We start from the raw sequence: 95,931 nt of genomic DNA on the forward strand, positions 1-95,931 counted from the left end.
CCCCCGCACAGCGGCTGGCCGCGTTCTACGCCGCGATGGTCGAATTGCTCGACACACACGCGCATCTGGTGCTGGGCGCCGAGATCGGCGGCGCACGCTTCACGACCGGTGCTTACGGCTTCTGGTACGCGCATGTACGAGGACTGCTGGTCGCGGCGGGCATGCACGAACCGGACGCATTGGTCGACCCGCTGCTCGCGCCGCTGGCAGCGGAGGTCTACCGGCAACAACGTGAGCGCGGCTTGACCTCCGGACAGATCGCCCACGCGCTGCGGATGATCGCCGAAACCGTTCTCGGTCCAGGGTGATTCCACGAAAACGAAACCGGCGGTGGACAACCACCGGTTTCGATACCCCTCGTCGCTCACACCAGATCGCGTCTGCGCATCAGCCAAACCGTGCCGACCGCGAACAGCACCGAATAGACGGCCAGCACGACCAGCGATTCCGTCGGCGAAAGAATCTGCAGCACACCGGGCGTGGCGGGACCGTCCACGGTGCGCATCGCTCCGGCCAGCGACCCGGCCGCCGTGCCGGGCAGATGATCGGTGACCACCTCGATCGGCGCGAAGATCCCGGCCACGCCGCGCAACAGGTTCTCCACCACCAGCACCCAGACCAGGCCGAGGCCCACCGCGAGCGCGGGCCCACGGGCGATCGCGCCGATCAGCGCCCCCGCCAACGTCCACATACCGAGAATGGCCACGCCGGTGGAAATTCCGAGGAGCGACCGATCCAGTGCGGGCATGGTGAGCGCCTGCGACTGGGACGCCGCGATCAGCGCGGCGACCGCGATGTCGACGACGAATGCCGCACACACCAGCGCCACCACCACGGTCGCGAGACTCACCACCACCGCGGCGACCGCTTGCACGCGCGAAGGCCCTTGGGTGTAAACGGTTTTCCAGGTTCCCCAGCCGTATCCGCTACCCACGGTCAGCGCGCCGAGGACGAGCATCAGCGCGCCGCCGAACATGGCCATGCCTTGGGTGAATACTTCGGGAACCGCCGCGGGCAGCATCTGTCGCAGCAATGCCTCGCGCGGCAGCCCGTTGGACATCCGGCTCGATCCCCCGGAGGTGTAGGCCAGATAGTTGAACAGATACGCGAACGTGAGGTTCAGCAGAATCCAGGTTCCGAGAACGATCCAGAATGCCGGCCACTTTCGCAGCCGCAGCATCTCGGCATTCGTGCTCGCGATCAGGTCCCGGATCGCCATGCCGTTCATCGCGCCGCCTCCCATCGCGTCATCTCGAAGAACACTTCTTCCAGGGACTTCTCCTCGACCCGCAGCTCCAGTAGGTCCGCGCCCGCCGCCACGACCGCACGCGCCACGGCGGGCGCGGTGACGGTGTCCGACTCGATCCGGATGCCGCTCGCGGTCAACAGCGCCGAACGTCCACCCACCAGCCCGCGCACCGCGGGCAGAGCCACCTCCACCGGCTCGGCCCGCACCACCAGCGACGAGTTGCCGCGCAACTGCGCGACCGTCGCTTCGGTGCGCAGCCTGCCCTGCGAGATCACGCCGACCCGGTCGCAGATCGCCTGGACTTCGCTGAGCATGTGACTCGACAGCAGCACCGTGCGCCCCTCTGCGGCCAAAGCGGTGATCAGCTCCCGCATTTCGGCCATACCGGCAGGGTCGAGGCCGTTGGTCGGCTCGTCCAGGATGAGCAGGTCGGGGTTGCCCAGCAATGCCGCGCCCACGCCGAGGCGCTGTTTCATGCCCAGTGAGTAGGTCCGGTACTTGTCCTCGGCGCGGCCCGCCAGCCCGACTCGCTCGAGCGCGTCCTCCACCTCCGGGCGCCCGAGCCCGCGATATTCGGCGAGCACGCGCAGGTTGTCCCGGCCGGAAAGGTAGGGATAGAACCCGGGACCCTCGATGAGCACGCCGATCCGGCGCACCACCGCTGGATCGCCGGGCCGATGCCCCGCGACGGTGGCCGTACCCTCGCTCGGACGGATCAGCCCGGCCAGCATCCGCAGGGTGGTGGTCTTGCCCGCACCGTTCGGGCCGAGGACGCCATAGATCTCGCCGTACGCGACGCTCATGCTCACGTCGTCGACAGCGGTGTGCTCCCCGTAGCGTTTGGTCAGCCCTCGGGTGACCACGATCGAATCTGCCATGCACCGAGAATCCGCCGCCGACCCCCTGCGGACATCCGTCGCCGGGCGACGATCCGCATACGTAGCTGGAACGACGGATCGATCCGTGGCCAGTGTCGGATCAGCTGGTGCGGAACCGCTTACATGGTCTGCGAACACCCGAATCGGTGCAATTTCCGCGAAATACGTTTCCAGGCGGACGTCGAATCACGACCGAGCCGCATAGGCTACGTGGGTGCGGGTGGCAGGGATGACAGAGCGGAGTTCGGTCGGCTGGGATTGGGGCGTCGCGCTCGTCGTCGCCGCGGTTCAGTTGGTCGGAGGCACTTTCGCGAACATGCGGCAGACCGGAGTGCACTCCCTCGACGCGCTCGGTTACCTGCTCTTGCTCGCCGGCCCGGTGGCGCTGATCCGGCGCCGCGCGCAGCCGCTGCCCGTGCTGATCGTCGTGCTCGCCGTGTGCCTGGCGTACTTCCTGCGAGGCTACGGATACGGCCCGATCTTCGTCTCATTGGTCGTCGCCTTCTTGACCGCCGCGAGCAGCGGATCACGATGGTGGACTTATCCGCTCGTCCCGCTCGGGTACCTGGCGCTGGTCTGGCCGCTGCCCGCACTGCTCGACCGCCCCGCGAACCTGTGGCAGGTGTTCGCGCTGATGGCGTGGCTGGCCGTGCTGCTGCTGGTGGCCGAGGGCATCCGGCAGCGCAAGGCCGTGCTCGTCGCGCGCGGGCAGCGCGCCGAGGCCGCGCGCCGGGACGAGGAAGCGCAGCGTGAGCGGCGGGCCAGCGAAGAGCGGCTCGCCATCGCCCGCGAGCTGCACGACGTGCTGGCGCACAGTCTGTCGATGATCAACGTGCAGTCCTCGGTGGCGCTGGAACTGCTCGACAAGCGCCCGGAGCAAGCGGAGACGGCGCTCACGGCGATCAAGAACGCCAGTCGCGACGCCCTCGCCGAGGTGCACGCGCTCCTGCACACGATTCGGTCCGGAAGCGCACCCGCGACGCCCAGCGAGCAATCGCCCACAGAAGAGGCGAACGCCGAGGAGACCGGCCGCACAACCGAGGCCGAGCCGCCACCCGCCCCGCGTACCCCCGCGCCGAGCATCGGCGATTTGGACGACCTGTTGCAGCGCCCGCGCAGCACCGGATTGACCGTCACCACGCGAGTGCTCGGCACCCCACAGCAATTGCCCAGCGTCATCGACGTGGCAGCGGCGCGAATCATCCAGGAGTCGCTGACCAACGTGCTCCGGCACGCACCCGGCGCCGACGCAACGGTGACGGTGCGCTACACCCCGGACTCGGTCGACATCACCGTCGACAACAGCCGCCCGACGAGTGCCCCGTCGCGCTCCGGCAACGGCGGCGGCAACGGCATCATCGGCATGCGCGAGCGCACGCACGCCCTCGGCGGCGCCCTCACCGCGGGCCCGCGCCCCAGCGGCGGGTTCCGGGTCGCCGCCCGGCTGCCCACGCGAACACCCGGACCCGACGCGGCCACGGCGTCACCGGGAGTGCGCGGCGCCGGGGCGGCGGCAGCGAGCCGGAACAACGCGGCAGCACAAGCACCGGATCAGGACACCGCGACGACGAGTACGCCGAGACGCGGCGTCGCGGCCGCGACGAAAACCGAACAAAGCGGCACGACATCAGACGCACCCGAATCGAGCGCCGCGGGATCGAAGCCTGCCGGGAGATCGCGCTCGACGACCACGGCCACATCGAACACGACCGGCCCGAGCGAGAGCGAGTCGCGTGCCACACCGGACCGACCCGCTGACACGGCCGAACGACCGAGCACCTCGGCCGGTCGCGCGCAGCGCTGACGGGATCGCCGGCCGACCGCAGAGGAGATCCGATGCACGACCACCACGATTCGGTCCCGGCCCACGCTCCCTCCGGCGGCATCCGGGTGCTGGTGGCCGACGACCAGGCGTTGGTGCGTGGCGGGTTCGTGGCGTTGCTGGATGCCCAGGACGGCATCGAAGTGGTCGGCGAGGCGGACAACGGGGAGCAGGCCGTGCGCATGACCCGCGATCTGCGTCCCGACGTGGTGCTGATGGACATCCGCATGCCCGTCCTGGACGGCTTGGCCGCCACCCGCGTGATCGCCGAGGACCCCCTGCTGGCCGCGGTGCGCGTGGTCGTGCTGACCACTTTCGAACTCGACGAGTACGTCTTCGAGGCGATGCGCTCCGGCGCGACCGGGTTCCTGGTGAAGCACACCGAACCGGCCGATCTGGTTCGTGCCGTCCGAGTGGTCGCCGCCGGCGACGCGCTGCTGTCCCCCGGCGTGACCCGCACGCTGATCGCGGAATTCTCCACACGCGCGAAAACGCCGCCGACGGCCACGCTCGCCGAACTCACCGACCGCGAACGCGAGGTGATGACGCTGGTCGCCGAGGGTCTCACCAACGCCGAGATCGGCGAACGGCTCTACATGAGCCCGGCGACCGCCCGTACCCATGTCAGCCGCATTCTCACCAAACTGCACGCCAGAGACCGCACCCAACTGGTGGTCATGGCTTACGAATCCGGACTCGTCCGCCCAGGCTGGCAGTGAGCGGCCGATCGTTGCCCAGGAGCCGGACTGCTTCGCCGCACTGCCATGGGAACCGGAATCAAACGACCCAGGCACCCATCCTCCGAATAAAGACGCAGGACGGCGACCAGTCAGTGGGCAAACCCGCGCCGAATTCCGTGATTCGCGGTCGGACCATCCGGCAGAGTGAGCCTCCCGCCCCTTCTTGCGCGTTCTTCGGCGCGCGACTATGGCCAGGACCAGGCACAGCCGCAGACCAGCCCGAGATTCTTCCTCCTCGCGCGGCGCGCCAGCGCAGTGCGACACGGTCCGACTTCTCCCGATATCAGCCAATAGCAATTTCTCAGCGAACACTAATTGTCCGGCCTGCTGCCGATTAGCAAATAACTGGTAAATCACCGCGGGCAGAGCCTTCGGGCTCTGGGCGTACGTATCCAGGCGTATTCCGAGTGCCGACGCGCGACCGATGCCCCCGGCATGCCCTTCGGCGCAGTCTTTCGTCATGAATATTTTCACTCGACCCGAGGCCGTGAGTTTTCTGGCCGACCACTACGACGGCGGATGGCACCCCTGGCCGTTCTTCTGGATTTTCCCGCTGTTGTTCTGGCTGACCGTCGTCACAGTGCTGGTCTTCGCCCGGAGGCGGTTCATCGGACGTGTGAGCGGTATCGGCGCGCTGCGCACCGCGTTCGCCCGGGGCGAGATCACCGAGGAGCAGTACCGCAGCAGGCTCGCCGTCCTGAGCGAACCGCGACACAAGCCCTGACCGGCCCCGCTTGCACGATCGGGAGATCCCACCATGAGCATGACCTTCGGCATCGTTCTCACTCCGCGTTCGGGAGCGGACTGGGCGCGCGAGGCAGCCGCCGTCGAACAGCAGGGCTACCGGACCATCCTGTTGCCGGACACCCGGTTCACCCCCTCGCCGTTTCCGGCCCTCGCCGCGGCGGCCGCCGTCACAACCACCATTCGGCTGCGCCCGAACGTACTCGCCGCACCGCTGCGCACACCGGCCGCCACGGTCAGGGAGACCGCGGCATTGCAGCTGCTGTCGGACGGACGTTTCGAACTCGGAATCGGCTCGGGACGCCCGGACGCCGCCGCCGAAGCACAGTGGCTCGGCACGTCCTGGGGTTCGCCCGCGCAACGGCGCGCGCAGCTGGTCGCCACCATCGCCGCCGTGCGGGCTGGAGTGAACCCCACCCCACCGGTCGTGGTCGCCGCCAACGGACCCAGAATGCTGGCGACGGCGGCGGAATTCGCCGACCGCATCCTGCTGGCCGCGGCACCCGGGGCCACCGAGTCGGAGCTGGCCGAGCTGGTCCGCACCGCACGGGACGGTACCGACCGCACCCTGCGCTTCACCCATCAGGTGGTCGGCATCGGGCAGCGGCTACCGATCTGGACCGCGACGAAGCTCGGCCTGACCGCCGCCGCCCTCGCGGACGCGGGCGCAGCGGGCATGATTCCCGCGGAACCGTCCGCCGCCGCCGAAATCCTCGAGCGACGCCGGGAAAAGTACGGCATCGACGAGGTGATCGTGCCCGCTGAACTCGCCGCTGACTTCGCACCGATCCTCGCCTACTTCGCCGACCACGATTCCTGACCCGGCGCAGCGGGCGACGCCGAATACGAAAAGCCCGTGCCCACAGGTGGGCACGGGCTTTTCGCTTGCGGCTTACTCGCCCGAGGCGGCCTCGGTGGAGCCTTCCGTCGCGCCCGTCAGCACGACTTCGGGCTTCTCCTCGCTCGCGGCCTTGGTCAGCTTCGCCTTACCGGTGAAGGTGAACTTCGCGTCTTCGCCGGAGCCCTCGCCGTCCCAGCCCTCGACGTCGACCTCGATGGTCTGGCCCGGACCGATCTCGCCGAAGAGGATCTTCTCCGACAGCTGGTCCTCGATCTCGCGCTGGATGGTGCGGCGCAGCGGCCGGGCACCGAGCACGGGATCGAAGCCACGCTTGGCCAGCAGGTTCTTGGCGTTCGGGGTGAGCTCGATCGCCATGTCCTTGTTCTTCAGCTGCGTGGCGACGCGGCCGATCATCAGGTCCACCATCTCGACGATCTGCTCGTTGGTGAGCTGGTGGAAGACGATCACGTCGTCGATGCGGTTGAGGAACTCCGGCCGGAAGTGCTTCTTCAGCTCGTCGTTGACCTTGAGCTTCATCCGCTCGTAGTTCGAGCCCTCGTTGTTCGACTGGGTGAAGCCGAGACCGACGGCCTTCGAGATGTCCGAGGTGCCGAGGTTCGAGGTGAAGATCAGCACCGTGTTCTTGAAGTCCACGGTACGGCCCTGCCCATCGGTCAGGCGGCCGTCCTCCAGGACCTGCAACAGGGTGTTGTAGATCTCCTGGTGGGCCTTCTCGATCTCGTCGAACAGCACGACCGAGAACGGCTTGCGGCGCACCTTCTCGGTGAGCTGGCCGCCCTCTTCGTAGCCGACGTAGCCCGGAGGGGCACCGAACAGCCGCGAAGCGGTGAAGCGGTCGTGGAACTCGCCCATGTCGATCTGGATGAGCGCGTCGTCGTCGCCGAACAGGAAGTTCGCCAGCGCCTTGGACAGCTCGGTCTTACCGACGCCGGACGGGCCGGCGAAGATGAACGAGCCGGACGGACGCTTCGGATCCTTCAGCCCGGCACGAGTGCGGCGGATGGCCTTGGAGACGGCCTTGACCGCGTCCTCCTGGCCGATGATCCGCTTGTGCAGCTCGTCCTCCATACGGAGCAGACGGGTGGTCTCCTCCTCGGTGAGCTTGAACACCGGAATACCGGTCCAGTTCGCCAGCACCTCGGCGATCTGCTCGTCGTCGACCTCGGCCACGACGTCCAGATCACCCGAACGCCATTGCTTCTCCCGCTCTGCCCGCTTGGCGACGAGCTGCTTCTCCTTGTCGCGCAGCCGCGCGGCCTTCTCGAAGTCCTGCGCGTCGATCGCGGACTCCTTCTCCCGGCGCGCCTCGGCGATCTTGTCGTCGAACTCGCGCAGGTCCGGCGGAGCGGTCATGCGACGGATGCGCATCCGCGCGCCCGCCTCGTCGATCAGGTCGATCGCCTTGTCCGGCAGGAACCGGTCGTTGATGTAGCGGTCGGCCAGGGTGGCGGCGGCCACCAACGCGCCGTCGGTGATGGAGACCCGGTGGTGCGCCTCGTAGCGGTCGCGCAGACCCTTGAGGATGTTGATGGTGTGCTCGACGGTCGGCTCGCCCACCTGCACCGGCTGGAACCGGCGCTCCAGGGCGGCGTCCTTCTCGATGTACTTGCGGTACTCGTCGAGGGTGGTCGCGCCGATGGTCTGCAGCTCGCCGCGGGCCAGCTTCGGCTTCAGGATCGAGGCCGCGTCGATGGCGCCCTCGGCGGCGCCCGCACCGACCAGCGTGTGCAGCTCGTCGATGAACAGGATGATGTCGCCGCGGGTGTTGATCTCCTTGAGCACCTTCTTCAGGCGCTCTTCGAAGTCACCGCGGTAGCGGCTGCCCGCGACCAGGGAGCCCAGGTCGAGGGTGTAGAGCTGCTTGTCCTTCAGCGTCTCGGGGACCTCGCCGTTGACGATGGCCTGCGCGAGCCCTTCGACGACGGCGGTCTTGCCGACGCCGGGCTCGCCGATCAGCACCGGGTTGTTCTTGGTACGGCGGCTGAGCACCTGCATGACCCGCTCGATCTCTTTCGAGCGGCCGATGACCGGATCGAGCTTGCCCTCGAGCGCGGCCTGGGTCAGGTTGCGACCGAACTGGTCGAGCACGAGCGAGGTCGACGGTGTGCCCGCCTCGCCGCGCGAACCGGACTCGACCGGCTCCTTGCCCTGATATCCCGACAGCAACTGGATGACCTGCTGGCGCACACGGTTGAGATCGGCGCCCAGCTTCACCAGCACCTGCGCCGCCACGCCCTCGCCCTCACGGATGAGGCCGAGCAGGATGTGCTCGGTGCCGATGTAGTTGTGGCCGAGCTGCAGCGCTTCGCGAAGGCTCAGCTCCAGCACCTTCTTGGCGCGCGGGGTGAACGGGATATGACCGGACGGGGCCTGCTGGCCCTGGCCGATGATCTCCTCCACCTGGCTACGCACGCCTTCCAGCGAAATGCCGAGCGACTCGAGCGACTTGGCCGCGACGCCCTCACCCTCGTGAATCAGCCCCAGCAGGATGTGCTCGGTGCCGATGTAGTTGTGGTTGAGCATCCGGGCCTCTTCCTGGGCCAGGACAACGACACGCCTCGCGCGGTCGGTGAACCTCTCGAACATCGCTCCCTCACTCTCCTGCTCCGACATTCTGGCAACAGACGCCGCAGTGTGCTGTGTACAACAACCGTGGGCGTCAGCCTGCCATGAAGCCCGGGGGTTGCGGCCCCCGCCTCCACTCTAGTTGGCGGGGGATGCCACCGCCGCCGGTCCACCCTATTGCCGACCGGCGACAGCACGGTCATTCACTCATAACGTGGGCGTCGCGGGATTCGTTTCCGGCCGGGTTTTGCCCTCAGCGAACAAACCGTCCGCCGACCGGATCTGCGCCGCACACGTACGACCTCGGCCGCCTACCCCGTGTACGGGTCGACGAAACCGCAGGGCACCGGGCGTTGATGAGCGGGATCGAGCGCGTTGAGCACGTAGGTCGCGGCCCTCTTGCTGCCCGCTATGCCCGTATGCCCAGAGTAGTCCGTCGCGCAGCCGTCCTGAACCACGATGTTGGTCACATGGGGGCCCGTGACCAGGCCGGAGGTATACGGCACCACCAGTTCGTCCAGCTGGGTCGCGATATTGGTGTAGGTCACGTCGGGGTGGTAGACGCCGTCCGCGTTGAGTTCGCGCACGAACTCCGACCCTTGCAACACCTGCCTGCAGGCATTGCACGGCGATCCGGCCACGGCGTCGAACAGCGGACCGAGGCCGAGGCGTGTGCCGAACGCGTTCAGGTCCGCCATGCCGTACGCGTTCGAGCCTTGCCACGGCGGGGCCAGACCGACCATCTTGTCCACCTTGCCCGCGCCCGCGAGCCGTTTGACGAAGTAGTTGCCGATGAAGTTGCCCTGGGAATGGCCGATGAGGTCGACCTTGTGCGCACCGGTCGCGGAGCGCACCCGGTCTACGAAGGCGGCGAGCTGGGCCGCGCTCTGCTCGATCGGGAGCATGCCCCCGATGGCCGACGCGGGCCACGGCAGGTCGTAGGCGCCGAACGTGGCCGAGTACACGCAGTAGCCCTCGTTGGCCAGCAGCGGCGCGTACACGCCCCAATTCGTCTGTGCGCCACCGCCCGTGCCGTGCACGAGGACCACGGGGTTCGGATGCTCGGAGTTCGGCCGGCACGACCAGTCGTTGGTGCCGGGCAGCGAACCACCCGGATTGGACAGTTCGGCGGGAATGCCCGCGAAGAAGTTGAACTCGACCGGATATCGCTCCTGCGCGTGCGCAGCGCCCGCGGTGGCGCACACCGCGGCGAGCAGAACGATGAACAACGAAAAGCCTGGGACACGCCGCACGATAGCCTCCCGGTCCGGATCGTCTCCGGGGAAGCTACCGCACGGAGTGGCCCAGACGGCGCAGATTCCGGCGGGTCGTTGCGGAAACTAGCTCTGACCGAAGGCCGACGCGCCGGACCGGTACGGCGCCGCGTACTCGCCTGCGGCGATCCGGCCCGGCGCCGCCGCGGCGGATGCCTTCCCCTGCTGGATTCCCGCGACGAACAGCGCACCGCAGAGCACCAGGAAGGCCAGCGTGTGGAAGACGCCACGCACGATGTTCCAACGCACCCAGGCGGATTCGAAATCGGCGCGCACCGCCGCCGGGTCGGCGATCGACGCCGGGTCGCCCGCGGCGGCCAGTTGGTCGTTGAGCGGAACATTCAGCCCGGAGGTCACCGCGAAGGCGATCACGTTGAGCACCAGAGCCAGACCGATCCAGATCAGCGTGCTCCGGTGCTCACGTCCCAGATGCAGCGCCGCGGCCAGGATGGTGAACCCCACCGTGCCGAGGAAGCCGATCATGAACCAGGGATTGATGATCACCACGTTGATCTTCTGCATCGCATCGATCATCGCGCGATCGTCGGTGCGGGCCAGCGCGGGCATCACCGAATTGGCGTACGCGTAGAAAAGGCCCGCGACCAGGCCCGTAGCCAGTGTGGCGAGCACCAGTGCGGCGAGACGTGTGGCGGTCATGACTTCCTCCTGCTTCGGAAACCGGCCGGAGCCATCGCCCCGGTCGCTCGTCTCCGAGTCAAGCCGTCGCCGCCGTGACTCTCCATGGTCGAGAAGCTCGATCGGATGAGCGAGCGTCTACGGTGGACGTCTCAGAGGTCCCGATCGGAAATGAGCCCACTCTGCATGGCCAGTCCAGCCAGCCGCACCCGCTTCTGGTTCTGCGGCAGATCCTCCACCCCGAACTTGGCGAACAACGCGCGTAGATGGGTCTTGATCGCGTCGACGCTGAGGAACAACTCCTCGGCGATCTGCTGATTCGAGGCGGGAGTGGCGAAACCCGCGCCGTGCTTGTACGGGCGGCACAGCGCGACCAGGACCGAGCGCTGCGTTTCGGTGAGCGACCGCGCGGTGGGTATCGAGCCGGTGGAGGTGCGGGTGATGTCGTCGGATACGCCGCCGAAGTCGTGAAAGGACACCCGAGACGTACCGACCCGGATGACGTCGCCCGCCATCAGTCTGCGGCGGCCGACCAGCCGGTCCCCGTTGACGAAAGTGCCGTTGCGGGAGAGGCCGTCGTCCACGATGGTCCAGTGCGCACCCAGGTATTCGACCGCCGCGTGCAGCCGGGACACCTCCGCGTCCCAGCTCAGGGCGAGATCGGCATGCGGGGAGCGGCCGATGGTGACGCGGCCGCGGTCGGGCGTGAGCGTGAGCTCCTGCTGCCGACCGGCGTCATCGGTGAACCGCAAGAATGATCCGACGAATCCTGTCACTGCGCCGATACCTCACCTCTCCATACCGCCAGTGACCTTCGCACGCTTCCATGGTGCCGCTTCCCGGTACCACGAGCAAGATCGATTCATCCGCCGTGACGGGCCACCGTGCGAACCGGTCTCGCTGCTATATCGAAGCCCTATCACAAACAAGACCGCCGTCCCGACGTCGCACGATTCGCCGGGACGGCGGCCGGAAAAAGAACTATCCCTTCGCGGCCTTGTTGTACGCGTCGGTGATGTCGGCGGAGATGCGGCCCCGCGCGGACACCTTGTGTCCATTACGGCGTGCCCACTCACGAATTGCGGCGCTTTGTTCCCGATCGATCGAGACCCGGCTCTTCGGAGTGCCCGTTGCGGCCGCGGCGGCCTTGACCCGGCGCCGGCCGCTGACCCGGCGCGCATTCGAAACCCACTCCTCCAAACCGTCGCGCAGCTTCGCCGCATTTGCCGACGACAGGTCGATCTCGTACGACACACCGTCGATCGCAAACTCGATGGTCTCGTCTGCGATGGACTCACCGTCGACATCGTCGATCAGGCTAACGGTGACCTTCTTTGCCATGAGATGAACGTCCTCTCGAAATCGTGCGACCCGCATACTAGGCCGATTACCCGAGGCAAGAATACCTCGAATTCCGGAAATTCCAAGACGGAGCCGCTGCTTTGCAATCCAGTGGTCACCTGGTGACCGGACGCACAATTGGGAACAGTATCGTTTCTCGGATTCCCAAACCCGTCAACGCCATCAACAACCGATCGATTCCCATACCCGTTCCGGTCGTCGGCGGCATGCCGTGCTCCATCGCGGCGAGGAAGTCCTCGTCCAGCACCATCGCCTCGTCGTCGCCCTGCGCGGCCAACCTGGCCTGGTCGACGAACCGCTCCCGCTGGATCACCGGGTCGACCAACTCCGAATAGCCCGTGGCCAACTCGAAGCCGCGCACATAGAGGTCCCACTTCTCCGTGACGCCGGCGGTGCTGCGATGCTGCCTGGTCAACGGGGATGTCTCCACCGGGAAGTCGCGCACGAAAGTCGGTGCGTACAGCTTGTCACCATACTGGTGTTCCCAAAGTTCCTCGACGAGTTTCCCGTGACCGTAGCCCTTGCCCTCCGGAATTTCCAGACCGACCCGATCCGCGAGCGCGCGCAATTCGGCGACCGATGTTTCCGGAGTGACCTGCACACCCAGCGCATCGGACAGCGACGGGTACATCTCGACGGTGGCCCACTCGCCACGGAGATCGTATTCGGTGCCGTCGGCCAGGGTCACCACCTGCGTGCCGAACGCCTCCTGCGCCACTTCCTGCACCAATTCCCGGGTCATCACCGCCGAGTCGTCATAGGTGCCGTAAGCCTGGTACGTCTCCAGCATCGCGAACTCGGGGGAATGCGTGGAGTCCGCCCCCTCGTTGCGGAAGTTCCGGTTGATCTCGAAGACCCGCTCCAAGCCGCCGACCACGCAGCGCTTCAGGAACAACTCGGGCGCGATGCGCAGGAAGAGGTCCATGTCGAGGGCATTGGAATGGGTGACGAACGGCCGGGCCGCGGCGCCGCCGTGCAGCGTCTGCAGCATCGGCGTCTCCACCTCGAGAAAGCCCCTGCGCTCGAGCGCGTTGCGCAGCGCGCGCACCACGGCGATGCGGGTACGGGCCATCTCCCTGGCCTCAGGGCGCACGATCAAGTCGACATAACGCTGCCGGACCCGCGACTCCTCGTTCATCTCCTTGTGCGCCACCGGCAGCGGCCGCAGGGCCTTCGCCGCCATGAACCAGGAATCGGCCATGACGCTCAGTTCCCCGGTTCGCGAAGAGATGACCTCACCGTGCACGAAAACGAAGTCACCGAGGTCGACGTCCGCCTTCCAGGCGGCAAGCGCGTCCGCGCCGACCCCGTTCAGACTGATCATCGCCTGCAGCTTGGTGCCGTCGCCTTCCTGCAGTGTCGCGAAACACAACTTGCCGGTATTACGCAGGAATATGACGCGCCCGGCGACGCCCACCTCTTGTCCGGTGGAGGTGTCGGCGGCCAGGTCCGGATATGCGGCCCGAATTTCCGCCAGGGTATGCGTACGCGGCACGACGACGGGATACGCCTCGCCACCGGCCGCGAGCAGCCGCTCCCGCTTCTCCCGGCGAATCCGTATCTGCTCCGGGGCATCGTCGGCGGCGGGCGCCACAGCGGGCCGCGAATCCGATGTCGATGCGGTCGAAGAGGCAGAGTTCGGGGTGCTCACATCGAACAACCCTAGCGTGCACCGGAAATCGTTTTGCGCGCCGCCCGGACTCCGACCCGGAGTAACGAAACGGTATCGCTGCGGCGCACCGCCCGGGACGTCCCGGTCCACGTCCCGGAGACGCGAAATAGCCGGTGCGCATCATAGTGTGTGCGAAAACACCTGCGCGCCCGGCTATTTCGAGATGGAAGTGTTGGCGGAGAAATTACAGCGAGGCGAGCGCCTCGGCCTCACGCACGAAGTGCGACGCCCCGACGGCGACGTTCAACAGCCCGGCCGCCTTCAACGCCTGGTAACCGCCCACCAGATCGGTCGCCCGGTGCAGCCCGAGTTGCTGCAGGGCGGCGGCGGCCAAGCTGGAGGTATAGCCCTCGGAGCAGACCACGATCCATTCCACGTCGTGATCAGCGGCCAGCGCCAAGCGGGCCGAACTGGTGGGGTCCAGCCGCCATTCCAGGACATTGCGCTCGATCACCAAGGCGCCGGGCAAGGTGCCCTCGCGTCCGCGTTGCGCCTGCGGCCGGATATCCACCAGAATGGCGCCCCGCTCGATGGCTTCCGGCAATTCGAAGGCATAGATCCGGTCGAGTTGCGCCCGTGCGTTCTCGAGCATCTGATCGATGGTCAAACGGGTCATCACATGTCACCTTCGGGCTGGTCGGTGAGGACGGTTCGGGTGCGCCGCAGGGTGCCGTGGCCGGTCACCTCGTAATACGACATGGCGGTGAGCGGCGGGGAATAGGCGTGCACGCTGAGCGTCGGATCGAGCGGGCCCGCGGATTCGACGGCGCCGGGCACGTCGGCGGGCGCCCGCATGACGTCGTGCACCCAGCCGATCGGGAACGAGGCCTGGTCACCCGCCGCGAGCGTGCGGCAACGCAATTCCGTCCCGTTCCAGCGGTATTCGGATAACGCGCCGCTGAGCACGGTGAGCGCGCCGAGCGACCCGGCATGGTCGTGCAGCTCGGTCGACTTGCCCGGCGTCCAGCTGATCAACCAGACGTCGACCTCGTCGTCGGAGAGCAGCCTGGTCGCCCAGCGCTCGTCGTGCGGCCATGTCCCGTCAGCTGGAAGCAGGTGGTCATAGCGACCGGCGAGCACGTCCTCGGCGCCCTCGTCGGTCAGCCGCAGCAGATCGGCCGGGCGCAGCCGAGTGGGCAGAGCGGGTGCCACCGAGCGTTCCGCCGGCGGAGTAGCCGACAGCGCCGTACGCGCGGAAGAAAGGGAAAGAACAGAAGAACGCATGAGCGAATCTCCAGGAGGAAGGTAACGGTCGAGGGCAGGAACTCAGCCTCGATCGGTCGAGGCACGTCAGCCTCGACAACACTCCTGGGTGCTCACGAAGAAAGTCACGAGAGGGAGTTTAACAGCATGCGACGCGGTGTCGACAAGTCCCTGGCCTGCGACGAATCCAACACCGCGCATATCAGACATTTCCCTTGCGCCGCTGGTTGCGTTCGTATACGAGCCGCAGGCCGGTCAACGTGAGATGCGGATCGTGGTCGTCGATCGTTTCCGATTCCGGGACGATCAGCGGCGCGGTCGCGCCGGTCGCCACCACCGCCACATCGTCGCCGGCAAAGGCGTCGAACTCGTCGCGAATCCGATCGATCAGGCCGTCGACCAGTCCGGCGAAACCGAACACCGCGCCGGACTGCATGCATTCCATGCTGTTCTTCCCCAGCACCGACCGCGGCCTGGTCAACTCCGCCCGCCGCAGCGCACTGCGTTCTACCAGGGCTTCCGTGGCGATCTCCACACCGGGTGCGATGATCCCGCCGAGAAACTCGCCCTTCTTCGACACCAGATCGACGCAGATCGCCGTTCCGAAATCGACGACGATCGCGGGCCCGGAATACCGCTGGTAGGCGGCCAGGCAATTGACGATGCGGTCGGCGCCGACTTCTTTCGGATTGTCCACCAGCAGCGGAATCCCGGTGCGCACACCGGGTTCCACCAACACGTGCGGAACATGAGCCCAGTATTGGCCGAGCATGCCGCGCAGTTCGCGCAGCACGGGCGGCACCGTCGAAAGCGCCGAGACGCCGATCACCTCGTCCAGTTGCGCGCCGACCAACCCGCGCACCTGCATGGCGAATTCGTCGGCGGTCAGCAACGGATTGGTGTGGATACGCCAGTGGCGCACCAGTTTCGAATGCTCTCCGGAACCGGAGAACAAGCCGAGTTCGATACTCGTATTGCGGACATCGATGGTCAGCAACATGTCCGGTCGCCGCTGTTCAGACGAACGACAGCGAGCGCGGCGAGGTCAGGCCCGAGCCCTCCGGTGCGTGCGCCGGGTCCGAACCGAGCTCGACCGGGCGGTTGCGCTCGTCGACGAATACGACCTTGGGGTCGTATTCCTTCAGCTCCTGCTCGTTCAGCTGGCCGTAGGCGATCAGGATGACGAGGTCGCCGGGATGCACCAGGTGGGCCGCGGCGCCGTTGATCCCGATCACCCCCGAACCCCGCTCACCGGCGATCACGTAGGTCTCCAGGCGGGCGCCGTTGTCGATGTCGACGATGCAGACCTGCTCGCCTTCCAGCAGATCGGCGGCGTCGAGCAGGTCCTGGTCCACGGTGACCGAACCGACGTAGTGCAGGTCGGCGTGCGTCACGGTGGCACGGTGGATCTTCGACTTCATCATGGTGCGCAGCATTGCGTCGACCTTTCTAGTTCGCGGGAGGAAGCGGGGCGGGATTCGACACCGCCGGAACGGACCGGGGGTCCACGGCGGGCCGCGAACCGGAGACGTTGGGATGGCCGTCGATCGGAGCGCCGAGCGTGACGGCGATGTTGTCGATGAGCCGGGTAGTGCCCACCCTGGCCGCGATCAGCAACCTGGCGTTGCCCGCGCCCGGGGCGGGGCCCAGGGTGGCCGAGCGCAATTCCAGGTAGTCGACGTCCACGCCGGGCACGGCGTCGAGCACCTGACGGGCGGCCGCGAGCACCGCGTCGCCGCCGAGTCCGCCCGCGTGCTTGCCCGCCGACAGGGCGGCCGACAAGGCGAGCGCCGATTCGCGCTGCACGGGGTCGAGATAACGGTTCCGTGAGGACATGGCCAGGCCGTCGGCCTCACGGATGGTGACCACCGGCGTGATCTTCACGTCGAAGTTCAGATCGCGGACCATCTGCCGGATCAACGTGAGCTGCTGGTAGTCCTTCTCGCCGAAGAACGCCTCGGTCGGCCGCGCGATCTGCAGGAGCTTGGCGACCACGGTGAGCATGCCCGCGAAATGGGTCGGGCGGCTCGCCCCTTCCAGCTCCGCGCCGAGCGGGCCTGGCTGCACCGTGGTCCGCGGGCCGTCCGGATACATGTCGGACGCGCTGGGCGCGAACACCAGCTCGACACCCTCCGCGCGCAACAATTCGACGTCGGCGTCCAGCGTGCGTGGGTACTTGTCCAGGTCTTCGTTCGCCCCGAACTGCAACGGGTTGACGAAGATCGAGACGATGACCACCTGGTTGGTCCGCTTGGCCAGCCGCACGATCTCCAGGTGGCCCTCGTGCAGCGCACCCATGGTCGGCACCAGCGCGACGGTACGGCCGACGCCGCGCAGCGCGGCGGACACCGCGCCGAGCACGGCGGGATCGTGGTGGACGGTCAGCGCACCGGGCCGGTAGGCGCCGCGCAGTTTCGGGTCCAACATCAGCGTCCTTCCAGCAGTTCGATGACGGCGGGGGCGGTGCCCGCGCGTTCCGCCGTGCGCAGCGACAGCGCGCGATACGCCTCGGCCAGCCTGGCGTCGACCGACGCCAGCGCGGTCAGATGCGCGGCCACCGCGTCCGCGTCACCACGGGCGACCGGGCCGGTCAGCGCGGACTGGCCGCGCCGCAACGCGTTGTCCAGCGCCGCCGATGCCAGGGGCGCGAGCAGACGCTCGGCCAGGCCGTTGGGCTGCTCGTCCACCAGCTGCTGGCCCATCAGGCCGGGGCCGGCCAGGGCGGCGCGCAACGCGGCCACCGCGTCGACGATCACCGTGACCAGGTGATTGCTGCCGTGCGCGAGCGCGGCGTGGTACAGCGGCCGGTTCTCCTCCGGCACCCGCACCGGCTCGCCGCCCATCTCGATCACCAGCGACTGCGCGATGGCGTAGCCGACCTCATCGGCGGCGGTGATGCCGAAGCACGCGTTGCCGAGGCGGTTCACGTCCTCGTCGTGTCCGGTGAAGGTCATGGCCGGGTGGATGGCCAGCGGAAGCGCGCCGATCTCGGCCAGGGGCGCGAGTACGCCGACGCCGTTCGCGCCGGACGTGTGCGCGACGATGGTGCCGGGACGGACGACTTCCGCGCCGGCCAGACCGCGAACCAGGCCGGGAAGCTCGGCGTCGGGCACGGCCAGCAACAGCAGCTCGCTGCGGGCGGCCACCTGTTCGATCGGCAGGATCTCCGAATCGGGCAGCCGGGTCCTGGCACGCCGCACCGACGCGTCGGAGATCGCGCAGACGCCGAACACGACGTGTCCGGCGCGCTCGAGTGCGACGCCCAATGCCGAGCCCACGCGTCCCGCCGAGACGATTCCCACCGTCAGGCGTGCGGGCGCGGGGTCGTAGCCCGAATCAGCGTTGTCGGAATTCACGCTTCTCGAGGTCAACGTTGTCCTCTCGATGTCGTTCCAGTCCCGCCATGCGGGTACCGGACGGTACGCCAAGAGGATATCTACAGGTGCTTCGCCGCCGCCACGGGGTGCCCGCGTGATCTAGGCCGCAGTGCCGGGCCGGGCCCCGGCTCCACTCACCGGCGGTCCCGCTCCTCCGATTGCAGGTTGGCCATGATCTCCGCGACCGAGAGACGACGCGACGGCGTCTCGTCGTCGCTTTCCGCCCGGCGGCGCCTGCGCGCGCTCGGCGTGCCCATGGCGGGCGCTGAGGCCGACCGAGAGGCCGGTTCCGGCGTCGGCTGGGGCCGTGCGGCGGGCTGGGTGGGTGGCTCGTCCAGCGGCTCCTCGTCCACCGTCTCGGTGAAGGCGTCGGCCCAGCCGCGCGGCTCGGCGTAGCGCGCCCGCTCCGCGTCGGCCTGGTCGGCGTCGTCGAGGGAGACGACGGCGGTCTCCGCGGTGACCGGATCATCGAAGGGGCTGGCGAAGACCGGTGGCTCGGGATGGTCGGGCTCGAAGATCGGCGTCATACTGCTACGCGGTTGCTGGTCGGCGAACATCGACCACATCCCGGCATTCGCGGAGCTATTGTTCCCCGATTCCGTGCCGGAGCTGGTCAGCTCCTGGATCCTGGTCGCGTCGGCGCGCAACGCGGGGCGATCCATCGGCAGATCGCCGTCGAACAGCCGCTGCAGGCTCTGCCGCAGCACGGTGAGCTCCGCGCGCAAGGCCGCGAGTTCGGTCGCGTCGGCGCCCACCTCCTCGCGGACCCGCGCCTCCACACCGAGCTCGAACTCGCGGCGCGCGGTGACCTCACGCTCCAGCTGCAACGCGTAGACGGTTTGCAGATCGCGGACCTTCGCCTTGTCGATCGTCGCCTCTTTGCGGTACTTCGTCGCAGCAAGAGCCCCGATCGCCGCGGCCCACAGGGCCGCGACCAGACCTACCCGTACGAACTCGACACTGTTGCTGAAGATCAGGAAAACACTGGCAACCAGACCGAGCACGATCAGGACGCCGACGAATAATTTTCCCGCCTCGTCCCGCCGTCCACGGGAAGTGCTGCTACGGGAGGGTGAAACCATGCCAGCCAGGGTAGCCAATTGCTTCGGCCACGCCCAGATTCCGGTTTTGTGATTAAGTTCGTGAAACTAGCTATGTAGTTGCCGCATCGTCGGTGGGATCCTCCGGCGCCCGGCAGCAGTACTCCAGCCAGAGGGCCGCAGCAACCAAAGCGAAGCCCGCCAGCATCCCGACGATCGCGCCGGGGCTGTCGGCCGCGGCCGCGCGCAAGGTGCCGCGCTGCGGGAGGACCCAGCACAGGAATCCGAGCCAGATACCCGCGGCGATCGAACCGACCTGCGCCGACGCCTTGGCCAACGCGACGGCGCGGGCCGCCGTGATCGGATGCAACTGGTGACGTCCATCGCCGATCTGGTGGTCGTTGACCCGCGCCCGGATGACGAAAGCGAGCACCGCTTCGATCGCGGCCACCGGATACAGCGAGGCGCCCGCGAAGATCGAGATCGGCGGGAAGCTGTCATAGGCCACCCGGGTGGCGATCCACGCGACGATCGCGGCGATCAGCACGTTCGCCACGAGGTCGAGTATGCGAGTCGGCTTCAGTTTCACGACGGCGCGCCCGTCAGCGAGAACTCGGTGCGACGCACCCCGGCGCGTTCGTCCGGATCGAGCCCGGCCAGCAGATCCGCGACAGCGTGCGGCACGCCGTCGACCTCGAGCACCGCGTCCGGCATCACGTCCAGCCACGGCGCCAGCACGAAGGCGCGCCGATGCGCCTGCGGGTGCGGCAGGATGAGATCCGGGTCGGCGCTACGGCACGCGACCGGCTCGCCGCCGCGCAGTTCGGCGCACCACACCACGTCCACGTCGAGTGTGCGTGCGCCCCAGCGCACTTCACGCACCCGTCCCGAGGCCTGCTCCAGCTCCTGCCCGCGACGCAGCCAGTCGGCGCAGCCGAAGGCCGGATCCTCTACCAGCACAGCGGCATTGAGATAGTCGCCCTGCGGGACACCACCCCAGGGCGCGGTCGAATACACGGCGGAGACCGCCAGCACGCGATGGCCGAACCCGTCCAGGACGCTGCGCAGATGCGCGAGCCGATCACCCAGATTCGAACCGATGGACAGCACGGCACGGGTCATCGGCGCACCTCCGCGGCGCCCGGCACGGTGAAAAACACCGCGCCGCAGTTCCGCTCGCTCATCCGACGGGCTCCCCCCGGTGACGCGAGGTGATCACCCGCACATCGGCGAACGTGTGCGGGATCGGCGCGGACGGCTTGTGCAACACCACCTCGACCGACCGTATCCGCGGATCGGTCATGACATCGTCGGCGATCTCCGCGACCACCGTCTCGATGAGATTGCGCGGCGGACCCTGGACGATGCGCACCGCGCGTTCGGCCAACGCGCCGTAGTCCACGGTGGCTGCCAGGTCGTCGGACGCCGCGGCCACGTCGAAGTCCACCCATACCGTCAGGTCGACCAGGAACTCCTGGCCGTCGCGGCGCTCGTGCTCGAACACGCCGTGGTGCCCGTAGGCGCGCAGGCCGCGCAACTCGATGCGGTCGGCGCCGCGCCGGATCGCCGAATCACCCGGCGGTGCTTCGTCTTCGGCGTGGATCGGGGACCGGCTCATCGTCGAGCTCCTTGCGCACTGGATCGGGCGGTGTCGTGCTGTTCGGCGCGCTGCCGTGCGGCATTCTGCCACGCGTCGGTGACCGTGATGGCGTCCAGCGAGGCGCGCACGTCGTGCACCCGCACACCCCACGCGCCGTGCACCGCGGCCAGTGCCGAGATGGTCGCGGTGGCCGTCTCCCTGCCGTCCGGTGGACGCGGCCCCGCCTCGTCGGCGAGCAGGGAGCCGAGAAAACGCTTGCGAGACGCCCCGATCAGGACCGGGAGCCCCTGCGCGACCAATTCCGGCAGCGCGCCGAGCAGAGCCCAGTTGTGTTCGGCGTTCTTCGCGAAGCCCAAGCCGGGGTCGAGAATCAGCCGGGACGACTCCACGCCCGCGGCGACGGCCGAGTCCACCTGCGCGGTCAACTCGGCGAGCACCTCCGCGACCACGTCGTCGTAGTGGTCCGCCGGTCCGGTGTGCCGGTAGTCGGCGCCCGCCCGCCAGTGCATGAGGATCCACGGGACCCGCGCGGAGGCGACCACGCGCACCATGTCGGCATCGGCGCGGCCGCCGGAGACGTCGTTCACCACCGACACCCCGGCTTCGATCGCGGCTTCGGCGACGGCGGCGCGCATGGTGTCCACGCTGGTCGGCACACCCGCCGCGACCAGTCCGCGGATGACCGGTGTCACCCGTGCGGTCTCGGTCGCCGCGTCGACGCGGACCGCGCCCGGCCTGGTCGACTCGCCGCCGACGTCGATGACGTCCGCGCCCGCGGCGTGCAGCCGAACGCCGTGCGCGATGGCCAGCTCGGGATCGAGGTATCGCCCGCCGTCGGAGAACGAATCGCTGGTGACGTTCACCACACCCATCACCACACAGGAGCGCCCGTCGCGGGCGGCGAGGCTCTCGAAGCGCCTCGGTTCGGACACCGCGGGCCCGCTCACTTCCGCAGGATCAGATCGAGCGCCTCGGCGCGCGAGGCGGCGTTGGACTGCAGCAGTCCACGCACCGCGGAGGTGGTCGTGCTCGCGCCCGGCTTGCGGATGCCGCGCATCGCCATGCAGAGGTGCTCGGCCTCGACCACGACGATCGCTCCCCTCGGGTCCAGCTTGCGCATCACCGCGTCGGCGATCTGGCTGGTCAGCCGCTCCTGCACCTGCGGGCGCTTGGCGTACAGGTCGACCAGGCGGGCGAGTTTGGACAGGCCGGTGACCCGGCCGTGCGGACCGGGGATGTACCCGACATGGGCGACACCGTGGAAGGACACCAAGTGGTGCTCACAGGTGGAGTACATCGGAATGTCCCTGACCAGTACGAGTTCCTGATGGCCCTCGTCGAACGTGGTGTTGAGCACCGAATCCGGTTCCACATAGAGCCCGGCGAACGTCTCCCGGTAGGCCCGCGCGACCCGGGCGGGCGTGTCGAGCAGGCCGGGCCGGTCCGGGTCCTCACCGACGGCGATCAGCAACTCCCGTACCGCCGCTTCGGCTCGCGCCTGATCGAACGACCTGCCCGTTTCCAGTGCCACGAGGCCCGGCTCCGACAGGCCGATGTCGATGCCGTTGTGCTCCGCACTGTCCAGTTCGGCGACGGTGTGACCACCGCCATACTCGTTGGCCGACAATCGAGGACACCTCCAAACTCCCCGGGCGCCGGCAATCTCTCGGCACCCCAGATGGTCGAGCCTAATCGTCACAGGTCAGTGACGACCGTTCGGTCCATCCCAATCACCGTCGCCCTCGCCGTTCGGATTCGTCCGGCGCGGCTCGTCGTAACCGCCGTGGTCGCCGTACCCGTCCCTGTCATAGCCGCCTTCGGGCGAACCCTGCGGACCCCACGGCTGATAGCCGTGCCGCGGCTGCTGCGGGTCGCCCCAGCCGGGCTGACCCTGCTGCGGCTCGTCGCGCGGCGGCCAGCCGGGAGCGGACCAGCCCGCCGGAGCGCCGTAGTCCGGCCGCGAACCGTGCGTGCCCTGGCGCGGATAGGCCGGAGCGGGCGCCTGCGGCAGCGGGTAGCCGGGCGCGGACGGGCGGGGGTACTGCGGCGGAGCGCCGTAACCGCTCTCATGCGGCGGATACCCGTTGGCGGGCTGCGGCTCGCGCTGCGCGGACGCGGCCACCGGCTTCACCACCGGCTCCGGCGGCCACGACTCGCCGCGCTCGGCGGCCAGCTCGCCCGGGGTCTTCACCGGCGGCTTGTCCGAGGGGACGCGCTCGCCGAAATCGTTGAACGCGGTGATCCGCGGGCGCTTCTGCACGGAGGCGAGGATCTGCTCGAGATCCTTGCGGTGCAGCGTCTCCCGCTCCAACAGCGCGGTGGCCAGGTCGTCGAGCACGTCGCGGTACTCGTTCAGGATCGCCCACGCCTCGGTGTGCGCGGCCTCGATCAGGTTGCGCACCTCCACGTCGATCGCGCCCGCCACCTCGTGCGAATACTCCGAACCCATGCCCATCGAGCGGCCGAGGAACGGGTCGCCCTGCTCCTGGCCGTAGCGGACCGCGCCGAGCCGGGCGCTCATGCCGTACTCGGTGACCATCGCCCGGGCGATCTTGGTTGCCTGGTCGATATCGGAGGACGCGCCGGTGGTCGGCTCGTGGAACACCAGTTCCTCGGCCGCGCGGCCGCCCATCGCCATGACCAGGCGGGCGATCATCTCCGAGCGGGTCATCAGGCCCTTGTCGTCCTCGGGCACCGTCATGGCGTGGCCGCCGGTGCGACCGCGCGCCAGGATGGTGACCTTGTAGACCGGCTCGATGTCCGGCATCGCCCAGGCGGCCAAGGTGTGGCCGCCCTCGTGATAGGCGGTGATCTTCTTCTCGTGCTCGCTGATGATCCGGCTCTTGCGGCGCGGGCCGCCGATCACGCGGTCGACCGACTCCTCCAGCGATTCGCCGGTGATCACCGCGCCGTGCTCGCGGGCGGTGAGCAGCGCGGCCTCGTTGATGACGTTGGCGAGGTCCGCGCCGGACATGCCGACGGTGCGCTTGGCCAGGCCGTCCAGATCGGCATCCGGGGAGATCGGCTTGCCCTGCGAGTGCACCCGCAGGATGGCGCGGCGACCGGCGAGGTCCGGATTGCCGACCGGGATCTGCCGGTCGAAGCGGCCGGGACGCAGCAGCGCCGGGTCGAGGATGTCGGGGCGGTTGGTGGCGGCGATCAGGATGATGCCGGTGCGGTCGCCGAAGCCGTCCATCTCCACCAGCAGCTGGTTGAGGGTCTGCTCGCGCTCGTCGTGACCGCCGCCGAGGCCAGCGCCGCGCTGGCGGCCGACCGCGTCGATCTCGTCGACGAAGATGATGCAGGGGCTGTTCTGCTTGGCCTGCTCGAACAGGTCGCGCACGCGGGAGGCGCCGACGCCGACGAACATCTCCACGAAGTCCGAACCGGAGATGGTGAAGAACGGCACGCCTGCCTCGCCCGCGACGGCACGGGCCAGCAGGGTCTTACCGGTGCCGGGCGGACCGTAGAGCAGGACGCCCTTGGGGATCTTGGCGCCGAGGGCCTGGTAGCGGACCGGGTTCTGCAGGAAGTCCTTGATCTCGTAGAGTTCCTCGACCGCCTCGTCGGCTCCGGCCACGTCGGCGAACGTGGTCTTGGGCATGTCCTTGGACAGCTGCTTGGCCTTCGACTTGCCGAAGCCCATCATGCCGCCGCGGCCGCCGCCCTGCATGCGGGCCATCACGAAGATGAACAGGCCGAGCAGGATGACCATCGGCAGCACGAACAGCAGGATCTGGGTGAACCAGCTCTCCTGCTTGACCACGGTGTTGTACGGGGCGCCGGAGTTCTTCACGGCCGAGAAGATCTGGGCGGAGGTCTCGCTACCGCCCGGATACTTCGCGATGATCTTGTTCTGTCCGCCGGTGGCGTCGTTGCCGTCCTTCAGCTCGATGCGCAGCTGCTGCTCGCGATCATCGATCTGGACGTTCTGGACGTTGCTCTTGTTCTCGAGCTGGCTCAGGGCAACCGATGTATCGACGCTCTTCCAGCCCCGCGTGTCGTTGCCGAAGTAGCTGAACGCATAGATCACGAGCAAGATGCCCGAGACTATGGCCAGGGTGCGAAACACTGTCTTGCGGTTCATAGAGCGTCGGCCGGGGCGGCCAGTCCTTTCCGGTGTCTCCGGTTCTTGCCTAGCGATGCGTCTGGCGCGTCCGGTTCCGCAGGGGTTCGGATGCGGACAAGCCACGTTACCGCGTACGGTCTACTCGATACATCGCGTAGTTCGGCTGCAGGTGCAGTTAAAGAGGTAAACGGCCGGGGATCGACGGTGGTTCCCGATGTCTCCGGTTCGGCTTCCTCCAAGTGGCAACAATCATGGCATGTTCGGCCTATCGTGAGCGACGACACAACATCGCGGCGCGAGCGACGGGCACGTAGGCGGTAGCTCGCACACCACGAAAGGCCCCGGGAGCGCCGCAGACCAGACACGAGCGCAGGGGGTATGGACATAGTCGAGTTACGAACACCCACAGCGATACTGCGTCACGGCCGCGGCAGGTTGATCGTCTTGCGGCCCGGGTCCGACGGCGAGCGCGTGCTCGATGTCCCGGTCTCCGACCTGCTGAAGGTCCGGCTGAACCGGCGCGCGGACGACGCGGTGGTGATCGAGATCTATCTGCGCTACCCGACGCCCGTGCTCACCGGCGTCCCCGCGGACCGCACGCCACTTCCGGTGATCATCGCCGAGCACGACGTTCCCGCGGCCACCGAAATCGTCGACCGCATCAACGCGCACATCCTCGCCACCCAGCGCATCGACGTGGCGGCGCCGGACCTGCGCCCGCCTCCCCCCACCTGGGGACGTGGCGGCCCCACCCGCGCGGACGTGGAACGGGCGACGCGCAGGATGTCGCCGCGCCGTGAGGCGAAGCATGCGATAGCGGCTCTGCATCGTTACGTGACGCCGGACGAGTACGTCCTGGAGACCGCCGTCGCGGTCGCGCACCCTCCGGCGGGCAGCGGCTCCGGCCTGCTCGCCGCCACGACGACGCGGCTGCTGTTCATCGCGATCGGCGACAGCCGGTACGCGTACGAACTCCCGATTCCCGTGGTCGTATGGGCTCGCGTGACCGATACCCCCACCGCGGGGCGCGGCGAGATCGGCCCTGGACGCGGCGCGACCGGCGCCGAGGTACACGACGGCAGCCGCACGCTGCAATTCGCGGGCGTCGACCGCGCCGACACCGATCGGGTCATCTGCGCGGTGAACTTCGCGGTACGCCGGGAGTCCGCCGACGGCGCCGCTGGTCCCGCGGATCCCGGTGTGGCGCAGTTGTATTCGGAGTGGGAACTGCTGGTCGAGCGACACTCCCTCGGCATGGTCGACGACGCGCAGTTCCAACGTTACGGCCGCGGAATCCTGCGTTCACTCCCCGACGGGAGCTGAGTTCAGCGCGATCCGCCGCCACGGGCTGGTCGGACGCAGCCACAGCCGCAGCAGCTCCTTGCGGCGGTCGACGCCGCCGTTCTTCAGCTCGGCCAAGTCCTCGCAGGCCTGCCAATAGGTCCAGCCGGTGAGGTAGGCGTCGCCGAACTGGCGCCAGTTGCGGTACTTGCTCTGGGCCAGCGGCAGGGCGCGCGCCAGATAACTCCAGGCCACGTCGGCGTCGAGGTACCCGGCCGTGTAGGCCATCCTGGCCACCGCGACGACCCTGGCCAGATCCCAGGCGTGGATGTCACCCGGCAGCGGCCGGGCCAGATGGTCGGTGAATCCGATCTTGATCGCCTGCGACCAGATGTCGTAGTCGCGGACCAGCGCCTCGGGATTGTCCATCCCCCGGAACGCTCCGACCTGCCGCAGGAACGCCCGGTGCCGGTCGGCGCGCTCACCGAAGCGATCGCGCTCACTGGCGTTGATCGAGGCCGTCACCAGCGGGTGCACCAGCGCGTAGAGCGGGGCGTGCATGCCGTCGAGCAACTGCTCCATCGACGCCTGCGCCTCGGTGCCATCGGTGATGCCCCACGCGCCGGTGAGTGTGTCGATGGCCAGTTCACGCCGGTCACCGAGCGGATGCGCGCGCTCCGGCCCGAGCAGCAGCGCGTCGTGGAAGGCGTCCCAGCGCGCGGAGTAGAAGGCGCCGAGGGCCAGCGCCCGCAGTTCGTCGTCGGATACCGCGGCGCCGGACCAGTGGTCTTCCTCCCGCTCGTCCAGCTCCGCGTACGGAAAGGTCGTCAAGGTGGGTACGCCGCGCGAAGACATGCCCCGATTGTTCCCCATCCCGCGCGGGGTACGCGCGGGATTCGCGGATGGCCACCTTTGTCGGTCGCGACGCCGGACCGCGGGCGTGTCCGCCGGGCGAATCGATTTCGGACTCGGTTGGTTCTTGCGCTGACGCATGTCGTGATCTGGGGCTAGTGTGCTCGCATGTGTAGAAACATCACCGTCCTGCGTGGTCTGGAGCCTGCCGCAACCGAGCAGGAAATCTATGCCGCCGCACTGCAGTACGTGCGCAAGGTCGGTGGCGTGTCCGGCCTGAGCTCGACCACCAAACCGGCCGTCGACAAGGCCGTCGCGGCCATCGCAAACGCGACCACCACCTTGCTCGCCGAGTTACCCGACCGCAGGGTGGCCCCGACCACCGAACCGCCGCTGCGCCGGATCGCCGCACGGGAGGCCGCGGCGGGAGAGTAGACAAGGCGGCCGGTTCAGGGCAGTGCGTCGGCGCCGTAGACGGCGACGCACACCAGCGCGATCTCCAGCGGCAGACCGCGTTCTTCGATCGGATATCCCAAAAGCTGTTCGATCCGCTGCACGCGGTAGCGGACCGTGTTCTTGTGTACGCCGAGCACCTTCGCGGTGGCCTCCGGGCTGCGTTGGCTGCGCAGATAGGCGTGCAGCGTCTCGCGCAGCCGTGCGGCGTTCCCGTCGCGCGCCGCCAGCGCGCCCAGTTCCCGCTCGACCAGTCCTCGCATGGCCGCTTCGTCCGCACCGGCCAGATAGGCGATCTCCACCGTTCGATACCCGGTGACGCGCCGCCCGCCCGCGGGTGCGCGCTCCGCGACCTGCCGCGCGGCGACCGCTTCGCGATGACTGCGACGGAAACCGGCGATCCCCGCGGCGGGCACACCGAACGCCACCCGTACCGGCGCATCGACCTGCGCCGCGGTGAGCCGCTCCGCTTCGCCCGGCACCGCGAGTTCGGCGCCGTGTTCCCCGTCGTCCGATCCGGCCCACGCCCACATCGCGCTGGCGCCGGATGGAACGGTGAGCAGCCGCGCGCTGCCCAGCGCCGCGGCCAGCCGCGCCGCGACCCGATCCAGCAGTCCGGTCGCCTCCGCCTCCGCGCCTGCGGGTTCTCCGGTCGGCTCGTCGGTCCACAGCACGAAGGCCAGGTGCCGCTGGGAGAGCCGGTAGCCGAGCCGCACCGATGCCTGATCGACGTCCACGTGCTCGCCGTCCAGCAGCGCTCGGACGGTCTCGGCGCGACGGTTGAAGGCGGCGCGCAGCACCTGCTCGCGCTCCTCCATGTAGGTGTCGGTGAGCAACTCGACCGACGTGCTGATCCACTTGGTGGCCCGCTCGAACAGCCGCAGCAGCACCATGCGTTCGAGTTCCGGCGTCGCCCGCCGCTGCTCGACGACCTCGGTCATGTAGTCCAGCACCGCCTCCATGCCCACGTGATAGACCCGCAGCAGCAACCGCAGCTCGAAACCACGCCTGGCCACGCTGCGCGCGAACGCGTGCGCCTCCTCCGGGAGCGAGAACTCGAAGGTATCGCTGGCCAGGCGGCTGAGCACGATCCTGGCGTGCGCCCTGGTGCTGGCCGCGAGGTCGCGGCGCATATCGCGATCGGCTAGTTCGGGGATGCGCGCGATGATCACGTCGTCGAGCCGGGTGACGATGCGTTCGAGCACTTCGGCGCGCGTCGTCTCGTAGACGTACTCCGCGAGCCAGTCGCGCACTTCGTCGGGTGCGGGGCTCGGCCTGGCCGCGGCGCCCGGCGAAGGCCCAACGGTCATCGCCCTCTCCTCCGGCTCGGCGGATACCGAACCACCGCTTGTCTCACGGACACAAAATCACCCGTTTTCCTTGATGATCTGGGCCAAGAAAGTCTGTTCGGATTGTGTCACGATCATAGTTCAGTGGCCTGCCTCACAGCAGTCAGCAGACCGCGGTTCAACACGACGTCAGTGGGAGAACAGCAGTGACCAACACCGAACCAGCGCCCGCGACCGAGAAGGCGCGGGCACGCGAAACGACCGCGAAGAAGGACGGTCCCGCCGTCATCGAAGTGCGCAATCCCGGCACGGGCGAGGTCGTCGGCACGGTGCCGGACGAGACCGCGGACGCGGTCGCGGCCAAGGTCCGCGAACTGCGGCTGTACCAGCCGGAGTGGGAGGCGATCGGCCCCGAAGGGCGCAAGGTCTGGCTGCTGAAGTTCCAGGACTGGTTGATCGACAACACCGACCGCCTTGCCGCCGTGCTGCAGTCGGAGACCGCCAAGCCCCGGGTGGACGCCCTGATCGATCCGGGTTTCGCGACCGATCTGATCGGCTACTACGCCCGCCGCGCGGCGAAGTTCCTCGCCGACGACCACCCGTCACCGCACAGCCCGCTGGCCCGCGTCAAACGCTTGACCACGGTCTACCGGCCCTATCCGGTGGTCGGCGTCATCACGCCGTGGAACTTCCCGCTGGCCATGCCGGTGATGGACGTGATCCCCGCGCTCGCGGCCGGGGCGGCCGTCATCCTCAAGCCCTCCGAGGTGACTCCGCTCTCCGCGATCGAACTGGCCAAAGGCTGGGCGGAGATCGGCGCGCCGCCGATCTTCGCGGTGGTCACCGGCGCGGGCGCGACCGGAGCGGCCGTGGTGGGCAACGCCGACTACATCCAGTTCACCGGTTCCACCGCGACCGGCCGCAAGATCGCCGCCGCGTGCGTGGAACGGATGGTGCCCTACAGCCTGGAACTCGGCGGCAAGGATCCGGCGATCGTCCTGGCCGACGCCGACCTGGATCGCGCCGCGCACGGCATCGCCTTCGGTGGCATGTTCAACTCCGGCCAGGTCTGCATCTCCGTGGAGCGGGTGTACGTCGAAGCGCCGGTGTACGACGAGTTCGTCGCCAAACTCACCGCCAATGTGCAGGCGCTACGCCAAGGCCTGGACGGACGCGAGTCGAAATACGACGTGGGAGCGCTGGCCAACGAGAATCAGGCGGCCATCGTGCAGCGCCACGTCGACGAGGCCGTCGCGGCAGGCGCCAAGGTGCTCACCGGGGGCAAGCGGGCCGGATTCGGCACCGCCTTCGAGCCGACCGTGCTGGTCGATGTCGACCACACCATGTCCTGCGTCACCGAGGAGACCTTCGGCCCGACGCTGCCGGTGATGAAGGTGGCCGACGAGTCCGAGGCGATCCGGCTGGCCAACGACTCGGTGTACGGCCTGTCGGCCTCGGTGTGGACCGGCGACAAAGAGCGGGGCGAACGGATCGCACGGCAGCTGAACGCGGGCGCGGTCAACATCAACGACGTCTTCGCCAACCTGTTCAGTTACGCCCTGCCCATGGGCGGCTGGGGGCTGTCCGGCGTCGGCGCCCGCTGGGGCGGCGCGAACGGCGTGCGCAAGTACTGCCGCCAGCAGGCGATCACCACGCCGATCCTGCCGACGCAGCAGAAGGAACTGTTCTGGTACCCGTACTCGATGCCGAAGCTGCTGTTCGCGCTCGGCGCCATGCGCGCGGCAGGCGCCCGCGGGCTGCGCCGCCTCGACCTTCCGGCCCTGCTGAAGCTCAAAGGGGGCGACAAGTGACCGAAGCAAAGCAGATCCGCGGCAAGGTCGTGGTGATCACCGGTGGGGCACGCGGCATCGGACTCGCCACCGCGACCGCGCTACAGGCTCTCGGCGCGCAGATCGCGATCGGCGATATCGACGAGACCACGGTCAAGGAGTCGGGCACGGCACGCGGTTTCGAGCTCTACGGCAAGCTCGACGTTACCGATCAGGAGTCGTTCGACGGCTTCCTCGACGAGGTAGAGCGGACCCTCGGCCCGATCGACGTGCTGATCAACAACGCGGGCATCATGCCGACCGGCAAGCTGGTGGACGAGCCGGACCCGCTGACCCGCCGGATCCTGGACATCAACGTCTACGGCGTGATCCTGGGCTGCAAGCTGGCGCTGCGCCGGATGCTGCCGCGCGGCGGCGGGCACATCATCAACATCGCCTCACTGGCCGGCGAGACCCATATCCCCGGCCTGGCCACCTACAACGCCAGCAAGCACGCGGTGCTCGGCTTCACCGACACGCTGCGGGAGGAGTACCGCGGCACCGGCGTGCGCTTCTCCTCGGTACTGCCCACGCTGACCAACACCGAGCTCGGATCCGGCGTCACCGCGCCCAAGCTGCTGCGCGCCGCGGAGCCGGAGGAGATCGCCGACGCCGTCGCGAAGCTGATCGTCGCGCCGAAGTCGAAGGTCAGGGTGACCGCGGTGGCCGGGTTCATCGCCCAGTTCGTCGGCCTGCTGCCGGAATCGCTCGGTGACGGCATCGGCCGCGCGCTCGGATCCGGCCGTGCCTTCCTCGACGACGTCGACGCCGAGAAGCGCAAGGCCTACGAGGAGCGCGCGCGCGGCGCGTGAGCGCGGCGGGAAAGCAGGGGCGCCGCGGCTGGGATTCGTCTCGGCCGCGGCGCCCCGTCGTGTTCGGGGGCACATCGGGAGCCCCACACACCGACGGCATTGTGAGGAAAATCACGCTCGCACTCGCTGAGATCGCGAAGCCGGTCAGCGGCAAATTCTCAGCCGATCCTCGGCGGCCACAAACGCGTCCACAATCCGCCACAAAGACTCCCAGTTCGCTCTCGTTCATGCTGGTCAACTGCCCAAATCGAAGAACCTGACGGTAAACGGCCACGGCATGCCGAAAATTCGCTATCCGCCTGGTGCGCAGCACCATCGCAGGCAATATGCTGTCCCTAACAAACCTGCCGACTGTTTCGGCGCCCGTATCCGAACTTTTCGGCCTGATAAGGCTGGAAATTCCGGACCGATTCTGATAGCAAGGGGCTATGGACCCGCATTTGCGCGACCTGCGGTATTTCGTCGCCGTCGCTGAGGAACTGCATTTCACCAACGCCGCCCAGCGGCTGCACATCGCTCAACCCACCCTGTCGCGTCAGATCCGGCAGCTGGAACGTCAGCTCGACGTGGTCCTGTTCGACCGCAACCAGCGCAGTGTCGCGTTGACCGTCGCGGGCAAGGAACTGCTCGAAGGCGCACGCAAGATCCTGGAGTTGTGGGAGGTCACCAACGTCTCGCTGCAGGAGGCGGGCGAGGTGTTGCGCGTCGGCATCCAATCCACACTCGGGCGCGGTCTGCTCAGCGATCTGGAGAGCGCGAGCGGACATCGTCTCGCACTGCACGCGGCTTCCTGGACCGATCCCTCCAGCGGCCTGGCGGGTCGGCAGGCCGATCTCGCTCTGGTCTGGCTGCCGTTGCCGGACCAGAGCCGCTACCGGTGGCAGGTGCTGCGCACCGAACCGCGCTGGGTGCTGCTTCCGGAAAACCACCCGCTGGCGATCTCGGAGACCATCGAATTCGCCGATCTGCTCGACGAACCGTTCGTCGCACTGCCCACCGAAGCCGGTGCGGTGCGCGATTTCTGGCTCGGCAACGACGGACGCGGCGGCCGTCCGCCGAAGATCGGCGCCGAAGCCGCGACCGCGGAGGACAAGCTGGAAGCCGTGAGCCTCGGCCTCGGCGTGTGCCTGCTCGCCGAGAACAACGTGCCGATGTACCGCTGGCCCGGGCTGACCGCGCGTCCCGTGTCGGGGTTGGCGCCGTGCGAGCTCGCCGTGGCCTGGCGGGCCGACGACAACCGGCCGACAATCCTGGAGTTCGCCGGACGAGCCGTCGATGGCGGGTTCGCGGCGCAGCAGTCGCCGGTCAGCGTCTGAACCGGCCCGGCGGGGTCTCGGGGGCGGTGCGCTGCCACGGACGGCGCGTCTCCAATTGCGCGGCCAGCCGTAGCAGGGTGGATTCGCTACCGGGTGGTCCCGCGAGCTGAGCGGCCACCGGCGTACCCGACCAGGAGTGCATGCCCATGGGAACGGAGGCGGCGGGCCAGCCGACCAGATTCCACAGCGGAGTGAAGGGTGCGAACCGCGCGCCGGCGAGCAGAGTGGCCGGACGATTGCGGAAGTGCCAGGCCCGCGCCGTCGGCGGCGGGGCGGCGAGCGTGGGAGTGATCACCACGTCGTAACGCTCGAAGAACTCCAGTAGTCGCGCCTCCACCCGGTCGATCTGGGCGGGACGCGCGAGCCTCAACCGATGCACTGTCCGGCCCAGAGCCACGCGGTGCCGGGCTCTCCGCGGTAGTCGGCCGGGTTGGAGTAGCGCGGGGGCCTCGCGGGCGCCGAGGGCCAGCCAGCGTAGCGAGGCCGCGAGCAGGGCGTTTCCGTACGGTAGCGCGGTCGGTTCCACCGAGTGGCCTGCCGCCGCGGCCACCGAGGCCGCCCTGCGCGCCGCGGCGGTCCAGCGGCGGTCGACGCGCAACAGGCGAGAAGGTGGATCCACCGCCAGCCCGATACGTAGTCGGCCGGGTGGATCCACCTCGGCTAGGTCCGGTCGCGCCGCCAGGACCGACAACGCCAGCGCGGCGTCGTCCACGCTTGTCGCGAGGACACCGTGCTCGACCAGGCTCGACCACGGGCCCGCAGCGGGGACCGTGTACTGCCCGGGCTTGATCCCGAAGATTCCACAGCACGCGGCCGCGACCCGCACCTCCCCCAGGCCGTCGCAGCAGTGCGCCACCGGCACCAGTCCGGCCGCGATCGCGGCTCCGGCCGCGCTACCCGCGTAGCGCGTGGGGTTCCACGGATTGCGGATGGCACGCTCGGTGCCCGCGCTGGTCACCCACCGACTCGGCTCGGGAGCCGCGACGAGGCCCATGACCACCGCTCCCGCGGCGCGCAGCCTGGCCACCACGGGGTGATCCGCGGCGGCCACCGGCCCCCACGGCATCGGCTCGCCCGCGAGGGGAACACCGTGCTCGACCACGACCGGGACACCGGCCAGGGGCAGCACGTCGAGGTCGTCGCGTTCCATCAGGCCGACCGACTCGGCCGTCGCCTGTTCGGCACGCAGGACGCTGAAGGCATGTCGTTTCCGGTCCGCCGCCGCGATCCGCGTCCCGGCATCCGCGGCCACTTGCCCGGGGTGCAGCAGGCCGTCTCGCACGCACGCCGCGATCGTCGCGGCCGGGCCGCGTTCGAGTGCGGTCTCGGCTTCCGGAGCGCCGTCGGGCCGCGCGTCTGCGACGGCTCCCAGCAGTCGGGCGGGCATCGGCTCGCCGGTCTTCGCGTTCGGAATGGCGGTGTGCGGAGCGGCGTTTCCCGCTGAGATCGAGCCGTCCGCCATGATTGCGGCCTCGTCGGACATGTGCTGGTCATCCCCCGTCGCGTCGTTGTCGAAATCGGGTGATCCACTGTCGAGCCGCAAGTTATCATTTCGAATACGGCACGGGGGATGATGGTGTCGGGTGTGGCGGAAATTTTCGGCACATCGGACAACAACCGGTGCGGATTCCGCGGCGTCCGCCGAGCCACTAGGTCCGAGCATGAGTGCGAACTCTGAGAGAAGGTCCGACCCCGACACGGGTATTTCCACCCGGCCGAGGAGTGGCGACCTGTCGCGTGCCGAATCCGACGCGGTGGCCGCGTTCACAGCGGAGTGGGAATCCACCCGGCGCCCACCGGTGATCGCCGAATATCTACCGGACGCCAGTACCTTGCGACGTGAGGCATTGCTGGAGCTGATCCGCGTCGACCTGCGCCATCGCTGGCTGCTTCGCCGCGGTAAAGGCGCGGGCACCGCGCCGGAACCGGCCGCGCGCATGCGCCTGACCGATTACTGCGCCGAATTCCCCGAACTCGCTTCCGACGATATTCCGGCCGGCTTGGTGTACGAGGAGTTCGTCATCCGCCGCCAGAGCGGCGAGCGGGTCGATCCGCGCGAATGCCTGCGCGAATATCCGCGGCAGGCGGAGCAACTGCGCGAGTTGCTGAACGCCGACGAAATCGACCAGAGCACCCGTCGCGCGACTCCGGAGGATTCCGTCTTGACCGCGGTCGCGCACAGCGACTCCGTTCTCGCCGACACCGTATTGAACCGAACCGCGGGGTCTGCTCGTGATTCCGAGGTGACCAGAACGACCGCCGCCGATCTGACGGGTACGGCCACCGCCGTGCCCACGACGATCGGGACCGGGCCGGGCCGCTCCGACCCGCTCGACCGGATCGAGATCGGTCAGCGGATCGACGACTTCGATCTGCTGACCGGTCTGGGCAGCGGTGCGTTCGCCCGGGTCTTCCTCGCGCGGCAGCGCTCGCTGCAACGGCTGGTCGCGGTGAAGATCTCCAGCGATCACGGCACCGAGCCGCAGACGCTGGCCCAGCTCGACCACGACTACATCGTGCGGGTCTTCGACCAGCGGCTGCTGGACGACGCCGAGGGCGCCGCGCGCCGGCTGCGGCTGCTCTACATGCAGTTCCTGCCCGGAGGCACGCTGCTCGGCGTACTGCGCTGGGTGCGCGCGACCCCACCCGAGGAGCGCAGCGGCAGGCTTCTGCTGGACGCCGTGGACGCGGCCATGGAGGAGAAGGGCGAGATCCGGCCGACCGACTCCAGCGTGCGCGCCGAGATCGCGGCGCTGAGCTGGCCGGAGACGGTGGCGTGGCTGGGCCGCAGGCTGGCCGAGGCGCTGGACTACGCCTCCTCGCACGGCGTGCTGCACCGCGACGTCAAACCGGCCAATGTCCTGCTCACCGCCGAGGGCGTGCCGAAACTCGCCGACTTCAACATCAGCTTCAGCCGCAACGTGGAGGGCACCAGCCCGGTGGCCTACTTCGGCGGATCACTGGCCTACATGTCACCGGAACAACTGGAGGCCTGCCATCCCAGTTTCGGCCGCAGTGCCGCCGACCTGGATACCCGCGCCGACATCTATTCGCTCGGCGTGGTGTTGTGGGAGCTGCTCACCGGTGCGAAGCCGTTCGACGATCGCACGGCGGGGGCGGGTGACCAAGGCGACGACACCACGCTGGAGGCCATGCTGGAGCGGCGCAGCAGCGGCGTGGACGAGGCCGCGCTGCAGCGGGTTCCGGCCGACTGTCCCGCCGCGTTGCGGCGCATCCTTTTGACCTGCCTCGCCCCCGAGCGGGCCGACCGGTGGTCCAGCGGCGCGATCCTGGCCAGGCAGCTGGAGATGTGCCTGGACGAACGCGCGCGAGAATTGGTCGACCCCGCGCCGAACAGCTGGCGGCTGCGGCTGCGCCCCTACATCGTTCCGGTGGCGCTGGTGGCGATGGCGCTGCCGAATGTGCTCGCCTCGCTGTACAACATCCAGCACAACCAGCACCTGATCATCAGCCGGATGACCGAGGAGGCCCAGCAGACCTTCCTCATCATCACCGGCGTGGTGAACGCGATCTTCTTCCCGACCGGCATCGCGCTCGTGCTGTATATGGCGAGATACGTGCTGACGGTGCCGCGCGGCCTACGCAAAGGACGAAGATACGATCCGGGAACCCTGCGGCGTGCCAGACGCGATGCGTTGCTGATGGGCGATCGGGCCGTGGCCGTGGCCTTCTCGCTGTGGGTGCTGGCCGGACTGATCTTCCCGATCGCGCTACAGGTGTCGACGGGAGATATATCGGCACAGGCCGTGGTGCACTTCTTCTCCTCGTTGGTGGTGTGCGGCGCGATCGCGGTCGCCTATCCCTTCTTCCTGCTGACGTTCTACCTGGTGCGGTGCGTCTATCCCTTGTTCCTCCGGCACGGCGACATCAGCCCCGAGGACGCGGTCTGGCTGCGCGGCCTTGACCGGCGCTGCAACGGCTACCTCGCGGTGGCCGCCTCGGTGCCGCTGCTCGCGGTCACCGGGGTGACCTTCCTGCCCCCGTCCGACATCCCCTCGGTCATCGTCGCGGTTCGGCTGCTGTGTGTGGGCGGCATAATCGCGTTCGTGGGCACCTATCTGCTGTTCCGTGCGCTGGAAGCGGACCTACGGGCGCTGGAGCGGGTGGTCGATCCGGAATCCGCCGAATCGGGGGCCGCCGAGGGCCGACCCGCCCGATCGACCGCGACCGCCGTGGAGACCGACACGTGAGTTTGCCCCGCACCGATGCCGTCGCCCGCTTCTCCGCCGACTGGCAGCGCAGTCTCCATGGTGATCGCTTGCCGCCGCAGATTCGCGACTACGTACCCGACGGCACGCAAGTTCGCCTGGGGGTACTCGTCGATCTGATCCGCGTGGATCTGCGGCGACGCTGGGAGCGCGAAGGGCTCGGCAAACGGATCGCCGACTATCGCGAGGAATTCCCCGATGTGGAGACCAGCTCCGAGTTGGTCGACCTGCTGTGCGAGGAATTTCTGGCGCGTCGCGGACGCGGACCGCTGCCGCTGGAGGACTTCCTCGCCGAATACCCGGACCTCGCCGGCGCGGTCCGCGAGCACCTCGCCGATCTCGCCGCCGACGACGCCCACCCGGACGCCGACTCGAGCGAAGCCCTCGCCGCGCTCGCCGATCTCGCGCCGGGCCTGCGGATCGATGACTTCGACCTGCTCACCGACCTGGGCGCGGGACTGCTCGGCCGGGTCTTCCTAGCCAGGCAGCGTTCCATGCAACGGCTGGTCGCCGTCCGGTTCTCGGCGGGCCGGGCGGGCGCGGCGCACACGATGGCCCAGCTCGACCACGCCCACATCGTGCGGGTCTTCGACCAGCGAGTACTCAGCGCCGACGCCGCACAGGCCCTGACCATCGCGGGTCCTCCCGCGAACGGCCGCCACACCGCGGCGAACGCCGCCATCGCCGCGCCGCGCCTCGACCTCGACGCCGCGGCCGTCCCGTCCAGCCGGACGAGCCGCCCCGGCGACGACGACACCATCGTGGCGCCGACAACCCGAACGACGAGCCACCCCAGCGACGACGAAACGGTCCCCGGCCCGCGCACGCACGGCGCCGAGAGGCGCGCCCCGACCGTCACGGGTGATGCGACAGCCACCGCGCCAGAAGGTATCGATGACGAGACCGTGGTCAGCGCGCCCGATACGACCGCTGCGGTCCGCCCACGCAGTGCTCTGATTCCCGATTCCGGACGATCGGCCGAACCTCGTGACGCCGCCGCGGTTCCGGCTCATCCGGACGCGGTGACCGAGCGATCGAGCGATCCGGACGCGACCATCGCGGTCCCTCCAAACGACATCGCATCCGCGCCCCCGCGACCGCCCCTCGCACCGGAGTCCAGGACGACCGCCCTCCCGCGTCTGGTCTACATGCAATACCTCCCCGGCGGCACGGCGGTCGACCTGCTCGAGCAACGCCGTCGCAGCCCCGTGACCGACGGCGGCGCCCTGCTGCTGCGCGCGGTGGACACCGCCATGGAGGCCAAGGGCGAGATCCGGCCGTCGGATTCGAGCGTGCGCGCCGAGATCGCGCGGCTGAACTGGCCGGAGACCGTGGCGTGGGTGGGCAGGCGGCTGGCCGACGCGCTGGATTACGCCGCACACCATGGCGTGCTGCACCACGACATCAAACCGGCGAACGTGCTGTTCACCGCGGAGGGCATTCCCAAGCTGGCCGATTTCGCCCTCGGTGAGATACCTGGGCGCACCGCGCCGCACGGTCCCGGCGGGACCGACGCACTGGTCTACCGCTCTCCGGAGCAGCTGAGCCGCTACCTCGACCCCGACGCGCCAGCCCCCGGCGACGCCAGCGACGTCTACTCCCTCGGTGTGCTGCTCTGGGAAATGCTCACGGGCGCAACCCCCTTCGACGATCCGCCACTGGAGCAGAACAGCCCCGGCACCGAGACGTACACGCGGATGCTCGCGGAGCGCCGCGGCGGCGTCTCGGCCGCGGCGCTCGCGCGCCTGCCGGAAGACACGCCGGCCACGCTGCGCCGCGTACTGCTGGACTGTCTGCACGAAGACCCGCAGCGGCGCTGGCGCGGCGGCGCCGAACTCGCGGGACAACTCGACCTCTGCCTGGACACCCGCGCGCGCGACCTGGTCGATCCCCCGCCCGGCAGCCTCGCCCACCGCGCCCGCGGGTGGCTGCTTCCGGTCGCGGCGCTGTGCGTCGGCGTGCCGAACGTGCTGGCCAGCTTCTATAACATCCAGCTGAACCAGACCCTGATCATCGACCGGATGTCGACCGCGGACCAGGAGAAGTTCACGGCGGTCGGATTGATCAACAACCTCATCGCGTTCCCGGTCGCCGCGCTGCTGCTGTTGTTCATGACCCGGCGGCCGCTCGCCATCTCCTACCGCCTCGGCCGTGGCGACGGCTACTCCGCGCGCACGCTCGCGAAAGCACGCCGCGACACCTTGCTGATGGGTGACTGGGCGGTGTGGATACCCTTCGGCTTCTGGCTGGTCGCGGGCATCGTCTGGCCGCTCGGGCTGGCCTTCTCCGGAGTCGACCTGCCGCGTGGCACCTTCTTGCACTTCTTCGCCGCGCAGATCGTGTGCGCGGCGATCGCGCTCGCCTATCCGTTCTTTCCGATCATGGTCTACTCGGTGCGCGCGATCTATCCACAGCTGCTGGTGCGCGGCGGTATCGGTCCCGACGACGAACGCCAGCTCCGCGCGCTGGCCAGGCGCGGCAGCTTCTACCTCGGTGTGGCGGCATCGGTTCCGCTGCTCGGCGTGGCGAGCGCGACCTTCGTCGAGGCCGACGACCTGGAGCTGGTGATCGTTCCGGTGCGTGTGCTGAGCGTGGGTGGCATCCTGGCATTCGTGTTGACCTATCGACTGTTCCGGCTCCTGGAAGCGGATCTGCTCGCTCTGGCCAGGGCGATTCCCCAGCGGACGCGATGACCACACCCCGCCCGCTGGGACGGCTGGTGAACCTGTCGCACGTCCACGATCCGGTCACCACACCGCTGTACCCGGAGGATCCGGAATTCCGCACCGACATCGTGGCCACGATCGCGAACGACGGCTACCTCCTGCGCTATATCCAGCAGGGCGAACACACCGGAACACATTGGGGTGCGCCGATTCATTTCCGCGCGGACGGACTGGCCGCCGACGAACTCGACCTCGACGATCTGCTGCTGCCCGCGGTGAAGATCGATCTCCGGCAGCGCTGCGCGAACGATCGCGACTACGCGATCACGGTCGACGATCTGAAGCGGTGGGAGGCCGAGCACGGCCGGATCCCGGACAGCGCCGCGATCGTCGCCTGGACCGGGTGGGACGCCAAGTGGGGCACGCCGGAGTTCGTCGGCACGGGCGAATCAGCCGGTCGGCAACCCGGTTTCGCGGTGCAGACGGTGGAATGGCTGCTGCGCGGCGGCAGGCTCGGTCGCCGCGGCGCGCTTGGCATCGACACATTCGGCCCCGACGTGGGCACCGACGAGACGTACGCGGTGTCGAAGCTGCTCTACGGCGAGCACCGGATCAGCTTGGAATGCTTGGCGAACCTGGCGGCACTGCCCGCAACCGGGGCGTGGGTGCTGGTGGGCGGACCGCTCTATCGCGGCGGTTCCGGTTCGCCGGCAACGATTTTCGGCATCCTGCCCGGATGAGGTCTCAGCCGCCGTAGACCTTGGGGTTGAGGGTGCCGATGTAGGGCAGGTCGCGGTAGCGCTCCGCGTAGTCGAGGCCGTAGCCGACGACGAATTCGTTCGGGATGTCGAATCCGACGTGCGCGACCTCCACCGGCGTGCGTAGCGCGTCGGGCTTGCGTAGCAAGGTGACCACCTCGAGCGAAGCCGGGTTACGGGTGGACAGGTTGCGCTTGAGCCACGACAGCGTGAGCCCGGAGTCGATGATGTCCTCGACGATCAGGACGTTGCGGCCCGCGATGTCCTTGTCCAAGTCCTTCATGATGCGCACCACACCCGAGGACGAGGTCGACGACCCGTAGGACGAGACGGCCATGAACTCCATCTGGGTCGGGATCGGCAGGGCCTTGGCCAGGTCGGTCATGAAGAAGATCGCGCCCTTGAGCACGCCCACCAACAGCAGATCGCCCTCCGGAGCGTCGGGTGGATACCGCTTGGCGATGAGTTCGGCCAGCTCCTGGGTCTTGGCGGCGATCTGTTCCGCGGTGATCAGCACCGACGCGATGTCATCCCCGTACACGTCAGCTGGATTCCCTTCCGTGGTGGTGAGCCCGTTCGGCCGGTTCGGTCTGCGTCATCGGTCCGATGCCAGCCTCACCCAGCCGCAGTGTCAGCCTGCCATGTTCGCGCCCCGCGACCAACCTGCTACCCGGCATGCCGCCGCCGACCGCGACGCCGCCCTGTCCGCGCCAAGCCGTAACCAGTTCGTCGACTGCCTGTAAATGCTTGGTGGTCAGGGCTTTCGCACCGTGCTCGAGCAGCCATGCCCGAATCGCCCGTTTCCGCAGAGCCGCGGGTGCAGTGGCGAGGGTCTCGATCACCAGCGCCCGCCCATCACCGGCGGTGTGCCGCAGCTCGGCGGCGAGCGCGTCGAGAACCGCCCCGTCCTCCCGCAGTTGTTCGGCCGTACGCGCCAGCGCCGGGGCCACCCCGCCGCCGAGGATCTGCTCCAACAGCGGCAACGCCTCGGTGCGTAGCCGGACCCTGGTGAACTCCGGCGCCACGTTGTGCGGGTCGTCGTGCGGCGTCACGCCCAGATCGGCGCACACGCGCCGGGTGGTCTCCCGGCGCACGCCGAGCAACGGCCGCCCCCACGGCTCGGCGTACGCGGACATCCCTTGGATCGAGCGGCCACCGGAGCCGCGTGCGAGCCCGAGCAGCACCGTTTCGGCCTGGTCGTCGAGGGTGTGCCCGAGCAGCACCGGAAGACCGTGGCGCGCGGAGTCCAGCGCGGCATACCGCGCCCGGCGCGCGGCGGCTTCCACACCGCCCTCGGTGCCGACCTGGACCGCGAGCACGCGCGCGGACCGGCAGCCGAGGGCGAGTGCCTGTGCCGCAGCCTCGGCGGCGACGGCGCCGGAACCGGGTTGTAGGCGATGATCCACCACCAAGGCGTCGACCGCGCCCGTCTCGACCACTGCCGCCGCAGTGAGGGCCAGCGAATCCGCGCCGCCGGACAGCGCCACCGCGACCGCCTGCTCCTCGGTCTCACGCGGCCCGAACCTGCTCAGCCAATCCCGGACCGCTCGACGAACGGCCAGCACAGCGGCGGTCTCGGGCAATCGCCGGGCGGCGGACGGCCGCCCGGATCCGGATGTCCCGCTCTCCGGCCCGAAGCGCCCGGGTGTCGTTCCTGGCGCACGCCCCATGGGCGCAGCCTACCGGCCGACCGCGCACGGCGAGTCGCCGCCGAGCCGGGAACCCTCGTTCAGTCCAGTACTCGTTCGATCCAGCGCTGCGGCTGCTCGATCTCGTCGGTGCGCGGCAGCGTGTCGGCTTCGGTCCACACCGTGTTGAACCGCGTCATCCCGACGGTGGCGACCACCTCATCGACGAATTTCTTGCCACGCACGTACTGGGCGACCTTCGCGTCCACGCCGAGCAGCGCGCGCAGGAGTCGCTGCACCGGGTTGGTCGGACGCCTGCGGCGTTGGTCGAACGCGGTGCGGATCTGCTCGACCGACGGGACGACCGCAGGACCGACCGCGTCCATGACGTGATCGGCGTGCCCCTCCAACAGGGTGCCGAGCATGAGCAGGCGGTCCAGCGCCGCACGCTGCGGCGGCGCCTGGGTAGCACGCAGCAGCCCGACCACACCGCGCGCGGCCGGATCGTCGGGGGCGGTTCCGCGACGGCGGTCGCGCACCTCTTCGACCAGCCGGGACAGCATGTCGCTCACCGGCTCGTCACCGGCCTCGCCGAGTACCTCGACGTTCGCGCGCATGTATTCGCCGAGCCAGGGCGCGGAGGAGAACTGCACCCGGTGGGTCACCTCGTGCAGGCACACCCACAGCCGGAAATCGCTCGCCGACACCCCGAGCGCCCGCTCCACCGCGACGATGTTCGGCGCGACCAGCAACAGAGTGCCGTCCGGCCCCGTGAACGGGTCGTATTGACCGAGGATCGCGGTGGACAGGAAGGCGAGCATGGCGCCCGCCTGCACCCCGGCGGGTTTGCCCGCGAAGAGCTTGCGGTCGCCCTGTGCCTCATCCGCCCCGGTGAGCTGGGCCATCGAGTCGGCGGCGGCCGTGATCCACCCCGGCCGGTCGACGATTCTGGCCGCCGGGACCGGCCGGTCGTCCAGCAACCCGCTGACCTCGCGCACCGGCGCCTCGGCCCGCACGGAGGCATCGGCGAGCTCGGCGACCACCTGCTCGGCCGAATAGCGCGACGTGCGCGGACCCGCGGGCACCAGAACGGAGCCGGTCCGCGCGGCCAAACGCCAGTCGACCACGCCGGACAGGCCCGAGCGGAGTTTTCGCCGCTCGACCGCACCGGCGGAGCCGAAATCGGCTGTCTCGGAACCTTGCTGGGTCATGATCAACCACCCGTCACGAGCATCCACAGTTTCGCAGCGTGCCTGCGATCGCGTCCAACGCGGGCCTGCTCACCTCCGGTGGTCGATCGTTCGACATCAGTGCGAAGGTCAGCACCCGCCCATCGGCGTCCAGCACATATCCGACCAACGCGCTGGAGACCGACAGAGTTCCGGTCTTGGCTCGCACCCAGCCCGCCGCCTGACGATCCCGGGTGACGTAGCGGCTGGTCAGCGAGCCCGTGGCACCGGCGACCGGCAGGTTGTCGAGCATCGGCGTCAAGGTCGCCGCGACCCGGCCGTTCTCGGGCCGGGCCTTGGTGCCTGCCGGTCGCACCGCCGTGGCGCCGGTGGGCTCGGCCGCGGTCGCCACGACCCGGTCGAGCAATCGCGCGGGAATCCGGTCGTCTACCGAAAGCCCGCTGCTGTCGTGCATATCCAGGCCGGACAGATCGAAACCGGCCTTGCTCAGCGCCGTGCGCACCGCGGTGACCCCGCCGGTGAACGAGGCCTCGCCGCCGGTGGCGGTCGCGATCTCCCGTCCGATCGCCTCGGCGAGCACGTTGTCGGAGTAGACCATCATGTCGCGCAGCCGGTCGCGCAGCGGCGCCGAACGCACCGAGGCGACCTCGGCCGCGCCCGCGGGTGCGGCGCCCGCCCGGACCCGCGCCGGGTCGAGCCCCAGTTCGGTGGCCAGCCGCCGTCCCGCGTCCAGAGCGGGCGTCGCGGTGCGCGGCGAGTACTCGACTAGCGGTTGCAACCGGCCGCCGTCGATCATCACCGGCTCGATCGGGGCGATGGACCCCTCGGGGATGTCGACCGGGTCCCAGCCCTGCGCCATGGTCGGGCCGGTGTAGGCGGAGAGGTCGACGACGATCGTGTCCACCGCGCGGCCCGCGGACTTGATCTGGGTGACCAGATCGGACAGACGCGGTCCGTTCGGGTAGTACCCCTTGCCGTCCGGCTGCGCGGTGAGCGTCGGATCGCCGCCGCCGACCAGCACCAGTTCGTTCGGCGCCGCACCGGCGACCACCTTCGTGGTCACCCGTTGCTCGGCGGGCAGCGTGAGCAGAGCGGCCGCGGTGGTGAGGATCTTCGCGGTGGACGACGGGATCATCGGCCGGTTCGCGTCGCCGCTCCACAGCACCGTCCCGCTGTCGGCGTCGGTCACCTGGCCCGCGAACGCGCCGAGGTCCGGATTGGCGATCACCGGGGCCAGCGCGGCGGCGATCCCGGCGGAACTCGGCGCGGAACCGGTGGGCCGGGCCGGGACGACCTGCCCGGACGGCTCGGTCGGCGCGGGCGGGGCGGCGATGGTCAGACCACCGTGCCGGAACTCCTCGGTCCACGGCCGCACCGCGAGCAGTGCCACCGCGGCGGCCACGGCCAGCACGACCAGCACGGTCGAGATCAACAGCCATCTGTTGCGGCGCCGCCGGGCGGCCAGCCCACCGATGTTCTCGTTGCCACCAAACACGTCGCCGCCGCTCTCCTGACCGATTCCCGCAGCAGCCGCCTGCCGCACCCATGTCCCCGACGACCACACTATCCTCGTTGCGCAACCGTTCCCCTGAACAACCTGGCGAGTCGGCGCACTCCGCAGCGGCCGAGTCGGCAGTCGCCGAATAGCAGCCGAGTCGCAGAACTCGGCACCGATGCACGAAGGAGATGGCGTGGAGTTCGACGTCACGATCGAGATCCCCAAGGGTTCCCGGAACAAGTACGAGGTCGATCACGAGACCGGCCGGGTCCGGCTCGACCGGTTCCTGTACACGTCCATGGTCTATCCCGCCGACTACGGCTACATCGAGAACACCCTCGGCGAGGACGGCGACCCGCTGGACGCGCTGGTCCTGCTGCCCGATTCGGTGTTCCCCGGCGTGATCGTGGAGGCCAGGCCGGTCGCCATGTACAAGATGACCGACGAGGCGGGCGGCGACGACAAGATCCTGTGCGTGCCCGCGGGCGACCCGCGCTGGGACCACATCCAGGATCTGAAGGATGTCCCGGAGTTCGAGCTGGCCGCGATCAAGCACTTCTTCGAGCGCTACAAGGATCTCGAGCCCGGCAAGTTCGTCAAGGGCTCGGAGTGGGTCGGGCGGGCCGAGGCCGAGGCCGAGGTGCAGGCGTCCATCCAGCGGTTGAAGGACCAGGGCGGACACTGAAGCCCTTCGGGCACAACGAAAGCGGGGAGTCCGGCAGACACCGGACTCCCCGCTTCGCGGTCGGGGTCACGAAAGGCGAAAAGGGACACCCGGAATCCGGATGCCCCTTCTCTGTGACAGGTGGCTCAGTAGTAGATGTACAGGTCGTAGCCGTCCCAGGTCTCGATGCACTCCCAGTAGTAGCCGCCGGTGCTCGGCGACTCGCCGTCGGCCCGGCACGCGCTCAGCGTGGCGTAGGTGCCGACGTAGGTGCCGCCGTAGGCGACCTCCTGGTAAACCGGTGCGGCGGAGGCCGAAGCGGCCGTCGACACCCCGGCGACGGCAGCGGTGGCCAGCAGACCAGCGGCGAAGAAGGACTTGATACGCATCGCTCTTGCTCCTGAATGCGAGATGAAATTTTTGACACCTCAAACGATATGGGCGATCGGCATCTCGCACAGCCACCCCTAGGGTGAGGGCAACGCAACCCTGAGGCGAATCACCTTGCCCACCCTCGATACCCACCCTTGGGGTCGGTGACGGCGCACCCGCCCGGGTGCGAGCGCGCCGCCGGTGTCAGTGGCCGCGGAATTCGGGCGCGCGCTTCTCGAAGACGGCCTTGACCGCCTCGGCGAGATCCTCCGACGGCAGGAACGCGGCGTTCCACGCGGAGACGTAGCGCAGGCCCGCGGCGATCTCGTCCTTGCGCCGCTGCTCCAGCACGTCTTTGACGCCCTGCACCACCAGCGGCGGGTTCGCTGCGATCTCCCGCGCGGTGGCGTGCGCCGCGTCCAGCACCGCGTCTTGGTCGGGGAAGACGTCGTTGACCAGGCCGATCTTCTCCGCGCGCGCGGCGTCGATGTCTTTGGCGGTGTAGGCGAGTTCGCGCAGGTGTCCCTCACCGATGATGCCGGGCAGCCGTTGCAGCGAGCCGACGTCGGCGACGATCGCGACCTTCGCCTCGCGCAGACTGAACTTCGCCTCCGCGCTGGCGTAGCGGATGTCGGCCGCCGCGATGAGATCCAGCCCGCCTCCGATGCACCAGCCGGACACCGCCGCGATCACCGGCTTGCGGCAGTCCGCCACGGCCGTGATCGCGGCCTGCATCTTGCGCACGTCGACGAGGAAGTCGGTGCGAGGGGCGGCCAGCGCGCGATCGGCCAGCAACGGGCCGAACGTGCCGCTCATCGCGGGCAGGTCCAGACCGTAGGAGAAGTGTTTGCCGGAGCCGGTCAGCACGATCGCGCGCACCTCCGGATCGGCGTCCAGCGCCTGGAACACTTCCGGCAGCTCGCGCCAGAAGTCGGGACCCATCGCGTTGCCCTTGCCGGGGCCGATCAACGTCACCTGCGCGACGTGATCCTTCGTTTCGACGGTGAAAGCCTGCCAATCTGTCATTTGTACAGCGTATCGAGACAAATCGGAGCCCGTGTCCCGACCCGGTGATGCGCGACTCGGAAAGAAAACCTCGCCGCGTGTAAACCCTGCGCAAATTCGCAATGGTGTACTGGTCCGCGGTGGACAGAACAGCGGATCATGAGCAAGTCAGCAAACCTCATTCACCGGCTTCGGAGGACGTCATGCTGATGCATCGCGGGATCGGTCTCGACCGCTTCAACGAAATGCCACGCGGCCGCGCGGTGCACGCGCTGTACGAGTGCTGCTGCAACGTCACGTGGGCCGCGACACTGGCCGACGCTCGCCCCTATTCCGATCGGGACGCGCTGCTGAGCAAGGCCGATGTCGAACTGCTCGCGCTGTCCCAGCGGGACGTCGACCGCGCCTTCGAAGGGATTGCGCACGAACCGGTCTCGGCGCGAGACGTGACCGAACTCGCGCGGATAACCCGTGGGCGGATCGCCGGGATGCTCGGCCCGGCCGAGGGCTATCCGGAATACTGAGCCGACCGCGTGACTTCCCCGGCGTCCCGACCGCAATCGCTCTACCCTGGTGGGATGCGCAGGTCGTCATTGCCACCGGTCGCCTGCCGGGTCGCGGACACCCTCATCTCCCGGGGCCATCACGGTCTCATCGTGGCCCAGCCAGAGCCCACCCACACCGCCGACGACGCCGCGCGGGCGCTCGGCGTCGACGTGGGCGCGATCACGAAGTCACTGGTGTTCCTGCTCGACGACGACCCGGTGTTGCTGCTGGTCTCGGGGGCGCACCAGGTCGACCTGGCGAAGACCGGCGCGCGTCTGGAAGGGACGCTGACCCGCGCCCCCGCCGATATGGTGCGCCAGGTGACCGGTCAGCCCATCGGCGGCGTCGCGCCGGTCGGCCACCCGACCAACCTGCCCACTTGGGTCGACAACGCGCTGGCGCACCATCGGGAGGTATGGGCGGCGGGCGGGCATCCGAACACTATTTTCCGCACGTCGTTCCCGGAATTGCTGCGGATCACCGCGGGTCTTCCGATCGACGTCGACTAACTGGCGCCGGCGTCGCGAGATCGTGCCGGAGGCCGCGAAACTTCGATACTCGATGTCCGCCCGGTCCAGCGACGACCGGGGTCGCGTTCGACATGTGCCACCGCCGCGGGCCGTGAGACCCGCGTAGTTTCGTGTTGTGACCGAAGCACCACGGCCCGAGACGGAACTACAGGTTCCGGACGATCTGAGCGGCATCACCGCGGAGCAATATCGCGCATCGATGCGCCACTATCCGGCCGGCGTCACCGTCGTCACGCTGCGTTCGCCGCAAGGGCCGGTCGGCTTCACCGCGACTTCCTTCGCCTCGCTGTCGCTGGACCCGCCGCTTGTGTCGTTCAACATCGCGCACACCTCCTCCAGCCTGTCCGGCATGTTGGACGCCGAGTCCGTCGTCATCCATTTCCTCGGCGAGCACCAGCAGCACCTGGCCCACCGGTTCTCCCGAACCGCGGAGGAGCGTTTCACCGACCGATCGCTGTGGACCGCCCTCGACACCGGCGAACCCGTCCTGCACGGCACCCCCATCTGGCTGCGCGCCACCGTGCACCAACTGATCCCCATCGGCGACCACACCTTCGTAGTCGGGTTGGTCACCCGGGTACACGACAACACCGACGAGAAGCCTTCCGCCGCTCCGCTGCTGTACTACAACGGCCGCTACTACCGGCCGACCGCCCTCGGCGACTGATCCGAGTTCGCTACGCCACCCTCGGCCGCACCTGCACCACCAACTCGGCGTCGAGCGCACGGGCCAGCCGCTCCAGCACAGGAAGGCTGGGCACCGTCCCACCCGCCTCGAACCTGGCGACCGCGGACTGGGTCATACCTGCGGCATCGGCCAGCCCGGTCTGACTCCAGCCCCGCTCCTCGCGCATCCGCCGAATCGTCCGCCCCAGTTCATAAGCCAACCGAGCCGCTTCGTAAGCCTCCGCAGCGCCGGGTTCCTTCATCCGGCGGTTCCTGATTTCCGCCCAATCACCACGCTCAGCCATTGATCTCATCCTCCTCGGCCGTATGCCGCTCCGCGATGCAGCGGTCGAGCGCTCGTCGCGCTCGCTCGACCTCGGCATGCTCCCGCATCCTCGTCTTGACGAATACGGTCAGCATCACGATCCGACGACCAGGTGCAATCCAGTAGGTGAGCCGGACCGCGAAACTGTCCAAATAGAACCGCAGTTCCCGCAGCTTACCGTCCAACTGCCGGGTATACGGCTCGCCGAGCAGCGGTCCCTTGTCCCCGAGCAAATCGATGTAGAACGCCACCCGGGCGAATGCGACCGAGGGGAGCCTTTCCACCCAATCGCGCACCTCCGGTTCCAACTCCACAATACCCCAACCCATAGCATCAATGCTATATCGCCTGGGAGTCTTAGTACCCTTTTCGACGAGATCGAGGAACAAGCGTCGTTTCAGCCGACTAGGCAGGGAGCCGCGCCGGTGGGGGCGGTGGAGGTGAAGGGGCGCGTTTCGGGAGTCGGGTTCCATACGCCGTTCTCGGCGGCGTAGTCCCAGGTGGGGCCCGTCGTCACGAGGGTGGCGATCGCATCGATCAGGCGGTCGACGTCGGCGGAGGTGGTGCCGAGGCCGATGCTCGCGCGCAGGGCGCCGTCCAAGCCGAGGCGGGTGAGCAGCGGGTGGGCGCAGAAGCGTCCGTCGCGGACGCCGATACCGTGTTCGGCGGAAAGAAAGGCGGCGACCTGGCCGGGTGCGAAATCGTCCAGGGTGAACGCGACGATGCCGACGGAGTCGGGGCTGTCGGTCCAAATGCGCAACAGCCGAACGCCAGGAATCTCGGCCAAGCCGTCGCGGAGACGGTCGGCGAGTCGATGTTCGTGCGCGGCAAGGGTTTCGGCGTCGATGGCACAGAGCGCGTCACAGGCGGCGGCCAGCGCGGCGGCGCCGAGCACGTTCGGCGACCCGGCTTCGTGCCGCTGCGGAGCGGGCGCCCACTCGGCCGCGTCGGTACTCACCTCACGCACCGCGCCCCCGCCCGCGAGGTAGGGCCGCGCCGCGTCGAGCCAATCCCGTCTGCCCACCAGCACACCCGAGCCGAACGGCGCGTACAGCTTGTGGCCGGAGAACGCCAGATAGTCGATTCCACTGGCGCGCAGGCTGATTCGACGATGCGGAGCCAGCTGGGCCGCGTCGACCAGGATTCGGGCGCCGCACTGGTGCGCGACGGTGGCCAGCCGCTCCAGCGGAAGCACCTCGCCGGTCACATTCGACGCACCGGTCACCGCGAGCAGTGCGGCGGGCCTACTGCACAGTTCGGCGACCAGCCTGCCGATGGTCTCCTCCACCGTGTCGGCGGCCTGCACGACCCGCCTGCCCTGCCTGGTCCAGGGCAGGAAGTTGGCGTGGTGCTCGATGTCGAGCACCACGGTGTCGCCGGGCACGCAGGACGCGAGCAGGTTCAGCGAGTCGGTGGTGTTGCGGGTGAACACCACCACTTGGTCGTCGGCGGCGTCGAGGAACCGGGAGACCGACCCGCGGGCGGCCTCGTAGCACTCGGTGGAGATCCGGGAGGCGTAGCCCGCGCCGCGATGCACGCTCGCGTAGTACGGCAGCAACTGCTGCACCCGGTCGGTGACCTGCGTCAACGCCGGCGCGCTCGCCGCGTAGTCGAAGTTGGCATAGGTGGCCGTTCCGCCTTGCACCAGCGGAACGAGCAATTCGTCGCCGGAGACCCGGGCGAGAGCGGCACAGGTGTTGTCGACAGTGGTAGTCATCACGTGAATCCCGTCGGCTCAGGGACCCGCAATCGCATGATTCGTCGAGTCCGCGCTTGCCGCGCCCGGTCGGGCGGCGGCCGGGTCGTCACCCGGAGCACCCCACCGCGGAGGAGGGTTGCCGGCCAGCAAGCCGGGGCTTCGCGCTGGCACTCATGACCTGACCCGAGGGTGGCAGAAGCGCCCCGGCGCTGTCAACCACGTTCGACCCCGAGTCCCCAGGAGCACCGCGTGGAGATAACCACCAGGCGTGAGCCTTTACAAGCATCCCGACGACAGCGCGCGAGCCGCTGCCTCGGGATCCCACGCGCCCCTCGGCAACTGACGCCTTCGACCGCGCTCCGAGGCGGCGGACCGGTCGCCGGCGCCACGAGCCTCGACGCCGCACGCGCCCATCCCGAGGTCCGCACCGCTTCGATGAGCGGAATCACACCCGCACACGAGCGATCTCCCGGCGAACCCGAGGGTCGACGGACCGACCAGCGATTGCCCTGTCGCGGCGGCGAATATCGATCCCACCTGCAACGACGCGCACGGTGCCCGCCGATCCGGCGTCCGCTCCGGTGAACAACGAACGACGACAACCCCGGGTACCGTGGACAACTGGCCATCGTGGCGTTTGCCCTTTGGTAACCCAGCTATGACACAACAACGGGAAAGTGTGAGGCGAGTCGATGGGAGGTGCGCAGAGCACCATGCTCGAGATAGACGTCGACGCGCCCGCGGGCCCGTTGTCGCGCGGTGACCGCGCGCCGGAGGCCAGGACACTGGTCGACATCCTGACCGCGACGGCGCTCGCCCACCCCGACGCCCCTGCCATCGATGACGGCCGAGTAGTGCTCTCCTACCTGGAGCTGGTCGTCGAGATCGAGAAGACCATGGCCCGTCTCGCCACCGCTGGTGTGCGACCGGGCGACCGGGTCGGCGTACGCATACCGTCGGGTACCCGTGAGCTCTACGTGACCATCCTCGCCGTCCTGTACTCCGGCGCGGCCTACGTGCCGGTCGACGCGGACGACCCGGACGAGCGCGCCCAACTGGTCTTCGGCGAGGCGCAGGTCACCGCGATCGTGACCGCGGCGGGCATCGAGACCACCGCCGCGGGCATACGCGCGGCGGAAGAGCAGCGCGAGGAAAGCTGGTCGACGCTGCCGACTCCCCGCGACGACGCTTGGATCATCTTCACCTCGGGTTCCACCGGCACCCCGAAAGGCGTTGCCGTCACCCACCGCAACGCGGCCGCCTTCGTCGACGCGGAAGCCGACCTGTTCCTTCAGGACGCCCCGATCGGCCCGAGTGACCGTGTACTCGCCGGATTGTCGGTCGCCTTCGACGCGTCCTGCGAGGAGATGTGGCTGGCCTGGCGCAACGGCGCCTGCTTGGTGCCCGCTCCGCGTGAGCTGGTGCGCACCGGCGCCGATCTCGGTCCATGGCTGGTGCGGCGGCGGATCACCGTGGTCTCGACCGTCCCGACCCTGGCGGCGACCTGGCCGGTCGAGGCGCTGGAGGCGGTGCGCCTGCTCATCTTCGGCGGCGAGGCCGTCCCGCCGGAACTCGCCGAGCGTCTCGCCGGAAACGGTGATGTGGCGCGCGAGGTGTGGAACACCTACGGCCCCACCGAAGCCACGGTCGTCGCCTGCGCCGCGCGGTTGGACGGTCAGTGGCCGATCCGAATCGGATTGCCGCTCAACGGCTGGGATCTGGTCGTCGTCGATGCGGCGGGTAACCCGGTGGCCGAGGGGGAATCCGGCGAACTGGTGATCGGCGGCGTCGGGCTGGCCCGCTACCTCGACCCGGCCAAGGACGCCGAGAAGTACGCGCCGCTGGCCTCCGTCGGCTGGGAGCGCGCGTATCGCAGCGGCGACCTGGTGCGCAACGACAGCGCAGGTCTGGTCTTCCTCGGCCGCGCCGACGATCAGATCAAGCTGGGCGGGCGGCGCATCGAACTCGGCGAGATCGATAACGCTCTGCAACGCCTGCCCGGAGTCACCGGCGCCGCGACGGCCATCCGCACCACAAAAGCGGGCAACAAGCTACTGGTCGGCTATCTGACCGGACCCGGACCGGATTTCGATGCCAAGGCCGCGCGCGCGGTCCTCGCCGGACAGTTGCCCGCGCCGCTGGTGCCCCGGCTCGCGGTGGTCGACGAACTGCCCACCCGCACCTCCGGCAAGGTCGACCGCGACGCGCTGCCCTGGCCGCTGCCCAACGCCGCCGAGGACGACGACGACAACGACCTGACCGGCACGGCCCTGTGGATCGCCGGACTCTGGGACGCCATCCTCGGCGCGGAGGTCGGCGATCTCGACGCGGACTTCTTCGACCTGGGCGGCGGTTCACTCGCGGCGGCCCAGCTGGTCACCGCCTTGCGCGAACGGTATCCGCAGATCGCCGTCGCGGACGTCTACGACCATCCCCGCCTGGGCGCGCTCGCCGAGCTGCTGGAGCAGACCACGCCCACCGTGGCCGTCGCCGACCGGACGGTGCGGCCGACGCCACCGCTCGCGCAAGCCGCGCAGGTACTCGCCACCATCCCGCTCACCACCCTCACCGGCCTGCAGTGGCTCACCTGGCTGGCGATCGTCGGCAACATCGCGGCCTGGTCCGGGTCGCTGCCATGGCTGCCACAGCTGTCCTGGTGGTGGACGCTGGTCGCGTTCCTGCTGTTCATCTCGCCGCTCGGCCGGATGACGATCTGCGTGGCGGGCGCGCGGCTGCTGCTGCGCGGCGTCCGGCCGGGGCGCTATCCGCGCGGGGGCTCGGTGCATCTGCGGTTGTGGGCGGCCGTGCGCCTGTCCGAGGCCAGCGGCGCGGAGAATCTGTCCGGCGCCCCCTGGATGGTGCCGTTCGCCCGCGCGCTCGGCGCGAAGATCGGCAAGGGGGTCGACCTGCACAGCCTCCCGCCGGTGACGGGGATGCTCGAACTTGGCGATGGTTGCAGCGTGGAGCCGGAGGTCGACCTGTCCGGCTACTGGATCGACGGCGACGTGGTGCATCTCGGCCCGATCACCGTCGGCCCCGGCGCGGTGGTCGGCTCGCGCTCGATCTTGTTGCCCGGCACGAAGATCGGCAGGAACGCCGAGGTGGCACCCGGCTCCGCGGTGGCGGGCAAGGTGAAGGCGGAACAGGAGTGGGCCGGTTCGCCCGCGGTGAAGGTGGGCAAGGCCCAGCACCGCTGGCCTGCGCACACGCCGGCTCGAGCCCGCCGCTGGGTCGGCGTCTTCGGTGTCACATCGATGGCGCTGGCCGCCATGCCGATTCTCGGCATCGGAGCCGGTGGCGCGTTCCTCGCCTGGTTCGTTCGCGACACCCGCACGCTCGCGGGCGGCGTCGCGCGCGCATTCGCCGTGCTTCCCTTCGCGACCCTGCTCAGCCTGGGCGTCTACGCCGCGGCGACCATCCTCGCGGTCCGGCTGCTGAGCATCGGCCTGACCGAGGGCTATCACCCGGTGCGCAGCCGGGTCGGCTGGCAGGCATGGGCCACCGAGCGCCTGCTGGATTCCGCACGCACTTTCCTGTTCCCGCTGTATGCCAGCCTGCTCACCCCGCTGTGGCTGCGCTTGCTCGGCGCGAAGGTGGGCAAGAGCGTCGAGGCCTCCACGGTGCTGCTGCTGCCGAAGTTCACCACCGTCGCCGACGGGGCGTTCCTGGCCGACGACACCATGATCGCCGGTTACGAACTCGGCGGCGGCTGGCTGCACATCGGTGCGGCCAAGGTCGGCAAGCGCGCCTTCCTCGGCAACTCCGGCATGACCGCCCCCGGGCGACGGGTCCCGAAGAACGGGCTGGTCGCGGTGCTGTCGGCGGCGCCGTCCAAAGCGAAACCCGGCTCGTCCTGGCTGGGCAGCCCACCGGTCCGGCTGCGCCGCGCCACGGAGAACGCCGAGACGGCGCGCACCTTCGATCCGCCCGCCCGCCTGCGCGTCGCCCGCGGCATCGTCGAGACGTGCCGCTTGATCCCGGTTCTGGTGACCTTCGCGATCGGTCTCGGCGTGCTGTGCACCCTCGCGTGGCTCGCGCAAACCTTCGGCCACCTGACGGCCGGGCTGCTCAGCGGACTGGTGCTGCTGGCGGCGGGTGGCGTCGCGGGGGCGACCTCGGTGGCCGCCAAGTGGTTGCTGGTGGGGCGGATCCGCGCCGAGGAGCATCCGCTGTGGAGTTCGTTCGTCTGGCGCAACGAGGTTTCCGACACGTTCGTGGAAACGGTTGCCGCACCATGGTTCGCGCGCGCGGCGACCGGGACGCCCGTCCTGAACCTCTGGCTTCGCGGTCTCGGCGCAGGCATCGGGCGCGGGGTATGGTGCGAGTCCTACTGGCTACCGGAGGCGGACCTGGTGACTCTCGGCGACGGCGCGACCGTGGAACGCGGATGTGTGGTGCAGACCCACCTGTTCCACGACCGGATCATGGCCATGGACTCCGTCACCCTCGGCGCGGGCGCCACCCTCGGTCCGCACTGCGTGGCACTGCCCGCCTCGACGCTCGGCGACGGCGCGACCATCGGCCCGGCTTCCCTGGTCATGCGCGGCGACGCGGTGCCCGCCTCGACGCGCTGGTGGGGCAACCCGATCGCGCCCTGGTTCACGGGCGATCCCGGGGCACGCTGATGGCGGGCAAGTTCTACGAAGCCCCCATCGACGAGTACCTCCCGCAGAACGGCAACCGGGGGTATCGCGTTTCCCGGTACGAGCTGGAACTGGCCTATCGGGTGTCCGCCAACCGGCTCACCGGGCGCGCCGCGATCACCGCCGTGACCACCGAGGCGCGCACCCGGTTCGCACTAGATCTCGGCCAAGCGCTGAGCGTGTCGAAGGTGTCCGTCAACGGGATCAAGGCCGCGAAATTCGCCCATCAGCACGGCAAGTTGGTCGTCACGCCGCAACAGCGGATTCCGGCGGGCGGCGTGCTCGCGCTGGTGGTGCAGTACGGCGGCACGCCGAAACCGGTGCGCGGGCCGTGGGGCGAGGTCGGGTGGGAAGAACTCACCGAAGGCGCGATCGTGGCCAGTCAGCCCAATGGCGCGGCGTCCTGGTTCCCGTGTGACGACCACCCGAGTTCCAAGGCCAGCTACCGGATCTCGATCACCACCGATTCGCCCTACTACGCGGTGGCCAACGGCACCCTGCTGCGCAAGCAGACCAAGTCCAGTCAGACCACATGGGTGTACGAGCAGGCTGAGCCGATGTCGAGCTACCTGGCCACCATCCAGATCGGTCACTACCGCAAGCACCGCATCGGTTCTTCGCAGGCGGTGCCGATGCAGGCGATCCTGCCTGCGCGGCTGCGCGCCAACTTCGACCACGACTTCGCTCGTCAGCCGAGGATGCTCGAGGTCTTCAGCGAGAAATTCGGCCCCTACCCTTTCGCGGACTACACCGTCGTCGTCACCGACGACGAACTGGAGATCCCGATCGAGGCGCAGGGCATCTCCATCTTCGGCGCCAACCACTGCGACGGCCGCCGCGGCGCGGAACGGCTGGTCGCGCACGAGCTGGCCCACCAGTGGTTCGGCAACAGCCTGACCATCCGGCAGTGGCGGGACATCTGGCTGCACGAAGGCTTCGCCTGCTACGCGGAATGGATCTGGTCGGAGGCCGCGGGCGGGCCGACCGCCGATCAGCTGGCCCGCGCCGCACGGCACAACCTGGCCCGCGAGCCCCAGGACATCGTCATCGGCGATCCGGGACCGCAGCGGATGTTCGATGACCGCGTCTACAAGCGGGGTGCGCTCACCCTGCACGCTTTGCGCCTGGAACTCGGCGACTCGACCTTCTTCGACCTGCTCCGGGAATGGACCATTCGCTACCGCCACTCGTCGGTGACCACCGAGGAATTCACCGACCTGGCCGGGCACTACAGCCTGGTGTCGCTACGCCCACTGTGGGACAGCTGGCTGCTCGCCGAGCGACTACCGCAGCTGCCCCCCTACGGCGGCGCATCGACGGCCTGATCAGAACACCAGATAACGCGCGGCGAGTTCCTCGACCAGCGGATCGTCCTCCGGCACGTTGGCCAGCGCGTCCAGATCGGTCTCCACGGCGATCTGCCGGGGGTCGTCGTGCTCGGTGTCCCGGGGGTCCTCGATGAGCTGGCGCAGCAGTTTCTGCTGCACCCTGGTCTTCAGCGAATCTCTCATACCTTGGGGCTGCCCGTACATTCGCGTGTTACACCGGTGTGAACAGGGTTCCCCACGGCGTATTGCGTACCACCGTGTAGATCGCCAGCAATACGAAGAACGTCCACATGGTCGTCCGGCTGATCGACGGCAACCGCATCTTCCGGCCGCGCCACCCCTGAACCGTCCAGTCCAGCACCCACACCGCGAACGCGAGAACCAGCGGAAGCGCGAGCAAGTTGCTGTGCAGAGCATCGATGACATGCCCGTCGGTGAGGTTGTGCACGGCGCGCATCCCGCCGCAGCCGGGGCAGTAAAAGCCGGTCAGCGCGTACACCGGACAGGTGCCGTAGGAGCCCTCGACGTGCGGATCGCGCAGGTGCAGCAATACGCCGACGCCCACACCGACACCCGCCACCAGCAGCGGAAGCGCCGCCCCGCGCCACCCGGTCTTCGGCTCGGTTCCCGGGTCCGTCACGGTCCCGGAGGCAGGGTGCGCGATGTCCACGAGTCAACCGTAACCGGGCGATGAGGCGCGCCGCCACGGCAGCGCCCCGCTACTTCGGCTGCGCGAACCGCAGCACATTGCCGGACGGGTCGGCAAGGTCGAATCCCGGACCGCCCGGACCGTCTTCCGGACGACCAGGGTCGGCGTAGCGATAACTTTTCGCGGCGAGCTCGGCATGCCAGGCGAAGACATCGCCGACCGCGATCCACACGACGCTGCCCGGGGTGCCGTCCCCGTGGTGTTCGCTCAGGTGAAGGGTCGCCTCGGCCCGGGAGAACTGCGCGTAGAGCGGGAAGTCAGCACCGAATCGATGCTCCCAGTCCACTGCGAAGCCCAGGTAGTCCCGGTAGAACTCGTAGGTCCGCACGACGTCGAACATGCGCAGCACGGGAATCGGCGCGGCGAACTCGATAGCTGTCATGCCGCGATCTTGGCATCGCGGTCCGACAGCCCAAACGAAGCGCGTCTGACTTTTTCTTTCGAAATGATCTTTTGCCGTACCGAATCCGGGGGTACTCCCCGATATAGACCAGGAATACCGTCGTACGGCGCTAACACTAGCAAGCACCGCTGCTTGCACTGTACGGTGACGGTGGACACAAAGGAGTGCCTGATGCTGGTGAAGTCGATGAGGACGCTGGCGGACGCGCATAACGGTGCGCTCACCGCCGATTACCGTGCCGGACTGCGGTCCCGCACCTTCCGTACCGCGTCGTTGAACGCGCCGACCGCTCGCCACGCGGTCATTCCGGTCACCACCCGAGACGGCGCTCGCTTGCGAGTACACGCGTACGGTCCGGCCAAGGGCGATGTCATCGTCCTGATCCACGGCTGGAGTTGCAGCATCGAGTACTGGAACCCGCAGATCAACGCGTTCGCCGACCGGTACCGCGTGGTCTGCTACGACCAGCGCGGGCACGGCGCGAGCGAACTCGGCAAGTCCGTCCCCAGCAAGGAGTCGCTGGCCGACGATTTGTCGGCCGTGCTGAACGCCACGCTGCGCCCAGGACAGCGGGCCGTGCTCGTCGGCCACAGCATGGGCGGTATCACCGTGCAGGCGTGGGCCGCTCGCTATCCGGAGCAGGTCCGTAAGCAGGCCGCGGCCGCCGTCCTGTTGAACAGTACGTCGGGCAACATCCGCTACGACACCGATCTGCTTCCGCTGCTGAACAAGCCGTTGACCTTGGCGGACCGCCCGATCACGGTGTTCGGCGCCACGGTACGGATGCCCATGATCGTGGCCGAGACGCTGCTCACCGCCCCCGTCCCGCTGCCGGGCGGCTGGCCGACGAGCGCGCTGCTCAAGGCGCGCGTGATGAACCCGCACGCAACCGCGGACCAGGTCGAGTTCGCGCTCGGCATCGTGCGCTCATGCCGACCGCTCACCCGAGGCAGGCACGCCGCCGCACTCGCCGACATGGATCTCGCCGAAGCGGCCGCCTCCCTCACCGTGCCCACCACGGTGATCGCGGGCGCACACGACCGTTTGCTGCCCGAGCGCATGTCGCGCCGCATCGCCGACGCGCTCGCGGAAGCCGGTCATTTGGCCGCATACCACGTCTGGCCCACCGGGCATCTGGGCAATATCGAAGCCGCCGACCGCTTCAACGCGGAATTGGCCGCCATCGCCGAGCGCGCCCACCTGCGCTCCGCAGCCGCCGGCTGACCCCGGAGAACGTTCTCCTGGACCGGTCAACGGCGCCCGGTCCAGGAGCGGCGTTTCCCGAAGTGCGGTCGGCGATCCTGTCCACTCCGCGGCGACGCCTCCATTCAGTTTGCTAATGCGTTACCAAATCGATCGCGCCCGCGAAAAACGCTGTCGCTCATCGTGAATTTCCGGCGCGCCGACGCCGAATCGCCGCCGCCCACCGCACCCTTCGTACGCTCCCGTTAACACTCAGCGAACTCATGTCGACACAGCAGGCAGACAGTTCGAGTCCGACGAAGGGAGCAGCGGTGGATGTCCGGCATGGTGTAGCGGTCATAGCTCTGACCATCGGCACACTCGGTGTGGCCGCCCCGGTGGCATCCGCGCTTCCTCTCGGCGTCCCCCCGGCGCGAACGCTCTGCGACGGTGGGGGCGCGGGCATCGGCATGATCGCCGCCTACTACGACCCCGACCGCAACTACTCCGGTCTGCCCACGCTGTGGATCCGCCCCGAGTTCGTCTTCGCGCCCGACCGGCCCGGCGGCTCCTGCGGCGTGGAAGTCACGGTTTCCTGGCGAAATTCCGACACCGGCGTGTACGGCACCCTGCCACCGATCCGGGTCGACGACAGCACACCGGCCGAGGAGAACGCGGCAGGCTCATGGATACCGGTGCCCATTCCCTCCGGTCTGGGCCGCGTGGAAGTCCTGATCGCGACGGACGCTCCCCACGTTCCCGGAAAGGGAGTCTTCGTCGTGACGTAGTCGGCGGCTCAGCCGGTGCCGCGGCGTGACTTCATCATCCGAACCCATTGGGCGATGGCCGCCACGGCCGAGAACATCGCCGTCGCACCGGCGAACAGCGCGGTACCGGTGAGTTTCGCGGTCTCGAACTCGACCTTTCGCAGCCCTGGCAGCGGATATTGCCCGTTGCCTGAAGCCCATCGGATCACGTAGCCGACCTGCGTGCCGAGGTCGGTGGGCGGGCCGGAGCCAATCATGGAGCGCAACTCCGGCCCCTTGCTGTTGAGATAGACCAGCGTGAAGGCGATGAAAAGCGCCACCGCCACCGCCGAACCGGTCGTCAAACGCGCGAGTGCCTCGGTGCGGGACCAGAGATTGGCCAACGCCGCGAGCACCGTGAGGAATATCGCGATGGTGGCGAAAATGGCCCATGTGCCGCTGAGATTGGAGTGCGCGGGCGGATTCTTCGACCAGAGCCCCACGAGCGTGGTGGTGATGTGGGTCTGGCCGAAGGCGTTGCTCCAGATCGTGCCATCCGGTCCGCCGGTGGCGAGCCACGGCTTGAACAGCAGGGTGAACGTGATGATGCTTCCGCCCGCGGCACACAGATAACCCGAGTTGTCCCGGAGCAAGACCACCAGCGGTTGCGCTGCCGCCCGGATTTGCGGCAACCGGGTCTGGAGTTTCGGCGGCCGCCCCCGAAGTTTCGGCAACCGCGACCGGAGTTTGGCGACGTCTACCCGGCGTTTCCGAGTACTGCCCGGCGAGCGGCTCGTCGCCCCCGCCTGTTGCTGCCGATCTCGATTCGCTCGCCAAGGAGTTGGCTGCACCATGTCGCTAATCGCCCTTCATCGATTCGACAACTGATGGGCCGCCAGATATCGGCTCGCTGATCAGCGGCTCTCGCCCGGCTGGCTCCTCGTGTCGACCGTCGACGGCCACCCCGGGGGCAGTTGCCGTTGGTTTCGCCACGGACAGCGGATCCGCGATGTCCTCCAAGGACTGCCCCTCCGCGTTCACTCCGAAGAACCAGGCGACCAGGCCACCGAAGATCATGAACCCGGCGCCGATGAGGTACCCCACCGTGAGCGGGAACCGGTCGGGGCTCGGGTTGTCCGCGCCGCCGACCAGATGCCCGAAGAGGAACGGCGCGACGACCCCGCCCGCGCCCTGCGCGATGGCGAAGAAGAACGAGATGGCCTGACCACGCAGTTCCAGCGGGAAGATCTCGCTGACCGTGAGATAAGCAGACGACGCCCCCGCCGAGGCGAAGAAGAAGATGACACACCAGAAGATGGTCTGGGTGGTGGCGTTGAGAATGCCCGCATTGAATGCCCACGCGGAAACGAAGAGCAACAAACCGGAGCCCACATAGGTGGCACAGATCATCTTCCGGCGGCCGATACTGTCGAAGAGCGGGCCGAGTACCAGTGGGCCGATCAGATTGCCGACCGCGAACGGGAAGAAATAATAGCCCGTGTGATCGGCCGGCACGTTGTAGAAATTGATCAGCACCAGGCCGACGGTGAAGAAGATCGCATTGTAGAGAAAAGCCTGCGTAGCCATCATCGTGAATCCGAGAAAGGAACGCGATGGATATCGTCCGAAGAAGATCCGGGCCATTTGCAGGTAGGACAGCCGATCCGCGTCCACGATGTCCAAGGCTTTGCTCTCGTCGACCGCGGGGAGCTCGATCCCCCTACTCCGCAACTGCCCTTCGATCTCGTCGACGGTCCGCTCCGCTTCCTCGGCCCGCCCGTGGGTGAGCAGCCAGCGCGGGCTCTCCGGAATGTGCCTGCGCAGGAAGATGATGATGAAGCCGAGGACGGGTCCGATGAAGAATCCGATACGCCATCCCCAGCCGGTCGGGATGAATCGCTCGTTGAACAGGATCAGGCTCGCGGCCGCTCCCAATGCCGCGCCACCCCAGTAGGTGCCGTTGATCGCGATGTCGACCCGGCCCCGATATCTGGACGGCATGATCTCGTCGATCGCCGAATTGATCGCCGTGTATTCGCCACCGATTCCGGTGCCCGCGATGAAGCGGAACAAGTACAGCGACCATGCGTTCCAGGAGAAACCGGCCAACCCACTACCGATCAGATAGATCGCCAGGGTCAGGATGAACAGCTTCTTGCGACCGAGCCGGTCGGTGAGCCTGCCGAACACGAGTGCGCCGACGACCTGACCGGCCAGGTACCACGAGGCCATCGCGCCGACCTGCCCGGAGGTCAGATGCAGCGTTTCGACGTCTTGCAGCGGTCCACCCATGCTGCTGACGATCTGGATCTCGATTCCGTCCAGGACCCAGGAGACCCCGAGCCCGACGACGATGAGCCAGTGGAACTTGGTCCACGGAAGCCGGTCCATCCGAGCGGGAACCAGACTTCGTACGACCTTGGTTTGCGTTTCCAGCACTTGACGGATCACCTCGATTTCAGAAGAAGGCCGGACCGTCGAGGGGCCTGCGCCGAGCCCCCGACCGAGCGCCACACAGGGATCACCTCGCCCCCTCACGAACTCGACCAGTGGGCGGGACCGACGCCCGGAACGCGGAAGCCCCAGCACAGCGCGGTCGTGAGCCGGGATCGCGCCTCGACATCTGCACGGGTGTCGCTCCTCAACGGCCTGAGCGGAACACGGTTACGCCCGATTTACGTAAATATTGGATCGTTGTGAATTGTGCCACTAGTTGGCGGCTCATTAAAGCCCGGCATCCTTCCCGCCCCCAGGCGACACTCGGCGCAGCTTGCCGAGCGGCGGGTCAGGCGGGGATCAATCTTCGGGCAGTGGCGATCAGTCCGCCGAGCGGTGGGATGGTGGCCAGGTGTCGCCCCATTCCGCGTCCCTTGCCTCGCGGTACGACTCGCCCTGTCGTTTCGAGACGAGGGTTTGCCGCACGCCGTCGTCGGCCGTGCAGACTTCCAGCGTGACCAGGCCCTTACGTTTGAGCGGATGTCGCAGGATTCGACCCGCGGCGGGGGCGTGCGCGGTCCGAGAGGCGATCACATAGGAGAACTTCTCGTCTTCATGGCCGAGTTCGCCCCCCTTCAACCGCCGGTGCAGGGACGTCCGGTTGATTCGCGTGCTGAAATGGCACCAGTCCGTCCCCGCGGCGAGCGGGCACATCTGTTGGTGCGGGCAGGGGGCCACGACCGTCAGACCGGCTTCGATCAAGACGTCGCGGGCGGAGAGGATTCTGCGATGGCCGTCCGGAGTTCCCGGCTCGATGACGGCCACCACTTCCGCCCCCTCGGCCGCCCTGGCCACCAGATCGGCTTGGTCTGCCTCGGAGAGTTCGCTCAGCACATAGGAAATCGTGACGAGGTCCGCTCCGCCGAATGCTTCCTGAGCGGCGAACGAGGTCCGCCGCCACACGGCGGAGCGCACCGCCGCGGAGGTGGCGTCGGCCGCGAGCTTGCGCCCTAAAAGCAGTGCTTCGTCCACCTGATCCAGTACGGTCGCCTCGGCCAAGGAAGGGAACAGTTCGCTCGCTGCCCATAGCGCCGCGCCGGTGCCCCCGCCGACGTCGAGCAGTGTCTCCGGCCGAAAGCCGGGCGCCTGCTCGGCGAACCGCTCGAGCGCACTGTGCACAGCGGCCCACGTCGCGGGCATGCGATAAGCGGCGTAGGCGGTGACGTCGGCGGTCGAAGCGAGAATCGGCGCCGCCGCCGGGCGCGGATCCCGGTAGCGCGAGATCAGCCGGTCGACCGAGGTGGCAAGCTGCCGCTGGGGAACGCCCGCGCATGCCCGGTCGAGGGCCTCGACAAGTTCGACGGGCAGTTCCACCCGGGATAACTCCTCTGGTCTGTAATGGCCGGCCCGTCATTCTGTCATTGCGGTGCCGACCCTACTTTCCTGGCGCTGTGCGGCAGCGTTCCAGTGCGTCACACCTGGGGCGGAGGTAGCGCGTGGATGGCGAGGAGGGCGGTGTCGTCCTCCACCCCTGGTCCGAAGGAGTCGAGCAATTCCCGGATGGCTTCGATACCGCCGGATGCCGTCACGGGCGCCAGCGCGCGAGCGAATTCGAGGAGGGCTCGATCGCCGTAACGACCGCCGTTCTCCGTGACGCGAGCTTCGGTGAGTCCGTCCGTATAGAGCAGCAGCGTGTCCCCGGCCTCCAGCCGGAAGCTTCTGGTGACGATCCGGGCGTGCGGGATCGCCCCGATCAGCTGGCCACCCTGGGTGTGCATCTCTTCCACGGCGCCGTCGGAACGCAGGAGCAGCGCCGGCGGGTGCCCGCCGCCTGCCAATGCGATGTCGCAACCGCCGCGATCGGCAGTGGGACGGATGAGCCCGAAGATGATCGTGCAGAACCGGGGCCTGTGACCGTGGTATCGCTCGGTGAGCGTGGTGTTGAGCGTGTCCAGCACTGCGGCTGGGTCGTGGGTGTAGGCGGTGGCCGTGCGCAGTGTGTAACGGGCCAGTGAAGTGAGTGTCGCGGCAGGAGCTCCTTTGCCACAGACGTCGCCCAGGAACATTCCCCAGGTGTCGGCAGTGATGGGGAACAGATCGTAGAAGTCGCCGCCGACCTCGTCGGCAGAGGCGATGTGGTAGTACGCGGCGACTTCGACGCCGGGGACCTGAGGCAGTTCGGGTGGTAGCAGGGTGGTCTGCAAAGTGGCGTTCAGACGCTGGAGGCGTTCGCGCTCCTCCTCGGCTTCGCGCCGTGCCCGCAGCAACTCCGTCTCGTAGGCCCGGCGCTCGCGGGCGTCGAAGACGGTGGTGCGAATCAGTAGCGGTTGCCCCTCCCTGCCGGTTTTGACGTGCGAGCTCACCAGGACGGGTAGTCGCCGACCGTCGGCGGTCTTCATTTCCAGGGCAATGCCACGGATGTCGCCCTGCATCCGCAGCAGAGGTGCGAAGTGGGTTTCGTGATAGAGGCGACCGCCCACGGTGAGCAGGTCGGAGAAGTGTTTGCGTCCCACCAGTTCGTCGCGCCGCCAGCCCAGCCAGTCCAGCAGTGTGGCGTTCACTTTGGCGATGCGGCCGTCCAGCGAGGTGGAGAGGTATCCGCAGGGGGCGTTCTCGTACAGGTCCTCGGCGCTGTCCTCCAGTAGCGCGGCGAACACCGCGTCGTCGTCATCCGCCCCCGCTCCGAGAGCGCTGGCGCCGTCTCGGTCGCCCGCCGCGCTCGTCATCCGGTTTCCGCGGCGAAGGCGGCGATGGCGGCGGCGGTCTCGTCGGGAGAACTGAGCTGCGGGCAGTGTCCGGTCGCGGCGAGCGTGACCAGCCGACTGCCCCTGATCCGTTCATGGACGAACGCCCCGACCTCGGGTGGGGCGATGGCGTCGGCCGAGCACTGCAGAATCAGCGTGGGTACACCCACCGCGTCCAGATCGTCCCGGTTGTCGGAGAGGAACGTGACGCGTGCGAAGACGCGCGCGATCTCGGGGTCGGTGCGGCAGAAACTGTTGGTGAGTTCCTCGGCCAGCTCCGGCCGGTCCGGGTTGCCCATGATGACCGGCGCCATCGCGCCCGACCAGCCCAGATAGTTCGCATCGAGCGCCTCCAGCAGTTCCTCGATGTCGGCGGCGCTGAAACCGCCTCGGTACCCGGTGGCCGGATCATCGATGAAACACGGCGAGGGAGTCACCAGTACCAGTCCGGCGAATGCCGCGGGCTCGCGTGCGGCGGCCAGCACTCCCATCGTCGCACTGACCGAATGTCCTACGAAGACCACCGGCCCCAGTTCCAGCTCGCGAAGTAGCGCCAGCACATCCTCCACGTAGCCGTCCATGCTGGAGTAACGCGACGGGGTCCACGCCGAGAGATCCGAGCGGCCCGCACCCACGTGGTCGAACAGGACGACGGTGAAGTCACGCTCCAGAACCGGTGTGACCAGGCGCCACATGTGCTGGTCACACCCGAATCCGTGGGCGAGCACGACCACCGGTGCGCCGATCTTGCCGCGCACGATCACATGGTTCCTGCTCAACACCGCCACACAGACACCTTCGCAGAATATCTACGCTGACGCCCACCACCGATATTTTGCCAGGTTGCCCCCTCGGGTGAGGCTCCCGGGCAGCAGCGGAGTGGATGACATCCGGCACGGCGGACCGCCGCCTCGCGCACTGGCGCGATCGGCCGCTTTCTGACTGATCAATCGATGGTCTTGCCAAGTCCTTCAGGGGTGGATAGGACTATCGGCGTGGTTGATCAACAGAATGTAGCCCGCACTGTCATGGCGGTTTCCTCGGCCGTGGTCGCCGTCTGCGCGGTGGCGGTGACGGTGAAGCTGATGGGCGCCGATCTCGACCCGGTCCAACAGCCGCGGGTGTTCGATCAGACTGCGTTGGAGCAGCAGGTGGCGAACAGGCTGCAGGGCGTGGGGGATCAACCTGCCGGTCGAGTGACCTGCCCCGGTTCTGTTGTGGTCCAGGTAGGCAACCAGTTCAAATGTCAGGCCTGGACGTACCTTCACTCGAAGGATGTGCTGGTCGAAGTGATCAGCGACCAGGGCGAGATCTCGGTGACCCGTTCGTAGCACCCGAGGCCCGGCCCGCACCTGCGGTCCGGTGTTCAGCGGCGGAACCTACGTTCCAGAATGCGCTGGGCTTGGTTGCGGTGGACGGCAGACCAGGCTTGGACCCGGATCGCCCACCAGGGGGCGATGTCGCGGGGTTTGGTCGTGACGGCGTGCGAGACGAGGTCGGAGGCTTCGTCGACGGTCAGACCGGGGGTGCGGCTGAAGTCGGTGGGGGCGCTCATCCTGGTGTGGACCAGGGGCATGTAGATCGATGTAGTGGTGACATCGTCGCAGGCGATTTCGGCGGCCACGCTGCGCAGCCAGACGTCGAAGGCCGCTTTCGAGGCGATGTAGGCCGACCAGCGTGGACTCGGCGGCAGGAGCACGCCCCAGGTGGAGATATTCACGATATGCCCCTGCTTGCGTGCACGCATATGGGGCAACAGAGTAAGCAGCAGCCGCACCGGGCCGAGATAGTTGATGTCGATGGTGCGGGTGAAATCGTGGAAGCGATCGTAGGACTCGGCGATGGGCCGCCGAATCGACTTTCCCGCATTGCTGATCACGGCATCTATGTGCCCGTACTCGGCCAGCAGTGTCCGGCCGAGCAGGTCGACGGCATCCAGGTCGGTCAGGTCGGTCGTGTACGCGTGGGCCGTGCCACCGTCGGCCGCGATGTCGGCGGCCAGCTGTTCCAGTTCCGGGCGGGACCGGGCCACCAGCGGCACCACCGCGCCCGCCGCGGCCAGCTTCCGCGCACTGGCCTTGCCGATACCGTGCGAGGCCCCGGTCACCAGCACCACCTTGCCTGCGACAGCCGCTCGTAGCGCTTCCTCGGTGGGCCGGGCTGTCGGATACAGCAACCGGATCGCCAGCCGTTCGGCGAGTGACCGTCCACTGTTCGTGGCCGGAGTCTCGTTCACAGCTCGACTGTATAAGGGCTGATCCGAGAACTCACGTGTCATGGCGAACTGGACCCGAGTCGGCGTCGATAGGCGCGCTCGCCCTTTACCCCCCGGAACGAATGATCTGTTCGATATTGCGCTCAGCCAGCGCGCTGATAGTCAATGAAGGATTCACTGTTCCGGTGCTACCCGGCACAGCTGCTCCGTCCATCACGTACAGGTTCCGATAGCCACGCACCCGGCCGTATCCGTCCGTTGCGCGCCCGATCACCGCTCCGCCCAACGGATGGGAGGTGAACGAGGCGTCCGCGTCGAAGGCGGGTCGAGAGATGGGCTGACAGTTGCAGGCCGCCTTGTTGTTGACTTCCCTCGCTCGCGCGAGATAGCTGGCAGCGCCGTCGGCCGGCCACCGCAGTTCCACGCGCCCGTCGGCCGGGTCGCAGACGAACCGGCCGCGGGTGTCGTCGAGCACGATGCCCAACGATGCGAGAAGGGTGGTGTCGAAGGGCGTCGTGCCGGGGATGTACCAGTTCTCCAGCGACACGGGTGTGCCCGCCTCGTCCAGAATCCGGCTCGCCGACGGCGTGCCCTGCGTGCCCACCTCGAGCGTGCTGAGCGGCCGTGCCAAGGCGACATCGCCGTTGCTGCCCCAGCCTTCCCCGACGTGCTCGTTCAGGTTCGGCAGCGCGCCGGTTTCCCGGGCACGCACCAGCAGTTCGGAGGTGCCGATGGAGCCCGCGGCCAGGAACAGCATGTCGCAGGTCAGCGTCCGGGTGCGGAGCACTTCACCGGTCGGGTCCAGTTTGGTCACGGCGACGCTATATCGACCCGACGCTCCCGGTTCCTCGGCGATGGCATCCACGCGATGGCCGGGGTAGATCCGGGCACGGCCGGTGCCCTCGGCGTAGCGCAGGTAATTCTGGTTCAGATCGAATTTCGCGCCGTTGGAGTTGCCCAGGTTCGAGCAGCCGACCGTCGCCGACGGCCTCGATCGCCCGGCCAGTTCGGCGCGGATGACATCCCAATTCCAGGTGCCGTCGATACGTTGCGGCGTATAACCGGCCACGCGGACCTGTTCGTCCCAGGCCCGCGAGTGCACGAACGCGAAAGAGTTGTAGATATCGTCGGGTATCACGCTGGGGCGCAATACTTCTCGGACCTTGGGGTAATAGACGTCGTGCATCTCGCGATAGTCGACCACGCCGCGGAACACATAGTCGAAGAATCGCTGCTCCGGCTCGATCATCACCCCGGTGAACACCACCGAGCCACCGCCCACACACGCACCGCGCCACACGTCGATGCCCGGGTAATTCGTGACATCGAGGACCCCGCCGAACGGATCGATCTGCAGTGGGATCCGGTTCACCCCGGTAAAGGTCGTGCGATGCCAGAAGCCGCGGCCATCGGGAATCGTGTCGGTGGCGAAGATGTCACGCCACGGATCATTCGGCCAGCGCGACCCGCGCTCGAGCACCGCGACCTCGATCCCCGACTGCGCCAGACGCAGCGCGGTGACCGACGCCCCGAACCCCGATCCGATGACGATCGCGGGCACATGGTCGGCGGGATCCGGCAGCGGCGCGAAGATCTCCGGCACCAACATGCGGTACATCGATGTTCTCGGGCTCGGGCTGAAATCGTCCGCCCACGCCGCAGACGCGGCCGTGCTCGCACCGGCGACACCGAGCATCGTCGCGGCCAAGCCGGCACTCTTGACGAAACCACGCCGGTCCATCGTGCCTCTCGTTCGATCCGAACGTCGCTCCACAACACTTCAGCACCCGCATGGATGACCATGCGTAGTACCTTCCTGGCCCAGCTCATCGGCACCGCCTAGTCGGCGACATCCGTTAACGCTAATAGTTCAGCAATGTAATAGCTACTCTTTATCATGAGGAGTGGGTCGGGAGTGAGGAGGCGGCGATGTTGACTCGCGCCTGGATTCGGTGGCTACTCACTCATGGCCTGTTACGGACCTATCTCCGATGGGCGGCACGCCGGGGTGACCCGCTCGGGCAAATCGCTGTCGGCCAGGATCGCTTGCTCGGCTCATCGCCATATATCGAGGAGATCCGGCGGCGCGGCCGTATTCCCAGCATGTCGGGCGTACACGTGACGGCAGACTACGAACTGTGCCGACTCATCTTGCGCGATCGACGCTTCGGTGTGGTCACCCCATTCCATCCAGCCCTGCCGAAGCCGATCCGCCGGGCGCTGGACAAAACGGATCTGGGGCTTCCCAACCTCGGGGAGCCGCCTTCGATGCTCGTGACCGATCCGCCGGATCACACCCGGTACCGACGCCTGGTCCGGCACGCATTCGGCCCGAAGGCGATCGCGGCGCTGGAGGGACGAGTCACCGAAGCGACCAACGACTTACTCGATCGCCTGGAATCGAAGCCTCGCCCTGATCTGATCGAGGACTTTTCCGCACAGCTGCCCGTCACGGTCATCGCCGAGATCCTCGGATTGCCCGCCGACATGCATCCGACCCTGCTGAAATGGGGAGACACAGGTGCGCCACTGCTCGAACGTGGCCTGAGCTGGACCACCTACCGCCACGCCATCGAAGACTTGGTCGAGGTCAAACAGTACTTCGACCACTACCTCGACGAACTCGCCGCCGAACCGAACAACGACGTACTCAGCATGCTGGCGACCGACGGCGAAACCACCCGTCGCGAGCAGGTGGCCAACGCGGCCCTGCTGCTGGACGCCGGCTTCTTGACGACAGTGAACATGCTCGGCAACGGAATCGTCCTACTGACAGGCCATCCAGACCAGCTGGAATCGCTCATCGCGCAGCCGGACTTGTGGCCTAACGCAGTCGAGGAAATCCTGCGCTACGACGGTCCCGTGCGGATGACCGGCCGGGTCGCGAACTGCGACGTCGACATCGCCGGTGAGCGCATCGAATCGGGTTCCCTGGTCCTGCTGTCGTTGGCCGGCGCCAACAACGACCCAGCAGTCTTCCCAGATCCCCACCAATTCGACGTGACCAGGGACAACGCCACGGAACATCTCGCGTTCAGCAGCGGGATACACGGCTGCCTGGGAGCCAGGCTGGCCCGGCTGGAAGGCGCCGTCGCGCTGCGAACCCTCTTCGAGAGGTACCCGAATTTGAGCCTGGACGGTCCGCCGGTCCCCCATCCCTTGCGGAATCTGCACGCCTACCGCTCCATGCCCGCCAAGCTCCTTGCCGACTAGATACCGGGTTGTGCGACGGCGTCGGGCCGGTCCGGCGGGGTCGTCGAAGGAGTGAGGTGCTTCGGCTTCTGGTTGGCGGAATATCGGCGTTGGCCGGTCTGGGGGTCAGCCGGCCTGAAGTTTCACCACCGGATCGAGGCCCAGATCGGTGATGTATACATTGCCCGCCGAGTCGACCGCCACGCCCTGGGGATTCTTCAAGCCGGTGAACGGCAGTGGGGTGGGCGTCGACGCGCCGGCCGCCAACCTCACCACCCATTTGTTACCCCAGTCCACGACGTACACATCTCCCGCCGTGTCGACCGCCAAGCCCTGGGGATCTTTGAGCCCGGTGAATGGCAACATGGTCGGCGCCGACGCGCCCGCGGCCAACATCCTCACCTGCTCGGTACCCAATTCGGTGACGTATAGGTTGCCCGCCGCGTCGACCGCCACACCATCGGGACCTTGGAGCCCCGTCAACGGCAGCGTCGTCGGCGCCGCCGCGCCCGCCGCCAATTTCAGCACCCGATCATTCCCCCGATCGGCGACGTATACGTCGCCAGCATTGTCGACCGCCACACCATGGGGATCCTTCAGCCCGGTGAACGGCAGCGGGGCAGGTGTCGACGCGCCCACCGCCAATTTCAGCACCCGATCGTTACTCGTGTCGCTGACGTATACATTGCCCGCCGGGTCGACCGCCACATCCTGGGGATTCTTCAGGCCGGTGATAGGCAGCGGGGTCGGCGTCGACGCGCCCGCCGCCAATTTCAGCACCCGATCGCTACCCATGTCGGTGACGTATACGTTGCCCGCCGGGTCGACCGCCACACCGGTAGGCAGGCTGACGCCGGTGAACGGCAGCGCAGTCTGTGCTGAATAGCCCGGGGCGATAAGTGTGGGCGAGTTGCCACCGCCGCCTGATCCCCGTTGGACACCGACGACGACAGCTACGGCGGCCACCACCACGGCGACCGCGACCGCGAGCAGTCCGGCGGTCTGGCGCGAGAACCTGATTCGCCGCCCATGGCGCGTAGCCACGCCCACGGTGGGACTGACGGGCGAATCGCCCAGCGCGGCGCGGGCGGCCGCGGCCAGTTCACGCACAGTCTGGTAACGATCGCGGGGGTTCTTGGCCATCCCCTTCGCGATGACCGCATCGAACGCAGTCGGTACGTCGGGTGTGGTGGCGCTGGGACGCGGCGGCGGGCTGTGCAGGTGATGGGCGATCACACCCTGCATCCCGAATTCGCTCGCGAACGGCGGCCTGCCGGTCAGGCATTCGAACAACACGCACGTCAACGCGTACACGTCCACTCGGGCGTCGGCCTTGACCTCGGCGTCGATCTCCTCCGGCGCCATGTAGGCGAGGGTGCCGATGGTCTCGCCGGTCGCGGTCAGCGTGCGGTCATCGGCGGCGTGGGCGATCCCGAAGTCGATCAGGGAGGCGAACTCATCGGTCCCCAGCAGGATATTGGTGGGTTTGACATCACGGTGAACCAGCCCGGCGTCGTGAGCCGCCTGCAGCGCACCGGCCACCTGGACGATGATCGCCACTGCCCGCCGCGGCGACAAGGCACCTTCCCGCGCGATCAACGTGCGCAGGTCGGTGCCCTCGATCAGGCGCATATTCAGATAGAGCCGACCGTCGATATCGCCGAAGTCGTGGATGGGGATCACGTGCGGCTCGGTCAACTGCGCCACCGCCCGGCACTCCCGGCGGAACCGCTCGCGCAGCTGCTCGTCATCGGCGAAGCGCTCGGGCAACACCTTCAGCGCCACCACCCGATTGGTCAGCGAATCATGCGCCCGCCACACCTGGCCCATGCCGCCCTGACCCAGCAGCGATAACAGCCGATAGCGCCCGAACGCCTCGGTTGGCCCCGACCCCCGGGCGGTGTCCCCGCCATTCACTGACGTGTCATCCATGATGCCGTCCCGTGACCACTTGTCTGGCTAACGGCGTACTCGCTTGCAGTTGCACCCGCGAGCAGGTAGCTCCACACTAGTCGATTCAGCCAGGACCGAGGCTCGATAGTCAGGCGGTATCGTCGGTGTACCCGAGGTTATTCGGCGGCCACTCGGTACGCGCAGCAGGTGGCTGCTTCCTCACCCCGCACTGCGCAGAAGCTCGACGTACGGCGACGACCGAACCAGGACCACAACGGTTCTCGGGCAACGAGGCCGTGTTGGCTGCGGCACTGCCACGGGTCGAGGCAGTCAGGGTTGATCCCGCAAGCGAAGAAACGTCTTGTACCAGGAATGATGGAGCCGCCTGGGGGAATCGAACCCCCGACCTTTTCATTACGAGTGAAGCGCTCTACCGACTGAGCTAAGGCGGCGTGCCTTTCGGCCAGGGAAGTCTATCGTCTCGCAGGCCCGATCGCGAAAACGGGTGGTCACGGTCACTGGGCGCGGGCCGCGATGAGGGCGGCGGCCATGGCCGCGAGAGCGAAACGGGGTTTGACGTTCTGGTCGAGCGCGGTGCGGCAGACCAGAACGGCCTCGATGGACTTCAGCAGACCCTCCGGGCGCACGCGGTCGGCCAGATCGTGAATCTCGTCGGACAGGTCGGGGTGGGTGAGCGCGACGCCGGAGCCGAGCCGGGTGGCCCCGAACCGCACGGCCAGTGCGTCCCGATAGACGCCCGCGACATCGATCAGGGCACGATCGAGGGCGTCGCGGCCGGTGCGGGTCGCGCGGGACTTCTGCCGCCGCTCGAGGTCCTTGAGCACGCCCGCGGAACCGCGGGTGGCGCTCGCCGCGCCCTTGCCGGTACCGCCCGCGCCCAGCGCGGTCGCGAGTTCCTCGCGCTCGCGTTCGTCGCGGGCCGCGCTCATCTGCTTGGCCTCGTCGTCGGCCGCGCGCACCAGTTCGTCGGCGGCGGCATAGGCCGCACCGGGCTTCCCGGCCGCGGTGACCAAGGCCAGGGCACGCTGACGGCGGGCGCGTGCCTCCTCGTCGGTGGCGAGCCTGCGGGCACGGCCGACATGTCCGCCGCTGATGGACGCGGCCCAGGTAGCGGTCTTCTCGTCGAGGTTGTCGCGCTCGCGGAGCACTCGCGCGATGGCGGGCACCGATGGCGTCACCAGATGCACGTGGCGGCAGCGGGAACGCAACGTGATCGAGATGTCCTCCGGGTCCACCGAGGGTGCACAGAGCAGGAACACCGTCCGGTCCGGCGGCTCCTCGACAACCTTGAGCAGCACGTTGCCCGCCGCCTCGGTCAAGCGGTCGGCATCCTCGATGACCACCACCTGCCAGCGCCCCGTGCTGGGCCTGCGCGAGGCCACCTGCACGATCTCGCGCATCTCCTTGGTGCTGATGCTCAGCCCCTCCGGCACCACCCGGCGAACGTCGCCGTGCGTGCCCGCCATGGTCGTGGTGCAGGCGTGACACCTACCGCACCCGGGCGTCGCCGGATCCGTGCACTGCAGCGCCGCCGCGAAACACAGCGCGGCAACGGATCTGCCCGATCCGGGCGGGCCGGTGAACAACCAGGAGTGCGTCATCGCGCCCTCGACCACGCCCCCGCGCGCAGCGACCGCGGCAGCCGTCAACTCGGACTCGACCGCCTCCTGGCCGACCAACCGATCGAAGACTCCCGCCACGTCGTACACCCTAGCCGCCCCTCCCGACAGATCCCGGACGGTCTCGGACACCACGCACGCCACCGTCGACGGCCCGCATACACCAGGCCCGGACACACCGTCCGGCTCGCCCGCGCACGGCCCGGCCAGCCGACACCACCCCACTCCGCCACGCACCGCTCGGCCGGTCACACGCTGTCCGACTGAGCCGTGCACACGCAGCTCGGCGGGAGCGGCTGAGTCGGACCGCTATGGATCTTGTCAGCCCATGCGGCCGCAAGCCCTGTTCCGGAACTAGGAGACGCGCTGCTGCGTGCTGTTCGCCCCGTCCAGCTCCTCACGGATGATGTCGGCGTGCCCGGAGTGATGCGCGATCTCCCGCAAGATGTGCAGCACCGTGTAACGCACCGACTGCCAGATCCGCTCCGGAGTCCACGGCGTCGTGGGAGTGGGGATCGAGGTGTCGAGACTGTCCACCGAACGGATCAGCTCGGCCGTCTCCGCCGCCACCTCGTCCCAGTCGGCCAGCAGGCCGGTCAGGGTCTCCTGCTCCGCCATGACGTACTCGCCGCCGAACTTCGAGACATCCAGCTCCGCGTTCTCGTCCCGTCGCACGATCACCGAGGTCCAGTGCCGTTCGCAGCTGACCAAGTGGTGCAGCAGCCCGCCGAGGGTCAGCTCGCTGACCGTGGTCCGCCGCCGCGCCTGCTCGTCATCGACGCCGCGCAGCGTGATCCGGAAAAGCTCGCGCTGGTCGGCGAGCATCGCGATCAGATCCTCGCGCTCCTGTTCGGTACTCATGGCGCTGAGGCTACGGCTGTGGCCACGAGCCGGGAACTCACGACTTCCCGACGCCGGTCTTCTTCGCCGCCGCCTTCTGCGCCGTGGTCTTCTTGGCCACCGTCTTGGTGGTGGTCGCCTTCTTGGCGGCGGTCTTCTTCGCCGCGGTCTTCTTGGCGGGCGCCTTCTTCGCCGCGGCCTTCTTGGCGGTCTTCTTCACCGGTCCGCGCGCACGCCGGTCGGCGAGCAGTTCCATCGCCCGCTCCGGGGTGATCGATTCGATCTCGTCACCCTTGCGCAGTGTCGCGTTGGTCTCGCCGTCGGTGACGTACGGGCCGAAGCGGCCGTCCTTGATCACCATCGGCTTGCCGGTGGCGGAGTCGTTTCCGAGTTCCCGCAGCGGAGCGGCGCTCGATGCCTGCCGTCCACGGCGCTTCGGCTCGGAGTAGATCTTCAGCGCCTCGTCCAGCGTGACGGTGAAGATCTGATCCTCGGTGTTCAGCGAACGCGAGTCGGTGCCCTTCTTCAGGTACGGCCCGTAACGTCCGTTCTGCGCGGTGATTTCCTCGCCGCTGGCCGGGTCGGTGCCGACCACGCGCGGCAACGACAGCAACTTCAGCGCGTCGTCGAGTGTGATGGTGGCCAGATCCATGGACTTGAACAGCGAACCGGTGCGCGGCTTGGGCGCCGCGGCCTTCTTCGCGGTCTTCTTGGCGGGCTCTTGTCCCTCCTCGGCCTGCGGTTCGGGCAGGACCTCGGTGACGTACGGACCGAAACGTCCTTCCTTGGCGACGATTTCGTGCCCCGACTCGGGATCGACGCCGAGCGAACGGCCCTCCTGCGGAGTGGCGAACAGCTTCTCGGCGACCTCAGGGGTCAGCTCGTCCGGCGGGAGATCGTCGGGGAGATTGGCCCGCTGAGAAACCGCGTTGCCTTCGGGGTCATCGGGATCGGTGACCATCCGCTCCAAATAGGGACCGTACTTGCCGACCCGGACGACGACGTCTCGATCGGCGGCATCGCTGAACAGCTTGATGGAGTTGATCTCGCGGGCGTCGATGTCATCGAGCCGCTCCCCCACCATCTTCTTCAGACCGCCGGACCGCGCGACCGAGCCCTCCACGCCGTGATCGCCGCCGAAGTAGAAGCTGGACAACCAGTTTCCGCGCTGCTCGCGGCCACCGGCGATGGCGTCGAGGTCGTCCTCCATGGCGGCGGTGAAGTCGAAATCGACCAGTCGGCCGAAATGCTCTTCGAGCAGGCCGATCACCGCGAACGCCACCCACGACGGCACCAGTGCGCTGCCGCGCTTGTAGACGTAGCCGCGGTCGAGGATCGTCTTGATGATCGACGAATACGTCGACGGGCGGCCGATGCCGAGCTCTTCGAGCGTCTTGATCAGCGACGCCTCGGTGTAGCGCGCGGGCGGATTCGTGCTGTGCCCATCGGGATTCAGCTCGACCGCGGTGACCGCCTGGCCTTCCTCGAGTGCGGGCAGCCTGGACTCGGCGTCGTCGGACTGGCCGCCCGCCTCCTCGTCGACGCTCTCCACATAGGCCTTCAGGAAGCCGGGGAACGTGATGGTGCGGCCGGAAGCAGAGAAAACGCACTCTTCGCCGGTGCCAGCGACGCCGGTTATGCGCAACGTCAGCGTGGTGCCCCTGGCGTCGGCCATCTGGGAGGCGACCGTGCGCTGCCAGATGAGTTCGTAGAGGCGGAACTCGTCGTTGTCCAACCGCGCGTGCAGTTGGCCGGGCGTGGCGAAGGTGTCGCCCGCTGGACGGATGGCCTCGTGCGCCTCCTGCGCGTTCTTCACCTTGCGGTTGTATTGCCGCGCGGTCGGGTGCACGTACTCCGAGCCGTAGAGCTGGGTCGCCTGCGCGCGCGCCGCCGCGATGGCCGACTCCGACAGCGTCGTCGAGTCGGTGCGCATATAAGTGATATAGCCGTTCTCGTACAGTCGCTGCGCCACCCGCATGGTCCGCTCGGAGGTGAAACGGAGTTTGCGCCCCGCCTCCTGCTGCAACGTCGAGGTCATGAACGGCGGATAGGGCTTGCGGGTGTACGGCTTGGCCTCCGCCGAGGAGACCACCAGGTCGGCGCCGTCCAGCGCCTCGGCCAGCCGCCGCGCGTAGCCCTCGTCCAGCACGACGACGCCGTTGGTGGACTTGAGCCGTCCGTCCGATCCGAAATCGCGTCCGGTGGCGACCCGTGCGCCGTCGACGGTGACCAGTCGCGCGCCGAAGGTTCTCGGGTTGGTGGCGTCGCTCGCCTGGCCGTTGCCCGCGTCGAGCTTGGCGGCGATGTCCCAGTACTCGGCCGAACGGAACGACATCCGCTCGCGTTCACGCTGCACGATCACCCGGGTGGCCACCGACTGCACGCGACCGGCCGACAGCCGCGGCATGACCTTCTTCCACAGCACGGGACTGACCTCGTAGCCGTAGAGCCGGTCCAGGATGCGGCGGGTCTCCTGGGCGTCGACCAGATCGTTGTCGAGGTCACGGGTGTCCGCGGCGGCGGCCTGGATGGCCGGCTCGGTGATCTCGTGGAACACCATCCGCCGGACCGGCACCTTGGGTTTGAGCGTCTCCAGCAGGTGCCAGGCGATCGCCTCGCCCTCGCGGTCGGGGTCGGTGGCCAGGTAGAGCTCGTCGGCGTCCTTCAGCAGACTCTTGAGCTCGGTGACCTTGGCCTTCTTGTCCGGGCTCACGACGTAGATGGGTTCGAAGTCGTTGTCGACGTCCACGCCGAGACGCGCCCAGGACTGGCCCTTGTACTTGGCCGGGACATCGGCCGCACCACGCGGCAGATCCCGGATATGGCCGACCGACGCCTCGACCGTGTAGTTACGACCGAGGTACGGCGCGATCTTGCGGGCCTTGGTCGGGGACTCGACGATCACGAGACGACGCAGGGGACGGCCCTGGTCGGCTGCACCGAGGTCTCGTGTTGCCACCGGCGAATACACCTTTCCTGATCGACCCGCGCTGCGTCTTTTCCCGCTGCGCGCGGCTGGGGTGAGCGGCTGCGACGGCTGAACATCGCACCAGACACGTTTATACCGTGACGCCGCGTGTGGTCGAGTGCTTGCGACTCGAACCACCGAGCGTACGCCCGTGAGTTCGAATCAGTATGCCTTGCCGTTTCGCCACACCTGCGCCGCGGCATGCTCGGCGGACCGTTCCGCCGGCGCACGCGGGCCGTGACTACCCCAGATATAGCTCGTCCCTCACCCCGTTGCCGGTGGTGAGGGACGAGCTGTGGATCCTTGCGCCGCTCAGCTGAGCGCACGCACTCCGGTGGCCTGCGGGCCCTTGGTGCCCTGGCCGACCTCGAACTCGACCTTCTGGTTCTCCTCGAGGGTGCGGAAACCCGAACCCTGGATCTCGGAGTAGTGGACGAAGACGTCAGCGGAGCCGTCCTCCGGCGCGATGAAGCCGAACCCCTTCTCCGCGTTGAACCACTTCACAGTTCCCTGTGCCATTCTGTTCCTTCTCTTTTCTTACCGGAACGGCGGACAACTGGGTTCGTCCACCGGGTCCGTTGTGACCGCTGTACTGTTGGTTCCCCCTGCAGGAAAGCACCAAGCACACCGTTCGCAACATCGATCCTGCTGACGGTTTGGACTTTGGATCCGTCCCTCGAACACAGAAGCTTGCGACCAGGAACCAGTGAACCATGTCTTCGGGCAATTCAACAGTCGAGTTACCGACAATTTGCAAAAAAGTTGATCTTGCGAATGCGCAGGTGAGGGACACAATGGCGGAATCCAGACTTGGGGTTCGTTTGCCTGGTGATAACCGAGTCGACGTTCAGCAAAGAAGCTGTGACCCAGGTCGCTATTTGGTATCGAAAAGGCAGGTGGAGGTTCCCGGACACACACGTTTCACACTCCCCGAGCGTGTTGCGGGGTTCCGATCGTGAATCCGCCCGACTTCGCGCTGCGCGGGCGGCCGGGAACCGAGCTCGGCTACGGGACATCGTTGCTGAATCGTGTCCTAGCCGGAGGCCTCGATGGCGACCCCCGGCTCACGCACGTGGCCGAGTTGCCCGCACGAGCCGCCGAACACTCCGAATGGCCCGTCTGGGCATCGCCGGAAGTGATTGCGGCATTGCGTGAGACAGGCGTGGCGGCGCCATGGCGGCATCAGGTGGACACCGCGGAGCAGGCGTTCCGCGGACGGCACGTCGTCGTGAGCACCGGGACCGCCTCGGGCAAATCGCTCGGCTATCAGCTTCCGGTGCTCACGACGCTGCAAGCCGATCCGAAGGCCACCGCGTTGTATCTGTCGCCGACCAAGGCGCTCGGCGCCGATCAGCTGCGCGCGGTCGGCGAACTCACCCACGAAGGTCCGTTGCGCGATATACATCCGGCCACTTACGACGGCGATACGCCTGCCGAGATCCGGCAGTGGGTACGCGCCAACGCGCGCTGGATCTTCACCAATCCGGACATGCTCCACCTCGGCATACTTCGATCGCACCAGCGCTGGGCGCGGGTGCTGCGCAGGCTGCGTTACGTGGTGGTCGACGAATGCCACGCCTATCGCGGTGTTTTCGGCTCGCACGTCGCGCTGGTGTTGCGCAGGCTGCGGCGGATCGCCGCACGATACGGCGCCGATCCCGTGTTCGTGCTCTGCTCGGCGACCTCCGCCGAACCGGCGGAGGCCGCGTCGCGCCTGATCGGCGCGCCGTGCACCGCGGTCACTCGGGACGGATCGCCGCAGGGACCGCGGACGATCGCGCTCTGGGAGCCACCGTTGCTCACCGCCGTGACCGGCGAGAACGGTGCGCCGGTGCGCAGGTCCGCCACCGCGGAGGCGGCGCGGATCATGGCGGATCTGGTGGCCGAAGGCGCGCGGACCTTGACCTTCGTGCGCTCCCGCCGAGCCGCGGAGCTGACCGCGATGGATGCCAAAAGGCTCTTGGGCGAGGTCGATCCGGACCTCGCCGCACGCGTGGCGTCCTACCGGGCGGGTTATCTCGCGGAGGATCGGCGTGAGCTGGAAGCCGCTTTGTCGGACGGATCGCTGCTCGGCGCCGCGACCACCAGCGCACTGGAACTCGGCGTCGACATCGCGGGACTGGATGCCGTGGTCATCTCGGGTTTTCCCGGAACGGTCGCGTCGTTCTGGCAGCAGGCCGGGCGGGCGGGACGGCGCACCCAAGGGTCACTGGTGCTGCTCGTGGCGCGGGACGATCCATTGGACACCTACCTGGTCCATCACCCCGAAGCGCTGCTCGGAAAGCCGATCGAGGCCACCATCACCGACCCGCGCAACCCCTATGTGCTGGGTCCGCAACTACTGTGCGCCGCGCTGGAGTTGCCGCTCACCGACGCCGAGGTGGACGAACTGGGCGCCCGTGAAGTACTGGCCGAGCTGACCGTGAAAGGACTGATCAGGCGGCGTGGAACGGGAGATCGCGCGCGCTGGTACGTGACCGCGGAGACGCAGCCGCACGACGCGGTGGACGTCCGGGGCGGAATCGGCGCACCGGTGGCCATCGTGGACGGCGAGACCGGCAGGCTGCTCGGCACCGCCGATGCGGGGCGGGCCAGGGCGACGCTGCACCCGGGCGCCGTGCACCTGCACCAGGGCGAGACCTATGTCGTCGACGAGCTGGATCTCGTTGACGGCGTGGCCTTCGTGCACACCGCCGAGCCCGGGTGGACCACCAGTGCGCGCCAGGTGACCTCGATCGTGATCGACGCGGTGACCGAGCACCGTGCCCACGGTCACGTGACGGCCGGCCTGGCCCGGGTGCGGGTCACCAGCCAGGTGATCGGCTATCTGCGCACGCTGCTCACCGGCGAAGTGCTCGACCTGGTGGAACTCGACCTGCCGCCGCAGACACTGCCGACCAGGGCGGTCATGTACACGGTGACACCGGAATTGCTGGCGCTGGCGGGGATCGCGCCCCAGGACGTCCCCGGGGCGCTGCACGCGGCCGAGCACGCGGCGATCGGGCTGTTGCCCCTGGTGGCGACCTGCGACCGGTGGGACATCGGCGGTGTCTCCACCGCCGAGCACCCGGATACCGGACTGCCCACCGTCTTCGTATACGACGGCCAAGCCGGCGGGTCGGGATTCGCCGAGCGCGGGTTCGCCCAACTGCGCCAGTGGTTTACGGCGACCTTGTCGGCCATCGAGTCGTGCGGCTGCGTGGCGGGCTGCCCCTCCTGCGTCCAATCACCCAAGTGCGGCAACGGGAACCACCCACTGGACAAGGCGGCAGCGGCGCGCCTGCTCACCGCCGTACTCGCCGAACTGTCCGCTGGTGCGGACGCGCCGCTCGATTCGTGACGGCGCAGAGCCGGACACGTGACCAATTGTCGACCTTGCCAGCGCACACGCTGGGAGGGCTGGGAGACCTCCCAGTGGAATGCCGCCGCTTCACCCCGGTCGAATAAAGAGGATTAGATTCATGTTAACCAGACTATTGCCACTTCATCGTTTGTGGACATGCGCATTCCTCCCTTTTAGATATCCCGGGTCCGCGCGGGCATTTCCCTGAGTCCGCTTTTAAACCCGCCAGTTAAGTTTCCGATTTCCGCCACTGGAAGCGACGCGGGGCCGACTGTGTATCGAACTCCATCACTCTTCAACCGGTCCGGCCCGTGCGCTCGCCCGAACGATCCGATCGCCGTACAGACCTATTGGTACATTCCTTTCCACAGCCACCGTGGCGTCCCACTCCACCGCCTCGCAAACACGGATTCGCGCACCCATCCGCCGTGCCACCTGGTCCGCCTCAGCACATGCGACGTCGACGCCATCGACCAAGGCTCCCGCCGCGGTCAGTGCCGCCGAATCGGCGGCCGCCTGCGCCCGATGCCGCGCCACCACCACGGCCCCCACCTGCGCGATCAATAGCGTCACCGCGATGAGGGCCGCGAGCGCCAAGCAAGCGAACACGGTGGCCAACCCCTGTTCGCCGCTCACCCGAACCCGCAGCATGCGAGGGACACGCCTCGGGCTGCGCTCGCTGATCGGAACCCGCTCACCGTTCCCTGTCACGTCTCGCTCCGGGCAGCGTCGCGAACCGGAATCCGACCGTGACGGGCACCGCCGCCCACGAGAAGCCGGGCCACCATCGGCACCGCCTTCATTCGGTGGCTCCGGGCTCGAGGGTCGCGACCGCCTCCGCGCGGAGGGTGAGCAGCGGCAGAAGCGGGGTCCGCGCGGAAACCACGGCGATCACACGAGTGCCCTCGGTGCGGAGTGCGATGTCGGCCGACGGCGGGGCGATGCGCTCCGCCGCCGGGCGGGCGTTCGCGTGATCGCCCCGCGCGGCGAGGCGGGCGGCCTCGCCGGCGGCATCGACACAGCGGACCTGGGTCGATGCCGCCAGCAGGGCCCCGAGACAGAGCACGACGGTAGCGACGACCGAGGTCAGGGCGAGCGCGGCTTCGATCGTCACCCCTCCCCGATCGTCGCCGAGCCACGGTGCGGCGACAGCTACACCGATGTGTTCAGTGCCCGGTCGATGATCTTCGTCAGCGCGTTCACGATGCTGTCGCCCGTCACCACCCCGTACAGCACGGCGCCGAATGCCGCCGCCGCGATCGTGCCGATCGCGTACTCCGCTGTGCTCATGCCGTCCTCCGCGACCATCGCCCGCAGCGCCCGCGCACGCAGGCTTATATATACAGCCCGCACCCTGCGGCCCACGGACCTCACAACCCCCTGGATACGCACCCGATTCCTCCTTCCCGGCCCGTGCGGCCGGTCCGCACGAGCACGCTTCCTCCGATGCAGTGCGCGACGCTGCCGCCCGAGCACGGTCGCTTTCGCTTCGGTCCACGACGAACCGCCGACGGGTGCCGATCAGCGGCAGCGACGGGTTCCATGAGCGACCGAACGCTGGATACGGCTCAGCATGCAAAGCAGCCACCGAAGCGCCGAGTGCGTGGCACACCGCCGAGCTGCCGGGCCATAGGCGGACCGACCAGCCCCGCGACGGCCTTCCTCCCGACCGGTGGCGGCAGCGACGGTGCGGGGGCTCCGAGCGACCCACCTGACGCGCTCTCGTGAACGACGTGGGCCCGGCCGTCCGCTGTTCTCCCGATGCGATTCCAGGCGGGTCCGCGAGCGCGGGCCGCCCGGTCACGGTCCGCCGAACCTGCGCGAAAACCCGGCGTGAACGCTTCCGTGCGGACACCATGGGCGGCGTGGCCACTGCCCGGTGCGGAGTTACAGCAGCCCACCGCCTAGGACTCGGCTCGCCAAGCCGATGACCACCGGCACTATGCCGAGGCAGACGAAGGCCGGGAGGAAGCACAGCCCCAAGGGGCCGCCGATCAGGACGCCCGCGCGTTCCGCCTTCGCGGCCGCGATGTCTTCCACCGCGGCCCTGCGCTGCTCGGCCAGTTCCATCACCGCTGCCGCCAGCGACGATCCGGACCGCGCCGAACGGCGCGCCATCCGGGCCAGCGACTCGATCTCGTCGGCTCCTGGGCGCCCCTTCGCATCCCGCGCCACTTGGTGCCAGGCCGTGGCCGCGTCGGCACCGAGCGCGAGCAGGTCCGCCGCCCGTCGCAGTGCTTCGCCGAGTGGTTCCGGCGCCTCCTGCGCCACGGCGCGCGCCGCCCCTGCCATGGGAAGCCCAGCACGCAGGCAGGCGGCCAGCAGGTCGAGCACCGAGGCGACAGCCAGCGGATCGGTCTCCCGGTTCACCCGGCGCGACGTCTCGGCCGGTGCGTTGCGCGTCCGGCCGAGGGCATGCAACCGCCTGCTCACGGCCACTCGTCCCGGCAGCGATGCGAGTGCGGCCGCCATCAGCAGCAACGGCAGTGCCGCACCAGAAGTGAACGCCATCAGCAGCCTTCCTCAGCGATCCTGTTGTGCGATGACCTCGTGCACGGCCCACAGTCGGGCCATACGACGGCACACCACGCCTCACCTGCGTGCCGTCGCCGAGGAGCGGACCGATGAGGCTGACCCGTCGTCGCTCAGCAGCGCGACCGTAGATTCGGCCGGTCTGCGGGTAGTCAGGGTTGAACGCGCCGTCGAGGTGGTGTGCATCCGCCGTGCGCTGCAGTCCGATTGGATCGCCGACCGGGCGGCGGCTTCGCAGGGCCGCACCGCCTGCGACTACGGCACACGCGACCCTTGGAACCGGCGTGCGCGCAAACCGCCTCTCCCCGCCGATCGCAACCGGCTTCGAGTTCGACAACTGCTTTGGCCGGCCGCGACCAGCCATCGAGGAAGACTTCATATCAGCACCTTTCGGGTGATGGCATCGGTCCACAGCAGGCCCGCGCAGGCCAGGCCCGCGCCTACCGGCAACAGCACCGCCCCCGCGGACGAGGCGAACAGGACGTGCAGCGGCGCGGCTCCCATCATTTGGCCGAGGGCGATGCCGAGGAGCGGCAAACACGCCAGGACACCGGCGGTGGCCCGTGCGCCGGCCAGCGCGGCGGTGGTGCGGCCGTGGAATCGGATGCGTCCCGCGAGATCCGTTCGGGCCGCGGACAGCAACTCCGCCAGTGCCAAGCCGTGCCGCTCGGCCACCTGCCACGCCCCGGCCACCCGGGCGAGTTCCGCGGCGATCGGGGAATCCGGCCGGCGCAGACCCTCGGCCGCCGAGCCACCGAGTCGGCTGCGGGCGGCGCCAACGGTGAACGCGCGGGACGACTCGCCCCACACCTCACGTGCGGCGGCCTCGGCGGCGGCGCTCGGATGCGCCCCCACGCGCAATTCCGCGATCACAGCGTCCAAGGCATCGAGTAGGTACCCTTGCTCGGCTTTCCCGCGCCGGTCCCGTACCGCCCGGCGAGCCCGTAGCCCGACCGTTCCGGCGACCAGGCCTGCCGCGAGGAAAGCACCCGTACCGAAGACGGCGAGCACGATCACCACGCCTACGCAGGCACAGACGCGGAACAGCCTGCCGCGCTCCGGTATTCGGTACTCGACGCGCGCGGTGAACAGCTGTCCGAACCGGCGCTGCGACCGGGGCGCCGGAACCAGGACCAACGCCAGCGCGAGACACAACAGCGCGCCGCTCAACGGTCGAGCCGTTCGGCGAGCAGGCTGGACAGGTCCGCGGCGGCGGGGGCCACACCCGTGGTATGCCAGGCGGGCGTGATCCGCACGGCCCCATCGCCGTTGCGGTGCACGAGGCCGACCTCGCGCAGCCCCCGCGAGCCGTCGGATCGGCGGTGCATGTGCAGGACGACCTGCACCGCGGCGGCGAGTTGACTGTGCAAGGCCGCTCGATCCATGCCGCCCAGAGCGGCGAGGGCTTCCAGCCGGGCGGGGACTTCTTGCGGCGAGTTGGCGTGCACGGTGCCCGCCCCGCCGTCGTGTCCGGTGTTCAACGCGGTCAGCAGGTCGACCACCTCGGCGCCCCTGACCTCGCCGACCACGATCCGGTCCGGCCGCATGCGCAGCGCTTGACGGACCAGGTCACGGACGGTGACCTCGCCGACGCCTTCCACATTCGCGGTCCTGGCCACCAGCCGGACCACGTGGGGATGCGGTGGCGCGAGCTCCGCCGCGTCCTCGACGCAGACGATCCGCTCGGACGGGCCCACCGTGGCGAGCAGGGCCGACAGCAGCGTCGTCTTCCCGGCTCCGGTGCCGCCGACGACCAGGAACGCCAGCCTCGCCCGGATGATTCGTTCCAGCAGGAGCTTCGCGTCGGCGGGCACCGAGCCCGCCACGGCGAGCGCGGACAGCCCCTGGGTGGCCGGACGGAGTACCCGCAACGACAGACAAGTGCCGCCGTGCGCGACCGGCGCGAGGACCGCGTGCAAGCGGACCCCGAACGAATCCCCTGATGCCGCAGCGATTCCGGACAGCCGACCGTCCACCCATGGTTGTGCGTCGTCGAGTCGGCGGCCCGCCGACAGTGCCAGGCGCTGCGCCAGCCGCCGGACCGCGGCCTCGTCGGAGAAGGTGATCGAGGTCTTCTCCAGACCGTGCCCGCGATCGATCCACACCGCGTCCGGACCGGTCACCAGGACGTCGGCCACTCGCGGATCGTGCAACAGCGGTTCGAGTACGCCCGCGCCGGTGAGTTCGGTCTGCAGCAGTCGCAGAGCCCGCAGCAGGTCGGTGTCGCCGAGCACCCCGCCCGCTTCGGCCCGGATCGCGGCGGCGACCTGCGCCGGATCCGGGTCGCCGGTCTCGCCCGCCAGGCGCTCCCGCACCCGGTCCAGCAGCTCGCTGGTCAGTATCGCGCTCATCGCCCCCTCCTCACCGCCGTTGTCCCGGTGGTGCACTCAGTACGCCGAGGACGGCGTCGGCCGCATCACGCAGCGGCCCGCGGCGGCCTACCGACATCCCGCCGCGCTCCAGCCGGTGCGCGAGACCGGACTGGGCGCGAACGGCGGCGAGCAGCGGGAGATCGAGCACCTCGGCGACCTCGGCTCCGCGCAGGCCGCCGGGCGCCGGACCGCGAACGATCAGGCCCTGGTTCGGGTTTCGCCGCGCGATATGGGCGGACACCGCTTCGGCGGCGGCGACCGCACGCAGCCGCGCCGGAACGACCAGAACCACGAGGTCCGCGGAGTCGAGCATCTGGTCGGCATGCGGCCCGCGCTCACCGGAAATATCGCAAACTATGAAATCGCCTGCGACACGGCCCGCTTCGATGACAGCGCGGACCGCGGGCGCGCCGAGCTCACGTGGCAATCGTCCCGCACCGCAGCGCCCACAGGACAGCACCGCGAGCCCGGGCGCCGCGACGGGTAGGGCGCCGTGCAGCGCGGTCGCTGAGACGCGCCCGTCCTCCACCACCAGGTCGGGCCAGCGCAGGCCCGCCGCGTTCTCGACACCGAGCAGCAGGTCGAGACCCCCCGCGAAGGGTGCGCCATCGACCAGCAAGGTCTCGCGCCGGAACCCCTCCGCGGCGGCGCGCAGCGCGACCGCGACGGCGAGGGTGGACGCACCGGCCCCGCCGCCCGCGCCGACGACGGCGAGCACCACGCCGTCACCCGCACGCTGCTCGCCGTATTCAGCAAACATCTCGATGAGCCCCACCGCCGCGCCGGGCAAGGCGATAGCCCGCTCCGCGCCGACCGCGGCGGCGGCCTGCCAGTCGAGCAAACCTGGCTCACCATCGGTTACCACCACGACGCCGGCGCGGCGCAGGTAGCCCGCGGCGGCCGCTTCGCGTGCCGTATCGGTGTCCAGGATGACCAGTGGAGCGCCGGTCCAGGCATGTCGGCCGACGAGTCGCGTCCGCTCATCGAGTGGCCGTTCGGCGGCCGCCGCAATACGCCGGACTTCGTCGCGCAGACGGTCGTCATCGATGAGCACAAGGGCGGGCGCCGGCCCACTCGGCTCCGATGCATCGAGGTTCATGCAGGTCAGCGTCGCGGAACGGGAGCAGGGACAGAAGGGGCGATATGCCGAATGTGGACAACTCCGGGCTTGTGGACAGCTATCCGAACCCGATGTCGTAGCGCACTGTCCCTGAAATAGAGGACGGCCCCAGCCGGGGGGGGAGGAGGCTGGGGCCGTCGGGGTTCAGCCCCGGGGGGTCGGGCTGAACGCGCCTGGACCATGTCCAGGTGCCAGCAATACTACACCTAAGCCCCGGCCACCACGCAAGTCTGCCGACGGACATCTTTGTGGCCCTCGTGGCTTCGGCGTCTGCGGGGCAAACTTCATCGCCGCACCGGCCGCAGCCGCGCCACGGCGGGGAACACGCGTGCCGACCAGCGGCAGCCGTGGTGCAGCCGCCGCCCATCTGCGGCCGATCGAAGGCAGGACGGCCACACAACAGGCGCGGTGGCCGCAGAGCGCTGCCACAACCCGCGGTCGGACCGACCACGGGGACACAGCAGCCGCACCACACCTGACGCCTGGCCGAGCGGAGACCATACCGCCGCCTATCCTGGTCGGGTGGACAAGTCAGCCACTGCAGGTGGACGCGTCGCGGCCTTCTTCGATCTGGACAAGACCGTGATCGCGAAGTCGAGCACGTTCGTATTCAGCAAGCCCTTCTACGCGCAGGGGCTTTTGAACCGCCGCGCCGTACTGGAAAGCAGTTACGCCCACTTCCTGTTCCTGCTGTCGGGAGCCGATCACGATCAGATGGAACGGATGCGCGCCCACCTGACCAGCATGTGCGCGGGCTGGGACGTCGAGCAGGTGAAATCCATTGTGGCAGAGACATTGCACGAGTTGGTCGATCCGCTGATCTACGCGGAGGCGGCCGACTTGATCGCCGACCACAAGATCCGGGGGCACGATGTGGTGATCGTCTCGGCCTCCGGCGAGGAGATCGTCGGCCCGATCGCCGAAGCGCTCGGCGCCTCACATACCGCCGCCACCCAGATGGTCGTGGCGGACGGAAAGTACACCGGCGAGGTCGAGTTCTACTGCTACGGCGAGGGCAAGGTCGCCGCCATCGAGAAACTTGCCGCAGACGAGGGGTACGACCTGTCCCGCTGCTACGCCTACTCCGACTCGATCACCGACCTGCCGCTGCTCGGCGCGGTGGGCCACCCCACTGCGGTCAATCCGGATCGCAATCTGCGCCGTGAGGCCACCACGCGGGGCTGGCCGATCCTGACCTTCTCCAACCCGGTGTCGCTGTGGGCGCGCTTCCAAGCGCCGTCCTCGACGACGCTCGCGGCCACCGCGGCGGTCGGCTTGAGCGCGGTCGTGGCCGGCGCGATCAGCTACCGGATGCTGCGCCGCCGACGCTGAGATCGGACGCTCGAGCAGCCCGTCCAATCCGGGTCGCCAGCGGCTTGCCGTTAACTCAGCCAACTTGACCGATGGCGCTGCGGACCAGGCATTTAACCACGAAACGCCGAGAAAAACGCCGATTGTTCAATGTTCTCGCATCCCTTGATGTGAGTGCAGTCACAGGTGTAGAAAGGTAACTACGGAAGGACGGAAGGCCAAGGCAGCACCGGAAGAGAAGGCACTGTCTCCCGACCCTTCTTCCCAGCACGGGCACCAGGCACCCACGCGGAGCGCGCCGCGACAAGGGCAGAAGCGTTGTGGGCCTGCGAAATTCGGATAGTCGACGGCGAAGGCCTCGCACAGGTTGCGGGGATGAACCGGCCGATGTCCGGATTGTCGCCGAGGCCGCAGAACACAACCCACCTAGCACGCTTGGTAACCGGGTAGTCCGTGCTAGCGGGCGGTGAGGTCGAGAGACAACGCCGCCCGCTTTGACGTGCACGGGGGTTATCCCGCCGCCGAGTCCGCGATCGACGTGGCCTCGCGCGCGCCGTCCTCGAACGCCCCGCAACAGAGGATCACCCAGCCGCCGACCGCCTCCGCCTCCCCGGTTCCGAATCCCGCGGCCGCGTCCAGATACGCCTGACGCCTGCGCAACCAGAACACCTCCGGTACGCCGAGGCTGTGCGGATCCAGCCCACTCGACACCGCGACCAGCCGGGAGGCCGCCCGCGCGACTACGCCATCGGCCGTGCCGAACGGCCGCAGCGCCAGTAGCTCACCGTGTACTACGGCGGCGAGCACCGGCGCGGGCGCTCGCGAACCGAGCACCGTCTGCGCCAGCAGATCCAGCCGCTGCGCGACGCCCGAGTCGCCGCGCGGCCTGCCGAGCGCCTCTTGCTCCGGAATCAGATCGGCCGCGGCGAGCAGATGCAGCCGCGCCAGCGCCTGCAGCGGGGCACGCTGCCAGGTGCCCACCATATTCCGCAGCGCGTCCCCGTCCAACGCTTGCCCGACGCGCAGCGAGCCGGCCAGGATCGGGTCCGCAACCCGGCCGTCGGCGGGAATGTCCGTGCTGCCGCCGTCGATGGCCGCCGAGGACCGGGCCGCACGCACCGCGGCCTCGGCCGCCGTGGTGGGCCACCCACGCCGGTTCGCCTTGTGCCGGTGCACCTCGGCGAGCGCGTCGCGGGCACGGTCGGCCGCGTCCCGGACACCGGGAAGATCGACGAGGGGCTGTAGCGGATCGGTCACGGCATACGAGGCTACTTGCGCTCGCGCGGACCGATCCGCGCGCCCGGCTCGCTATCCGGCCAGCAGATCGCGTCCCGGTATCGCGTCGAGCAGTTTGCGCGTGTACTCCTGCCGGGGATCGTCGAACACCTCGTCGGTCGTCGCCGCCTCGACCACCTTGCCGCGCTGCATGACGAGCACGTCGTCGGCGATCTGCCGCACCACGGCCAGATCGTGGGTGATGAACAGATACGCCAGCCCGAGCTCGGCTTGCAGCTCGTTGAGCAGGCGGAGGATCTGGGCCTGCACCAGCACGTCGAGCGCGGACACCGCCTCGTCGCACACCACCACTTCGGGCCGTAGGGCGAGTGCCCGCGCGACCGCCACGCGCTGACGCTGTCCACCGGACAGTTCGTTGGGGTAGCGCCGCAGCACACCGGCAGGCAGCGCGACCTTGTCGAGCAGTTCCCGCACGGTCGCCTCCCTTTCCTCGGCGGTACCGATCCGGTGGGTGCGCAACGGCTCCTCGATGGTGCGGTAGATCGTGTACATCGGATCGAGCGAGCCGTAGGGATCCTGGAAGATCGGCTGCACCCGGCGGCGGAAGGCGAAGGATTCCTTACGGTCCAGGGTGGTCACGTCCTTGCCGTCGAACGTGACGGCGCCGGAGGTGGGCGCGAGCAGTCCGAGGACCATCTGCGCCACCGTGGTCTTGCCCGAGCCGGATTCGCCGACGATCGCCGTGGTCGACCCGCGCCGCAGCCGGAACGACACATCGTCCACCGCGACGAACTCGGTCGACTTCCACGGCGTGCGATCGCGAATGTGAAACGTCTTCGTCAGACGCTCGGCTACCAGCACGTCGTCCGGCACCACCGTGTCGGCTGCCGCCACCTGCACGGCTTGCGCGTGGATCTCGGCCCGGCGCCGCACCGCCGACCGCCGCTGCGCGGCCAGCGACGGCGCCGAACTCACCAGCCGTTTGGTGTACAGGTGCTGCGGATCACGCAAAATCCGCAAAGCGGGCCCGGACTCCACGACACGGCCGCGATACATCACCACCAGGTGTTCGGCACGCTCCGCCGCCAGACCCAAGTCATGGGTGATCAGCAGCACCGCGGTGCCGAGTTCGGCGGTGAGCCGCTCGAGATGGTCGAGGATCTGCCGCTGTACGGTCACGTCGAGCGCCGAGGTCGGCTCGTCGGCGATGAGCAGTTGCGGTCGGCAGGACAGGCCGATCGCGATCAACGCACGCTGGCGCATGCCGCCGGAGAACTCGTGCGGATACTGGTTCACCCGGCGTTCGGCGTCGGGCATGCCCGCTTCCTCGAGCAGTTCCACCGCTCGCTTCTCGGCGGCCTTGCCCTTCGCGATGCCGTTGGCTTCGAGCGTCTCGCGGATCTGGAAACCGATCTTCCACACCGGATTCAGATTCGACATCGGATCCTGCGGGACCAGGCCGATGCCGCTGCCGCGGACCGCGACGATCTCTCGTTTCGAGGCCGCCGTGAGTTCCTTGCCGTCGAACCTGATCGAACCGGAGGTGACCCGGCCCGTGCCGGGCAGCAAGTCGATGATCGCGTGCGCGGTGGTCGACTTTCCCGAGCCCGATTCCCCGACGATGGCCACGGTCTGCCCCGGATACACCGACAGGCTCACGTCCCGGACCGCGGGCACCGGCTTGCCGTCGGCGGTGAAGCTCACGTTCAGATCGGTGATCTCCAGCAGCGGCCGGTCGGCCTCGCTCATCGCTTCCTCGCCTTCGGATCGAGGGCGTCGCGCACGGCGTCGCCCAGCATGATGAAGCTCAGCACGGTCAGCGCCAGCGCCGTCGCCGGATAGAACAGGATGGCGGAGGTGCGGATCTCCTTCTGACCCGTGGCGATGTCCGCGCCCCAGGACACCACGGTGCGCGGGAGACCGACGCCGAGATAGGACAGCGTCGCCTCGGTGACGATGAAGACGCCCAGCCACAGCGTGGTCACCACGATCAGCGGTCCCGCCGCGTTGGGCAACACGTGGCGCACAAGCGTCTGCGGTCGAGAGACGCCCAAAGCTTTCGCGGCCGTGACGTAATCACTGTTCTTCGCTTGGATCACCGCGCTACGGGCGATCCGCGCCGCCTGCGGCCAGGTGAACGAGGCGAGGATGACGATCACGGTCCAGATCGTCCTTGCGTCCAGCAGCTGCATGATCACGATGGCGGCCAGCATCAACGGAATCGCGTAGAAGACCTCCGCGACCCGCGAGACGATCGAGTCCAGCGGCCCGCCGTAGAAGCCCGCCAGCGCGCCGAGCGTTCCCCCGATCAGCACGAACAGCAGCGTCGCGCCGACTCCGGCGAGCACGGAAGCCCGCGCTCCGTAGACGGTGCGGGCGTAGATGTCGCACCCCTGCTTGTCGAAACCGAACGGGTGCCCTGCGCCGCGCGGGTCCATGCTGAAGTCGCCGTTGCAGTACCGCGGGTCCTGATCGGTGAACAGCCCCGGCCAGATCACCACGATCAGCACGAACACGATCAGCACCGCCGCGACGATGAAGATCGGGTTGCGCCGCAGCTGCCGCCACGCGTCGCGCCAGATGCTGGTCGGCGCGCCCGCATCCAGCACGGCGTCGGTGGCGAGCACCTCGACCTCGTCGGGCGGCGCGACGAAATGCTCCTGGCCGCGGCGCGGACTCGCGGCCTCGGTGCGGTCAGGCATAGCGGATCCTCGGGTCGAGTGCGGCGTAGAGCAGGTCCACGAGCAGATTGGTGAGCAGGAAGATGACGATCAGCACCGTGACGAAGGAGACGACGGTCGGCGGCTCCCCCCTGGTGATGGCCTGGTAGAGCGTGCCGCCCACGCCGGGAATGTTGAAGATGCCCTCGGTGACGATGGCGCCGCCCATCAGGGCGCCCAGATCCGCGCCGACGAACGTGACCACCGGAATCATCGAGTTGCGCAGGATGTGCACGGTCACCACGCGTGGCCTGCGCAGGCCTTTGGCGGTCGCGGTGCGCACGTAGTCGGCGGACATGTTCTCCGCCACCGAATTCCGGGTCAAGCGCAGGACGTAGGCGAACGACAGCGAGCCGAGCACGATCGCGGGCACCAGCAGTTCGCCGACGGTCGCCTTCCCGGAGACCGTCACGGGCGCGATGCCCCACTTCACGCCGAGCAGGAATTGGGCGAGGAAGCCCACCACGAAGACCGGGACCGCGATCACGACCAGGCTGATCACGAGCATCGCGGAGTCGAACAGCTTGCCTTTGCGCAGTCCGGCGATCAGGCCGAACAGCACGCCGAAGACCGACTCGATCAGCACCGCCATGAAGGCCAACTTGATCGTGATCGGGAACGCACGCGCGAGTTCGTCCCGCACCGGCCTGCCGGAGAAGGCCGTGCCGAAGTCCAGCGTGACGATGCCCTTCAGATACAACAGGTACTGCACGAGGAACGGCTCGTCGAGGTGGTAGCGCGCCCGCAGTTGCGCCTCCACCGCGGGCGTCATGGGTTTGTCACCCGCCAGCGCGTGGATCGGGTCGCCAGGGACGAGGAACACCAGTGCGTAGACGAGCAGGGTCGCACCGAGGAACACGGGGATCATCTGAAGCAGACGCCGCCCGACATACCAGGCCATTTCGCCTCCTGAACAGGACCGCCGAGCGTCACCCGGACGCCCGGCGGCCGGCGGCTACTTCTCGATGTTCTCGAAGTCGAACAGTCCGTTCCAGGCGAGTTCGGCCTTGCGCACCCGGTCGGAGCGGCCCGCGGCGGCCACGTAGTCGAACACCGGGACGTCGGCCAGGTCCTTGATCAGCAGGGACTGGGCCTGCGCGATGATCTTGTAGGACTCGTCCTGGCTCGGCGCGGCCAAGGCGGCATCGAGCAGGCGGTCGAATTCCGGGTTCTTGTAGTCGACGTTGTTGGTGTCGGAGTAGCTGTAGTACTGCGAAGTGAGGAACTGCAGCATGGTCGGGTAGTCACCCTGCCAGCCGTAGCGGAAGGCCTTGTTGATGGTGCGCGCGTTCACTTCGTCGCGGATGTTCTTGAACGTCGGGTACGGCACGCCGATGGCGTCGACGCCGAGGGTGTTCTTCACGCTGTTGGCCACCGCCTCCACCCAGGCCTGGTGGCCGCCGTCGGAGTTGTAGGCGATCTCGTAGCGGCCCGACCACGGCGAGATCGCGTCGGCCTGTGCCCAGACCTTCTTGGCCTCGTCGGGGTTGTACTTCAACACCTCCGAGCCGGGCAGGTTCGGGTCGAAGCCGGGCAGCGTGCTCGCGGTGAAGTCGCGCGCCGGGATCCGGGTGCCGTGGAAGATGTTCTGCGCGATCTGTTCCCGGTTGATCGACATCGAGATCGCCCGGCGCCGCAACAGCCCTTCCTGGCCGGCGAAGTGCGCGACGTTGGACTGGATGCCGATGTGCTGGTTCTGGGCGGTCGGCTTGGTGATCGCGCGGTCACCGAGATCCCGTTCGTAGGAGGTGAGCGCGCTGTCGGGCACGGTGTCGAGCGCGTCCAGATTGCCCGCTTGCAGATCCGCGTAGGCGGTGTCGAAGGACTGATACATCACGAACCGCAGCCCTTTGTTCTTGGCCGGGCGGCCGCCGGGGTAGTCCGGGTTGGGCGCCAGATCGATCTTGACGTTGTGCTCCCACGCCCCGGACCGGGCGAACTTGTAGGGGCCGTTGCCGATCGGGTTCTCTCCGAACGCTTTCATGTCCTTGAACGCGGCCTCCGGCAGCGGATAGAACGGCGCGTACCCGAGTTCGGTCTCGAAATCGATCGACGGTGCCTTCAGCTCGATGGTGAAGGTGCGGTCGTCGATCACCTTCAAGCCCGACATCGTCTGTGCCGTAGGCTTTTCCGCGGACACCTCGTCGAAACCGACGATGGGACTGAACACATAGCTCTGTAACTGGGCGTTGGTGCCGAGCGCGCCGTAGTTCCACGCGTCGACGAACGACTTCGCCGTCACCGGGGTGCCGTCGGTGAACTTCCAGCCGGGTTTGATGGTCACCCGGTAGCTCTTCCGATCCGTGGTCTGGATCGACTCCGCCATCTCGTCGTGCGCCTTGCCGCTCCCGTCGTAGTACTTCAGGCCCGCGAACAGCCGGTCGACCACGCGGCCGCCCATATTCTCGTTGGTGTTGGTAGGCACCAGCGGATTCTGCGGCTCGCCACCGTTGACCGTGACGATGTCGGCATCGGCGCCGTCGCCCGAGGAACATGCGGACAACCCGAGGCTCGTGGCCAGTACGACCGCCGCGGTCAGCGCCATCGCTCTGTGGAATTTCAACGCGTCCTCCCGGTGCGAGAAGGGGGTAGCCGATCGGCACCCGCAGGAGGCCCGTCAGCGCATGCCGACGCGATCCCCCTGTGTGGTTGGCAGAGTAACCACCGGCGCGGGCACTGTCACCTGATTGATCCGAGTTCGTTGTACTTGTTACCGATCCGGCAACATCGCCGAAACACCCCGAGTTTCGTGCGGAAACGGCCGCGCGGCCGGAGCATCGCGTTCGCAGCGGGAGGCAGGCGCGGCGGCGTGACGCGGGCGAAACCCGATCGACACACCGCACGCGGCATGGGTCACAGTTGATTACTGTCGAACTCGGCTGCGTCGAATCGTGCGCTCAGGCTACGTGGAAAGAAGAGACGAGATGACCGAAACCAGCGCCGAACACAGGGACTCGTATCCGCCGAACGCGGAGTTCGCCGCCCAGGCGAACGCCGACGCCGGACTCTACGAGCGGGCGGCGGCCGATCGCGACGCGTTCTGGGCCGAACAGGCCGGGCGGCTGCACTGGCACGAACCGTTCACCCAGGTGCTGGACTGGAGCGGGGCTCCGGTGGCGAAATGGTTCGTCGGCGGAAAGCTCAACGTCGCCTACAACTGCGTGGACCGCCACGTCCTGGACGGACACGGCGACCAGGTCGCCATCCACTGGGAAGGCGAACCCGGCGACTCGCGCGCCATCACCTACCGCGAACTGCTCGACGAGGTCTCCCGCGCCGCGAACTACCTCACCGAACTCGGCCTGGAGACCGGTGACCGGGTGGCCATCTACATGCCGATGGTGCCCGAGGCCATCGTCGCCATGCTGGCCTGCGCTCGCCTCGGGCTGACCCACTCCGTCGTCTTCGCCGGATTCTCCCCCGCCGCGTTGCGCCAGCGCGTCGACGACGCCGGGGCGCGCCTGGTGATCACCACCGACGGGCAGTGGCGGCGCGGCAAAGCCGCCCCACTGAAGGAAGCCGTCGACGAGGCCCTCTACGCCCACGGCGACACCCCATCCAGCGTCGAGCATGTGCTGGTGGTGCGCCGCACCGGCATCGAAGTCCCCTGGACCGAAGGCCGCGACCTGTGGTGGCACGACACCGTCACCACCGCCG

84 protein-coding genes, 1 tRNA gene, 2 pseudogenes and 1 riboswitch are annotated in these 95,931 nt (G+C 68.3%); of the genes and pseudogenes, 26 read left to right on the forward strand and 61 right to left on the reverse strand.

The genetic code is table 11. The features are described 5' to 3' along the window. Nucleotides 1-308: pseudogene (locus ABZW96_RS30115) on the forward strand (TetR/AcrR family transcriptional regulator); the annotation flags it as partial. A gap of 56 nt (nt 309-364) precedes the next feature. On the opposite strand, the gene ABZW96_RS30120 reads toward ABZW96_RS30115, so the two are convergent. After that, the gene (locus tag ABZW96_RS30120) at nt 365-1,228 is read right to left on the reverse strand and encodes an ABC transporter permease (protein WP_355079122.1); all 864 of its coding nucleotides are present in this window, start codon (nt 1,226-1,228) and stop codon (nt 365-367) included. Further along, entirely contained in the window at nt 1,225-2,127 is a 903-nt protein-coding gene (locus ABZW96_RS30125) for an ABC transporter ATP-binding protein (protein ID WP_355079124.1), read from the reverse strand. Before ABZW96_RS30125 ends, ABZW96_RS30120 begins: the two co-directional genes overlap by 4 nt. A 229-nt stretch (nt 2,128-2,356) precedes the next feature. Here ABZW96_RS30125 and ABZW96_RS30130 point away from each other — a divergent pair, with 229 nt between their 5' ends. The 4 genes from ABZW96_RS30130 to ABZW96_RS30145 all read left to right on the forward strand — a co-directional run bounded on the left by ABZW96_RS30130 (nt 2,357) and on the right by ABZW96_RS30145 (nt 6,253). After that, nucleotides 2,357-3,931: a histidine kinase gene (locus ABZW96_RS30130; RefSeq protein WP_355079126.1), complete on the forward strand. Its 1,575-nt coding sequence runs from the start codon at nt 2,357-2,359 to the stop codon at nt 3,929-3,931. Between the two features lie 32 nt (nt 3,932-3,963). Then, nucleotides 3,964-4,668 carry a response regulator transcription factor gene (locus tag ABZW96_RS30135; RefSeq protein ID WP_355079128.1) on the forward strand — a complete coding sequence of 235 codons (705 nt, stop codon included), beginning with the start codon at nt 3,964-3,966 and terminating at the stop codon, nt 4,666-4,668. Nucleotides 4,669-5,149: 481 nt separating this feature from the next. Then, a complete protein-coding gene (locus tag ABZW96_RS30140; RefSeq protein WP_355079129.1) occupies nt 5,150-5,413 on the forward strand; it encodes a hypothetical protein in 264 nt (87 codons plus the stop codon). A 33-nt stretch (nt 5,414-5,446) separates the two neighbouring features. Next, the gene (locus ABZW96_RS30145; protein WP_355079131.1) at nt 5,447-6,253 is read left to right on the forward strand and encodes an LLM class flavin-dependent oxidoreductase; all 807 of its coding nucleotides are present in this window, start codon (nt 5,447-5,449) and stop codon (nt 6,251-6,253) included. 72 nt (nt 6,254-6,325) lie between these two features. Here ABZW96_RS30145 and ABZW96_RS30150 read toward each other — a convergent pair whose 3' ends face one another. The 19 genes from ABZW96_RS30150 to ftsH all read right to left on the reverse strand — a co-directional run bounded on the left by ABZW96_RS30150 (nt 6,326) and on the right by ftsH (nt 25,111). Continuing rightward, nucleotides 6,326-8,881, reverse strand: coding sequence for an ATP-dependent Clp protease ATP-binding subunit (locus ABZW96_RS30150; protein ID WP_355079133.1), 2,556 nt, complete (start codon nt 8,879-8,881; stop codon nt 6,326-6,328). Between the two features lie 290 nt (nt 8,882-9,171). Continuing rightward, entirely contained in the window at nt 9,172-10,065 is an 894-nt protein-coding gene (locus ABZW96_RS30155; protein WP_355079256.1) for an alpha/beta fold hydrolase, read from the reverse strand. 135 nt (nt 10,066-10,200) lie between these two features. Continuing rightward, entirely contained in the window at nt 10,201-10,791 is a 591-nt protein-coding gene (locus ABZW96_RS30160; protein ID WP_355079135.1) for an anthrone oxygenase family protein, read from the reverse strand. Between the two features lie 131 nt (nt 10,792-10,922). Next, nucleotides 10,923-11,522: an FHA domain-containing protein gene (locus tag ABZW96_RS30165; protein ID WP_355079137.1), complete on the reverse strand. Its 600-nt coding sequence runs from the start codon at nt 11,520-11,522 to the stop codon at nt 10,923-10,925. A 229-nt stretch (nt 11,523-11,751) separates the two neighbouring features. Further along, entirely contained in the window at nt 11,752-12,111 is a 360-nt protein-coding gene (locus ABZW96_RS30170; RefSeq protein WP_039794672.1) for an Lsr2 family protein, read from the reverse strand. A gap of 115 nt (nt 12,112-12,226) precedes the next feature. Then, nucleotides 12,227-13,726, reverse strand: coding sequence for a lysine--tRNA ligase (gene lysS / locus ABZW96_RS30175; protein WP_355079258.1), 1,500 nt, complete (start codon nt 13,724-13,726; stop codon nt 12,227-12,229). Nucleotides 13,727-13,988: 262 nt separating this feature from the next. Continuing rightward, entirely contained in the window at nt 13,989-14,411 is a 423-nt protein-coding gene (locus ABZW96_RS30180) for a rhodanese-like domain-containing protein (RefSeq protein WP_355079260.1), read from the reverse strand. 8 nt (nt 14,412-14,419) lie between these two features. Beyond that, complete coding sequence (locus ABZW96_RS30185; RefSeq protein WP_355079140.1) at nt 14,420-15,028, reverse strand: cysteine dioxygenase family protein; 609 nt, start codon at nt 15,026-15,028, stop codon at nt 14,420-14,422. 181 nt (nt 15,029-15,209) lie between these two features. Further along, nucleotides 15,210-16,007 carry a type III pantothenate kinase gene (locus tag ABZW96_RS30190; RefSeq protein WP_355079142.1) on the reverse strand — a complete coding sequence of 266 codons (798 nt, stop codon included), beginning with the start codon at nt 16,005-16,007 and terminating at the stop codon, nt 15,210-15,212. 16 nt (nt 16,008-16,023) lie between these two features. Then, on the reverse strand, nt 16,024-16,443 hold the full coding sequence (gene panD / locus ABZW96_RS30195) for an aspartate 1-decarboxylase (protein ID WP_355079144.1): 420 nt from the start codon (nt 16,441-16,443) through the stop codon (nt 16,024-16,026). A 13-nt stretch (nt 16,444-16,456) separates the two neighbouring features. Further along, on the reverse strand, nt 16,457-17,434 hold the full coding sequence (panC, locus tag ABZW96_RS30200) for a pantoate--beta-alanine ligase (RefSeq protein WP_355079146.1): 978 nt from the start codon (nt 17,432-17,434) through the stop codon (nt 16,457-16,459). Continuing rightward, nucleotides 17,434-18,363 (reverse strand): DUF2520 domain-containing protein, encoded by a 930-nt coding sequence (locus tag ABZW96_RS30205; RefSeq protein WP_355079148.1) that lies wholly within the window; start codon nt 18,361-18,363, stop codon nt 17,434-17,436. Before ABZW96_RS30205 ends, panC begins: the two co-directional genes overlap by 1 nt. Nucleotides 18,364-18,518: 155 nt before the next feature. Further along, nucleotides 18,519-19,466, reverse strand: coding sequence for a DUF6779 domain-containing protein (locus tag ABZW96_RS30210; RefSeq protein ID WP_355079150.1), 948 nt, complete (start codon nt 19,464-19,466; stop codon nt 18,519-18,521). 70 nt (nt 19,467-19,536) lie between these two features. Next, nucleotides 19,537-20,007, reverse strand: a complete 471-nt coding sequence (locus ABZW96_RS30215; RefSeq protein ID WP_355079262.1) for a DUF3180 domain-containing protein — start codon at nt 20,005-20,007, stop codon at nt 19,537-19,539. A 2-nt stretch (nt 20,008-20,009) separates the two neighbouring features. Continuing rightward, entirely contained in the window at nt 20,010-20,546 is a 537-nt protein-coding gene (folK, locus tag ABZW96_RS30220; RefSeq protein ID WP_355079152.1) for a 2-amino-4-hydroxy-6-hydroxymethyldihydropteridine diphosphokinase, read from the reverse strand. A 58-nt stretch (nt 20,547-20,604) separates the two neighbouring features. Further along, nucleotides 20,605-21,042 carry a dihydroneopterin aldolase gene (folB, locus tag ABZW96_RS30225; RefSeq protein ID WP_355079154.1) on the reverse strand — a complete coding sequence of 146 codons (438 nt, stop codon included), beginning with the start codon at nt 21,040-21,042 and terminating at the stop codon, nt 20,605-20,607. Then, nucleotides 21,039-21,896 carry a dihydropteroate synthase gene (gene folP / locus ABZW96_RS30230; protein WP_355079264.1) on the reverse strand — a complete coding sequence of 286 codons (858 nt, stop codon included), beginning with the start codon at nt 21,894-21,896 and terminating at the stop codon, nt 21,039-21,041. Before folP ends, folB begins: the two co-directional genes overlap by 4 nt. Nucleotides 21,897-21,967: 71 nt before the next feature. After that, on the reverse strand, nt 21,968-22,585 hold the full coding sequence (folE, locus tag ABZW96_RS30235) for a GTP cyclohydrolase I FolE (protein ID WP_355079266.1): 618 nt from the start codon (nt 22,583-22,585) through the stop codon (nt 21,968-21,970). Between the two features lie 141 nt (nt 22,586-22,726). Continuing rightward, nucleotides 22,727-25,111, reverse strand: a complete 2,385-nt coding sequence (gene ftsH, locus ABZW96_RS30240; RefSeq protein ID WP_355079156.1) for an ATP-dependent zinc metalloprotease FtsH — start codon at nt 25,109-25,111, stop codon at nt 22,727-22,729. Between the two features lie 426 nt (nt 25,112-25,537). Between ftsH and ABZW96_RS30245 the strand changes: the two genes are divergently transcribed. Next, on the forward strand, nt 25,538-26,416 hold the full coding sequence (locus tag ABZW96_RS30245; RefSeq protein WP_355079158.1) for a hypothetical protein: 879 nt from the start codon (nt 25,538-25,540) through the stop codon (nt 26,414-26,416). Here the strand turns inward: ABZW96_RS30245 and ABZW96_RS30250 are convergent. Next, a complete protein-coding gene (locus ABZW96_RS30250; RefSeq protein ID WP_355079160.1) occupies nt 26,396-27,229 on the reverse strand; it encodes a DUF1266 domain-containing protein in 834 nt (277 codons plus the stop codon). The two genes, ABZW96_RS30245 and ABZW96_RS30250, sit on opposite strands and share 21 nt — an antisense overlap. A gap of 165 nt (nt 27,230-27,394) precedes the next feature. Here ABZW96_RS30250 and ABZW96_RS30255 point away from each other — a divergent pair, with 165 nt between their 5' ends. Further along, complete coding sequence (locus ABZW96_RS30255) at nt 27,395-27,661, forward strand: DUF2277 domain-containing protein (RefSeq protein ID WP_067794607.1); 267 nt, start codon at nt 27,395-27,397, stop codon at nt 27,659-27,661. A gap of 14 nt (nt 27,662-27,675) precedes the next feature. Here ABZW96_RS30255 and ABZW96_RS30260 read toward each other — a convergent pair whose 3' ends face one another. Continuing rightward, nucleotides 27,676-28,989, reverse strand: a complete 1,314-nt coding sequence (locus ABZW96_RS30260) for a helix-turn-helix domain-containing protein (protein ID WP_355079163.1) — start codon at nt 28,987-28,989, stop codon at nt 27,676-27,678. 185 nt (nt 28,990-29,174) lie between these two features. On the opposite strand from ABZW96_RS30260, the gene ABZW96_RS30265 reads away from it, so the two are divergent. The 3 genes from ABZW96_RS30265 (at nt 29,175) to ABZW96_RS30275 (ending at nt 32,925) form a co-directional block, all read left to right on the forward strand. After that, nucleotides 29,175-30,779 (forward strand): aldehyde dehydrogenase family protein, encoded by a 1,605-nt coding sequence (locus ABZW96_RS30265; RefSeq protein ID WP_355079165.1) that lies wholly within the window; start codon nt 29,175-29,177, stop codon nt 30,777-30,779. After that, nucleotides 30,776-31,609 (forward strand): SDR family oxidoreductase, encoded by an 834-nt coding sequence (locus ABZW96_RS30270; protein ID WP_355079167.1) that lies wholly within the window; start codon nt 30,776-30,778, stop codon nt 31,607-31,609. Before ABZW96_RS30265 ends, ABZW96_RS30270 begins: the two co-directional genes overlap by 4 nt. Before the next feature lie 428 nt (nt 31,610-32,037). Beyond that, entirely contained in the window at nt 32,038-32,925 is an 888-nt protein-coding gene (locus tag ABZW96_RS30275) for a LysR family transcriptional regulator (RefSeq protein ID WP_355079169.1), read from the forward strand. Here ABZW96_RS30275 and ABZW96_RS30280 read toward each other — a convergent pair. Then, the gene (locus tag ABZW96_RS30280; protein ID WP_355079171.1) at nt 32,915-34,408 is read right to left on the reverse strand and encodes an amidase family protein; all 1,494 of its coding nucleotides are present in this window, start codon (nt 34,406-34,408) and stop codon (nt 32,915-32,917) included. The genes ABZW96_RS30275 and ABZW96_RS30280 overlap by 11 nt on opposite strands. 178 nt (nt 34,409-34,586) lie before the next feature. Between ABZW96_RS30280 and ABZW96_RS30285 the strand changes: the two genes are divergently transcribed. From ABZW96_RS30285 to ABZW96_RS30295, 3 genes are read left to right on the forward strand one after another with little or no spacing between them, the layout of a single operon-like run. Further along, nucleotides 34,587-37,136 carry a serine/threonine-protein kinase gene (locus tag ABZW96_RS30285; RefSeq protein ID WP_355079173.1) on the forward strand — a complete coding sequence of 850 codons (2,550 nt, stop codon included), beginning with the start codon at nt 34,587-34,589 and terminating at the stop codon, nt 37,134-37,136. Beyond that, on the forward strand, nt 37,133-39,847 hold the full coding sequence (locus ABZW96_RS30290; RefSeq protein WP_355079175.1) for a protein kinase: 2,715 nt from the start codon (nt 37,133-37,135) through the stop codon (nt 39,845-39,847). Before ABZW96_RS30285 ends, ABZW96_RS30290 begins: the two co-directional genes overlap by 4 nt. Beyond that, nucleotides 39,844-40,560 (forward strand): cyclase family protein, encoded by a 717-nt coding sequence (locus tag ABZW96_RS30295; RefSeq protein WP_355079177.1) that lies wholly within the window; start codon nt 39,844-39,846, stop codon nt 40,558-40,560. Before ABZW96_RS30290 ends, ABZW96_RS30295 begins: the two co-directional genes overlap by 4 nt. A gap of 4 nt (nt 40,561-40,564) precedes the next feature. On the opposite strand, the gene hpt is transcribed toward ABZW96_RS30295, so the two are convergent. From hpt to ABZW96_RS30315, 4 genes are read right to left on the reverse strand one after another with little or no spacing between them, the layout of a single operon-like run. Further along, a complete protein-coding gene (gene hpt / locus ABZW96_RS30300) occupies nt 40,565-41,119 on the reverse strand; it encodes a hypoxanthine phosphoribosyltransferase (protein ID WP_039794624.1) in 555 nt (184 codons plus the stop codon). Nucleotide 41,120: 1 nt separating this feature from the next. Further along, nucleotides 41,121-42,248 carry a tRNA lysidine(34) synthetase TilS gene (tilS, locus tag ABZW96_RS30305; protein WP_355079180.1) on the reverse strand — a complete coding sequence of 376 codons (1,128 nt, stop codon included), beginning with the start codon at nt 42,246-42,248 and terminating at the stop codon, nt 41,121-41,123. A 59-nt stretch (nt 42,249-42,307) separates the two neighbouring features. Next, complete coding sequence (locus ABZW96_RS30310) at nt 42,308-43,417, reverse strand: zinc-dependent metalloprotease (protein ID WP_355079182.1); 1,110 nt, start codon at nt 43,415-43,417, stop codon at nt 42,308-42,310. Nucleotides 43,418-43,430: 13 nt separating this feature from the next. Next, nucleotides 43,431-44,870 carry a D-alanyl-D-alanine carboxypeptidase gene (locus tag ABZW96_RS30315; protein WP_355079268.1) on the reverse strand — a complete coding sequence of 480 codons (1,440 nt, stop codon included), beginning with the start codon at nt 44,868-44,870 and terminating at the stop codon, nt 43,431-43,433. A gap of 217 nt (nt 44,871-45,087) precedes the next feature. Between ABZW96_RS30315 and ABZW96_RS30320 the strand changes: the two genes are divergently transcribed. Then, on the forward strand, nt 45,088-45,579 hold the full coding sequence (locus tag ABZW96_RS30320; protein WP_355079184.1) for an inorganic diphosphatase: 492 nt from the start codon (nt 45,088-45,090) through the stop codon (nt 45,577-45,579). 125 nt (nt 45,580-45,704) lie between these two features. Here ABZW96_RS30320 and ABZW96_RS30325 read toward each other — a convergent pair whose 3' ends face one another. Both ABZW96_RS30325 and ABZW96_RS30330 read right to left on the reverse strand, forming a co-directional pair. Further along, complete coding sequence (locus ABZW96_RS30325; protein WP_067794586.1) at nt 45,705-45,947, reverse strand: hypothetical protein; 243 nt, start codon at nt 45,945-45,947, stop codon at nt 45,705-45,707. A gap of 187 nt (nt 45,948-46,134) precedes the next feature. Then, on the reverse strand, nt 46,135-46,956 hold the full coding sequence (locus tag ABZW96_RS30330) for a crotonase/enoyl-CoA hydratase family protein (RefSeq protein WP_355079185.1): 822 nt from the start codon (nt 46,954-46,956) through the stop codon (nt 46,135-46,137). 182 nt (nt 46,957-47,138) lie between these two features. On the opposite strand from ABZW96_RS30330, the gene ABZW96_RS30335 reads away from it, so the two are divergent. From ABZW96_RS30335 to ABZW96_RS30345, 3 genes are all read left to right on the forward strand, one after another. Beyond that, nucleotides 47,139-47,459 (forward strand): 2-oxo-4-hydroxy-4-carboxy-5-ureidoimidazoline decarboxylase, encoded by a 321-nt coding sequence (locus tag ABZW96_RS30335; RefSeq protein ID WP_355079187.1) that lies wholly within the window; start codon nt 47,139-47,141, stop codon nt 47,457-47,459. A 54-nt stretch (nt 47,460-47,513) separates the two neighbouring features. After that, nucleotides 47,514-47,990 (forward strand): YbaK/EbsC family protein, encoded by a 477-nt coding sequence (locus ABZW96_RS30340; protein WP_355079189.1) that lies wholly within the window; start codon nt 47,514-47,516, stop codon nt 47,988-47,990. A gap of 136 nt (nt 47,991-48,126) precedes the next feature. After that, entirely contained in the window at nt 48,127-48,678 is a 552-nt protein-coding gene (locus ABZW96_RS30345) for a flavin reductase family protein (protein WP_355079191.1), read from the forward strand. Between the two features lie 10 nt (nt 48,679-48,688). Here the strand turns inward: ABZW96_RS30345 and ABZW96_RS30350 are convergent, their stop codons facing one another. The 3 genes from ABZW96_RS30350 to ABZW96_RS30360 form a co-directional block, all read right to left on the reverse strand. Then, a complete protein-coding gene (locus ABZW96_RS30350; protein WP_355079193.1) occupies nt 48,689-49,060 on the reverse strand; it encodes a helix-turn-helix transcriptional regulator in 372 nt (123 codons plus the stop codon). Continuing rightward, complete coding sequence (locus tag ABZW96_RS30355; RefSeq protein WP_355079195.1) at nt 48,975-49,331, reverse strand: type II toxin-antitoxin system RelE/ParE family toxin; 357 nt, start codon at nt 49,329-49,331, stop codon at nt 48,975-48,977. Before ABZW96_RS30355 ends, ABZW96_RS30350 begins: the two co-directional genes overlap by 86 nt. A 68-nt stretch (nt 49,332-49,399) precedes the next feature. Then, on the reverse strand, nt 49,400-50,719 hold the full coding sequence (locus ABZW96_RS30360) for an aminotransferase class V-fold PLP-dependent enzyme (RefSeq protein ID WP_355079197.1): 1,320 nt from the start codon (nt 50,717-50,719) through the stop codon (nt 49,400-49,402). 47 nt (nt 50,720-50,766) lie between these two features. Continuing rightward, nucleotides 50,767-50,880, reverse strand: a riboswitch (SAM riboswitch). Between the two features lie 534 nt (nt 50,881-51,414). Here ABZW96_RS30360 and ABZW96_RS30365 point away from each other — a divergent pair. Both ABZW96_RS30365 and ABZW96_RS30370 read left to right on the forward strand, forming a co-directional pair. Further along, complete coding sequence (locus tag ABZW96_RS30365; RefSeq protein ID WP_355079199.1) at nt 51,415-55,326, forward strand: Pls/PosA family non-ribosomal peptide synthetase; 3,912 nt, start codon at nt 51,415-51,417, stop codon at nt 55,324-55,326. Further along, entirely contained in the window at nt 55,326-56,669 is a 1,344-nt protein-coding gene (locus ABZW96_RS30370; protein ID WP_355079201.1) for a M1 family metallopeptidase, read from the forward strand. Before ABZW96_RS30365 ends, ABZW96_RS30370 begins: the two co-directional genes overlap by 1 nt. Here the strand turns inward: ABZW96_RS30370 and ABZW96_RS30375 are convergent, their stop codons facing one another. The 3 genes from ABZW96_RS30375 to ABZW96_RS30385 are packed head-to-tail and all read right to left on the reverse strand — an operon-like array spanning nt 56,670 to nt 57,763. After that, nucleotides 56,670-56,855 carry a hypothetical protein gene (locus ABZW96_RS30375; RefSeq protein WP_355079203.1) on the reverse strand — a complete coding sequence of 62 codons (186 nt, stop codon included), beginning with the start codon at nt 56,853-56,855 and terminating at the stop codon, nt 56,670-56,672. Nucleotides 56,856-56,883: 28 nt separating this feature from the next. Next, a complete protein-coding gene (locus tag ABZW96_RS30380) occupies nt 56,884-57,342 on the reverse strand; it encodes a DUF2752 domain-containing protein (protein WP_355079205.1) in 459 nt (152 codons plus the stop codon). Between the two features lie 49 nt (nt 57,343-57,391). Then, entirely contained in the window at nt 57,392-57,763 is a 372-nt protein-coding gene (locus ABZW96_RS30385; RefSeq protein WP_355079207.1) for a glyoxalase superfamily protein, read from the reverse strand. Between the two features lie 192 nt (nt 57,764-57,955). On the opposite strand from ABZW96_RS30385, the gene ABZW96_RS30390 reads away from it, so the two are divergent. Both ABZW96_RS30390 and ABZW96_RS30395 read left to right on the forward strand, forming a co-directional pair. Beyond that, on the forward strand, nt 57,956-59,008 hold the full coding sequence (locus tag ABZW96_RS30390; RefSeq protein ID WP_355079209.1) for an alpha/beta hydrolase: 1,053 nt from the start codon (nt 57,956-57,958) through the stop codon (nt 59,006-59,008). 290 nt (nt 59,009-59,298) lie between these two features. Beyond that, nucleotides 59,299-59,754, forward strand: a complete 456-nt coding sequence (locus tag ABZW96_RS30395; protein ID WP_355079211.1) for a hypothetical protein — start codon at nt 59,299-59,301, stop codon at nt 59,752-59,754. Nucleotides 59,755-59,762: 8 nt separating this feature from the next. Here the strand turns inward: ABZW96_RS30395 and ABZW96_RS30400 are convergent, their stop codons facing one another. The 5 genes from ABZW96_RS30400 to ABZW96_RS30420 all read right to left on the reverse strand — a co-directional run bounded on the left by ABZW96_RS30400 (nt 59,763) and on the right by ABZW96_RS30420 (nt 65,680). Continuing rightward, nucleotides 59,763-60,404 (reverse strand): hypothetical protein, encoded by a 642-nt coding sequence (locus ABZW96_RS30400; protein ID WP_355079213.1) that lies wholly within the window; start codon nt 60,402-60,404, stop codon nt 59,763-59,765. Nucleotides 60,405-60,570: 166 nt separating this feature from the next. Next, complete coding sequence (locus ABZW96_RS30405) at nt 60,571-62,151, reverse strand: MFS transporter (protein ID WP_355079215.1); 1,581 nt, start codon at nt 62,149-62,151, stop codon at nt 60,571-60,573. Nucleotides 62,152-62,529: 378 nt separating this feature from the next. Next, a complete protein-coding gene (locus tag ABZW96_RS30410) occupies nt 62,530-63,522 on the reverse strand; it encodes a small ribosomal subunit Rsm22 family protein (protein ID WP_355079217.1) in 993 nt (330 codons plus the stop codon). 98 nt (nt 63,523-63,620) lie between these two features. Beyond that, nucleotides 63,621-64,874, reverse strand: coding sequence for a SpoIIE family protein phosphatase (locus ABZW96_RS30415; protein ID WP_355079219.1), 1,254 nt, complete (start codon nt 64,872-64,874; stop codon nt 63,621-63,623). Further along, nucleotides 64,871-65,680 (reverse strand): alpha/beta hydrolase, encoded by an 810-nt coding sequence (locus tag ABZW96_RS30420; protein ID WP_355079221.1) that lies wholly within the window; start codon nt 65,678-65,680, stop codon nt 64,871-64,873. Before ABZW96_RS30420 ends, ABZW96_RS30415 begins: the two co-directional genes overlap by 4 nt. Nucleotides 65,681-65,887: 207 nt before the next feature. Between ABZW96_RS30420 and ABZW96_RS30425 the strand changes: the two genes are divergently transcribed. Then, entirely contained in the window at nt 65,888-66,223 is a 336-nt protein-coding gene (locus ABZW96_RS30425) for a DUF4333 domain-containing protein (protein ID WP_355079223.1), read from the forward strand. Nucleotides 66,224-66,258: 35 nt separating this feature from the next. Here ABZW96_RS30425 and ABZW96_RS30430 read toward each other — a convergent pair whose 3' ends face one another. Both ABZW96_RS30430 and ABZW96_RS30435 read right to left on the reverse strand, forming a co-directional pair. Continuing rightward, the gene (locus ABZW96_RS30430) at nt 66,259-67,128 is read right to left on the reverse strand and encodes an SDR family NAD(P)-dependent oxidoreductase (RefSeq protein WP_355079225.1); all 870 of its coding nucleotides are present in this window, start codon (nt 67,126-67,128) and stop codon (nt 66,259-66,261) included. An 85-nt stretch (nt 67,129-67,213) separates the two neighbouring features. After that, the gene (locus ABZW96_RS30435) at nt 67,214-68,848 is read right to left on the reverse strand and encodes a GMC oxidoreductase (protein ID WP_355079227.1); all 1,635 of its coding nucleotides are present in this window, start codon (nt 68,846-68,848) and stop codon (nt 67,214-67,216) included. Nucleotides 68,849-69,225: 377 nt separating this feature from the next. Here ABZW96_RS30435 and ABZW96_RS30440 point away from each other — a divergent pair, with 377 nt between their 5' ends. Beyond that, nucleotides 69,226-70,320, forward strand: a complete 1,095-nt coding sequence (locus tag ABZW96_RS30440; RefSeq protein WP_355079229.1) for a cytochrome P450 — start codon at nt 69,226-69,228, stop codon at nt 70,318-70,320. Between the two features lie 105 nt (nt 70,321-70,425). Here the strand turns inward: ABZW96_RS30440 and ABZW96_RS30445 are convergent, their stop codons facing one another. From ABZW96_RS30445 to ABZW96_RS30470, 6 genes are all read right to left on the reverse strand, one after another. Further along, a complete protein-coding gene (locus tag ABZW96_RS30445) occupies nt 70,426-72,231 on the reverse strand; it encodes a serine/threonine-protein kinase PknD (RefSeq protein ID WP_355079231.1) in 1,806 nt (601 codons plus the stop codon). Between the two features lie 337 nt (nt 72,232-72,568). Continuing rightward, a tRNA-Thr gene (locus tag ABZW96_RS30450) sits at nt 72,569-72,644 on the reverse strand. A 63-nt stretch (nt 72,645-72,707) separates the two neighbouring features. Continuing rightward, complete coding sequence (locus ABZW96_RS30455; protein WP_355079270.1) at nt 72,708-73,913, reverse strand: DNA polymerase III subunit delta'; 1,206 nt, start codon at nt 73,911-73,913, stop codon at nt 72,708-72,710. A 273-nt stretch (nt 73,914-74,186) separates the two neighbouring features. Next, nucleotides 74,187-74,693 carry a DUF664 domain-containing protein gene (locus ABZW96_RS30460; RefSeq protein ID WP_355079233.1) on the reverse strand — a complete coding sequence of 169 codons (507 nt, stop codon included), beginning with the start codon at nt 74,691-74,693 and terminating at the stop codon, nt 74,187-74,189. A gap of 37 nt (nt 74,694-74,730) precedes the next feature. Then, nucleotides 74,731-77,577, reverse strand: a complete 2,847-nt coding sequence (topA, locus tag ABZW96_RS30465) for a type I DNA topoisomerase (RefSeq protein WP_355079272.1) — start codon at nt 77,575-77,577, stop codon at nt 74,731-74,733. A gap of 375 nt (nt 77,578-77,952) precedes the next feature. Next, complete coding sequence (locus ABZW96_RS30470; protein ID WP_011206895.1) at nt 77,953-78,159, reverse strand: cold-shock protein; 207 nt, start codon at nt 78,157-78,159, stop codon at nt 77,953-77,955. A 499-nt stretch (nt 78,160-78,658) separates the two neighbouring features. Between ABZW96_RS30470 and ABZW96_RS30475 the strand changes: the two genes are divergently transcribed. Then, on the forward strand, nt 78,659-80,980 hold the full coding sequence (locus tag ABZW96_RS30475) for a DEAD/DEAH box helicase (protein WP_355079274.1): 2,322 nt from the start codon (nt 78,659-78,661) through the stop codon (nt 80,978-80,980). A 291-nt stretch (nt 80,981-81,271) separates the two neighbouring features. On the opposite strand, the gene ABZW96_RS30480 is transcribed toward ABZW96_RS30475, so the two are convergent. The 7 genes from ABZW96_RS30480 to ssd form a co-directional block, all read right to left on the reverse strand. Then, on the reverse strand, nt 81,272-81,619 hold the full coding sequence (locus tag ABZW96_RS30480; protein ID WP_355079235.1) for an Rv3654c family TadE-like protein: 348 nt from the start codon (nt 81,617-81,619) through the stop codon (nt 81,272-81,274). A 163-nt stretch (nt 81,620-81,782) separates the two neighbouring features. After that, complete coding sequence (locus tag ABZW96_RS30485) at nt 81,783-82,097, reverse strand: TadE family type IV pilus minor pilin (protein WP_355079237.1); 315 nt, start codon at nt 82,095-82,097, stop codon at nt 81,783-81,785. A 38-nt stretch (nt 82,098-82,135) separates the two neighbouring features. Beyond that, nucleotides 82,136-82,321 carry a DUF4244 domain-containing protein gene (locus ABZW96_RS30490; RefSeq protein WP_355079276.1) on the reverse strand — a complete coding sequence of 62 codons (186 nt, stop codon included), beginning with the start codon at nt 82,319-82,321 and terminating at the stop codon, nt 82,136-82,138. Between the two features lie 549 nt (nt 82,322-82,870). After that, entirely contained in the window at nt 82,871-83,494 is a 624-nt protein-coding gene (locus ABZW96_RS30495; RefSeq protein WP_355079239.1) for a type II secretion system F family protein, read from the reverse strand. A gap of 396 nt (nt 83,495-83,890) precedes the next feature. Beyond that, nucleotides 83,891-84,685, reverse strand: a complete 795-nt coding sequence (locus ABZW96_RS30500) for a hypothetical protein (RefSeq protein ID WP_355079241.1) — start codon at nt 84,683-84,685, stop codon at nt 83,891-83,893. Beyond that, nucleotides 84,682-85,866, reverse strand: coding sequence for a TadA family conjugal transfer-associated ATPase (locus ABZW96_RS30505; protein WP_355079243.1), 1,185 nt, complete (start codon nt 85,864-85,866; stop codon nt 84,682-84,684). Before ABZW96_RS30505 ends, ABZW96_RS30500 begins: the two co-directional genes overlap by 4 nt. A gap of 10 nt (nt 85,867-85,876) precedes the next feature. Further along, nucleotides 85,877-86,986 (reverse strand): septum site-determining protein Ssd, encoded by a 1,110-nt coding sequence (gene ssd, locus ABZW96_RS30510; RefSeq protein WP_355079245.1) that lies wholly within the window; start codon nt 86,984-86,986, stop codon nt 85,877-85,879. 576 nt (nt 86,987-87,562) lie between these two features. Here ssd and ABZW96_RS30515 point away from each other — a divergent pair. Then, nucleotides 87,563-88,339: pseudogene (locus ABZW96_RS30515) on the forward strand (HAD-IB family hydrolase); the annotation flags it as partial. Nucleotides 88,340-88,828: 489 nt separating this feature from the next. Here ABZW96_RS30515 and ABZW96_RS30520 read toward each other — a convergent pair. Genes ABZW96_RS30520 through ABZW96_RS30540 form a run of 5 tightly spaced genes read right to left on the reverse strand, consistent with a single transcriptional unit; the run spans nt 88,829 to nt 94,819 of the window. Next, a complete protein-coding gene (locus ABZW96_RS30520; protein ID WP_355079247.1) occupies nt 88,829-89,575 on the reverse strand; it encodes an oxidoreductase in 747 nt (248 codons plus the stop codon). 51 nt (nt 89,576-89,626) lie between these two features. Continuing rightward, a complete protein-coding gene (locus ABZW96_RS30525; RefSeq protein ID WP_355079249.1) occupies nt 89,627-91,303 on the reverse strand; it encodes an ABC transporter ATP-binding protein in 1,677 nt (558 codons plus the stop codon). Beyond that, nucleotides 91,300-92,256 carry an ABC transporter permease gene (locus ABZW96_RS30530; RefSeq protein WP_355079251.1) on the reverse strand — a complete coding sequence of 319 codons (957 nt, stop codon included), beginning with the start codon at nt 92,254-92,256 and terminating at the stop codon, nt 91,300-91,302. The genes ABZW96_RS30525 and ABZW96_RS30530 overlap by 4 nt, the downstream gene beginning before the upstream one ends. After that, the gene (locus ABZW96_RS30535) at nt 92,249-93,175 is read right to left on the reverse strand and encodes an ABC transporter permease (protein ID WP_355079253.1); all 927 of its coding nucleotides are present in this window, start codon (nt 93,173-93,175) and stop codon (nt 92,249-92,251) included. Before ABZW96_RS30535 ends, ABZW96_RS30530 begins: the two co-directional genes overlap by 8 nt. A gap of 54 nt (nt 93,176-93,229) precedes the next feature. Next, a complete protein-coding gene (locus ABZW96_RS30540) occupies nt 93,230-94,819 on the reverse strand; it encodes an ABC transporter substrate-binding protein (RefSeq protein WP_355079278.1) in 1,590 nt (529 codons plus the stop codon). 379 nt (nt 94,820-95,198) lie between these two features. Here ABZW96_RS30540 and ABZW96_RS30545 point away from each other — a divergent pair. Further along, a partial coding sequence (locus tag ABZW96_RS30545; protein WP_355079255.1) for an AMP-binding protein occupies nt 95,199-95,931 on the forward strand: 733 nt, incomplete at its 3' end.

The sequence above is a fragment of the Nocardia sp. NPDC004168 genome (assembly GCF_040610355.1).
Taxonomy (GTDB): Bacteria; Actinomycetota; Actinomycetes; order Mycobacteriales; family Mycobacteriaceae; genus Nocardia; species Nocardia sichangensis.

Coding starts and splice junctions, on each gene's coding strand:
- ABZW96_RS30335 (WP_355079187.1), top strand. CDS start 47,139: ATGCTGATGCATCGCGGGATCGGTCTCGACCGCTTCAACGAAATGCCA.
- ABZW96_RS30310 (WP_355079182.1), bottom strand. CDS start 43,417: ATGACCCAGCAAGGTTCCGAGACAGCCGATTTCGGCTCCGCCGGTGCG.
- ABZW96_RS30135 (WP_355079128.1), top strand. CDS start 3,964: ATGCACGACCACCACGATTCGGTCCCGGCCCACGCTCCCTCCGGCGGC.
- ABZW96_RS30255 (WP_067794607.1), top strand. CDS start 27,395: ATGTGTAGAAACATCACCGTCCTGCGTGGTCTGGAGCCTGCCGCAACC.
- ABZW96_RS30340 (WP_355079189.1), top strand. CDS start 47,514: ATGCGCAGGTCGTCATTGCCACCGGTCGCCTGCCGGGTCGCGGACACC.
- ABZW96_RS30530 (WP_355079251.1), bottom strand. CDS start 92,256: ATGCCTGACCGCACCGAGGCCGCGAGTCCGCGCCGCGGCCAGGAGCAT.
- ABZW96_RS30355 (WP_355079195.1), bottom strand. CDS start 49,331: ATGGGTTGGGGTATTGTGGAGTTGGAACCGGAGGTGCGCGATTGGGTG.
- ABZW96_RS30445 (WP_355079231.1), bottom strand. CDS start 72,231: ATGGATGACACGTCAGTGAATGGCGGGGACACCGCCCGGGGGTCGGGG.
- ABZW96_RS30250 (WP_355079160.1), bottom strand. CDS start 27,229: ATGTCTTCGCGCGGCGTACCCACCTTGACGACCTTTCCGTACGCGGAG.
- ABZW96_RS30140 (WP_355079129.1), top strand. CDS start 5,150: ATGAATATTTTCACTCGACCCGAGGCCGTGAGTTTTCTGGCCGACCAC.
- ABZW96_RS30285 (WP_355079173.1), top strand. CDS start 34,587: ATGAGTGCGAACTCTGAGAGAAGGTCCGACCCCGACACGGGTATTTCC.
- ABZW96_RS30535 (WP_355079253.1), bottom strand. CDS start 93,175: ATGGCCTGGTATGTCGGGCGGCGTCTGCTTCAGATGATCCCCGTGTTC.
- ABZW96_RS30415 (WP_355079219.1), bottom strand. CDS start 64,874: ATGACGAGCGCGGCGGGCGACCGAGACGGCGCCAGCGCTCTCGGAGCG.
- ABZW96_RS30295 (WP_355079177.1), top strand. CDS start 39,844: ATGACCACACCCCGCCCGCTGGGACGGCTGGTGAACCTGTCGCACGTC.
- ABZW96_RS30185 (WP_355079140.1), bottom strand. CDS start 15,028: ATGCGTTCTTCTGTTCTTTCCCTTTCTTCCGCGCGTACGGCGCTGTCG.
- ABZW96_RS30160 (WP_355079135.1), bottom strand. CDS start 10,791: ATGACCGCCACACGTCTCGCCGCACTGGTGCTCGCCACACTGGCTACG.
- folK (WP_355079152.1), bottom strand. CDS start 20,546: ATGACCCGTGCCGTGCTGTCCATCGGTTCGAATCTGGGTGATCGGCTC.
- ABZW96_RS30435 (WP_355079227.1), bottom strand. CDS start 68,848: ATGGACCGGCGTGGTTTCGTCAAGAGTGCCGGCTTGGCCGCGACGATG.
- ABZW96_RS30280 (WP_355079171.1), bottom strand. CDS start 34,408: ATGTCCGACGAGGCCGCAATCATGGCGGACGGCTCGATCTCAGCGGGA.
- ssd (WP_355079245.1), bottom strand. CDS start 86,986: ATGAACCTCGATGCATCGGAGCCGAGTGGGCCGGCGCCCGCCCTTGTG.
- tilS (WP_355079180.1), bottom strand. CDS start 42,248: ATGGGGCGTGCGCCAGGAACGACACCCGGGCGCTTCGGGCCGGAGAGC.
- ABZW96_RS30505 (WP_355079243.1), bottom strand. CDS start 85,866: ATGAGCGCGATACTGACCAGCGAGCTGCTGGACCGGGTGCGGGAGCGC.
- ABZW96_RS30390 (WP_355079209.1), top strand. CDS start 57,956: ATGCTGGTGAAGTCGATGAGGACGCTGGCGGACGCGCATAACGGTGCG.
- ABZW96_RS30260 (WP_355079163.1), bottom strand. CDS start 28,989: ATGACCGTTGGGCCTTCGCCGGGCGCCGCGGCCAGGCCGAGCCCCGCA.
- ABZW96_RS30275 (WP_355079169.1), top strand. CDS start 32,038: ATGGACCCGCATTTGCGCGACCTGCGGTATTTCGTCGCCGTCGCTGAG.
- ABZW96_RS30125 (WP_355079124.1), bottom strand. CDS start 2,127: ATGGCAGATTCGATCGTGGTCACCCGAGGGCTGACCAAACGCTACGGG.
- panC (WP_355079146.1), bottom strand. CDS start 17,434: ATGTTGGACCCGAAACTGCGCGGCGCCTACCGGCCCGGTGCGCTGACC.
- folB (WP_355079154.1), bottom strand. CDS start 21,042: ATGAGCCGGTCCCCGATCCACGCCGAAGACGAAGCACCGCCGGGTGAT.
- ABZW96_RS30370 (WP_355079201.1), top strand. CDS start 55,326: ATGGCGGGCAAGTTCTACGAAGCCCCCATCGACGAGTACCTCCCGCAG.
- ABZW96_RS30540 (WP_355079278.1), bottom strand. CDS start 94,819: ATGGCGCTGACCGCGGCGGTCGTACTGGCCACGAGCCTCGGGTTGTCC.
- ABZW96_RS30460 (WP_355079233.1), bottom strand. CDS start 74,693: ATGAGTACCGAACAGGAGCGCGAGGATCTGATCGCGATGCTCGCCGAC.
- ABZW96_RS30365 (WP_355079199.1), top strand. CDS start 51,415: ATGCTCGAGATAGACGTCGACGCGCCCGCGGGCCCGTTGTCGCGCGGT.
- ABZW96_RS30350 (WP_355079193.1), bottom strand. CDS start 49,060: ATGCCGAGGTCGAGCGAGCGCGACGAGCGCTCGACCGCTGCATCGCGG.
- ABZW96_RS30190 (WP_355079142.1), bottom strand. CDS start 16,007: ATGTTGCTGACCATCGATGTCCGCAATACGAGTATCGAACTCGGCTTG.
- folP (WP_355079264.1), bottom strand. CDS start 21,896: ATGGGTGTGGTGAACGTCACCAGCGATTCGTTCTCCGACGGCGGGCGA.
- ABZW96_RS30325 (WP_067794586.1), bottom strand. CDS start 45,947: ATGCGTATCAAGTCCTTCTTCGCCGCTGGTCTGCTGGCCACCGCTGCC.
- ftsH (WP_355079156.1), bottom strand. CDS start 25,111: ATGAACCGCAAGACAGTGTTTCGCACCCTGGCCATAGTCTCGGGCATC.
- panD (WP_355079144.1), bottom strand. CDS start 16,443: ATGCTGCGCACCATGATGAAGTCGAAGATCCACCGTGCCACCGTGACG.
- ABZW96_RS30210 (WP_355079150.1), bottom strand. CDS start 19,466: ATGGTTTCACCCTCCCGTAGCAGCACTTCCCGTGGACGGCGGGACGAG.
- ABZW96_RS30525 (WP_355079249.1), bottom strand. CDS start 91,303: ATGAGCGAGGCCGACCGGCCGCTGCTGGAGATCACCGATCTGAACGTG.
- ABZW96_RS30495 (WP_355079239.1), bottom strand. CDS start 83,494: ATGGCGTTCACTTCTGGTGCGGCACTGCCGTTGCTGCTGATGGCGGCC.
- ABZW96_RS30385 (WP_355079207.1), bottom strand. CDS start 57,763: ATGACAGCTATCGAGTTCGCCGCGCCGATTCCCGTGCTGCGCATGTTC.
- ABZW96_RS30470 (WP_011206895.1), bottom strand. CDS start 78,159: ATGGCACAGGGAACTGTGAAGTGGTTCAACGCGGAGAAGGGGTTCGGC.
- ABZW96_RS30170 (WP_039794672.1), bottom strand. CDS start 12,111: ATGGCAAAGAAGGTCACCGTTAGCCTGATCGACGATGTCGACGGTGAG.
- ABZW96_RS30120 (WP_355079122.1), bottom strand. CDS start 1,228: ATGAACGGCATGGCGATCCGGGACCTGATCGCGAGCACGAATGCCGAG.
- ABZW96_RS30360 (WP_355079197.1), bottom strand. CDS start 50,719: ATGACTACCACTGTCGACAACACCTGTGCCGCTCTCGCCCGGGTCTCC.
- ABZW96_RS30150 (WP_355079133.1), bottom strand. CDS start 8,881: ATGTTCGAGAGGTTCACCGACCGCGCGAGGCGTGTCGTTGTCCTGGCC.
- ABZW96_RS30330 (WP_355079185.1), bottom strand. CDS start 46,956: ATGACAGATTGGCAGGCTTTCACCGTCGAAACGAAGGATCACGTCGCG.
- ABZW96_RS30130 (WP_355079126.1), top strand. CDS start 2,357: ATGACAGAGCGGAGTTCGGTCGGCTGGGATTGGGGCGTCGCGCTCGTC.
- ABZW96_RS30145 (WP_355079131.1), top strand. CDS start 5,447: ATGAGCATGACCTTCGGCATCGTTCTCACTCCGCGTTCGGGAGCGGAC.
- ABZW96_RS30375 (WP_355079203.1), bottom strand. CDS start 56,855: ATGAGAGATTCGCTGAAGACCAGGGTGCAGCAGAAACTGCTGCGCCAG.